Source organism: Rhodococcus sp. PvP016, from assembly GCF_017832185.1.
GTDB lineage: Bacteria > Actinomycetota > Actinomycetes > Mycobacteriales > Mycobacteriaceae > Rhodococcoides.
The window spans coordinates 1,023,432-1,136,664 of record NZ_JAFIBH010000001.1 but is presented as its reverse complement, the minus strand read 5'-3'; the positions used below and the strand labels follow the sequence as shown (position 1 = coordinate 1,136,664).

General features: G+C 68.3%; 111 protein-coding genes, 3 tRNA genes, 1 other RNA gene and 1 pseudogene (2 of these 116 only partly in view). 47 read left to right on the top strand and 69 right to left on the bottom strand.

Annotated elements, in window-relative coordinates; genetic code table 11:
* Positions 1–132, bottom strand: the beginning of a protein-coding gene (locus JOE30_RS05260; protein ID WP_204870796.1) for an ABC transporter substrate-binding protein. The gene continues 1,485 nt to the left of window position 1, outside the view; 132 of the gene's 1,617 nt are visible here — the first part of the coding sequence; the start codon lies at positions 130–132; its stop codon lies off the left edge, out of view.
* Positions 133–561: 429 nt separating this feature from the next.
* On the opposite strand from JOE30_RS05260, the gene acs reads away from it, so the two are divergent.
* Complete coding sequence (gene acs, locus JOE30_RS05255) at positions 562–2,529, top strand: acetate--CoA ligase (RefSeq protein ID WP_204869664.1); 1,968 nt, start codon at positions 562–564, stop codon at positions 2,527–2,529.
* 69 nt (positions 2,530–2,598) lie between these two features.
* On the opposite strand, the gene JOE30_RS05250 is transcribed toward acs, so the two are convergent.
* On the bottom strand, positions 2,599–3,960 hold the full coding sequence (locus JOE30_RS05250) for an MFS transporter (protein ID WP_307806286.1): 1,362 nt from the start codon (positions 3,958–3,960) through the stop codon (positions 2,599–2,601).
* 287 nt (positions 3,961–4,247) lie between these two features.
* On the opposite strand from JOE30_RS05250, the gene JOE30_RS05245 reads away from it, so the two are divergent.
* Together JOE30_RS05245 and JOE30_RS05240 are read left to right on the top strand one after the other, a co-directional pair.
* Positions 4,248–4,778 carry a phage holin family protein gene (locus JOE30_RS05245; RefSeq protein WP_204869663.1) on the top strand — a complete coding sequence of 177 codons (531 nt, stop codon included), beginning with the start codon at positions 4,248–4,250 and terminating at the stop codon, positions 4,776–4,778.
* 24 nt (positions 4,779–4,802) lie between these two features.
* Positions 4,803–5,777 (top strand): alpha/beta fold hydrolase, encoded by a 975-nt coding sequence (locus JOE30_RS05240; protein ID WP_204869662.1) that lies wholly within the window; start codon positions 4,803–4,805, stop codon positions 5,775–5,777.
* Here JOE30_RS05240 and JOE30_RS05235 read toward each other — a convergent pair.
* The 6 genes from JOE30_RS05235 to nth form a co-directional block, all read right to left on the bottom strand.
* The gene (locus JOE30_RS05235; protein WP_204869661.1) at positions 5,765–6,790 is read right to left on the bottom strand and encodes an Rv1355c family protein; all 1,026 of its coding nucleotides are present in this window, start codon (positions 6,788–6,790) and stop codon (positions 5,765–5,767) included. The genes JOE30_RS05240 and JOE30_RS05235 overlap by 13 nt on opposite strands.
* A 16-nt stretch (positions 6,791–6,806) precedes the next feature.
* A complete protein-coding gene (locus tag JOE30_RS21635; protein ID WP_204869660.1) occupies positions 6,807–7,940 on the bottom strand; it encodes a GGDEF domain-containing protein in 1,134 nt (377 codons plus the stop codon).
* A gap of 242 nt (positions 7,941–8,182) precedes the next feature.
* A complete protein-coding gene (locus JOE30_RS05225) occupies positions 8,183–9,373 on the bottom strand; it encodes a MarP family serine protease (RefSeq protein ID WP_204869659.1) in 1,191 nt (396 codons plus the stop codon).
* Entirely contained in the window at positions 9,370–10,026 is a 657-nt protein-coding gene (locus JOE30_RS05220) for a CoA pyrophosphatase (RefSeq protein WP_204870793.1), read from the bottom strand. Before JOE30_RS05220 ends, JOE30_RS05225 begins: the two co-directional genes overlap by 4 nt.
* 35 nt (positions 10,027–10,061) lie before the next feature.
* Positions 10,062–10,727: a TlpA disulfide reductase family protein gene (locus JOE30_RS05215; RefSeq protein ID WP_204869658.1), complete on the bottom strand. Its 666-nt coding sequence runs from the start codon at positions 10,725–10,727 to the stop codon at positions 10,062–10,064.
* Positions 10,724–11,410 carry an endonuclease III gene (nth, locus tag JOE30_RS05210; protein ID WP_204870792.1) on the bottom strand — a complete coding sequence of 229 codons (687 nt, stop codon included), beginning with the start codon at positions 11,408–11,410 and terminating at the stop codon, positions 10,724–10,726. The genes JOE30_RS05215 and nth overlap by 4 nt, the downstream gene beginning before the upstream one ends.
* A 184-nt stretch (positions 11,411–11,594) precedes the next feature.
* On the opposite strand from nth, the gene JOE30_RS05205 reads away from it, so the two are divergent.
* On the top strand, positions 11,595–11,867 hold the full coding sequence (locus JOE30_RS05205; protein ID WP_027506689.1) for a hypothetical protein: 273 nt from the start codon (positions 11,595–11,597) through the stop codon (positions 11,865–11,867).
* Positions 11,868–12,016: 149 nt separating this feature from the next.
* On the top strand, positions 12,017–12,691 hold the full coding sequence (locus JOE30_RS05200) for a Crp/Fnr family transcriptional regulator (protein ID WP_027506688.1): 675 nt from the start codon (positions 12,017–12,019) through the stop codon (positions 12,689–12,691).
* On the opposite strand, the gene JOE30_RS05195 is transcribed toward JOE30_RS05200, so the two are convergent.
* Complete coding sequence (locus JOE30_RS05195; RefSeq protein WP_204869657.1) at positions 12,688–13,488, bottom strand: MBL fold metallo-hydrolase; 801 nt, start codon at positions 13,486–13,488, stop codon at positions 12,688–12,690. The genes JOE30_RS05200 and JOE30_RS05195 overlap by 4 nt on opposite strands.
* A 66-nt stretch (positions 13,489–13,554) precedes the next feature.
* Here JOE30_RS05195 and JOE30_RS05190 point away from each other — a divergent pair, with 66 nt between their 5' ends.
* On the top strand, positions 13,555–14,439 hold the full coding sequence (locus JOE30_RS05190) for a Gfo/Idh/MocA family protein (protein ID WP_204869656.1): 885 nt from the start codon (positions 13,555–13,557) through the stop codon (positions 14,437–14,439).
* Between the two features lie 10 nt (positions 14,440–14,449).
* Here the strand turns inward: JOE30_RS05190 and JOE30_RS05185 are convergent, their stop codons facing one another.
* Both JOE30_RS05185 and JOE30_RS05180 read right to left on the bottom strand, forming a co-directional pair.
* Positions 14,450–14,911: a RidA family protein gene (locus JOE30_RS05185; RefSeq protein WP_027506685.1), complete on the bottom strand. Its 462-nt coding sequence runs from the start codon at positions 14,909–14,911 to the stop codon at positions 14,450–14,452.
* A 1-nt stretch (position 14,912) separates the two neighbouring features.
* Positions 14,913–15,077, bottom strand: coding sequence for a hypothetical protein (locus JOE30_RS05180; protein WP_197027831.1), 165 nt, complete (start codon positions 15,075–15,077; stop codon positions 14,913–14,915).
* Positions 15,078–15,118: 41 nt separating this feature from the next.
* Between JOE30_RS05180 and JOE30_RS05175 the strand changes: the two genes are divergently transcribed.
* Together JOE30_RS05175 and JOE30_RS05170 are read left to right on the top strand one after the other, a co-directional pair.
* The gene (locus JOE30_RS05175) at positions 15,119–16,165 is read left to right on the top strand and encodes an ArsA-related P-loop ATPase (protein WP_371831707.1); all 1,047 of its coding nucleotides are present in this window, start codon (positions 15,119–15,121) and stop codon (positions 16,163–16,165) included.
* A complete protein-coding gene (locus JOE30_RS05170; protein WP_204869654.1) occupies positions 16,162–17,286 on the top strand; it encodes an ArsA family ATPase in 1,125 nt (374 codons plus the stop codon). Before JOE30_RS05175 ends, JOE30_RS05170 begins: the two co-directional genes overlap by 4 nt.
* A 10-nt stretch (positions 17,287–17,296) precedes the next feature.
* Here the strand turns inward: JOE30_RS05170 and JOE30_RS05165 are convergent, their stop codons facing one another.
* From JOE30_RS05165 to JOE30_RS05155, 3 genes are all read right to left on the bottom strand, one after another.
* Entirely contained in the window at positions 17,297–17,956 is a 660-nt protein-coding gene (locus JOE30_RS05165) for a serine protease (RefSeq protein WP_204869653.1), read from the bottom strand.
* Positions 17,957–17,964: 8 nt separating this feature from the next.
* Positions 17,965–18,633 carry a hypothetical protein gene (locus JOE30_RS05160; RefSeq protein WP_204869652.1) on the bottom strand — a complete coding sequence of 223 codons (669 nt, stop codon included), beginning with the start codon at positions 18,631–18,633 and terminating at the stop codon, positions 17,965–17,967.
* 577 nt (positions 18,634–19,210) lie between these two features.
* Entirely contained in the window at positions 19,211–19,534 is a 324-nt protein-coding gene (locus JOE30_RS05155; protein WP_027506681.1) for a WhiB family transcriptional regulator, read from the bottom strand.
* A 285-nt stretch (positions 19,535–19,819) separates the two neighbouring features.
* Between JOE30_RS05155 and JOE30_RS05150 the strand changes: the two genes are divergently transcribed.
* Positions 19,820–22,189 carry a transglycosylase domain-containing protein gene (locus JOE30_RS05150; protein WP_027506680.1) on the top strand — a complete coding sequence of 790 codons (2,370 nt, stop codon included), beginning with the start codon at positions 19,820–19,822 and terminating at the stop codon, positions 22,187–22,189.
* 30 nt (positions 22,190–22,219) lie between these two features.
* Here JOE30_RS05150 and JOE30_RS05145 read toward each other — a convergent pair whose 3' ends face one another.
* Positions 22,220–22,693 carry a GatB/YqeY domain-containing protein gene (locus tag JOE30_RS05145; protein ID WP_204869650.1) on the bottom strand — a complete coding sequence of 158 codons (474 nt, stop codon included), beginning with the start codon at positions 22,691–22,693 and terminating at the stop codon, positions 22,220–22,222.
* Positions 22,694–22,768: 75 nt separating this feature from the next.
* Here JOE30_RS05145 and JOE30_RS05140 point away from each other — a divergent pair, with 75 nt between their 5' ends.
* Positions 22,769–23,734 (top strand): metallophosphoesterase, encoded by a 966-nt coding sequence (locus JOE30_RS05140; protein WP_051613580.1) that lies wholly within the window; start codon positions 22,769–22,771, stop codon positions 23,732–23,734.
* A 36-nt stretch (positions 23,735–23,770) separates the two neighbouring features.
* Positions 23,771–23,844, top strand: a tRNA-Pro gene (locus JOE30_RS05135).
* A 69-nt stretch (positions 23,845–23,913) separates the two neighbouring features.
* Here JOE30_RS05135 and JOE30_RS05130 read toward each other — a convergent pair.
* Positions 23,914–24,279, bottom strand: a complete 366-nt coding sequence (locus JOE30_RS05130) for a DUF1330 domain-containing protein (RefSeq protein ID WP_204869649.1) — start codon at positions 24,277–24,279, stop codon at positions 23,914–23,916.
* A 122-nt stretch (positions 24,280–24,401) separates the two neighbouring features.
* On the opposite strand from JOE30_RS05130, the gene JOE30_RS05125 reads away from it, so the two are divergent.
* The 3 genes from JOE30_RS05125 (at position 24,402) to JOE30_RS05115 (ending at position 27,732) form a co-directional block, all read left to right on the top strand.
* The gene (locus tag JOE30_RS05125) at positions 24,402–25,970 is read left to right on the top strand and encodes a TPM domain-containing protein (RefSeq protein ID WP_204869648.1); all 1,569 of its coding nucleotides are present in this window, start codon (positions 24,402–24,404) and stop codon (positions 25,968–25,970) included.
* A 13-nt stretch (positions 25,971–25,983) separates the two neighbouring features.
* Entirely contained in the window at positions 25,984–26,262 is a 279-nt protein-coding gene (locus tag JOE30_RS05120; RefSeq protein WP_027506667.1) for a hypothetical protein, read from the top strand.
* Between the two features lie 78 nt (positions 26,263–26,340).
* The gene (locus JOE30_RS05115) at positions 26,341–27,732 is read left to right on the top strand and encodes a nucleobase:cation symporter-2 family protein (protein WP_204869647.1); all 1,392 of its coding nucleotides are present in this window, start codon (positions 26,341–26,343) and stop codon (positions 27,730–27,732) included.
* A 12-nt stretch (positions 27,733–27,744) separates the two neighbouring features.
* On the opposite strand, the gene JOE30_RS05110 is transcribed toward JOE30_RS05115, so the two are convergent.
* The 5 genes from JOE30_RS05110 to JOE30_RS05090 all read right to left on the bottom strand — a co-directional run bounded on the left by JOE30_RS05110 (position 27,745) and on the right by JOE30_RS05090 (position 33,691).
* Positions 27,745–28,734 carry an LLM class F420-dependent oxidoreductase gene (locus tag JOE30_RS05110; protein WP_204869646.1) on the bottom strand — a complete coding sequence of 330 codons (990 nt, stop codon included), beginning with the start codon at positions 28,732–28,734 and terminating at the stop codon, positions 27,745–27,747.
* Between the two features lie 15 nt (positions 28,735–28,749).
* On the bottom strand, positions 28,750–29,550 hold the full coding sequence (locus JOE30_RS05105) for an SDR family NAD(P)-dependent oxidoreductase (protein ID WP_204869645.1): 801 nt from the start codon (positions 29,548–29,550) through the stop codon (positions 28,750–28,752).
* 6 nt (positions 29,551–29,556) lie between these two features.
* Entirely contained in the window at positions 29,557–31,365 is a 1,809-nt protein-coding gene (locus JOE30_RS05100; protein ID WP_204869644.1) for a glycoside hydrolase family 15 protein, read from the bottom strand.
* Positions 31,362–32,027, bottom strand: a complete 666-nt coding sequence (locus tag JOE30_RS05095) for an HAD family hydrolase (RefSeq protein WP_204869643.1) — start codon at positions 32,025–32,027, stop codon at positions 31,362–31,364. The genes JOE30_RS05100 and JOE30_RS05095 overlap by 4 nt, the downstream gene beginning before the upstream one ends.
* A gap of 140 nt (positions 32,028–32,167) precedes the next feature.
* Positions 32,168–33,691 carry a catalase gene (locus JOE30_RS05090; RefSeq protein ID WP_204869642.1) on the bottom strand — a complete coding sequence of 508 codons (1,524 nt, stop codon included), beginning with the start codon at positions 33,689–33,691 and terminating at the stop codon, positions 32,168–32,170.
* 273 nt (positions 33,692–33,964) lie between these two features.
* On the opposite strand from JOE30_RS05090, the gene JOE30_RS05085 reads away from it, so the two are divergent.
* Positions 33,965–35,113, top strand: coding sequence for a hypothetical protein (locus tag JOE30_RS05085; RefSeq protein ID WP_204869641.1), 1,149 nt, complete (start codon positions 33,965–33,967; stop codon positions 35,111–35,113).
* Positions 35,114–35,173: 60 nt separating this feature from the next.
* Here JOE30_RS05085 and JOE30_RS05080 read toward each other — a convergent pair whose 3' ends face one another.
* The 4 genes from JOE30_RS05080 to JOE30_RS05065 all read right to left on the bottom strand — a co-directional run bounded on the left by JOE30_RS05080 (position 35,174) and on the right by JOE30_RS05065 (position 40,172).
* On the bottom strand, positions 35,174–36,880 hold the full coding sequence (locus JOE30_RS05080) for a GMC oxidoreductase (RefSeq protein WP_204869640.1): 1,707 nt from the start codon (positions 36,878–36,880) through the stop codon (positions 35,174–35,176).
* Positions 36,877–38,412, bottom strand: coding sequence for an NAD(P)/FAD-dependent oxidoreductase (locus tag JOE30_RS05075; protein WP_307806071.1), 1,536 nt, complete (start codon positions 38,410–38,412; stop codon positions 36,877–36,879). Before JOE30_RS05075 ends, JOE30_RS05080 begins: the two co-directional genes overlap by 4 nt.
* Positions 38,409–39,020, bottom strand: coding sequence for a TetR/AcrR family transcriptional regulator (locus JOE30_RS05070; RefSeq protein ID WP_204869639.1), 612 nt, complete (start codon positions 39,018–39,020; stop codon positions 38,409–38,411). Before JOE30_RS05070 ends, JOE30_RS05075 begins: the two co-directional genes overlap by 4 nt.
* 69 nt (positions 39,021–39,089) lie before the next feature.
* Entirely contained in the window at positions 39,090–40,172 is a 1,083-nt protein-coding gene (locus tag JOE30_RS05065) for a glycosyltransferase (protein WP_204869638.1), read from the bottom strand.
* A gap of 189 nt (positions 40,173–40,361) precedes the next feature.
* Between JOE30_RS05065 and JOE30_RS05060 the strand changes: the two genes are divergently transcribed.
* Positions 40,362–40,559: a PspC domain-containing protein gene (locus JOE30_RS05060; protein ID WP_204869637.1), complete on the top strand. Its 198-nt coding sequence runs from the start codon at positions 40,362–40,364 to the stop codon at positions 40,557–40,559.
* 291 nt (positions 40,560–40,850) lie between these two features.
* The gene (locus JOE30_RS05055) at positions 40,851–41,540 is read left to right on the top strand and encodes a hypothetical protein (protein ID WP_204869636.1); all 690 of its coding nucleotides are present in this window, start codon (positions 40,851–40,853) and stop codon (positions 41,538–41,540) included.
* 98 nt (positions 41,541–41,638) lie between these two features.
* Here JOE30_RS05055 and JOE30_RS05050 read toward each other — a convergent pair whose 3' ends face one another.
* Positions 41,639–42,682, bottom strand: coding sequence for an aspartate-semialdehyde dehydrogenase (locus tag JOE30_RS05050; protein ID WP_204869635.1), 1,044 nt, complete (start codon positions 42,680–42,682; stop codon positions 41,639–41,641).
* Positions 42,683–42,689: 7 nt separating this feature from the next.
* Positions 42,690–43,955: an aspartate kinase gene (locus JOE30_RS05045; protein ID WP_027506651.1), complete on the bottom strand. Its 1,266-nt coding sequence runs from the start codon at positions 43,953–43,955 to the stop codon at positions 42,690–42,692.
* A 128-nt stretch (positions 43,956–44,083) separates the two neighbouring features.
* Between JOE30_RS05045 and JOE30_RS21630 the strand changes: the two genes are divergently transcribed.
* Together JOE30_RS21630 and leuA are read left to right on the top strand one after the other, a co-directional pair.
* Positions 44,084–45,760, top strand: a complete 1,677-nt coding sequence (locus tag JOE30_RS21630; RefSeq protein WP_204869634.1) for an FUSC family protein — start codon at positions 44,084–44,086, stop codon at positions 45,758–45,760.
* Between the two features lie 168 nt (positions 45,761–45,928).
* Positions 45,929–47,743, top strand: coding sequence for a 2-isopropylmalate synthase (gene leuA / locus JOE30_RS05035; RefSeq protein WP_204869633.1), 1,815 nt, complete (start codon positions 45,929–45,931; stop codon positions 47,741–47,743).
* A gap of 57 nt (positions 47,744–47,800) precedes the next feature.
* On the opposite strand, the gene JOE30_RS05030 is transcribed toward leuA, so the two are convergent.
* Positions 47,801–48,682 carry a LysR family transcriptional regulator gene (locus JOE30_RS05030; RefSeq protein ID WP_204869632.1) on the bottom strand — a complete coding sequence of 294 codons (882 nt, stop codon included), beginning with the start codon at positions 48,680–48,682 and terminating at the stop codon, positions 47,801–47,803.
* A gap of 72 nt (positions 48,683–48,754) precedes the next feature.
* Between JOE30_RS05030 and JOE30_RS05025 the strand changes: the two genes are divergently transcribed.
* Genes JOE30_RS05025 through JOE30_RS05010 form a run of 4 tightly spaced genes read left to right on the top strand, consistent with a single transcriptional unit; the run spans position 48,755 to position 52,691 of the window.
* On the top strand, positions 48,755–49,711 hold the full coding sequence (locus tag JOE30_RS05025) for an EamA family transporter (RefSeq protein WP_204869631.1): 957 nt from the start codon (positions 48,755–48,757) through the stop codon (positions 49,709–49,711).
* Positions 49,712–49,749: 38 nt separating this feature from the next.
* On the top strand, positions 49,750–50,661 hold the full coding sequence (locus JOE30_RS05020) for an iron-siderophore ABC transporter substrate-binding protein (protein WP_204869630.1): 912 nt from the start codon (positions 49,750–49,752) through the stop codon (positions 50,659–50,661).
* Positions 50,662–50,710: 49 nt separating this feature from the next.
* Positions 50,711–51,997 carry a MurT ligase domain-containing protein gene (locus JOE30_RS05015; RefSeq protein WP_204869629.1) on the top strand — a complete coding sequence of 429 codons (1,287 nt, stop codon included), beginning with the start codon at positions 50,711–50,713 and terminating at the stop codon, positions 51,995–51,997.
* Entirely contained in the window at positions 51,990–52,691 is a 702-nt protein-coding gene (locus JOE30_RS05010; RefSeq protein WP_204869628.1) for a type 1 glutamine amidotransferase, read from the top strand. The genes JOE30_RS05015 and JOE30_RS05010 overlap by 8 nt, the downstream gene beginning before the upstream one ends.
* Here JOE30_RS05010 and JOE30_RS05005 read toward each other — a convergent pair.
* From JOE30_RS05005 to JOE30_RS04990, 4 genes are all read right to left on the bottom strand, one after another.
* Entirely contained in the window at positions 52,688–53,764 is a 1,077-nt protein-coding gene (locus JOE30_RS05005; RefSeq protein WP_307806069.1) for an AbrB family transcriptional regulator, read from the bottom strand. The two genes, JOE30_RS05010 and JOE30_RS05005, sit on opposite strands and share 4 nt — an antisense overlap.
* Positions 53,765–53,784: 20 nt before the next feature.
* Entirely contained in the window at positions 53,785–54,186 is a 402-nt protein-coding gene (locus JOE30_RS05000; protein ID WP_204869626.1) for a universal stress protein, read from the bottom strand.
* A gap of 31 nt (positions 54,187–54,217) precedes the next feature.
* A complete protein-coding gene (locus tag JOE30_RS04995) occupies positions 54,218–55,624 on the bottom strand; it encodes a CitMHS family transporter (protein WP_204869625.1) in 1,407 nt (468 codons plus the stop codon).
* A gap of 104 nt (positions 55,625–55,728) precedes the next feature.
* On the bottom strand, positions 55,729–56,715 hold the full coding sequence (locus tag JOE30_RS04990) for a tripartite tricarboxylate transporter substrate binding protein (protein WP_204870790.1): 987 nt from the start codon (positions 56,713–56,715) through the stop codon (positions 55,729–55,731).
* 136 nt (positions 56,716–56,851) lie between these two features.
* Here JOE30_RS04990 and JOE30_RS04985 point away from each other — a divergent pair, with 136 nt between their 5' ends.
* The gene (locus tag JOE30_RS04985; RefSeq protein WP_307806068.1) at positions 56,852–58,501 is read left to right on the top strand and encodes a sensor histidine kinase; all 1,650 of its coding nucleotides are present in this window, start codon (positions 56,852–56,854) and stop codon (positions 58,499–58,501) included.
* Positions 58,498–59,166 carry a response regulator gene (locus JOE30_RS04980; RefSeq protein WP_204869624.1) on the top strand — a complete coding sequence of 223 codons (669 nt, stop codon included), beginning with the start codon at positions 58,498–58,500 and terminating at the stop codon, positions 59,164–59,166. Before JOE30_RS04985 ends, JOE30_RS04980 begins: the two co-directional genes overlap by 4 nt.
* Here the strand turns inward: JOE30_RS04980 and recR are convergent.
* From recR to JOE30_RS04965, 3 genes are all read right to left on the bottom strand, one after another.
* A complete protein-coding gene (recR, locus tag JOE30_RS04975; protein WP_204869623.1) occupies positions 59,163–59,774 on the bottom strand; it encodes a recombination mediator RecR in 612 nt (203 codons plus the stop codon). The genes JOE30_RS04980 and recR overlap by 4 nt on opposite strands.
* Positions 59,775–59,790: 16 nt before the next feature.
* The gene (locus JOE30_RS04970) at positions 59,791–60,129 is read right to left on the bottom strand and encodes a YbaB/EbfC family nucleoid-associated protein (RefSeq protein ID WP_204869622.1); all 339 of its coding nucleotides are present in this window, start codon (positions 60,127–60,129) and stop codon (positions 59,791–59,793) included.
* 78 nt (positions 60,130–60,207) lie between these two features.
* Positions 60,208–60,642, bottom strand: a complete 435-nt coding sequence (locus JOE30_RS04965) for an SRPBCC family protein (RefSeq protein ID WP_204870788.1) — start codon at positions 60,640–60,642, stop codon at positions 60,208–60,210.
* A gap of 228 nt (positions 60,643–60,870) precedes the next feature.
* On the opposite strand from JOE30_RS04965, the gene JOE30_RS04960 reads away from it, so the two are divergent.
* The 3 genes from JOE30_RS04960 to fadD5 all read left to right on the top strand — a co-directional run bounded on the left by JOE30_RS04960 (position 60,871) and on the right by fadD5 (position 65,222).
* Positions 60,871–62,283: an FAD-binding oxidoreductase gene (locus JOE30_RS04960; protein ID WP_204870787.1), complete on the top strand. Its 1,413-nt coding sequence runs from the start codon at positions 60,871–60,873 to the stop codon at positions 62,281–62,283.
* Positions 62,280–63,599 (top strand): class I SAM-dependent methyltransferase, encoded by a 1,320-nt coding sequence (locus JOE30_RS04955; RefSeq protein ID WP_204869621.1) that lies wholly within the window; start codon positions 62,280–62,282, stop codon positions 63,597–63,599. The genes JOE30_RS04960 and JOE30_RS04955 overlap by 4 nt, the downstream gene beginning before the upstream one ends.
* A gap of 87 nt (positions 63,600–63,686) precedes the next feature.
* A complete protein-coding gene (gene fadD5 / locus JOE30_RS04950; protein ID WP_204869620.1) occupies positions 63,687–65,222 on the top strand; it encodes a fatty-acid--CoA ligase FadD5 in 1,536 nt (511 codons plus the stop codon).
* On the opposite strand, the gene JOE30_RS04945 is transcribed toward fadD5, so the two are convergent.
* Positions 65,219–65,407 carry a hypothetical protein gene (locus tag JOE30_RS04945; protein WP_204870864.1) on the bottom strand — a complete coding sequence of 63 codons (189 nt, stop codon included), beginning with the start codon at positions 65,405–65,407 and terminating at the stop codon, positions 65,219–65,221. The two genes, fadD5 and JOE30_RS04945, sit on opposite strands and share 4 nt — an antisense overlap.
* A 108-nt stretch (positions 65,408–65,515) precedes the next feature.
* Here JOE30_RS04945 and JOE30_RS04940 point away from each other — a divergent pair, with 108 nt between their 5' ends.
* Positions 65,516–66,655, top strand: a complete 1,140-nt coding sequence (locus JOE30_RS04940) for a S9 family peptidase (RefSeq protein WP_204869619.1) — start codon at positions 65,516–65,518, stop codon at positions 66,653–66,655.
* 50 nt (positions 66,656–66,705) lie between these two features.
* On the opposite strand, the gene JOE30_RS04935 is transcribed toward JOE30_RS04940, so the two are convergent.
* From JOE30_RS04935 to ffs, 7 genes are all read right to left on the bottom strand, one after another.
* Positions 66,706–68,856: a 3-hydroxyacyl-CoA dehydrogenase NAD-binding domain-containing protein gene (locus JOE30_RS04935; RefSeq protein WP_204869618.1), complete on the bottom strand. Its 2,151-nt coding sequence runs from the start codon at positions 68,854–68,856 to the stop codon at positions 66,706–66,708.
* A gap of 8 nt (positions 68,857–68,864) precedes the next feature.
* Positions 68,865–70,076: an acetyl-CoA C-acetyltransferase gene (locus JOE30_RS04930; protein ID WP_204869617.1), complete on the bottom strand. Its 1,212-nt coding sequence runs from the start codon at positions 70,074–70,076 to the stop codon at positions 68,865–68,867.
* Positions 70,077–70,251: 175 nt separating this feature from the next.
* On the bottom strand, positions 70,252–72,405 hold the full coding sequence (locus tag JOE30_RS04925) for a DNA polymerase III subunits gamma/tau (RefSeq protein ID WP_204869616.1): 2,154 nt from the start codon (positions 72,403–72,405) through the stop codon (positions 70,252–70,254).
* Between the two features lie 46 nt (positions 72,406–72,451).
* Complete coding sequence (locus tag JOE30_RS04920) at positions 72,452–73,036, bottom strand: HhH-GPD-type base excision DNA repair protein (protein ID WP_027506627.1); 585 nt, start codon at positions 73,034–73,036, stop codon at positions 72,452–72,454.
* Positions 73,037–73,048: 12 nt separating this feature from the next.
* Positions 73,049–73,954 carry a hypothetical protein gene (locus JOE30_RS04915; protein WP_204869615.1) on the bottom strand — a complete coding sequence of 302 codons (906 nt, stop codon included), beginning with the start codon at positions 73,952–73,954 and terminating at the stop codon, positions 73,049–73,051.
* 133 nt (positions 73,955–74,087) lie between these two features.
* Positions 74,088–75,374, bottom strand: coding sequence for an aminotransferase class I/II-fold pyridoxal phosphate-dependent enzyme (locus JOE30_RS04910; protein ID WP_204869614.1), 1,287 nt, complete (start codon positions 75,372–75,374; stop codon positions 74,088–74,090).
* Between the two features lie 40 nt (positions 75,375–75,414).
* Positions 75,415–75,509, bottom strand: an RNA gene (gene ffs / locus JOE30_RS04905) — signal recognition particle sRNA small type.
* A gap of 82 nt (positions 75,510–75,591) precedes the next feature.
* On the opposite strand from ffs, the gene JOE30_RS04900 reads away from it, so the two are divergent.
* A tRNA-Ser gene (locus JOE30_RS04900) sits at positions 75,592–75,679 on the top strand.
* 52 nt (positions 75,680–75,731) lie between these two features.
* Here JOE30_RS04900 and JOE30_RS21490 read toward each other — a convergent pair.
* On the bottom strand, positions 75,732–75,866 hold the full coding sequence (locus tag JOE30_RS21490; protein ID WP_275581311.1) for a hypothetical protein: 135 nt from the start codon (positions 75,864–75,866) through the stop codon (positions 75,732–75,734).
* A gap of 50 nt (positions 75,867–75,916) precedes the next feature.
* Positions 75,917–76,825 (bottom strand): DUF2797 domain-containing protein, encoded by a 909-nt coding sequence (locus tag JOE30_RS04895; protein ID WP_239532489.1) that lies wholly within the window; start codon positions 76,823–76,825, stop codon positions 75,917–75,919.
* Positions 76,826–76,858: 33 nt separating this feature from the next.
* Between JOE30_RS04895 and JOE30_RS04890 the strand changes: the two genes are divergently transcribed.
* Both JOE30_RS04890 and JOE30_RS04885 read left to right on the top strand, forming a co-directional pair.
* The gene (locus tag JOE30_RS04890; RefSeq protein ID WP_204869613.1) at positions 76,859–77,398 is read left to right on the top strand and encodes a hypothetical protein; all 540 of its coding nucleotides are present in this window, start codon (positions 76,859–76,861) and stop codon (positions 77,396–77,398) included.
* 140 nt (positions 77,399–77,538) lie between these two features.
* Complete coding sequence (locus JOE30_RS04885; protein WP_239532488.1) at positions 77,539–78,441, top strand: alpha/beta fold hydrolase; 903 nt, start codon at positions 77,539–77,541, stop codon at positions 78,439–78,441.
* A 62-nt stretch (positions 78,442–78,503) separates the two neighbouring features.
* Here JOE30_RS04885 and JOE30_RS04880 read toward each other — a convergent pair whose 3' ends face one another.
* Positions 78,504–79,889, bottom strand: coding sequence for an MFS transporter (locus JOE30_RS04880; RefSeq protein WP_204869612.1), 1,386 nt, complete (start codon positions 79,887–79,889; stop codon positions 78,504–78,506).
* A 128-nt stretch (positions 79,890–80,017) separates the two neighbouring features.
* Between JOE30_RS04880 and JOE30_RS04875 the strand changes: the two genes are divergently transcribed.
* The 4 genes from JOE30_RS04875 to JOE30_RS04860 all read left to right on the top strand — a co-directional run bounded on the left by JOE30_RS04875 (position 80,018) and on the right by JOE30_RS04860 (position 83,494).
* Complete coding sequence (locus tag JOE30_RS04875; RefSeq protein WP_239532487.1) at positions 80,018–80,971, top strand: LysR family transcriptional regulator; 954 nt, start codon at positions 80,018–80,020, stop codon at positions 80,969–80,971.
* The gene (gene gluQRS, locus JOE30_RS04870; RefSeq protein WP_204869610.1) at positions 80,968–81,858 is read left to right on the top strand and encodes a tRNA glutamyl-Q(34) synthetase GluQRS; all 891 of its coding nucleotides are present in this window, start codon (positions 80,968–80,970) and stop codon (positions 81,856–81,858) included. The genes JOE30_RS04875 and gluQRS overlap by 4 nt, the downstream gene beginning before the upstream one ends.
* Positions 81,859–81,967: 109 nt before the next feature.
* Positions 81,968–82,672, top strand: coding sequence for an RDD family protein (locus tag JOE30_RS21780; protein ID WP_204869609.1), 705 nt, complete (start codon positions 81,968–81,970; stop codon positions 82,670–82,672).
* 78 nt (positions 82,673–82,750) lie between these two features.
* Positions 82,751–83,494, top strand: coding sequence for a queuosine precursor transporter (locus tag JOE30_RS04860; RefSeq protein ID WP_204869608.1), 744 nt, complete (start codon positions 82,751–82,753; stop codon positions 83,492–83,494).
* Positions 83,495–83,583: 89 nt separating this feature from the next.
* Here the strand turns inward: JOE30_RS04860 and tgt are convergent, their stop codons facing one another.
* From tgt to JOE30_RS04825, 7 genes are all read right to left on the bottom strand, one after another.
* Entirely contained in the window at positions 83,584–84,801 is a 1,218-nt protein-coding gene (gene tgt / locus JOE30_RS04855; RefSeq protein ID WP_204869607.1) for a tRNA guanosine(34) transglycosylase Tgt, read from the bottom strand.
* Positions 84,798–86,732, bottom strand: coding sequence for an ABC transporter ATP-binding protein (locus tag JOE30_RS04850; protein WP_204869606.1), 1,935 nt, complete (start codon positions 86,730–86,732; stop codon positions 84,798–84,800). Before JOE30_RS04850 ends, tgt begins: the two co-directional genes overlap by 4 nt.
* Complete coding sequence (locus JOE30_RS04845; RefSeq protein WP_204869605.1) at positions 86,729–88,462, bottom strand: ABC transporter ATP-binding protein; 1,734 nt, start codon at positions 88,460–88,462, stop codon at positions 86,729–86,731. Before JOE30_RS04845 ends, JOE30_RS04850 begins: the two co-directional genes overlap by 4 nt.
* 66 nt (positions 88,463–88,528) lie before the next feature.
* Positions 88,529–90,844: an MMPL family transporter gene (locus JOE30_RS04840; RefSeq protein ID WP_204869604.1), complete on the bottom strand. Its 2,316-nt coding sequence runs from the start codon at positions 90,842–90,844 to the stop codon at positions 88,529–88,531.
* A gap of 55 nt (positions 90,845–90,899) precedes the next feature.
* Positions 90,900–91,538: a TetR family transcriptional regulator gene (locus JOE30_RS21195; protein ID WP_307806067.1), complete on the bottom strand. Its 639-nt coding sequence runs from the start codon at positions 91,536–91,538 to the stop codon at positions 90,900–90,902.
* A gap of 93 nt (positions 91,539–91,631) precedes the next feature.
* Complete coding sequence (locus tag JOE30_RS04830) at positions 91,632–92,213, bottom strand: antibiotic biosynthesis monooxygenase (RefSeq protein WP_027506614.1); 582 nt, start codon at positions 92,211–92,213, stop codon at positions 91,632–91,634.
* 19 nt (positions 92,214–92,232) lie between these two features.
* Complete coding sequence (locus tag JOE30_RS04825; RefSeq protein ID WP_204869602.1) at positions 92,233–92,370, bottom strand: hypothetical protein; 138 nt, start codon at positions 92,368–92,370, stop codon at positions 92,233–92,235.
* 351 nt (positions 92,371–92,721) lie between these two features.
* Here JOE30_RS04825 and JOE30_RS04820 point away from each other — a divergent pair, with 351 nt between their 5' ends.
* Positions 92,722–93,783, top strand: a complete 1,062-nt coding sequence (locus JOE30_RS04820) for a fatty acid desaturase (RefSeq protein ID WP_371831706.1) — start codon at positions 92,722–92,724, stop codon at positions 93,781–93,783.
* Positions 93,784–93,817: 34 nt separating this feature from the next.
* A pseudogene (locus JOE30_RS04815) lies at positions 93,818–94,116 on the top strand (C-5 sterol desaturase); the annotation flags it as partial.
* A gap of 268 nt (positions 94,117–94,384) precedes the next feature.
* Here JOE30_RS04815 and JOE30_RS04810 read toward each other — a convergent pair.
* The 6 genes from JOE30_RS04810 to JOE30_RS04785 all read right to left on the bottom strand — a co-directional run bounded on the left by JOE30_RS04810 (position 94,385) and on the right by JOE30_RS04785 (position 97,728).
* Positions 94,385–95,068: a YceI family protein gene (locus tag JOE30_RS04810; RefSeq protein ID WP_204869601.1), complete on the bottom strand. Its 684-nt coding sequence runs from the start codon at positions 95,066–95,068 to the stop codon at positions 94,385–94,387.
* A 72-nt stretch (positions 95,069–95,140) separates the two neighbouring features.
* The gene (locus JOE30_RS04805) at positions 95,141–96,157 is read right to left on the bottom strand and encodes an aldo/keto reductase (protein ID WP_239532485.1); all 1,017 of its coding nucleotides are present in this window, start codon (positions 96,155–96,157) and stop codon (positions 95,141–95,143) included.
* Between the two features lie 68 nt (positions 96,158–96,225).
* A tRNA-Ser gene (locus tag JOE30_RS04800) sits at positions 96,226–96,316 on the bottom strand.
* A gap of 69 nt (positions 96,317–96,385) precedes the next feature.
* Entirely contained in the window at positions 96,386–96,583 is a 198-nt protein-coding gene (locus JOE30_RS04795; protein ID WP_204870778.1) for a CsbD family protein, read from the bottom strand.
* 117 nt (positions 96,584–96,700) lie between these two features.
* Positions 96,701–97,138, bottom strand: coding sequence for a nucleoside deaminase (locus tag JOE30_RS04790; RefSeq protein WP_204870777.1), 438 nt, complete (start codon positions 97,136–97,138; stop codon positions 96,701–96,703).
* 32 nt (positions 97,139–97,170) lie between these two features.
* Entirely contained in the window at positions 97,171–97,728 is a 558-nt protein-coding gene (locus JOE30_RS04785; RefSeq protein WP_204869600.1) for a tRNA adenosine deaminase-associated protein, read from the bottom strand.
* A 121-nt stretch (positions 97,729–97,849) separates the two neighbouring features.
* Here JOE30_RS04785 and JOE30_RS04780 point away from each other — a divergent pair, with 121 nt between their 5' ends.
* A complete protein-coding gene (locus JOE30_RS04780) occupies positions 97,850–98,809 on the top strand; it encodes a prephenate dehydrogenase (protein ID WP_307806066.1) in 960 nt (319 codons plus the stop codon).
* 12 nt (positions 98,810–98,821) lie between these two features.
* On the opposite strand, the gene JOE30_RS04775 is transcribed toward JOE30_RS04780, so the two are convergent.
* Complete coding sequence (locus tag JOE30_RS04775; RefSeq protein WP_269320107.1) at positions 98,822–99,430, bottom strand: putative glycolipid-binding domain-containing protein; 609 nt, start codon at positions 99,428–99,430, stop codon at positions 98,822–98,824.
* Between the two features lie 313 nt (positions 99,431–99,743).
* Between JOE30_RS04775 and JOE30_RS04770 the strand changes: the two genes are divergently transcribed.
* From JOE30_RS04770 to JOE30_RS04760, 3 genes are read left to right on the top strand one after another with little or no spacing between them, the layout of a single operon-like run.
* Positions 99,744–100,904, top strand: coding sequence for a DNA cytosine methyltransferase (locus JOE30_RS04770; protein ID WP_204870776.1), 1,161 nt, complete (start codon positions 99,744–99,746; stop codon positions 100,902–100,904).
* Positions 100,904–101,713: a hypothetical protein gene (locus tag JOE30_RS04765; RefSeq protein ID WP_204869598.1), complete on the top strand. Its 810-nt coding sequence runs from the start codon at positions 100,904–100,906 to the stop codon at positions 101,711–101,713. Before JOE30_RS04770 ends, JOE30_RS04765 begins: the two co-directional genes overlap by 1 nt.
* A complete protein-coding gene (locus JOE30_RS04760) occupies positions 101,710–102,138 on the top strand; it encodes a very short patch repair endonuclease (RefSeq protein ID WP_204869597.1) in 429 nt (142 codons plus the stop codon). Before JOE30_RS04765 ends, JOE30_RS04760 begins: the two co-directional genes overlap by 4 nt.
* A gap of 2 nt (positions 102,139–102,140) precedes the next feature.
* Here JOE30_RS04760 and JOE30_RS04755 read toward each other — a convergent pair whose 3' ends face one another.
* Positions 102,141–102,665 carry a hypothetical protein gene (locus JOE30_RS04755; RefSeq protein ID WP_204869596.1) on the bottom strand — a complete coding sequence of 175 codons (525 nt, stop codon included), beginning with the start codon at positions 102,663–102,665 and terminating at the stop codon, positions 102,141–102,143.
* A gap of 94 nt (positions 102,666–102,759) precedes the next feature.
* On the opposite strand from JOE30_RS04755, the gene JOE30_RS04750 reads away from it, so the two are divergent.
* Complete coding sequence (locus JOE30_RS04750; RefSeq protein WP_204869595.1) at positions 102,760–103,917, top strand: FAD-binding oxidoreductase; 1,158 nt, start codon at positions 102,760–102,762, stop codon at positions 103,915–103,917.
* Positions 103,918–103,921: 4 nt separating this feature from the next.
* Here JOE30_RS04750 and JOE30_RS04745 read toward each other — a convergent pair whose 3' ends face one another.
* Positions 103,922–104,938 (bottom strand): magnesium and cobalt transport protein CorA, encoded by a 1,017-nt coding sequence (locus JOE30_RS04745; protein ID WP_204869594.1) that lies wholly within the window; start codon positions 104,936–104,938, stop codon positions 103,922–103,924.
* Positions 104,939–105,116: 178 nt separating this feature from the next.
* On the opposite strand from JOE30_RS04745, the gene JOE30_RS04740 reads away from it, so the two are divergent.
* The 3 genes from JOE30_RS04740 (at position 105,117) to JOE30_RS04725 (ending at position 108,367) form a co-directional block, all read left to right on the top strand.
* Entirely contained in the window at positions 105,117–106,214 is a 1,098-nt protein-coding gene (locus JOE30_RS04740) for a ferredoxin reductase (RefSeq protein ID WP_204869593.1), read from the top strand.
* Between the two features lie 38 nt (positions 106,215–106,252).
* On the top strand, positions 106,253–107,668 hold the full coding sequence (locus JOE30_RS04735) for an acyl-CoA desaturase (protein WP_037186465.1): 1,416 nt from the start codon (positions 106,253–106,255) through the stop codon (positions 107,666–107,668).
* A gap of 516 nt (positions 107,669–108,184) precedes the next feature.
* A complete protein-coding gene (locus tag JOE30_RS04725; RefSeq protein ID WP_204869592.1) occupies positions 108,185–108,367 on the top strand; it encodes a hypothetical protein in 183 nt (60 codons plus the stop codon).
* Between the two features lie 4 nt (positions 108,368–108,371).
* Here JOE30_RS04725 and JOE30_RS04720 read toward each other — a convergent pair whose 3' ends face one another.
* The 7 genes from JOE30_RS04720 to JOE30_RS04690 all read right to left on the bottom strand — a co-directional run bounded on the left by JOE30_RS04720 (position 108,372) and on the right by JOE30_RS04690 (position 111,427).
* Entirely contained in the window at positions 108,372–108,635 is a 264-nt protein-coding gene (locus JOE30_RS04720) for a lipopolysaccharide assembly protein LapA domain-containing protein (protein WP_204869591.1), read from the bottom strand.
* Positions 108,636–108,846: 211 nt separating this feature from the next.
* Positions 108,847–109,017 (bottom strand): CsbD family protein, encoded by a 171-nt coding sequence (locus tag JOE30_RS04715; RefSeq protein WP_027506598.1) that lies wholly within the window; start codon positions 109,015–109,017, stop codon positions 108,847–108,849.
* A gap of 108 nt (positions 109,018–109,125) precedes the next feature.
* On the bottom strand, positions 109,126–109,815 hold the full coding sequence (locus tag JOE30_RS04710; RefSeq protein WP_204869590.1) for a ZIP family metal transporter: 690 nt from the start codon (positions 109,813–109,815) through the stop codon (positions 109,126–109,128).
* A 72-nt stretch (positions 109,816–109,887) separates the two neighbouring features.
* Positions 109,888–110,187, bottom strand: coding sequence for a DUF202 domain-containing protein (locus JOE30_RS04705; RefSeq protein ID WP_204869589.1), 300 nt, complete (start codon positions 110,185–110,187; stop codon positions 109,888–109,890).
* On the bottom strand, positions 110,184–110,537 hold the full coding sequence (locus JOE30_RS04700) for a DUF202 domain-containing protein (RefSeq protein WP_307806065.1): 354 nt from the start codon (positions 110,535–110,537) through the stop codon (positions 110,184–110,186). Before JOE30_RS04700 ends, JOE30_RS04705 begins: the two co-directional genes overlap by 4 nt.
* A 45-nt stretch (positions 110,538–110,582) precedes the next feature.
* On the bottom strand, positions 110,583–110,960 hold the full coding sequence (locus JOE30_RS04695; RefSeq protein WP_204869587.1) for a DUF5313 family protein: 378 nt from the start codon (positions 110,958–110,960) through the stop codon (positions 110,583–110,585).
* Positions 110,957–111,427 (bottom strand): MarR family transcriptional regulator, encoded by a 471-nt coding sequence (locus JOE30_RS04690; protein WP_204869586.1) that lies wholly within the window; start codon positions 111,425–111,427, stop codon positions 110,957–110,959. Before JOE30_RS04690 ends, JOE30_RS04695 begins: the two co-directional genes overlap by 4 nt.
* A 1,202-nt stretch (positions 111,428–112,629) precedes the next feature.
* On the opposite strand from JOE30_RS04690, the gene JOE30_RS21620 reads away from it, so the two are divergent.
* Positions 112,630–113,233 carry the 5' portion of a response regulator transcription factor gene (locus JOE30_RS21620; RefSeq protein ID WP_307806064.1) on the top strand. 101 nt of this gene lie beyond the right edge of the window, so the window shows 604 of its 705 coding nt (coding positions 1–604); its start codon is at positions 112,630–112,632; its stop codon lies beyond the right edge, outside the window.

Sequence of the window (113,233 nt, the reverse complement as noted above, 5' to 3'; positions counted from 1 at the left end):
CTCGGGCTGGCCGATGTACAGGCTGTAGGTGCCCTCGGCGCTCGAGGACCCACCCCCGCCACCACACGCCGCGAGCATGCCCACGGCGGCGATGGCCACCGAGACCACCGCGATCGTCTTCTTGACTCTCAACATGTCCTCCATCGAATCCGGCACGAACAGGGTCGACTGCACGCACCGTCCGCGGGTGGTCCGCGGGTGTCGGGTGGGCCACGGGCGATGACCGGCGTGACCCGGATATTTGCTTGACTTTAGACACACTCACAAAGGTGTGTCGTGCACTCCCCCGAAATCGGAACGACCCGAGTCCGCCCCGAAATACGGACGTAACCTGACAGGACTGGACCTCACCGGTCAGACAGCCTGATGAGAGGCGATTTCCGTGCCTTCCGACCATCCATCGCTGCTGCCCACCGCCCGTCGCGCGGAACGCACCTCTCGCCGCACGTCCCGGGTTGCAGCCCGACGCAACGGTGCGGCGCCGATCACAGGTGACTACCCTCACAGTCGCGACACACCCAACCCAGACACCAGCTTTTCCGAGAGGGGCCAGGTACCACGATGACCGAGACCGTGACCGACGACGGCACGACCAGGGACACGGAATCGGAGCACCCGGTGTCCTATCCCCCGAGTGGCGATTTCGTCGCGCAGGCCAACGCCGGATCCGAGCTCTACCAGGCGGCGAAGAACGATCGCCTCGCGTTCTGGGCCGAGCAGGCGAACCGGTTGCACTGGCACACGCCGTTCGAGCAGGTGCTCGACTGGTCGGACGCCCCCGTCGCGAAGTGGTTCGTCGGCGGCGAACTCAACGTCGCCTACAACTGCGTCGACCGGCACGTGGTCGAGGGCCGCGGCGACCAGGTGGCGATCCACTGGGAGGGCGAGCCCGGCGACAGCCGCGAGATCACCTACTCCGACCTCCTCGCCGAGGTCAGCCGCGCCGCCAACGCCTTCACCGACCTCGGGCTCGTCTCGGGTGATCGCGTCGCCATCTACATGCCCATGGTCCCCGAGGCCATCGTCTCGATGCTCGCGTGCGCCCGCCTCGGACTGACCCACAGCGTCGTCTTCGCCGGCTTCTCGTCGTCGGCACTGCGCTCGCGCATCGACGACGCCGAGGCCAAGCTCGTCGTCACCACCGACGGCCAGTGGCGCCGCGGCAAGGCCGCACCCCTCAAGGATTCCGTCGACGAAGCCGTGGACAGCGCCGCGTCGATCGAGCACGTCCTGGTGGTCAAGCGCACCGACATCGACGTGCAGTGGACCGAGGGCCGCGACCTCTGGTGGCACGACACCGTCGGGTCCGCCTCACCCGAGCACGAGGCGCAGGCGTTCGACTCCGAGCACCCGCTCTTCATCCTCTACACCTCGGGAACCACCGGTAAGCCGAAGGGCATCATCCACACCTCCGGCGGCTACCTGACGCAGACCGCGTACACGCACCACTACGTCTTCGACCACAAGCGGGGCAAGGACGTCTACTGGTGCACCGCCGACATCGGCTGGGTCACCGGGCACAGCTACATCGTCTACGGCCCGCTGGCCAACGGCGCCACGCAGGTGGTCTACGAGGGCACGCCCAACTCCCCCGACGAGCACCGGCACTGGAACATCGTCGAGAAGTACGGCGTCACCATCTATTACACGGCGCCCACGCTCGTGCGGACGTTCATGAAGTGGGGACGACAGATCCCCGACGCCCACGATCTCTCCTCGATCCGTCTGCTCGGCAGCGTCGGCGAACCCATCAACCCCGAGGCGTGGCGCTGGTTCCGCGACGTCGTCGGCGCCGGCAGCGCTCCGATCGTCGACACCTGGTGGCAGACCGAGACCGGCGCGATCATGGTCTCCCCACTGCCCGGTGTCACCGCCACCAAGCCGGGATCGGCGCAGACACCGCTCCCCGGCATCTCGGCCGCCATCGTGGACGACGACGCGAAGATGCTCGGGCCCGGCGGCAACGGGTACCTCGTACTCGACGAGCCGTGGCCGTCGATGCTGCGCGGCATCTGGGGCGACATGGAGCGCTACAAAGACACCTACTGGTCGCGCTACGCCACCGAGGGCTGGTACTTCGCCGGTGACGGTGCGCGCTTCGACGACGACGGCGACCTCTGGGTCCTCGGGCGCGTCGACGACGTCATGAACGTCTCCGGTCACCGCATCTCCACCTCCGAGGTGGAATCGGCTCTGGTGAGCCACCCCGGCGTCGCCGAGGCGGCCGTCGTGGGTGCGGCGGACGAGACCACCGGCCAGGGCATCGTCGCCTTCGTCATCCTGCGCGAGGGCATCGAGAACACCGGCGACGCGCTGATCGCCGAGCTCAAGGCTCAGGTGTCGAAGGAGATCTCCCCGATCGCGAAGCCGCGCCAGATCACGGTGGTCCCGGAACTCCCCAAGACGCGCAGCGGAAAGATCATGCGCCGCCTGCTCCGTGACGTCGCCGAGGGCCGGGATCTGGGCGACACCTCGACCCTCGTCGATCCCGCCGTCTTCGACGCGATCGCCAAGGCCGGGCAGAAGTAACCACGCGTCACGCAGAGAGAGGGGCTCGTGCACCGAGTGCACGAGCCCCTCTCTGCTGTCGGCAGTCCGTCAGGACACGGTGTCGAGATCGCGTCCGCGCGTCTCCTTCATGACGACGAGCGCGAACAGCGTCAGTGCCGCGGCGACGGCCAGGTACACGCCCACCCACGCGACGCCGTAGGAGTTCACCAGCCAGGTCGCGATGAACGGCGCCACGGCCGCTCCCAGGATGCTGGCCGTGTTGTAGGAGATACCCGATCCGGTGTAGCGCACGTTGGTCGGGAACAGCTCCGGCAGAACAGCACTCATCGGTCCGAAGGTCAGACCCATCAGCGCCAGGCCGACGCACATGAACAGCAGCATGCGGCTCTCGGTCGCGGACTCGGGAGCGGCGAACCACTTGAACGACAGGCCGAACAGGATGATCGCGGTGGTGATGACGATCAGCGTGATGCGGCGGCCGAACCGATCAGCGAGCCAGCCGGAGACCGGGACGAACGCGGCGAAGAACAACACCGAGATGAGCTGCAGGCCCAGGAAGTCCGTGTAGGCGATGGTCACGGCGACACCGCTGTGATCGACCACCTTGCCGGTGCCGTAGCTGACCACCCACGTCGTCATGACGTAGAACAGCGTGTACGTCGCGAGCATGACGAACGTGCCCAGGATCAGCGGACGCCAGCTGGTCTTGAAGACCTCTGCCACCGGCGTCTTGACGCGCTGGCCGTTGGCCACGGCGCGCTTGAACACCGGTGTCTCCTCGAGCTTGAGACGCACGTAGAGGCCGATGATCACCATGATGGCGCTGAGCAGGAACGGCACTCGCCACCCCCAGGTGAGGAACGCGTGATCGGCACCGGAGGTCTTGGAGTCGTAGTCCAGCGACAACGTCAGGATCAGGAAGATGCCGTTGGCCATCAGGAAGCCGATGGGCGCACCGAGCTGCGGCCACATCGCGGCCCAGGCCCGCTTGCCCTCCTTGGCGGTCTCGGTGGCGAGCAGAGCGGCGCCCGACCACTCGCCGCCCAGGCCGACACCCTGCGTGAAACGCATGAGCGCCAACAACATCGGGGCGATGATGCCCACACTGTCGTACGTCGGCAGCAAGCCGATGAGGAAGGTCGCGACGCCCATGGTGAGCAGGGACCCGACCAGGGTCGCCTTGCGGCCGATGCGGTCACCGAAGTGTCCGAAGAGCACCGAACCGATGGGCCGAGCGACGAACGCGAGGCCGAACGTCGCGAACGACGCGAGCAGGGCCGTCGTGTCGTTGCCCGCCGGGAAGAACAGCCGGGGGAAGACGAGGACGGCGGCGGTGGCATAGATGTAGAAGTCGAAGAACTCGATGGAGGTTCCGACCATCGAGGCGACCACGATGCGACTGCGAGGTACGCCGTCCACTGCATCGAGATCGGTGTCCGGACCGGCAATGTTCGAACCGTCGGGGTTCGGAACGCGGTCCGCGGAAGTGCTTGTCACGGGTTTCTCCTGTTGGGAGGCGGGTTCGTCAGCAGGAAGTTACCCGACGCATCGTGACGTGAGGGCCGATACCGGCCACTCGGTTCGTGAGCGCTCACCATGCGGGGATCGACGTCCGGCGGGACCGACCCCGCCCGGCGGCGATAGTGTGAGCCCCGAACGGGTAAGGACATAGGGTTGGCCGGTATCGCCGGACGATCACTGTCGAGCGCGACGAACATCTTCGAAGGGACTTGCACGTGAGCAGCAGCCGAGGCACCGACACGAGCGGTCGGACGACCGCTCCGGCCAGTATCTCCTCGATCCCGCTGACGGACGTCGACAGTCGCAGCAACCCCGCCACGGCCAGTATCGGCACCCTCGTCAAGGACGCGACGACGCAGGTCTCCACGCTGGTCCGCGCCGAGGTCGAACTGGCCAAGGCCGAGGTCACCGGCGAGATCAAGAAGGGCCTGCAGGGCAGCGTCCTCTTCATCCTCGCGCTCGCGGTCCTCATCTTCAGCTCGTTCTTCTTCTTCTTCTTCCTCGCCGAGCTGCTCAACGTGTGGGTCACGCGGTGGCTCGCGTTCCTCATCGTCTTCCTGATCATGGTGGTCATCACGGCGCTGCTCGCGTTCCTCGGCTACCTCCGGGTGAAGAAGCTGCGCAAGCCCGAGAAGACCATCGACTCGCTCAAGGCGGCCTCCTCTGTGCTGCCGGGCCAGGGCGACGGCTCCTCGCCGAAGAAGCAGCTGGACGCGCTCGACGTACGCGCCCCGCTCTCGCGCTGACACCGCGCCCGCGTACCGACGACAGTGGCCGCTCCCGACCCGTCGACCGTCCGATATGCAGGCCCGTGGCAGCACCGCGACATCCGCGCCAACGGCATCCGGTTCCACATCGCCGAGGCGGACACCGCGTCGTCCGCCTCGGCGGGACTCCCGGATCCGACCCGACCGGCGCCGCTGGTCGTTCTCGTCCACGGCTTCGCCGATCTCTGGTGGTCGTGGCGTCATCAGCTGACCGCTCTCGGCGCCGCCGGGTACCACGCCGTGGCCGTGGATCTACGGGGCTACGGCGACAGTGACAAGCCGCCACGCGGCTACGACGGCTGGACCCTCGCCGGTGACATCTCCGGCCTCGTCCGGGCGCTCGGACACTCCGAGGCGGATCTGGTCGGGCACGCCGACGGCGGGCTCGTGTGCTGGGCGACCGCGGCGCTGCATCCGCGCGCGGTTCGTTCGATCTCGCTGCTCGCCTCACCCCATCCGATCTCGTTGCGGCGGGCCGCGATCCGGGACGCGGCGCAGCGGGCGGCGCTGCTGCCGTCGTTCCTGCGCTACCAGGTTCCGCTCGCACCCGAGAAGACACTCGTCGCCGACGACGGTGCCGAGGTGGAGCGACTCGTCCGTGCCCGGTCGTCCGCGCAGTGGCAGTCGTCCGCGGAGTTCGGCGACGTCGTGTCGAGAATGCGGTCGGCCATCCGGATCCCCGGTGTCGCGCACAGCACGCTGGAGTATCAGCGCTGGGCGTTCCGCAGCCAGTTCCGTTCCGACGGTCGCCGCTTCCGCGCCGCGATCGACCGGACCGTCGATCTGCCGGCACTGCAGATCCTGGGATCCGTCGACCCGTACGTCCTGCCGGAGACGGCGCGCCGCGACTCCCGCTGGGCGCCGCAGCTCGTGGAGCATCGCGTGACGGGATCGGGCCACTACGTGCACCAGGAACGCCCGGACGAGGTCACCGACGTTCTGCTACGCCATCTCCGAGCGAGCGGTCAGCCCCTGTAGGGGTCGGTCAGGGTGCTCTCGATGAGCCCCTCGAGACCGACACGGACGCGTCCCGACGGAGGCGGTGTCCCGCGGCCGAACAGCCGCACCACGGCCGCCACCGAGGCGCCGCCCAGGGCCACGTCACTCCCCAGCTGAGGCCACGTCGACAACGTCGTACCGATGTCCGGCAACGACGCCGCCATGCGCGGCGTGATGCGATCCATCTCGAGGATGCGCCCCGCCAACGGAGCTTTCTCCCGCGGCGTCATCCCGGCGACCGCCGCGGCGTCGACGTCGCCGAGCAACCCGTGGAAGTACGGTCGGTCGGGTTCGAGGTCGTAGCGCTCGATGTCGAGAACGCCCCCGTCGCTGGTCTCCATGATCACGGGAATCCCGCGGCGTCGGCACTCCTGCCGGACCAACACCTTCGCGTCGATCGAGTCGCACTCCTCGACGACGATGTCGAGGTCGGCGAGGAAGGCGTCCGTGGTCGCCTCGTCGATCCCCGTCGGGAACGTCGTCACCTCGAGGTACGGATCCAGTTCAGCGATGCGGCGAGCCGCCAGCACCGCCTTGTTGACGCCCAGGTCGAACACCGACGCGGGGACGCGATTGAGGTTCGACAGGTCCAGATCGTCGAAGTCGGCCAACCGGAGCTCGCCGCACAGCCCTTCGAGCGCGAGAGTGTGCGCCACCGCGTGGCCGACGCTCAGACCCACGACGCCGACGCGCAGGCGCCGCGCCGCATCCTGTTCCGCCACGGTGATCTTGTTGCGGTTCCGGTCCAGACGCAGCAACCGGAACCCGCGCGGACCGAGCACCCGCACGAGCGAGCGACGCCAGGGGTAGTGCACCCACCGGGTCGGCTCGTCGAGCAGCTCCGACGACGGTGTGGGCAGCAGCGCGTCGAGGGACTGTAATTGCTCGGCGGTGGTGTCCAGGAGCGCGTCGTCCCCGATCTCGGACATCAGTCGGTCGAGGACCTCGTGATCTCCGAGGTCGGTCGGATCCAGGACGTGATGCTCGCTCATGCGCACTCCTCTGCCGTCACCGAAGGGGTTCCGTCTTGTCGCGACGCTGCACCGGCGTCAGGGTCGGTGACCACCGGACGACGTCCTCCATCGCGAACGCCACTCGATCGCGACCCGCGGTCTTGGCCGCGTACAGCGCGCGGTCGGCCGCGTAGGTCAGTCGGTCCAGAGTGGCCTCGACGTCGTTGCCGCCACGGTCGTCGAACACCACGTTCGCTTGCGCCACTCCGATACTGACGGTGACGTCACATGCGGAGCGGACGCTCTCGAGCACCTTCTCCTCGAGCCCCGAGACGGACTTGCTGAGGCCGAGCACCAGGAACTCCTCCCCGCCCAGCCGGGCGACCACCGCGTCCTCGGGGACGCAGGCGGCGATGGCCTCGGCCACCGTGGTGAGCACGACGTCACCGGCCGCGTGACCGCGAGTGTCGTTGACGGACTTGAAATGGTCGACGTCGACCAGCGAGACGACGATGGCATCGGAGTTCTCCGACGCCTCCGCGAGCATGACGCTCACCCGGGGCAGCATGCCGCGGCGGTTGAGCAGGCCGGTGAGCGGATCGGTGTTGGCCAGGGTCTCGAGGCGGGCGGTCACCGATTCGAGCGAGCTGCGCATGGTGGCGATCAGCACCGCGGGTACCACCACGGTGGTGATCGCGGCGCCGGCCGCGACGAACCGCACCGCGCCCTCGGAGCCGTTGATGCTCAGTGCCGTGGCCATGACCACCGCGGCGCCGGTGAGCGAGATGGTGACCTTGGGCGGCGATCCGGACGCCGCGATGGCGGGCACGACGGCCAGCATCGCCGTGACCGCACGGGACCCCGACGGGTCGGCGATCAGATAGGCGGAGATGGCGACACCGACCATGCCTCCCGACCCCAGCACCGTGAACTGCCGATCGGACAGACGGCCGGCACGCAGGGTGATGCCCACGGTGACCACGGTGAACGCCACGATGAAGGCCAGCAGCGGCAGCGTGCCCGGCCGCAGGAACGTGGGTTGGAGAATCGCGATGACGAGGAGGGGAAGAGCCCCCGAGGCACTGGCCATGACCGCCTTCGACCGCGTGTCGAAGTAGTTGCCGGCCGCCGTCAGCTGCCGACCGCCGCGGCGGCCCATCCTCGCCTCGTCTCCCGTCGTCACCGTCACCCGTCACATCCCGCATCCGCGCGCCGAACGATGGATGCTCCCCCGGCAACTCTCGGACCACTCGGCCACGCGTCGCGCGCTCCCCGTATCACCCACGACGTGATCACCACGTCACGACGTCGACGAACCCCCATCGATGCTCCCCCCGTCGAGCCGGGGACGCGGAGTACGTCGTCTCCTCGTCACCTTCGTGATCACGGTACGCGGTATGGGCGCTCCTCGGCGTGACAGCCGATGCATCGTCACCCGACGCAGGATCCCGTACCGGCAGGTTGCCCGTTCTGCAGCCCGGTTGCCACCTTGTCGGCGACTTCTGCTGCGGTCAGCACGAATCCAGTATCGGAGTTGTCCACGGCGGCGCCGAAGACGACGCCGAGAACCGTGCCGTCGGTGGCCACCAGCGGTCCGCCGGAATTGCCCTGACGGATCGATCCGCGCACGGTGTAGACCTCGCGATCCACCGTCCCCGTGCGGTAGATGTTCGGCCCGGAGAGGTTCAGCGTCTCGCGCACCCGCGCGGACGACGCCGTGTACGGACCACCGCCGGGATACCCGAGCACCACCGCGTCGGTTCCCGATTCCGCGCGCCCCGTCGCGAACGGCAGGACGTCGGCGGTCAGCTCCGGCACGTTCAGCACCGCGATGTCGACGGCGGGATCGAACAGGACGACCTCCGCGTCGAGCGGGCCGTCCGCGGTGTCGACGGCCACCGACGAGGTGCCGGCGACCACGTGTGCGTTGGTGATGACCCGGCCCGGCCCGATGACGAAACCGGAGCCCTCGAGCGCCTTCTGGCAGCTCTCGGCGATACCGCGGATCCGCAGCACGCTGTCCTGGAGGTCCGCCGCGATCGGCGACGCCAGGACGCTGGGATCCGGTGGACCGACCTCGGCCACGGGAGTGCGACCGAAGGGACCGATGACGTCGGGGAGACCCGACGTGTCGAGCAGGGCCGAGAACTCGTTGGGGATCTCGCGGACCCACTCGGGCGCCACGTCGTCCACGGCGCCGAGGATCGACGATCCCCGCACGGCCGCGGCGATCTGCGGTTGCGACGCCGCGGTGAGCGGCACGGCCAACAACCAGGCCGCGACGAGCACGGCCACCGCCTGCAGACCGGCGCCGATGACGCTGTCCACCGAGCGCGCCGCCGGGCTGTGGATCCCGCTGCGCAACGCCCGCCCCAGCACCATTCCTGCGATCTCGCCGACGATCACCATGACGACGATGAGGGCGACGCCGACGAGCACGCGCATCCGACCCTCCTCGACGTGGTCGAGTACGCGCGGCGCCAGCAGGATGCCGGCGACGGCACCGAGGACGACGCCGAAAAATGCGAAGGCCGACGCGACCGCGCCCTGCCGCCACCCCGACGACGCGGCGAGCAACGCCACCAGTGCCACACCGATGTCGAGCCAGGTCGATCCCGTCACGGGTGCAGCTCCTCACCGACGGCGGCGAGCGACGTCTCGAGGTCCCGGACGTCCCCGGTGTCCCAGGGAGCACCCCAGCCTGCCGTCTCGAGGACGCCGGACAGCACTCCGGCCGTGAAACCCCACACGAGCATGCCTCCCACTGCGAACGCCGGGCCCTGGTAGCCGAGGGGGTGGCGCACCACGAATCTGTTGACCGGATCGAGAAGATCGGTGAGTGGCACGGCCACGACACGCTCCGTCTCGGCGGTGTCCACGACGGACACCTCGCTCGGGACGCGCCAGTACGCGATCACCGGTGTCACCTCGAAGCCCGACGGGGGCACGAAGATGGAGTCGAGCACCGTGAGCAGCTCCACGCCGTCCGGATCCACCCCGGTCTCCTCCTGCGCCTCCCGCAGAGCGGTGCCGACGGGTCCGTCGTCGCCGGGATCGGCTGCGCCGCCCGGAAAGGCGACCTGACCGCGATGTTGCCGCAGCGAGGACGCACGTTGGGTCAGGAGCACGGTGGCGTCGGTGGGCAACTCCGCTGCGTCGGGCCGCCCGCCGAAGAGCACGAGCACCGAGGCCGGTCTGCCCGTCGACCCGTCCGGTGCGTGGCGGGCGATCACCGGGTTGCTCGCGTCGTCGCGCACGCTGTGCACTGCTGCCATACGGGACAGCCACGGCGGCGTGCCCGCAGGATCCGTCACGCCGAGACTCCGAGGTGGGTGCGCACGGCGTCCGCGATCTCGTCGACCGAGCGGAACGGCTGCGGGAGAACCGCGGCGACGGATCCGTCGGCGGCGAGCAGCACGCTCACGGGCAACACGGCCGGAGCTCCGACGGCAGCGGCGACGGCAGCGGACGGATCCTGCATGCCGGGTAGTCGGACGCCGTAGTCGGCCAGTCGGGTCAGGGCGTTGCCCTGGCGGGGATCCTCGTGCACCGTCACCACGGTAACGGCACCGCCCGCACGCTCGGCGTACTGCTGCAGATACGGCAGTTCCTCCGCGCACGGGTCACACCAGTAGGCCCACAGGTTGAGCAGAGTCGGTGTGCCGGCGACGGCCGCACCGAGATCGACCTGTGCTCCGTCGGCCAGGCAGGTGGTGCGCAGACCGGCCAGTGGACCTGCGGGCGCCGGGGCTCCGGACGTCGGAACGGGGCAGGCGGCGAGGGCGGCCTCGGTGCGCAAGGGGGCCAGCTCCGTGTCCGTCGCGTCGTCGGTGGGCGCCGCGCCGAAGCTGTCGCGGTAGTCGGCGAAGCTCGTCGGACCCGTCGGATCGTCCCCGCGCGGCCAGATGGCGACGATGAGAGCGACGACCACCACGAGCGCGGCCAGGCTCCACCTCGCCGCGGACGACCTGCTCACGACTCGATGCCGGCCAGGGCGAGGATGTGATCCGTCTCCGGCCCCTTCACCAGCGCCGCGGCCTTGACGGGGTCGGTCGGTCCCAGCCCGTACGACGGGCAGTCCTTCGCCAGCAGGCAGACACCGCACGCCGGCGTCCGCGAATGACACACGCGGCGGCCGTGGAAGATCACGCGATGGGACAGGATCGTCCACTCCTTGCGCGGGATCAGCGCACCGATGGCGTGCTCGACCTTGACGGGATCCTCCTCCTCGGTCCAGGCCCAGCGGCGCACGAGTCGGCCGAAGTGGGTGTCGACGGTGATGCCGGGAATGTCGAACGCGTTACCCAGAACCACGTTGGCCGTCTTGCGCCCGATACCGGGCAGCGTCACCAGCTCCTTCAGCGAGGCGGGAACCTCCCCGTCGTACCGCTCGAGCAGCTCGCGGCCCAGCCCGATGAGGGAGTTGGCCTTGTTGCGGTAGAAGCCGGTGGACCGGATGTACTCCTCGAGCTCCGTCCGGTCGGCCTCCGCGTAGTCGCGCGCCGACCGGTACTTCGCGAAGAGTGCCGGCGTGGTCTCGTTGACCCTCTTGTCGGTGCACTGCGCGGACAGGATGGTGGCCACCGCGAGCTCGAGCGGGGTGGTGAAGTCCAACTCGCAGTAGACGTGCGGAAAGACCACGCCGAGGTTGCGATTCATCCGGCGTGCCCGGCGCGTGAGCGCGAGAGCGGACTCGTCTCGTTTGCCCACGTGAGAGGGACCGGCGGCTGATTTCTGCACGCCGTAACTCTACGGAACGCCCCCGACAGCACGCTCCGGGCGTGTCCGCACCGGTGACCCCGCCGTGTTCTTTTCGAGACGTCGACAGTGTTTACTCCTCGGTATGCAAGCACTCGCTGTGGTTCTGTTCCCGGTCTTGCTGATGCTGTTCGCCCTCGCCATGGAGCGCTTCGAGGCGCGGCTGAACCGCGCAGGAGTCCGCGAGCAGGAGGTCCAGGAATTCCTGGACGCCGCCAGTTCCGCCGAGGTCGCCACCCTGGCCGCGGAAGGCTTCCCGAACGCTCTCGCACGGTTCCGCACCCGACGTCGCCGCGGTGGCGACGTCATGGAGGAGGACGTCGCACTTCTCGACGACAGGGCGCGCCGCGCCAGCTGAGCACCCGCCGACACGGCCCCCGGTCCGACGCCGACGCGTCGAGGGTGGCTGTGATCACTCCTGTGGCCGCCGGGCGACGTAGACTCCGACCGGACACATGAAGACGCACATTCGTAGATCTGCCGATCTTTCAGGGCAAGGGAGTACACGTGGACGAGGTACTGGCACGAGCCGGCATCTTCCAGGGGGTCGAGCCGTCTGCGGTGTCGGCGCTGACCAAGCAGTTGCAACCGGTCGATTTCCCGCGTGGCCATGTGGTCTTCAACGAGGGTGAGCCCGGCGATCGGCTGTACATCATCGTCAGCGGCAAGGTGAAGCTCGGCCGCCGCTCCCCCGACGGTCGCGAGAACCTCCTGACCATCATGGGTCCGTCCGACATGTTCGGTGAGCTCTCGATCTTCGATCCCGGCCCCCGCACCTCCACCGCCACCACGGTCACCGAGGTGCGCGCGGTGAGCATGGATCGCGACGCCCTGAAGGCGTGGATCGATCAGCGCCCCGAGATCGCCGAGCAGCTGCTCCGTGTGCTCGCCCGCCGATTGCGCCGCACCAACAACAGCCTGGCCGACCTCATCTTCACCGATGTTCCCGGCCGCGTCGCCAAAGCACTGCTGCAGCTCGCACAGCGTTTCGGCACCCAGGAGGCCGGCTCCCTGCGCGTGGTCCACGACCTCACGCAGGAGGAGATCGCTCAGCTCGTCGGCGCTTCTCGCGAGACCGTGAACAAGGCGCTCGCCGACTTCGCGCACCGCGGCTGGCTCCGCCTCGAGGGCAAGAGCGTGCTCATCTCCGACTCGGAGCGACTCGCCCGGCGCGCACGCTAACCGCGCAGATACGTCAGCTGGGCCTTGACCGACATCCGCGCCGCGGGCCACAGCTTCTTGTCGACGTCCGCGTAGACGTGACGCACCACCTTCAGAGGGGTGGCGTCGGGTCCGAGGACGTCGAGCGCCGCCCGCACCTGGTCGAGTCTCTGTTCGCGATGGGCCCGGTAGGCGCGGGCGAGCACCGCGGTGTCGGGCTGGTCCGGTCCGTGACCGGGCAGCGCGACGCGTCCCTCGCCGAGTTGTTCCAGCCGGTCGAGTGAGGCCAGGTAGTCCCCGAGATCTCCGTCCTTCCCGTCCAGGACGGTCGATCCGGCGCCGAGGATCGTGTCCCCGGTCAGCACCGCGTCGTCGAGGACCAGGCTGACGGAATCGGCCGTGTGGCCCGGTGTCGCGGCGACGGTGAGCTCCACCCCGGCGGCCGCGATCACCTCGCCGTCCACCAGGGGTGCGGCGTCACCTCGGAGATACGTGGACGTGACCGCGCGCACCGGTGCGGACGTCAGCCGGTGCAGCCGGGCGATACCGCCCGTGTGATCGTGATGGCGATGGGTGATCAGGATCAGCGCGACGCGTCCCTGCGCCGCGATGCGGTCGACGTGCGACCGGGAGCGCGGGCCCGGATCGACCACGATGCACTGCTCGTGCCCCGGGGCTCGCAGAATCCACGTGTTCGTGCCGTCCAGCGTCATCTTCCCGGGGTTCTCGGCCAGGAGGACGGACGCGGTCGACGTCACGCGCCTCAGCCGTCCGTACGCGGGGTGCTTCTCCGATGCCGTGGGATCCTTCTCCGCCATGCGACCACTGTGCCAGGCAGCGGACGCATGCATGATGTCGACCGGGAGAGAACCTAGGCTCGCACCATGAGAATCGGTCTGATCGGTGCCGGACCCTGGGCTCGTCAGGCCGCGGCACCCGCACTCACCGCGCACCCCGACGTCGAGTTCGCCGGCATCTGGGCCCGCCGTCCCGACGCCGCGGCACAGACGGCTCCCGAGGTGCCGTACGTCGACGACGTCGACGCGCTGATCGACTCCGTCGACGCCGTCGCGTTCGCGGTACCCCCCGATGTGCAGTTCGATCTCGCCCGCCGGGCGGTTGCCGCGGGTCGACACGTGTTGTTGGACAAGCCGATCACCGGTTCTGCGGCGGATGCGACCACCCTCGTGACAGCGATCGACGAGGCCGGGGTCTCGTCGATGGTCACCCTGACGCGGCGCTTCGCACCCGAGACCCGAGCCTTCCTCGACGCCGTCTGCGACACGGAGGTCGCGACCGTGACGGCGACCTGGCTGTCCGGCGCCCTGCTCGGCGGCGAGTACGCCGGCTCGACGTGGCGGCAGGAGGGCGGCGCCCTCATGGACGTGGGCCCGCACGTCCTCGATCTCGCGATGGAGGTGCTCGGACCGATCGAGTCCGTGGCGTGGGCGAGGCGCGACGACGCGTCCGACACGTGGTCGCTGGCTCTGCAGCACGAGAGCACCGGCGGAGTTCGGACGAGCCTGGTGACGTTGTCCATGCGGACGCCCGTGCGCCCGTCGGTGCTGCGGATCGGCGCGAGCGGACCGGGCGGGCTGGTCGAGTTGTCGGACCGAACCACGCCGCCCGACCGGTGTTACGCGGTACTGCTCGACGAGTTCCTGGAGTCCGTCCGGACCGGCACCCGCCACGAGTGCTCGGCACATCGTGGACTCGCTCTGCAGCGCGTCATCGAGCAGTGCCGGACCCTCGTGGCGAGCGGGCGGTGACTCCTGCCCGTCAGGCGGGTGCGACCTCCACGATCATCTCCACCTCGACAGCTGCGCCGAGGGGCAACTCGGCGACTCCGACCGCCGACCGCGCGTGGATGCCGGCGTCACCGAACAGCTCACCGAGCAGGTTCGACGCACCGTTGATCACGCCGGGCTGACCGGTGAATCCCGGTGCCGACGCGACGAATCCGACGACCTTGACGATGCGGACGACCGAGTCGATGCCGACCAGTGCGTCGATCGCAGCCAGTGCGTTCAATGCACAGACGCGGGCGGCGGCGGTCGCGTCCTCTGCCGACACCTCGGCTCCCACCTTGCCGGTGGCGGTCAGCGCGCCGTCCACCATGGGCAGCTGGCCCGAGGTGAAGACGTGGTCCCCCGACCGCACCGCGGGAACGTACGACGCCACCGGCGGCACGACGGGCGGAAGGGTCAGCCCGAGTTCGGCGAGCTTCTCCGTCACACCCATGTCAGCTCTTCGGGCGCTTGAAGTAGGCGACCAGGTTCTCGCCGGTGGGGCCGGGCATGACCGTGACCAGCTCCCAGCCGTCGGCACCGAAGTTGTCGAGGATGGCTTTGGTGTTGTGGATCAGCAGGGGTGCGGTGAAGTATTCCCACGTCGTCGATGCGCTCATGGCAGGAGCCTATAGCGCACCGGGTCAGTAAGGTCGAGGACGTGTCGGAGACAGCAGGTGCGACGTCGCACCCCACCGGATCGTCCCCCCAGGCGGAGCGAGGATGGCCGCCCGAAGCGGACCGCGCTCGACTGCACTTCGTCTCGGGCAAGGGTGGGACGGGCAAGAGCACCGTCGCCGCCGCGCTCGCCCTGGCCCTCGCCGCAGGTGGACGCAAGGTTCTGCTGGTCGAGGTGGAGGGACGCCAAGGTATCGCCCAGCTCTTCGACGTCCCGCCGCTGAGCCCGGTGGACACCAAGGTGGCCTCCGCAGACGGCGGTGGTGAGGTGTACGCGCTGGCCATCGACATCGAGACCGCGTTCCTCGAGTACCTCGACATGTTCTACAACCTCGGCTTCGCCGGCCGGGCGATGCGGCGGGTGGGAGCCATCGAGTTCGCCACCACCATCGCGCCCGGCCTGCGCGACGTGCTCCTCACCGGCAAGGTGAAGGAGCGCGCGGTCCGCACCGAGAAGAACGGTCGCCTGCTCTACGACGAGATCGTCGTCGACTCCCCGCCGACGGGACGTATCGGGAGCTTCCTGGACGTGACGACGGCGATGCGCGATCTCGCCAAGACCGGCCCGGTGCGGTCGCAGAGCGAGGGTGTGGTGAAGCTGCTCCACTCCGAGCAGACACTGGTGCACCTGGTGACGCTGCTCGAGGCGCTGCCGGTGCAGGAGACCGCCGATGCCGCCGCGGAACTCGCGGCGGCCGATCTCCGGCTGGGCACCGTGGTCGTCAATCGCACGGAGGAATCGTTCCTTCCGGCCGAGGCGCTCGCCGAGGCGGCCTCCGGAAGTCTCGACGCCGCGGCGATCGAGAAGAAGCTCGCCGATGCCGGAATCACGCTGTCGGAGGACGACTTCGCCGGCCTGCTGACCGAGTCCATCGAGCACGCATCGAGGCTCGCCGCCCAGCGTGAGAGCGAACAGCGCCTCGGTGACCTCGCGGTGCCGCGCCTGACTCTCCCGGCGCTGGCCGACGGCATGGACCTCGGCGGACTGTACGAGCTCGCCCACCACCTCACGGAACAGGGAGTGCGATGAGCACCGTTCCCACTCTCGACATCGGGTCCATCCTGACCGATCCGGCGTCACGGATCGTCGTGTGCTGCGGCTCCGGCGGTGTCGGCAAGACCACCACCGCGGCGTCGATGGCGTTGCGGGCAGCGGAGAACGGGCGTCGGGTCGTCGTGCTGACGATCGATCCCGCACGGCGCCTCGCCCAGGCTCTGGGCGTCGGCGAGCTGGACAACACTCCGCAGCCGGTCGCCCTCGGGCCCGGCGCCACCGGCGAACTGCACGCGATGATGCTCAACATGCGTCGGACGTTCGACGAGATGGTGATGGAGCACTCGACGCCTGAGAAGGCCCAGCAGATCCTGAACAATTCCTTCTATCAGACTGTGGCGTCGTCCTTCTCGGGGACGCAGGAGTACATGGCGATGGAGAAGCTGGGGCAGCTCGCGGCCAGCGGCGACTGGGATCTCGTGGTCGTGGACACGCCGCCGTCGCGCAACGCGCTGGACTTCCTCGACGCCCCACAGCGTCTGGGCTCCTTCCTCGACGGCCGCATGATCAAGCTGCTGATGGCCCCCGGGCGCGGGCTGGGCCGGGTGGTCACCGGCGCCGTGGGTCTCGCGATGCGGGGCGTCTCGTCCATCGTCGGCAGCCAGATGCTGTCCGATGCTTCTGCTTTCGTGCAGTCGCTGGACTCGATGTTCGGCGGCTTCCGCGAACGTGCGCGCCACACGTACGACCTGCTGCGTCAGGACGGGACCCACTTCGTCGTCGTCGCGGCCGCGGAGCCCGACGCGCTGCGGGAGGCATCCTTCTTCGTCACCCGCCTGTCCGAGGACGGCATGCCGTTGGCCGGACTGGTGCTCAACCGCACGCACCCGACGCTGAGTTCGCTGCCGTCCGACCACGCCGTCACGGCCGCCGACCAGCTGGATGCCGAGGACACCCCCGAGGCCGCTCTGGCCGCGGGAGTGCTTCGCGTGCACGCGCATCGGGCCGTCACCGCGAAGCGCGAGATCGGGCTCCTACGTCGTTTCACCGCCGCTCACCCCCGTGTTCCCGTCGTGGGGGTGCCTTCGCTGCCGTTCGAGGTGTCCGATCTCGACGCTCTCCGTGCCGTCGCCGATCAGCTGACCGGCACCGCCTGAGCCTCCTGGCTCAGGCGGTGAGCCGCAGGCCCGCGCCGGGGCCGCCGCTCTCGTCGATCGCACGCAGGATCGACACCAGGTCGGTGACGACGGCGGGGCCGATGCAGGGTGCCACGAGGTAGGCGTTCACCATGCCGACCACGGACGTTCCCCGCACCAACGGCGCACCGGAGTCGCCGGCGTTCACGCACACCTGCGCGAACACCTGCTGGGAGTTCAGGACGTCACCGTAGGAGAGTCCGCACGTCGCACCGGTCGTACGCCCCTGCTTGCACACGGTCTCGGCCAGCCGTGCGGGATCCCCGACAGCCGTGATGGTGGTGCTGCCGACGGAGGCCACCGGGGCCACCCGCTCCGCGTCGAACTCGATGATCGCCGTGTCGTACGCGGGCAGAACCGCGACGACGGAGCCCACATCTCCTGCGGCGGAGTCGCTCTCGCTCGCCACGGTGTCGCCGACCCGCCCGCAGTGACCTGCGGTGAGCCCGATGGTGCGCCCGGCGGTGTCCGCACCGATCACGGTGAGACTGCACAGGGTCTCTCGTCCGTCCTGCGTCAGGACGAGCCCGGAACCGCCGCCCAGCTCCACGCGCTCGGCGGCGGAGGCCTGAGCCCCGCCGCCGAGAACGAGCGAGTAGAGGACGGCGAGACCGACCAGAAGTACTCGCATCGGTGTGACTACTTCTTCACTGCGGGCGGCGCCTCGAGCAGCGTGACGAACTGCTGCGCATTGGCCACAGCAGAGCCGAGACCACCGATGGCGGTACCGGCGAGCGATCCACCGGCGCCGAGCAGCAGGGCGCCACCGATGCATCCGGCGATCGGGCCCGCACCGAAGAGGAGCGCGACGGGAGCGGAGACGACGCCGGCCGCGGCCGCACCGAGGAGGCAACCGCCGACGAGACCGGTTGCGGCACCCAGGAATCCACCGACCGTGGCGGTGAGCGACAGGTTGTCCTTGACGCCGGCGACCGCGGCGGGCAGGTCCACCTGGTTCAGGCCCGGAATGTCGTAGACCGGCGCGGCGGGCGCAGCGGCGTCGACCGCGAGGGTCGCGGTGTTGCCCTCGACCCGGGCGGACACGGGATGCGCCAGTCCGTCGACCGCGAGAGCCAGCGGCACCGAATCGACGACGACACCCGAGTCGTCGCGGACGACCAGGTGGTTGTTCTCGTTGCTCAGGGTCCCCGAGTCGGTGGTCACGAGCAGCCCGGTGCCCGCGGCCACGGCGTTCCAGTGCACCTCGGGAGCAGCGGCGGGGGCCGGATCGGCGTACGCGGTCGCGGAGGCGGTGCCCAGCGACACGATCGTCATCGCGGCGACAGCCGCGATCTTGTTCATCTTCATGCCCGTCGAGTCCTTTTCGCAGTGGTGCGGATCCGCGCTGATCGTCGGATCCGTCGAGCGGCGAGTGCCGAGCAGGATTCAACGGTCACGGTGGGACGGTGTCAATCGACGTGCGAGACAACGGAAAGCGAACCGCGAGGGACGGTGCGGCGCACGAGCCGGGCGTCGCCGGGGCACCGGACGCCGGGTCCGATTCGGTACCGGGCACGACCGGCGCGGCGGTGGGCGAGCGGGCGTCCCCACGGGCCGACGTCGACGTCGACACAGCTCAGAGCCTGGAACTGCCCTCCCGCAGGAGCGTGGCAGCCGAGCGACCGTGCGTCACGCTTCTTCCGATACGACCGATTCTGTTGTGACGCACACAGACTCGACCGAGGTCCGATTCGTCCGCGCTGTCGCGTGTCGTCGATCGACACGGGCGGGCGTGACAGACGCTCCGTGCCCCGGATCGGTCCCGACGCGTCGTCGGGCGTTCACGAAGAGTTCATGCGGCGGAACGAGAGATCTCCCACCGCGAATCGGACATCGCGATGGGAGATCACAGGCACCGTGGCCGGTCTCCCGGCGGCGGCGTGGGTCAGACGGCCGACTGGTGGTGACGCTGGGTCTCGAAGAACTCGGCCCAGGAATCCACCTCGGGGTGCTGCTTGATCAGGGCTCGGCGCTGACGCTCGGTCATGCCGCCCCAGACGCCGAACTCGACACGGTTGTCGAGTGCGTCCGCTCCGCACTGCATGAGCACGGGGCAGTGACGGCAGATCGTGGCGGCCTTGCGCTGCGCGGCGCCGCGGACGAACAGTTGATCGGGATCCACTCCCCGGCATCGCGCCTGCGATACCCATGCGATGCGCGCTTCGGCTTCCCCGATGTCGAGCGCTGCATTCGGCGTTCCTGTGTGCATTCGTTGACCCCTTACCGTCGGCGAACACCGTTTCCCTGGCGTTCCGGGCGTCCCACCCGCCGACGCAGCTCACGCTGCACAGCGAACTGAGGAGCACCCCACTAACTGATGTGATTGTTATCTGAATCACATCGTGTAGATCAATGTAGGGGAAAGGCCGCGCGCGAAGCAAGGTGGGGGATCACTTTTCTGGTACGCCCGTGCGATCGATCACATCTGAGCAGGTCAGCCGTCCACATGTCCGGTAAGGGCAGCGTCCCGGCGGAGCCACGTACTCTGTTGTTCGTGCCGATCGCCAAGACTGTCGCCAAACTCGCCGGGTGCTCCGCCCTGGCCGGCGCGCTGCTCGCCGGAGTCATGTTCCCGCTCGCCGGCGGGTTCGGATTCGCGTCCAACCGCGCCGCCGACACCGTGGACAACGTCTCCGCAGAACTCGTCGAGGGAACGGTGCCCGCCGTGTCCACGATGGTGGACTCCGCGGGCAACCCCATCGCGTGGCTCTACGAGCAACGACGCTTCGAGGTGCCGAGCGACCGCATCTCCAACGAGATGAAGCTCGCCATCGTCTCCATCGAGGACCGCCGGTTCGCCGAGCACGAGGGCGTCGACTGGCAGGGCACGGTGCGCGCCTTCCTGACCAACACCACCAGCGGACAGGTGGAGCAGGGCGCGTCCACCCTCGATCAGCAGTACGTGAAGAACTACCAACTGCTCGTCGTCGCCAAGACGGACGCCGAACGCCGCGCCGCCATCGAGACCACTCCCGCGCGCAAGATCCGCGAGATCCGCATGGCGCTGACGCTGGACAAGCAGCTGACCAAGGACGAGATCCTCACGCGCTACCTCAACCTGGTGCCGTTCGGTAACTCGTCCTACGGCATCCAGGACGCGGCACAGACCTACTTCGGCATCGACGCGAGCCAGCTCAGCCTGACGCAGGCGGCGATGCTCGCGGGCATGGTGCAGTCCAGCTCCGCCCTCAACCCGTACACCAACTACGACGGCGTGATGGCGCGACGGAACACCGTTCTCGACACGATGATCCAGAACATCCCGGACCGCGCGGCGGAGATCGAGGCCGCCAAGGCCGAGCCGCTGGGCGTGCTGCCGGAACCCAATCAGTTGCCGCGTGGCTGCATCGCCGCCGGTGACCGTGGCTTCTTCTGTGACTATGCACTGCAGTACCTGGCCGACGCCGGCATCAGCAAAGACCAGGTGGACAAGGGCGGTTATCTGATCAAGACCACTCTCGACCCGGCCGTGCAGTCCTCCACCAGCGCCGCCCTGTCCGGGAACAGCAGCCCGGATCTCGACGGTGTCGCCACGGTCATGAACGTCATCGCACCGGGGCAGGACTCGCACCGCATCCTCGCGATGGGATCGTCGCGGCGCTACGGCCTGAACGGCGACGCCAACGAGACCGTGCAGCCGCAGCCGTACTCCCTGGTGGGTAGCGGCGCCGGATCGATCTTCAAGATCTTCACCACCGCCGCCGCCATGGAGAAGGGCCTCGGCACGTCCGCGGTCCTGCAGGTGCCCAACCGCGTCGAGGTCAAGGGACTCGGCGACGGCGGTGCACGCGGATGCCCTCCGTCGACGTACTGCGTCACCAACGCCGGTAACTACCCACAGTCGCTCTCGGTGACCGACGCGCTGGCACAGTCCCCCAACACCGCCTTCGTGAAGCTGATCGAGTCGGTCGGCGTCACCCCGACGGTCGACATGGCCGTCCGCCTGGGCCTGCGCTCGTACACGCTGCCCGGCACCGCCGGCCAGGGCACCGACCAGAGCCTCGCCGACTACCAGAAGGAGGCGAACCTCGGCTCCTTCACGCTCGGACCGACGTACGTCAATCCGCTGGAACTGTCCAACGTGGCCGCGACCCTCGCGTCCGGTGGCAAGTGGTGCCCGCCCAACCCGATCGACAGCGTCTTCGATCGCAGCGGCAAGCAGATCCCCGTCACGCAGCAGGCGTGCGAGCAGGTCGTGGAACCGGGACTGGCGAACACACTGGCCAACGCCATGAGCAAGGACGATCAGCCCGGCGGCACGTCGGCGTCCGCCGCGAGCTCGGTGGGCTGGTCGCTGCCGATGTCCGGCAAGACCGGCACCACGGAGTCGCACCGGTCCTCGGGATTCCTGGGATTCACGAACCGGTACGCGGCCGCCGCGTACACCTACGGCGATTCCCCGACTCCCAGCGAGATCTGCTCGTTCCCGCTGCGCCCCTGCGGTTCGGGCAACTTGTTCGGAGGTAACGAGCCCGCACGGACCTGGTACGACGCGATGGATCCGGTGGCCACCAACTTCGGCGACGTCGGGCTCCCGGCCGTCGACCAGAAGTACGTGCGCGGATCGGCCAACGGCCAGGTTCCCGACGTCACGGGCCTGACGCAGAACTCCGCGACCTCGCAGTTGCAGGCAGCAGGGTTCCGCGTGCAGGTGGCCACCACCGCGTCGTCGGAGGGTCGGGGCACCGTGGTCAGCACGTCACCCTCGGGTTCCGCCATTCCGGGATCGACGGTCACGATCTACATCAGCGACGGGTCCGTCCGGGCGGCACCGGCAGCCCCGGCGCCGGGGATCCAGCTTCCGGCGTTGCCGCCCGGGGTCACCCTGCCGGCGATCCCCGGGCTGACGGCACCGCCGCGCTAGCTGCGGCAGTGCCGTGCGGTGGCGAGTGCGCTACAGCCGAGCCTTGACCGCGGCCGAGATTCGGGAGCCGTCGGCCTTGCCGGCGGCGATCGCCGTGGCCGCCTTCATGACCTGGCCCATCTGACGCATCGCCGGGCGCTCACCGAGTTCCTCGGCCACCTGCGCGATGGCCGTGTCGGCGACGTCGGCCAGTTCGGCGTCGGTCAGCGGCGTCGGCAGGTACTCGTCGATGATCTGCGCCTCGGCACGCTCGGTCGCGGCCAGTTCACCGCGCCCGTTCTGGGTGTAGATCTCGGCGGACTCGCCGCGCTTCTTCGATTCCTTGGCCAGCACACGCAGCACGTCGTCGTCGGTGAGCTCGTGTGCTTCCTTGCCCGACACCTTCTCGGTCTGTACCGCCGACAGCAGCATCCGCAGCGTCGCCGTCCGGAGCTTGTCCTTCGCCTTCATCGATGTCGTCAGATCCGCCCGCAGGCGCTTTTCCATGTCACAGTTCTCGGCCATGCCGGAAACGGTACTGTCGATGAGGTGTCCGGTACATCAGCGTTCCCCCGTCACTCGGCGCACTCGCTCCCGAGTCTGCAGTCGGCCGCGCGTTCTCTCGCCACTCCCGGAGGGATCGCGGCTCTCGCCGCGGGGTCGGCGGCGGTGGGGCTGACCTACGCCACGGCCATCGAGCGGAACGCCTTCGCGCTGCGGGAGACCACCATGCCGGTGCTCGCCCCGGGATCGTCGACGCTGCGCGTCCTGCACATCAGCGACCTGCACATGATGCCGGACCAGAAGCTCAAGCAGAACTGGGTGCGTGAGCTCGATCGGCTCGAACCCGATCTCGTCGTGAACACCGGCGACAACCTGTCCCACCAGCGGTCGGTGCCGGCCGTGGTGCAGTCGCTCGGGTCCCTTCTCGGTCGGCCCGGGCTGTTCGTCTTCGGCTCGAACGACTACTTCGCGCCCGTGCCCAAGAACCCCCTGAAGTACTTCTCCAAGAACCACAAGAAGGTGTTCGGGAACCCGCTGCCGTGGCAGGACCTGCGGGCCGCCTTCACCGAGCGCGGGTGGATGGACGTCACCCACGTCCGCCGCGAGCTCGAGGTGTCCGGCGTCCGGATCGCGACGGCCGGGGTGGACGATCCGCACCTGAAGCGTGATCGCTACGACACCATCGCCGGCGCGCCGAACCCCATCGCCGACGTGAGCATCGGCATCACCCACTCTCCCGAACCGCGCGTGCTCGATCGCTTCGCGGCGGACGGCTACGACCTCGTGCTGGCGGGACACACCCACGGCGGTCAACTGTGCCTTCCGTTCTACGGCGCACTGGTGACCAACTGCGAGCTCGACCGCTCTCGCGTCAAGGGACCTTCGCGTTGGGGCGCCCACACCCGACTGCACGTCTCGGCCGGACTCGGCACGTCGCCGTATGCGCCGTACCGCTTCTGCTGCCGCCCCGAGGCCACCCTGATCACCCTGGTTCCGGCGAAGCGTCCGCCCAGGACCTCACCCGAACAGGGCGTTTCGCGTTCCGAAGCCATGGTGCGATAGAGTTGCAGAGCTGCCCTGACGGGGAGTGAACGGCCACGGGGTGTGGCGCAGCTTGGTAGCGCGCTTCGTTCGGGACGAAGAGGTCGTGGGTTCGAATCCCGCCACCCCGACTCGTGGTTGAGACACGAAGGAAGGCCCTGCACCGGGATGCCGGTACGGGGCCTTCCGCCATGTCGGGGTCAGGGCCAGGGGACCGTGGCCTGCAGAACGGCTTCCTCCAGCGCAGCAGTGCGGAGCGCCGTCACCTTCTGATACTCCGGATCGGCCACCATCTCGCTGAATGCCGTTCGTGAGGGATAGCGGACGAGAAGCACCGCGTCCCAGCTCTGTCCGGTCTCCGCGACGAGCGGTGTCGAGCCGTCGCCCGCGAACAGGACCTCGCCCCCGTGGCGAGGAAGAAAGGTCTCGTCGAGCGCCCGTGCGTAGTCCGCGTACGAGTCCCGACCCCCCTCCGCGAAGCGGAGGAGATTGAGCATCACCACCGGTCCCCCGGGATCGTCTTCCAGGAAACGCTTCAGGTCTCTTCCACGAGGATCGATGGCCATGGCTCCAGTATGAGAGACACTCGCCGTAGGAACAGCCGAATCACGTTGCCGGACGGACGGTGCCGCCGCCAGCCGATCACGACCGGCGATACCGAACCGTGGAGTCTGCCTATCATGACGGCATGACACGGTTCCGGTTCGCGGTCGCGTTCATCGCGGCGACAGCAGTGCTCGGTCTTTCGGGGTGTTCCGACGGCTCGGGTTCCGGTGGCACGCAGTTCGACGGACTGACGGTCGGTCAACGCGTGTACGACCGCACCGGGGACTCGCTGGGTCCGGCCGACGTCGAGGCGCTGGAGCAGCGACTCGACGCGTTACGCGCCGAGACCGGGGCCGACGTCGTCGCGTACGTCCGTGAGCTGGACGCCGACTCGGACGACACCCTCGACCAGGTGGAGGCACTCCAGCAGGCGTGGGTGTCGACGGCGGACGTCGATCAGGACGTCGCCGGTGCCATCCTGATCAACCGCGAGCCCGGTACCGACGACGAGGCCCGGGCCGGGATCTTCCTCGGTTCCACCTTCGACGACGGCAATGTTCCCCGCGACGAGCAGGAAGCGATCATCGAGGACGCCCTGGTGCCGCCGCTGCGCGACGGTGACGTCGCGGGCAGTCTGACGAACGGCATCGACCGGCTCGAGTCCTCCATCCTGGTCGGGCCACCGGTGACGGCGCTCGACGAGTTCGCCGCCGGGCCGGGGTCGACGTGGCTCCCGTGGACCGGTCTCGCCGTCGTGCTGGTCGGCTCCGCGGGCGCGGCGCAGATCTACCGTCGCCGTTCGCGGCCCACGGTGTCGGCGCAGCCTCCGACGACCTACCGACCCGATCACACCACCGATCCCGCGATCGTCACGGCTCTGGTCCATCGAAGCGCGCAGGCGAGTGCGGTGCCGGCCACGCTGCTGGCGCTCGCGGCGGCCGACGCCGTCGCGCTCGAGTCCGAGCCGGGTTCCGGGTCGAAGAAACGTGACAAGAACACGCTTCGCGTCCGACTGCTCGACCGCGGCAAGGTACGCGGCGACGTGCAGGACGCCGTCTGGACCATGCTGTCCGAGAAGGCGGAGGGCGACGTCGTGGACAGCGCCGCGCTCGCGAAGCTCGCGCAGGGTGACGGCGCCACGAAGGCCGTCGTCGACGCGCACCTCGAGGCGAACGGGTGGGTGCGCCACGGCACGGCCGGACCACGCTGGGGCCTGGCCGGACTGGCACTGCTCGGCGGTGCAGTCATGGTGGGCGCAGGCGTGGTCGCTGCTGCCGGGGCCCCGATCATGCTGGTAGCCGCAATTCCCGGCGGGATCCTGCTTCTCGCCGGCCTCGTCATGACGGTCGCCTACTCGCGATTCTCGGTTGCCGGACTCGATGCCGCTCGTCCCTGGGAGGCCTACCGCGACGGGCTGAAGCAGTCGGGAAAGGACGACGACTCCTCGCTCGATCTCGACGACGCACTGCCGGACATCGTCGCGCTGGGGCTCGGCTCCACGTTCACGAAGCGCCTCGAGACCGCCACGGACGCGGACGGCGGAACGACGCTGCGCGCCTTCGCCTCACCGTCCGGATCACTGCACGCCTCGGACCCGGCACTGCTGAACTGGGTCGTCTTCTCCTCGGTGTTCACCTCGACCAGCAGCAGCACCGGCACTGTGTCCGGGGCCGGCGCGGGTGGCGGTGGCGGCGCAGCGGGGAGCACCTGAGACCATTCCGGGTGTGACCGACACCCCGTCATCACGACCCGCGTATCGCAACGGCGCGGGCAGCAGCGCGCTGGTCGCGGGCATCGTCGCGCTGGTCTGCGCGTTCGTGCCCTTCGTGGGTGACATCGTCGCGGTGCCCACGGGCATTCTCGCGGTGGTGTGCGGATGGGTCGGCATCGGCCGGGACGAGGACGGCACGGCCACCAACGGCCGCGAGGCGATGATCGGAGCCGCGCTGGGCGGCGCCGCACTGTTCGTCGTCTTCGTGTCCTTCGCCGCCACCACGCTCTGAGCCGACGGCGTGCCGCCGTAACGGCGCGGAAACCGAGAAGACCGACGAATGACACGGGTAGGGCCGACACTGTGTCCCATGGTGTCGTTGTCGAGGTTCACTCGCGGGCGGGCGGGCGCGCATCCCGTCGATCACATTCCCCCGCTGTCGGTGCTGGCTCCACTCGGTCTGCAGCACGTGCTCGCGATGTACGCGGGCGCGGTCGCCGTTCCTCTCATCGTCGGCAGCGCCCTGGTCGCCGCGGGGGAACTGCAGTCGAGCGACCTGCCGTACCTCATCACGGCCGACCTGTTCGTCGCCGGGATCGCGACACTGATCCAGGCGGTCGGGTTCTGGCGCTTCGGAGTACGACTACCGCTGATGCAGGGCTGCACCTTCGCCGCAGTGACACCGATGATCGCCATCGGCTCGCAGTACGGCGTCACCGCCATCTACGGTTCCGTGATCGCGTCCGGCGTGTTCATGATGGCGCTGGCGCCGGTGTTCGCGAAGCTGCTCCACCTGTTCCCGCCTCTGGTCACGGGCACGGTCATCCTGATCATCGGCCTGTCGCTGATGCCGGTGGCGGCCGGATGGTTCGGCGGCGGAACGGGTTCCGAGGACTTCGGTGATCCGAAGTACATTGGGATGGGCGCACTCACGTTGCTCATCATCCTGCTGATCGAACGGTTCGCTCCCCCGGCTGCCAAGCGACTGAGCATTCTGCTCGGACTCGTCGCCGGCACCGTCATCGCGATCCCGTTGGGCATGACCGACTTCAGTGGTGTGCGGGAACAGGACTGGGTCGGCGTGACCACACCGTTCCACTTCGGATTCCCGACGTTCGAGGTCAGCGCGATCATCACCATGTGCATCGTCGCGCTGGTCATCATGACCGAGACCACGGGCGACATCATCGCCGTCGGTGAGATCGTCGACTCCAAGGTCCCGCCGCGACGCCTTGCCGACGGTCTGCGCGCCGACGGCCTGTCGACCATGCTCGGCGGCATCTTCAACACGTTCCCGTACACGGCGTTCGCGCAGAACGTCGGGCTGGTGGCGATCACGGGTGTCAAGACCCGCCATGTGGCCACGTTCGCCGGCGGCATCCTCATCCTGCTGGGGCTGCTGCCGAAACTCGGTGCCGTGGTGGAGGGTGTGCCGCTTCCCGTGCTCGGTGGCGCGGGCATCGCACTGTTCGGCATGGTGGCCGCGAGCGGCGTCCGCACGCTCGCGCAGGTGTCGTTCAACAACACGAACATCCTGGTGGTTGCCGTCGCGGTGGGCGTCGGACTGTTGCCCACGGTGTCGCCGGATCTCTACGACCGGTTCCCCGACTGGTTTCAGACCATCTTCCACTCCGGCATCAGCGCGGGTGCGCTGTTCGCGGTGGTCCTGAACATGCTGCTGAATTCGGAGTCGTTGCGCGACAAGCTGTCCACCGACACAGATCCGCCGGCCCACGACGCTGTGCGTGGACCGGCGCTCTGATCGATCCGTCGGTCAGGTCGACGCTGCGCGGAGCTTCTCCAGCAGTGGCCCGGCGGCCTCGGCAAGGAAGCGCTCCTGGGTCTCGTCACCGACCTGCACGAGTGCGATGTCGGTGAAGCCGGCCTCCCAGTAGGGCGCCACCTTCTCGACGATCGCATCGAGATCCGGTCCGCAGGGGATGGTTCCGGCCACGTCCTCCGGCCGGACGAACTGTGTCGCACCCGCGAAACCGGCCGTCGTCGGCAGGTCCGCGTTCACGGCCCACCCGCCCGCGAACCAGCGGAACTGGTCGTGCGCGAGCTCGGTGGCCGCCTTCTCGTCCGGACCCCAGCAGATGGGGATCTGGCCGATCTTCTTCGACTCCCGGTTCAGGCCCGTGCCGATGTGCCTGGCCTTGTCCCAGCCCTCGACCAGCTCGGACTTCGGCTCCGTCGAGATCATGTGGTCGCCGAGCGGCGCGAACCGTTCGATCGACTTCGACCCCGAGACGGCGATGCCGATCTCGAGCGGGTGTTCGGGGGTGTCCCACAGGCGCGCCGAGTCGACGCGGTAGTGCTCGCCCTGCCACGTGACCAGCTCACCCGACTGGAGTTGCCGGATGATCTTGACCGCTTCCTCGAACATGTCCTGACGCTTGTCCACCGAGGGCCAACCCTCGCCGACGACGTGCTCGTTCAGGTTCTCGCCGCTGCCCAGGCCGAGCGTGAAACGGCCGTCGGCGAGGATCTGCAGCGTGGCTGCCTTCTGCGCGACGATCGCCGGGTGGTACCTGATGATGGGGCAGGTCACGTACGTGTAGAGACCGACTCGGGACGTCGCCTGCGCGACCGCGCCGAGCATCGTCCAGGCGTAGGACGCGTGTCCCTGCGACGACAACCAGGGTGAGTAGTGATCGCTGGACACCTCGAAGTCGAACCCGACGTTCTCCGCCTCCACGGCGTAGTCGACGAGCTGCTTCGGTCCGCTCTGTTCGGTCATGAGGGTGTAGCCGAAACGTGTCATGGGCGTGGGTCCTCTCTAGATGGTCGCGACGGAACCGGAGTCGACGCGGTAGTTCGAGCCGTTGACGAAGCTGGCGCGCTCCGAGCACAGGAACGTGATCACCGACGCCACTTCCTCCGGGGTACCCCGTCGGCCGAGTTCCATGAACGGCCGGTCCTCCTTCAGGAAGCTCTCGATGGCCTCGTCGCGGTCGGTGCCACGCTCGTCGGCTCGCTTGTCCATCATCGCGTCCGTCATCGGGGTGTGGATGAAGGCCGGGGACACCGCGTTCACCAGGACACCCTCGGACGCATACGTCTTCGACAGTCCCTTGACCAGCGAGAGGATGCCGGCCTTGGCCGCGCAGTAGGGCAGCTCGTCGATGTAGGGCTGCTCGGCGTCCTCGGAGGCGAGCAACACGATGCGTCCCCATCCGCCCGCGCGGAGTTCGGGGAGGAAGGCGCGCACGACGCGCACCGGCCCGAGCAGGTCGACCTCGATCGTCGTCGACCACCCGTCGTCGTCGATCTCGTGGAACATGCCCTGTGCGCCGGTGATGCCGGCGCTCTGCACCAGGATGTCCACGGTGCCGAGCGCCTCGACCGCCTTCGCGTGCATCGCCTCGACGTCGGCGGGCTTCGTCACGTCCGCAGCGAATGCTGTGACGGCTCCCTCCGGTCCGGTGAGCTCGGCAGCGCCGGCGGCCAGCTTGTCCTGATCCATGTCCGTGACGAAGACCCGGACACCCTCGTCGAGCAGCATCTGCGCGGCGCACCACCCGATTCCCGAGTCCGCGCCGGTGATGACGGCAGTTCTACCCGTGATTCCGAGGTCCATGTGGTCCTACTTTCCTGTGTCGGAGGTCGTGTGGTCGTGACCGCTGGCGAGCGTGAGCGCAGCGTTGATGAGAGCGAGATGGGAGAGCCCCTGCGGGAAGTTGCCCAGGAAGGTCGACGGTTCGTTCTCGGCCGACCGGTCGGGGTCGATCATCTCGGCGAAGAGGCCGACGTCGTTGCCGCTGGTGACGAGTCGATCCATGAGTGCGGTGGCCTCGTCGCCGCGGCCGAGTTTGGCGAGGGCGCCGACGACCCAGAACGAGCAGGCGACGAACGTACCCTCGACCATCTGCATGCCGGAGTACCGGTAGAGGTGGTCGCCGGAACCGAGTTCGTCGCGCAGAGCGTCGACGGTCCTCGACATCCGCTCGTCGTCGACGCAGCGGCTGCCCGCGTGCAGCAACACGGAGGCATCGAGTTCATCCGTACCCGGGTACCAGACGTAGGCGCCGCGGGACTCGGACCAGCAGTTGTCGTCGATCCACTGGGCGATGTGGTCGCGCTCGGTCACCCACCTGTCCGCGATGCCGGGAATCATGCCCTGCTCGGAAAGGTGCACCGCACGGTCGAGTGCGTGCCAGCAGCCCATCTTGGAGGACGTGTAGTGCTGGATGGTGGGCAGCTCCCACATTCCGGCGTCCTTGCGGCGCCAGATGTCACACGTCGTGTCGGCGATCTCCGCGAGGAGTCGGCCCGTGGGCGCGTCGAGCACGTTGCCCGCGTCCACGTAGAGGGACACGATGTCGAACAGATCGCCGAAGATGCCCTGCTGCAACTGGGTTGCCGCCTCGTTACCGTTGATCACCGGACCGACACCGCGCCACCCCGGCACGTCGGGATATGTCGAACCGCCCGGAATCTCACCGTTCAGGGTGTAGAACACCTGCGTGATCTGCTCGTTGCTGCGGATGATGCGCAGCAGCCACGCCACCGCGGCGTGGACCTCCTCGCGCAGACCGAAGCGGATCAGCGCCTTGATCGTGTACGCGGTGTCACGCACCCACGCGTAGCGGTAGTCCCAGTTCTTCGCGCCGGCCCACCGCTCCGGCAGCGAGGTCGTCGCCGCCGCCGCGATCGCACCGGACGGGCTGTACAGCAACAGTTTCAGTGCGAGGGCGCTGCGATGGACCTCGTCGTGCCAGGGACCCTCGTACCGGAACTCCTCGGACCACATCTGCCAGTTCGCTATCGTGCGGTCGATGCCCGAGTCGACGTCTTCCGGCACTGGGAGATACAGCGGTTCCACCTCGGTACCGACCACGGCCACGAGGGAACGCGAACCGACCTCGGTGGTGAATCGACCGCTGATGGAGCGAGATTCGAGCACGACGTCGTCGGCATTGAGAGTACGCACGCCCAGGGTGACACCGTCGACGCGCAGCACCGTACCGTGCACCGTCTCGTACGACCACGGCGAAGCCGTTCCCAGACACGTCCCCGGAGCGACGGACCACTCCATGTCGACACTGCCCTCGACGCCCTCGACGCGCCGTGCGAGCTCGGTCCACGGAAGGCGTCCTGCCACACCGGTGTTGAGCGAGTCCGTGACGTTCACGACACCCGACTCGGTGGTGAACGTCGTGACCAGGACATTGGTGCCGTCGGCGTACCGACGTGTGGTCGTGAACTCATCCGCCGGGCGCATCGAGATGTAGCCGCCGGACTCGGCGTCGAGCAGTGCCGCGAACACCGGCGCGGTGTCGAGATTGGGAACGGGGAACCAGTCGATACACCCGTCGTCCGCGATGAGCGCGACGGTGCGGCCGTCGCCGATCGCCGCGTAGTTCTCGATCGGTGCGTAGCCGTTCTCTCTCATTCGAGGCGCGCGATCATCGAATTGTCGATGTGCGCCAACAGGTCTGCAGGATCGTCGTACACCGCGGTGGCGCCGGCCTCGGTCAGCTCGGCACTCGAGACGCCGCCACTGCGCACCCCGATACACGGGACGCCCGCTGTGACGGATGCCGTCACGTCCCACACGGAATCCCCGACGAAGACGGCGCGCTCGGCACCGACGCCGGCACGGTCCAACGCGATGTCGACGATGCGCGGCTCCGGTTTGGCGGTCTCCACGTCCTGCGACGACGTGAGTTCGGAGACGATGTCGTCGACCCCGAGGATGTCGCGCAGGATCGCAAGTTCGTTCGTCGGCGCCGAGGTGGCCAGCACCACCTGCAGGCCCCGGTCCGCCACCGCACCGAGCAGATCGAGCGCTCCCGGCAGCGGAGACAGCAGCGGCGACAGTTCCTCGTAGTACTGCGTGTGCAGTTCCTTCGCGCGTTCCGCCGCGTCCTCGGGTGCGTCACCCGCCAACGACGAGAGCAACTTCGCGCCGTCCATCCCGATCGAGCGGTGGATCCGCCACGAGTCCACAGCGATACCGGCGTCGGAGAAGGCACGAGCCCAGGCGTGCACATGGGCGTAGTTCGAATCGACGAGCGTGCCGTCGATGTCGAACAGAACCGCGGGAGAAGTCACCCTCCTCGACTACCCGGGGGTGGGGTACGACAAACGGCGGGAGGGGAGCGTCACGATGGGGTGCCGCGCCAGGTGGAGCGACGACGCCGCCCGCCGCGCCCGGTGAGGGTGCGACGGGCGGCGTCGAGAACCGAAGCGGATCAGACCCGCGCAGCCTCGTCCGCGGGGTCGTCCACCGCGCCGGCGCCGGTCGTGGGAGCGGTCTCGCCCTGTCCGGAGCGCACACCCTCCTCGACCTTCTTGCCGATCTCGGGATCGACGTTGCTCCAGTACTGGAACACGCGCTGCAGCACCGGCTCGGTGACACCGTTCAGCGCGTGGCCGACGATGTTGCCCACGAGACGCTCGCGGGCGTCGTCGTCCATGACCTCGCGCACGAGAATGCCGGCCTGGACGAAATCGCCGTCCTCGGGATGCTGCACGTACCCGGTGCGCACGAAGCGGGGCTCGAAGTCCCAGGCACCGTCGTCGCCGTACGCATTCGTGTCGGCAGCGGGACCACCGTACGAGTTCGGGGCGTACACGGGCGTCTCCGCGGAGTTGTAGTGGATGTTCATCGCACCCTCCTTGGAGTACGAGTTGATCTCCGCCTTCGCCCGATTGACCGGCAGCTGCGCGTAATTGGTGCCGATGCGGTACCGGTGCGCGTCCGCGTAGCTGAAGATGCGTCCGAGCAGCATCTTGTCCGGGCTCGCGCCGATGCCCGGCACCAGGTTGGACGGCTCGAACGAGCTCTGCTCGATCTGGGCGTGGAAGTTCTCCGGGTTCTTGTTCAAGGTCATCGTGCCGACCTCGATCAACGGGTAGTCCTTCTGCGACCAGACCTTGGTCAGATCGAACGGGTTGTACTTGTAGTTCTCGGCGTCGTCGTACGGCATGATCTGCACCTTGACGGTCCAGCTCGGGAAGTCGCCGTTGCGGATCGATCCGAACAGGTCCTGACGATGGTGATCGGGCGACGTGCCCGCCAGCTCGTCGGCCTTGTCCTGGGTCAGGTACTCGATGCCCTGGTCCGTCTTGAAGTGGAACTTGACCCACGACTTCGTGCCGTCGGCGGCGATGAACTGGTACGTGTGCGAACCGTATCCATTCATGTGGCGGAACGACTTCGGGATTCCACGGTCACCCATCAGCCAGGTCACCTGGTGTGCAGACTCGGGCGACAGGGTCCAGAAATCCCACTGCATGTTGTTGTCTCGAAGACCGGAATCGGGCATGCGCTTCTGGCTGCGGATGAAGTCCTGGAACTTCAACGGATCGCGCACGAAGAACACCGGCGTGTTGTTGCCGACCATGTCCCAGTTGCCCTCGGTGGTGTAGAACTTCAGCGCGAAACCGCGGGGATCGCGCCACGTGTCGGGGCTGCCCTGCTCACCCGCGACGGTGGAGAAGCGCGCCAGCATCTCGGTCTTCGCGCCGGGCTGGAACACCGCCGCCCGCGTGTACTGCGAGATGTCACCGGTGACCTCGAACGTGCCGAAGGCACCTGCACCCTTGGCGTGCACCACACGCTCCGGGACCCGCTCACGGTTGAACTGCGCCATCTTCTCGATGAGGTAGTGATCGTGCAGCAGAATCGGTCCCTGCGCACCCGCGGTGAGGGAGTGTTCGTCGCTGGGTACCGGAATGCCGGCATTGTTGGTCGTGGGCCTCGGCTGTGTCATGGGTCCAGTGCCTCCTCTTCGTGGCAGACGCGAAGCGTCGCGGTGTGACGCGGAACGTCCGTGGTACCCGCATACCCGGGCATCGACCGGCGCACACGCAGAATGTCGATCCATTCCAGTATGGCGCTTTTTCTGGATCCAGTCCAGTTAGGCGCTAGGTGTCCAGGGCAGCGCAGCGGGCATTGTGCCAGGTCACACACATGGCGGAGATGGGTGATTCGTGTGGCACTCTTCGGTCGTCGAGATGGCAGCAGTTCTGGGGGGAAGACAACAATGCACAGTCGTTCGAGCAGATCCGGCCTCGTCCGGCGGGCGGGACTCGTCGCTGCTGCGGCCCTCACCGCGGTCGCCTCCCTCGCAGGAACCGCCTCGGCCGAGCCGGGACCGGCGGCACCGTCGACCCTTCTCGGGTCGATCAGCGACGGGCCCGGTCGGTTCCACGTCTTCCGCACGGTCGACAGCGGCAACCGACCGACTGCCGAGGACACGTCGCGGTGCAACGCCCAGTACGGCGTTCCGGCCCAGTATCTCCTCGTCGAACGTCTCGACGCCCGCATGTACACCTTCCAGTCGGACCCCGCGTCCGGCGCGCTGACCGCCGAGACGGCGCGCAACGTCGGGCCCATCCACGTGTGCGACGGGCTGGGACTCGACGGAACCCAGATCCTCGACCAGTGGGGCACTCTCGACGCTCCCGGGCTCGGTCGTCTCGACATGCGCGGACCGTGCGGCTTCGAGCTCTACCCCGGGTCGCCCGGACGCGGCGCCGTCGACTGCGTTCTCCGCATCCAGCCCAACGCGTCCGGTGTGAGCGCCGGTGTCGCCACCAGCAACTCGGTGGCCAACCCACTGCGTCTGCCCGGTGGGCGCACTGGATCGGTGTGGACGCTGTACTCGCTCGGCGAGGGCACCGCGCCCGTCGATCCGGCTCCGCCCGCCGGGATCCCGCAGCCGACGGGCCCCATCGCCTACAACGTGACACGCGAGGTGAATTCCCGGTCGGTGGGATCGTCGCCGGCCTGCGCGGGAGGCGAGCGCACCACCGAACTGCACGCGGCGAGTGTCGATCCCGCCACCGGGGCGGCCTCGACCTCGCCCAGCGAGATCACGGCCGCGACGGCGCGTGTCTGCTATTCCCCGAAGGCGCAGCCTGAGTTCGGTGCTGCCCTGACGGTCACGTACGACACGCTGTCCGGTGGCCCGCTGACCGTCGAGGGGCGCGGTCAGTGTCGCCAGAACTCGCTGCCCGGCATCGCCGACGTGCAGCAGAGCTGCGGACTCACCCTCCCGCCGAACCCGGCACGCGGACTGGTCGGCGGACAGGTGACCATCAACGGACTGGTCCCGGCCGGTGACCCGGCAGGGTCCGCCAACTCGGCGATCTGGACCACCTCGCTGCTGGGACCCATCTCCGGCAAGTGACGTGGCAAGACAGGCCCCGATCTCCGCAAGGAGGTCGGGGCCTGTGTCGCGTCGGGTCCGTCAGCGATTCCGACCCACCACCGTGAGCGGGAGGCGCAGTGCGCCGGGCGCTTCGGCGGGTACCACCGGAGCGACAGGGCGGACCGGGGCGAGGGGTTCGTACCCTGCGCCGACCGGCGGACGCTGATCGGCCTCTCCCTTGTTCGGCCACAGGGCCATCGCTCGCTCCGCCTGGGCGGTGATGGTGAGCGACGGATTGACGCCGAGGTTGGCACTCACGGCCGATCCGTCGACGACGTGCAGACCCTCGTGCCCGAACACCCGGTGGTACGGATCGATGACGCCCCGTTCCGGAGTCGCACCGATGACGCATCCACCGAGGAAGTGCGCGGTCATGGGGATGTCGAAGACGTCCGCGAACGAACCACCCGGATCGCCGCCGATCTTGTCCGCGGCCTTCCTGATCGCGATGTGGCCCTCCGGGATCCACTTCGGCGGCGGGCTGCCACCCCCCGGGCGGGAGGTCAGACGACGACCGAAACGACCCTTCCTCGAGCCGAGTTCCAGCGAGTTGTCGTCGGTCTGCATGACGAGCGCGATGACGGTGCGCTCCGACCAGTTCTTCACCGACAGGCTGCGCACGGTGGCGGCCGGGTGGCGCAGCGCGACGCCCAGCGTCTTCAGCGGTCGTGGCAGCCTGCCGCCGCCGTCACTGAGAACGGTCTGCAACAGTCCGATGGCATTGCTGCCCTTGCCGTATCGCACCGGCTCGATGTGCGTGTGATCGTTGGGGTGGAACGACGAGGTGATCGCCACGCCCTCCGTGTAGTCGATCTGCCGGTCACGCGCCGTCGCGGCCAGCACCGCTTCGGAGTTGGTGCGCACCACGGACCCGAGCTTGTCCGACAGGTGCGGCAGATCCCCGGTCTCCTTCATCGCCAGCATCAGCTTCTGGGTCCCGTACGTGCCGGCGGCGAAGACGACGTGGTCGGCCGTCATCACGGTCTCCTTGCGCCGCAGCTTCGCGCCGGTGCGACGCGTCCGCACCTCGTATCCGCCGCCCGCGCGGGGACGCACCGAGGTGACCGTGGTCAGCGGATGCACCATGGCACCGGCCTTCTCGGCGAGGTAGAGGTAGTTCTTCACCAGAGTGTTCTTGGCGCCGACACGGCAGCCCGTCATGCATGCACCGCACTCGGTGCACCCTGTCCGGGTGGGTCCGGCACCACCGAAGAACGGGTCCGGGACGTCGCGCCCCTTCTGGCCGGGCTGACCGAAGAACACGCCGACCGGTGTGGTGCTGAACGTGTCGCCGACGCCCATCTCCTCGGCGATGTCGCGCATGACCTTGTCCGCAGGGGTGATGGTCGGGTTGTCCTCGACGCCCAGCATTCGACGCGCCTGCTTGTAGTACGGCGTCATCTCCGCTTCCCAGTCGGTGATGTCACCCCACTGCGGATCCTCGAAGAAGCGGCTCGGGGGCTGGTACAGAGTGTTCGCGTAGTTCAGCGATCCGCCGCCGACGCCTGCTCCGGCCATCACCAGGACGTTGGGGAGCAGGTGGATCCGCTGCAGTCCGTAGCACCCGATCATGGGTGCCCACAGATACTTCCGCAGTCGCCAGCTCGTCTTGGGCAGCTCGTCGTCCTCGAAGCGACGACCGGATTCCAGAACACCGACTCGGTATCCCTTCTCGGTCAGACGCAAGGCGGAGACGCTGCCGCCGAAACCCGATCCGACGACGATGACGTCGTAGGTGTTCTTCATATCGCTGCCTTCTCCGACGGTGTACTTCGGTCTGCGCGGCCGGTGTCCGGCCCTCCGGTCGCCCGCAGCGTGCGGTAGTTCTCGATGTCGAACGCGGCGGTCGCCTTGCGGAACTTCCACGTGAAGGTCGGCCACATGGCCGAGTTCCGCCCACTCGCGTCCAGGTACCAGCTCGAACACCCGCCGGTGTTCCACACCGTGCCGGCCAGGTCGGCGTCGAGAGACGCGTTCCACTCGTCCACCGCGGACGGACTGACGTCGACGGCGTCGACGCTGCGCCGCGTCATCTCGCGGAGGGCGGACTCGACGTAGGCCGATTGGGACTCGAGCATGTAGACGATCGAGCTGTGCCCCAGATTGGTGTTCGGCCCGTACATGAGGAAGAGATTCGGGAAGCCGGCCATCGTCGTACCTCGGTAGGCACGCGGGCTACCGCCCCACCGCTCGGCGAGTGTTCGACCGTCGCTGCTGCGCAACAGATGCGCGACGGGCGGCTCGGTGGGTGTGAAGCCGGTACCGAAGACGATGGCGTCGACTTCCCGCTCGCGGCCCGCGGCGTCCACCACACCGGTCGGCGTGATCGAGGCCAGACCGCTGTCCACCAGTTCGACGTCCGGTCGCTGCAACGTGTCGTACCAGTCGTTGGACAACAACATGCGCTTGCAGCCGATGGTGTAGCCCGGCGTGAGGCGCTTCCGGAGTCCGCCGTCGCGCACCTTCAGTCGGAGGAAGCCCGTGGCGATCGTGTGCGCGATCGACAGAAGCTTGGGCCGCTTGGCCATCATCTCGACGTACATCTCGCGGTAGGCGTAGATCGCACCGCGCTGCGCCTCGAGCGTCCACGGCGCGCGGCGGTAGAACCATCGCTCGATCGGACCGCGCGTGCGATCCATGCGCGGGATCACCCATGCCGGGGTGCGCTGGAAGACGTGCAGCTGCGACGTGATCGGAGCGATCTCGGGAACGAACTGGATGGCCGACGCACCGGTGCCCACGACGGCGACACGCTTGCCGCTCAGGTCGTAGTCGTGGTCCCACGTCGCGGAGTGGAACGTGTGGCCGGTGAACGTCTCGAGTCCCGGCACGGCCGGGAGCTTCGGCGTGGACAGCGTTCCCGTGGCCGCGACCAGCACCCGGCAGGTGAGATCGCCCTTCTCCGTGGTGACCTCCCAGACGCAGCGTTCCTCGTCCCACTGCGCCCCGAGCAGTGCGCAGCCGGTGACGAGACGGTCTCGGATCCCGAAGTCGTCGGCCACCCCGCGCAGGTACCGATGAATCTCCGGTCCGCGTGCGAAGGTGTGGCTCCAGTCGGAGTGCGGAGCGAAGGAGAACGAGTACAGCGACGTCGGAACATCGCATGCGACACCGGGATACGTGTTGTCACGCCAGGTCCCACCGACGTCGTCGGCACGCTCGATCACGAGCACGTCGGCGGACGGGTCCTCGCGGAGCACCCGCGCCGTCACCCCCATACCGGCGAATCCCGATCCGACGACGAGAACATCGACGTGCGCGGGCAGTGTGGTCGTCACAGCTCCGTCACCGCCCGCTCCCACTCCGGCAACAATCGTGCACGCATCGCGTGTTCCTCCTCGGGGGTTCGGAAGATGGCCGACACGGCCATCCCTCGGGCGAGTTCGATACTCAGGTCGAAGGCAGCGGGAGACATACTGTCCCCGTACAGCTCTCGGCCTCCTTCCTGCAACACCTCGGTCACTCGACGCTCGAGCGGTTCCACCGCGGCGTGCAGTGCCGCATCCGTGCGCGCGGCGACCCACAGTTCGAGTGCCGCGTGGAACAACGGGCCGGAGAAGGCGTCGAGCAGGAGCGCCGGGCCGACGGGTCCACCGCGGTGGACCCCGACCAGCTCGTCGAGGCGTCGCTCGACGAGCCGCTCGACCGCCGCCACGACGAGCGCTTCCTTCGTCGGGAAGTGGTGGAGCTGAGCGCCGCGGGACACCCCGGCCCGACGTGCGATCTCCTGAGTGCTGGCGCGGGAGTACCCGACGTCCACCAACGTGTCGATGGCGGCGTCGAGAAGCTTGGCCCGCGTGCCGGCGGTGCGCTCCGCCTGCGTCCGGCGGGCGGGCTGGGCAGCCGGCTCGGTCGCGGCGGTGGTCTCGGTCACACCTGCGACCATAACGGCTTTCTTACAAACAGTCCAGACTGAATGTAAGTGGGTCTGTCGGGGGCCAGGGCAGTCCGACCCTCACCGCCCGGACAGGACCGCGAGCATTGATTCCACCGCTGTCGGCCAGCCGTACTGCTCCGCCCTCGCCCGCGCCGTCGGCCGTCCGCCCGAGGGGAGCGCCAACGTCGTGGCGATGCCCTCGGCGAAGTCGCGAGAACGATTGGCCACCGCTGCGCCGCAGTCCGGGGTGACGATCTCGGCCAGCGCGGACGTTCCCGAGACCACGGCGGGCGTGCCCGATGCCAGCGCCTCCAGAGCCGCCAGCCCGAACGTCTCGTGCGGTCCGGGAGCGACCGCGACGTCCGCCTCCGCGAGCAACCGTGCGACGCGCTCGCGGTCGGAGACGAACCCGGCGAAGTGCACGGGCAGACCCTCGGCGCGCCGCTCGAGCGCGGCCCGCCGCGGACCGTCCCCCACCACCACCAGGCGTGCGTCGATGCCCTCGCGGCGCAGGTGTGCCAGCGCGTCGACGCTGCGCTCGGCGTGCTTCTCCACCGACAGGCGCCCACAGTGCACCAGCCGGATCATCCGTCCCTCGTTGCGATGGCGACGCGACGGGTGGAACAACTCGAGGTCCACCCCGAGTGCGATGCGGTGCGCGTCGGCGCCGATCCGGTCGAACTCCTCCTGCGCGAACGCGGTGGTGCACACCACCGCGTCGTGGCCGAGGACGGACCGCCTGTTGGCGACGTCCGCCGCCGCGCGCGCCACCGGGACGGGCAACACCTGCCCGAGCAGTCGATCCAGCCTCTCGTGGGAGATCATCACGCTGCGAATCCCCCTGTGGCGCGCCCACGTTCCGAGGCCACGCAGGGTCAGACGGTCCGAGATCTCGAGCACGTCCGGTCGCAGACTCGCTGCGACGTCGGCCGTCACGGACGGCCTCGCCACCCGGTAGCCACCGGTCATGGGCAGCTGGGTGGACGGGACGGCGATGCGGTGCACCCCGGTGGCGGACATCGTCTCGGAGTGGACGTCGCCGGGCACGATGACCGTGACCTCGTGGCCGCGAGCGACGTATCCGGCTCCGAGCTGGTCCACGGCCGTCCGCAGACCGCCCGAACGAGGTCCGTAGAAGTTGGCCACCTGCACGATGCGCATGCGGCCCAGTGTCGAGGTGAGCCGTGTACGGACGAGGACCGCGCCGAGAACGTCGCACGAACACTGCCGTCGCACGAACACTGACGTCGAGTGATCACCGTCGTCGCACGACTGCGGCACGGGAACCCGGCACCGGCGCCGCACGTTGCCGTGGTGTCCGACACGTCACCGACGAGAAGAGGTCCCACGATGACCAGCCCGGCCCGCAGACTCACCCGTTCACGTCAGAGCAAGCTCATCGCCGGAGTGTGCGGCGGCCTCGCCGAGCGCTTCGGTCTGAGCGCAGGACTCGTGCGCCTGCTGTTCGTACTCTCGTGCATTCTTCCGGGACCGCAGTTCGTGGTCTACCTGGTCCTGTGGATCGCGATCCCCAAGTCGTCCTACTGATCGTTCGATCAGTTCGAGAGTGAGTGCACATCGGGCACCGTTCCCGTGGCGGGTTCGTATTCCGATCACCGACAACATCTTTGACCAACGGTTGGGCAGCGTCTACTTGCGGCACGCGTGACCTGCACCTACTGTCGAAGTCGATTCGTCGCACGTGCGGTGTCGTCACCTCGTCCACCGTGCGCTCACGTCGAAGTGCGAGGCGTTCGAGCCCCGGGGCGCCCGGCACCACACGGCCACTCTCGAGCAGGCTGTTCGCCACCACCCTGGCGCGCGGCCGGCAAGGACACGATGTCTTACCACGGCGGTTTCCCGCACCACGGTGATCCTTCGGGCCGCGGCGCTCGGCCTCGTCCGGGCACTCTCCCCGGTCCCGCTCGCGCCCGCGGTCGCTACACGTGGCGCTATCTCGACACCGACGAATCCGCCCGCCTGTGGGACGAGGTGACCGACTGGGTGTGGTGGCTGCGTGATCGCTACGAGTTGACCGAGCGCATCCCCCGCTGCTGGTACCGGCACGGACCGGTGGTCGAGGAGTTCACCGCCCTGTTCGCGTCCTGGAGCGAGGCCTACGGCGGCGAGAGCGGACTGTCCCGCTGGCATTCGCAGGACCTGTGGCCCCTGATCGAGCGGCTCGAGGTGATCGCCGGATTCGAACAGTGTCAGGCCGACGGGTGCTCGCACGACTCCGGCTTCCTCCACACTCCCGAGGGCACCGAGGCGGTCATGGAGCCGCTGGTCGACTCGTCGGGCCGCGATGCCGACGAGCAGGTGTCCACGGTCGATGCGATGGTGGTCGGTGTCGTCGACGAGAGCGTCATGCTCTCGGCCGTGGTCAGCGGCGAGGCGACAGCGCTGGACGCCGGTCTCCCCCACGGGCGCTACCGACTCGACGGGCGCCTGTGGACCTGGAGCTCGATCCTGGGTGGGTACGTGCCGTCACGCGACACGCACCGCACCCTGCGCGCTCTCGAGAGCTGAGTTCTTCGCACTGTGGTGGTCGAGACAGTGGAATCGGGACCCCGGAATCCGGGGTCCCGATTCCACGATCACCGCGCGGTGGGTGAGGGACCGGCGCACTACCGGACGAAGAGTTCGGCGATCTGAATCGTGTTGAGGGCAGCACCCTTGCGGAGGTTGTCGCCGGACACGAACAGCGTGAGTCCACGCCCGTCGGGCACACCGGGATCCTGCCGGATGCGGCCGACGAGCGACTCGTCGGCGCCGGCCGCCTGCAGAGGCGTCGGCACGGCCACCACGCGCACGCCGGGAGCCGACGACAGCAGTTCCGTCGCCCGTTCCACGGAGAGCGGGTTCGCGAACTCCGCGTTGATCGACAGCGAGTGGCCGGTGAACACGGGAACGCGGACGCAGGTTCCACTCACCAGCAGGTCCGGCAGACCCAGGATCTTGCGGGACTCGTTGCGCAGCTTCTGGTCCTCGTCCGTCTCGCCGCTTCCGTCGTCGACGAGCGAGCCCGCGAGCGGCAGGACGTTGAACGCGATCGGCGCGGTGTAGACCGTCGGATCGGGGTACGCGACGGCGCTGCCGTCGTGCACCAACTTCTCGGCGTCGGCCACCACGGCGCGCGCCTGCGTCGCCAGTTCCTCGACACCGGCGAGACCGCTGCCGGACACCGCCTGGTAGCTCGAGACGATGAGCCGCTGCAGGCCGGCCTCGTCGTGCAGAACCTTGAGCACCGGCATCGCGGCCATGGTGGTGCAGTTGGGGTTCGCGATGATGCCCTTGACGAGATTCTTCGTCGCTTCGGGGTTCACCTCGCTGACCACCAGCGGGACGTCGGGATCCTTGCGCCACGCGGAGGAGTTGTCGATGACGGTGACGCCGGCGGCGGCGAAGCGCGGCGCCTGCTCGCGGGACATGGTGGCGCCGGCCGAGAACAGGGCGATGTCGAGCCCGGTGGGATCCGCGGTGGACGCGTCCTCCACGGTGATCTCGCCGTCGCCCCACGGCAGGGTCTTGCCTGCAGACCGCGCGGACGCGAAGAACCGGATCGAGGCGACGGGAAACTTGCGCTCCGCCAACAGGGTTCGCATGACGGCGCCGACCTGTCCGGTCGCGCCGACCACACCGATGTGGAGGCCGGTGGAATTCGTGGTCATGGTGCTCCTACCTTCCGGTTCCGCCGTGCACGACGGCGATCTCGTCGCCGCCGAGGCCGAAGGCGGCGTGCAGTACACGCACGGCCTCGTCGAGCTCGGAGTCCTTGGTCAGCACGGAGATACGGATCTCCGAGGTGCTGATGAGGTCGATGTTGATGCCCGCGTCGGCGAGCGCTTCACAGAACGTCGCGGTGACGCCGGGGTGCGACTTCATGCCCGCACCGATGAGCGAGACCTTGCCGATGTGGTCGTCGTAGAGCACCTTGGTGAAGCCGATCTCGCCCTGCAGCTTGGTCAACTTCTCCACGGCGGTGGGTCCGTCGGCCTTGGGGCACGTGAACGTGATGTCGGTCTTCCCCGTGTCGATGCGCGAGACGTTCTGCAGCACCATGTCGATGTTGATCTCGGCGTCCGCGACGGCCCGGAAGACCTTGGCGGCGAAGCCCGGCTGGTCGGACAGGCCGACGACCGTGACCTTCGCTTCGCTCCGGTCGTGCGCGACACCGGTCAGAATGGCTTCTTCCACTGGAATGTCCTCCATGGATCCGGACACGATGGTCCCTGGCTTGGTGGTGTACGACGAGCGGACGTGGACGGGAACGTTGTAGCGGCGGGCGTATTCCACGCACCGCAGCATCAGGACCTTGGCTCCGCACGCCGCCATCTCGAGCATCTCCTCGAACGAGACCTTCTCGAGGTGACGGGCGTCGGGAACGATGCGCGGGTCGGCCGTGAAGATGCCGTCGACGTCGGTGTAGATCTCACAGACGTCGGCGTTCAACGCGGCGGCGAGAGCGACGGCCGTCGTGTCGGACCCGCCGCGACCGAGCGTCGTCACGTCCTTGCTGTCCTGGCTGACGCCCTGGAAGCCGGCCACGAGGACGATCGAGCCCTCGTCGAGTGCGTCGCGGACGCGCCCGGGCGTCACGTCGATGATCTTGGCGTTGCCGTGCACGCTGGTGGTGACGACGCCGGCCTGCGATCCCGTGAAGGACCGGGCCTCGGCTCCGAGGGAGTGGATGGCCATGGCGACGAGCGCGTTGGAGATGCGTTCGCCCGACGTGAGCAGCATGTCCATCTCGCGCGCGGGCGGCGCGGGGCACACCTGCTGCGCGAGGTCGAGCAGTTCGTCCGTCGTGTCTCCCATCGCGGAGACGACCACGACCACGTCGTGGCCCTTGCGCTTGGTCTCGACGATCCGTTCAGCGACGCGCCGGATCCGCTCGGCGGTCGCCACCGAGGATCCTCCGTACTTCTGAACGACGAGTGCCACGCTGGTGCTACCTCCCGAGTCGAGAACGTCCCGCTGGACATCCACTGGTGCGACGGGTGCCGCCGGAACGGTCAGCAGCCTACCGACCTGCGGGGGTCCGGGGGGAATCGCGTGCCTACCATCGAGTGGTGACAGCCTCGGACCCGTCCGCTCTACCGCCTCGTCCTCGGCGCCGACAACTCTTCGTCGCGGTGCCGTCGGTGGGGCCGCGCTGGCCCGGCGGCCTCCGCGCCGCGCTCGCGTTCGGTGTTCCGGCACTCGCGCTGCTCGCGCTCGGTTTTCCCACCGAGGCCCTGCTGACCGCGGCAGGCGGGTTCGCCGTCGTCTACGGCGAGGGCCGGCCGTTCCGGTCCCGCTGGTCGGTCGTCCTGTGGGCCGGTCTCGCACTCGTCCTGTCCGCCACCGTCGGCGGCCTCGTGGGCCAGTACGCCGACCCGCGGAACTCCGTGGTGGGCGCCGTCCTCGTCGTCGTGGTGCTCACCGTCCAGGGCACCGTCGCGACCTTCGTGGTGGATGCTCTCCGCCTGGGACCGCCCGGCGCCTTCTTCTTCGTCCTGACCTGCGCGATCGCCACCATCGTCCCGCAGAGCGGGGTGACGGCGTGGGTCAACTCCGCCTGTGTCGCGCTCGGCGCGCTGTGGGCTCTGGTCGTGTCCATGGCACCGGCGCTGCGCGACGCGTCGAAACCGGAACGCGACGCGGTGGCGGCCGCCGAGCGGAGCGTGACCGCCTTCGGTGAGGCCCGCACCGCGGGCGACCCCGCGGTCGGTGCCCGGCACCGCGCCGCCGTCGCGGTCGATCGGGCCTGGGCCGCGCTGCACGACGCCGAGATTCCGGCCCGGCGGATCGACGATCCGCTCGTCCTGCGACTACGCGGAGTCCACCTCGACTTCGCGCGCATCATCGGCGACGCACCGCTCGATCCCGAGCACGCGTCGGACACCGTGCACGTCACGCCGGATCACACGCCCTCCGTCCCGATGTCGCGCCCCACGATCCGGTTCCGGCTGCTCCGGGCTCTGCACGTCGATTCCCACGCCACCACGACGGCGCTCCGCGTGTTCTGCGCGTCGGCCGCCTCGGGCGCGATCGCCGTCGTCGCCGGACTCGGGCGGCCCGACTGGGCTGTCATCGGCGCGGTCCTCGTGCTGCAACAGGGTCTCGACCGACCACGAGGTACCGTCCGCGCCCTGCACCGCCTGGTGGGCACGGCCGCCGGAGTGGTGCTCTTCGCCATCGTCTTCTCGCTGTCGCCGAGCGGGTTCGTGCTGGTCCTGCTGCTGATGGCGCTGCAGTTCCTGATCGAACTGGTCATCGCTCGGAACTACGGCATCGCCGTCATGTTCATCACGCCCCTGGCGCTGCTCATCGGCGGCGCGTCCCATCCGGGTGCCCAGGCGTGGCCGCTCGCGACCGAACGTCTCGTCGAGACGTGCATCGGTGTGCTGTGCGCGCTGGCGTCGATGTGGGTGGTCGCTCGACACGCTCACCGGCGGTGCCTGCTCTGGTGCGACGGGCGCGTTCTCGACGCCTGTCGCCGGACGGCGGATCTGCTGCGCAGCGTGACACCCACCCATCCGGACGCCATGACCGCGCGGCGAGATGTGCAGTTCGAGCTCGTCGGGGCCGCCTTCGCTGCCGGGCACGCCGTCAGCGACGACCGGGAGTGGACGTCGGCGAGGTGGGATTCGCACCTGCGAGTGGACGCGGCCGGGTACGACCTCCTGTCCGCCTGCTGGCGCACTGACGACGGCGCCATGCTGGCGGAACCGGAGCGGTGGGCGGACGCAGCGCCGCGCCCGTGAGACGTGCCGGTGTCGTCCACGCGGGCGACGGAGTAGGGTGACGCGCATGTTCGGCGCCGGGTTCGCCCTCCTCCTTCGTCGCCGCGACGGGGTCTGATTCACAGACCGGCTCCCTGTCGCGGGTCTTTTCGGCGCCGGTCGTCCCCTTCCTCACAACGGAGATCATCGATGTCACCCGCCGACGCTTTCGTATCCGGCTCACGCACGGTCACCACCCCCACCAAGCCTGCGCCCGCCGATCAGCCCTCGTGGAACACTCAGAAGAATTCGTCGATGCCGACGTTCCGGTACCGGTCGTTCGCCGAGGAGGTCGAGCCACTCACCCTCCCCGACCGCACCTGGCCGGACAAGGTCATCGACCGCGCACCCCAGTGGTGCGCCGTGGACCTGCGTGACGGCAACCAGGCACTCATCGACCCGATGAGCCCCGCGCGCAAGCGCCGCATGTTCGAACTGCTGGTTCGCATGGGCTACAAGGAGATCGAGGTCGGTTTCCCGTCCGCGAGCCAGACCGACTTCGACTTCGTCCGCGAGATCATCGAGGACGGTGCGATTCCCGACGACGTCACCATCCAGGTGCTCACCCAGTGCCGACCGGAGCTGATCGAGCGCACGTTCGTCGCGTGCGAGGGCGCCCGCAGCGTCATCGTCCACTTCTACAACTCCACGTCGATCCTGCAGCGCCGCGTGGTCTTCCGCGCGGACCGCGACGCCATCGAGACGATCGCGACCGACGGTGCCCGCAAGGTGCTCGAGGAGGCGAAGAAGTTCCCCGACACGCACTGGCGCTACGAGTACTCGCCCGAGTCCTACACCGGCACGGAGCTCGAGTACGCCAAGAAGGTCTGTGACGCGGTCACCGAGATCATCGCTCCCACACCGGAGAACCCGATGATCCTGAACCTGCCCGCGACCGTCGAGATGGCGACTCCCAACGTCTACGCCGACTCCATCGAGTGGATGCACCGCAATCTCGAACGTCGCGACTCGATCGTGCTGAGCCTGCACCCGCACAACGATCGCGGGACCGGCGTCGCCGCAGCCGAACTGGGCTACCAGGCCGGCGCCGACCGCATCGAGGGCTGCCTCTTCGGCAACGGTGAGCGCACCGGCAACGTCTGCCTGGTCACGCTGGGTCTGAATCTCTTCACTCGCGGCGTCGACCCGCAGATCGACTTCTCCAACATCGACGAGATCCGGCGCACCGTCGAGTACTGCAACCAGCTGCCCGTTCACGAGCGCCACCCGTACGGCGGCGACCTGGTCTACACCGCGTTCTCCGGTAGCCACCAGGACGCCGTGAACAAGGGCCTCGACGCGATGAAAGTGTCTGCGGACGAACAGGATCAGGACGTCGACGACGTGTTGTGGCAGGTTCCGTACCTGCCCGTCGACCCCAAGGACGTCGGCCGCACGTACGAGGCCGTGATCCGCGTCAACTCGCAGTCCGGCAAGGGCGGCGTGGCCTACATCATGAAGTCGGACCACGGGTTGGTGCTGCCGCGTCGACTGCAGATCGAGTTCTCCTCGGCCGTGCAGCGCGTCACCGACGGCGAGGGCGGCGAGGTGTCGCCCAAGGCCATGTGGGACGTGTTCTCCGAGGAGTACCTGGCCCCGATCGTTCCTCTCGAGCGCATCCGGCAGCGCGTCACCGCGGCCGAGGAGGACGGCGGGATCGACTCGATCTCCGCGATCGTCAAGGTCGACGGCGCCGAGCAGGAGATCACGGGCGACGGCAACGGTCCGCTCGCCGCCTTCGTCGACGCGCTGGGATCCATCGGCTACGACGTCAGCGTCCTCGACTACTCCGAGCACGCCATGTCCGCCGGCGACGACGCCCAGGCCGCGGCCTACGTCGAGGCGGCCGTGCGGCTCCCCGGCGGCGGCGAGACCATCGTGTGGGGTGTCGGTATCGCCACCTCCATCACCACGGCATCACTGCGCGCCGTGGTCTCGGCAGTGAACCGGGCGGCGCGGGCCTAGTGGGCTCCGCCCCCGTGCGCCTTTTGCGCATCCCTGGATGCGCAAAAGGCGCACGGGTCACGGAGTGACATCGGTGAAGGCGTCCAGCACGGCCCGAACGGCCGGACGCTCCGCGGCGCGAGGCCGTGTCGCCAGGTCGTAGAGGCGGGCCGCGCGCACCCCGGCCAATCGGCGTTGCGTGACACCCGGGTGCGTGGAGGCGTACCGCGGCATCAGCGCGATCCCGTGCCCGTGCGCGACCAGCTCCTCGATGAGCCGAAAGTCGTTGATCCGCATGTTCACTCGCGGCGTCACCCCCGTGACCGTCGCGATGGACAGCAGCACGTCGTCCACCGGGAACCCTCCGCGGACGCTGATCCAGCGCTCGTCCGCCAGATCCTCGATGTCGACGGCATCACGGTCCGCCAGCGGGTGTCCCGGCGGCAGCACCAGATCGATGGGCTCGCGCATCAGTGAGCGCACCTCCACCCGCTCGGACGCGATGCTCGGTGCGCGCTCGTCACGGTGCGTGAGCACCACGTCGTAGTCCGCGAGCAGCGCCGGCACCGCCGACGCGGGCACGTCCTCGTCCCGGGCGTCGACGTCCACACCCGCCTCGGCGAGCCGGTGGAGAACCCCCGGCAGCAACAGTGCGGCGCCCGAGGGGAAGAGCGCCAGTCGAACGGTTCCGCGTGCGCTGCCGCGGTACGACGCCATCTCCTCCGACGCGCGGTCGAGGGCGGCGAGCACGTCGTCCGCGTGGGGAAGCAGCGCGCGTCCCGCCGCGGTGAGTCGCACGCGGCGCCCGTCGGGTTCGAGCAGGGCGACGCCCGCCTCCCCCGCGAGCACCTTGAGCTGCTGCGACACCGCGGACGGCGTCATCGACAGCGCGTCGGCGGCCGCGGCGACCGTGCCGCGATCCGCCAGTGCCCGCAGGACACGCAACCGGTCGACATTCATGTAGCAACGCTACAGTTACCAGTCATCACAATTCGATTGTTCTTAGCAGTCGTACCCGGAACACTCGAGGTCATGACCACTCGCGACCGCCTGCTCGGACTGATCGTCGTCGTGGTCTGGGGACTGAACTTCCTCGCCATCCGCGCCGGACTCGACCAGTTCCCGCCGTTCTTCTTCGCCGCCCTGCGGTTCGCGGTGATCGCCGTTCCGGTCGTCCTCTTCGTCCGCCGACCGACCGTGCCGCTGCGTTGGCTCCTGCTGTACGGCACGGGTTTCGGCCTGCTGCAGTTCGCGTTCCTCTTCGCCGCGATGAACGCCGGCATGCCCACCGGCCTGGCCTCGCTGGTGCTCCAGTCGTCGGCGCCGTTCACCGTCGTCCTCGGCGCGCTGCTGCTGCGGGAGAAGGTCGGGCCGCGCCAGTGGATCGGGATCGGCATCGCCGTCGGGGGCATGATCCTCATCGGCTGGGACCGCGCCCACAACGCCACCCTGCTGCCCGTGCTGCTGACTCTGCTGGCAGGCCTCAGCTGGGCCTTCGGCAACCTCGGCAACAGGTTGGCGACTCGAGCATCTCGACCGGCCTCCGGCCTTCCCGTCGAGCCGATGCGACTGATGCTGTGGATGTGCGTCGTTCCGCCACTGCCGATGTTCGCGTTGTCGGCCGTCGTCGAGGGTCCGACCACGGGGTGGACCGCCATCGGCGACGGGGTGTCGGCCGGGCAGTTCTCCGGGCTGATCGGGCTCGCCTACATCGTGGTCATCGGCACGATCGCGGGCTCGGGTCTGTGGACGGTGCTGATCAGCCGCTACCCCGCCGGCGTCGTCGCGCCGTTCTCGTTGCTGGTCCCGGTCGTCGGCATCGGTGCGTCCTGGCTCGTGCTCGACGAGACGCCGAGCGTTCTCTCGCTCGTCGGTGCGGCCGTCGTGATCGGCGGCTGCATGTGGGGCCTGAGCCGCTCGCCGCGATCCGCGACCACATCGACCGAGCCCCGGATCGTGACTCCCCCGTCCGGAGCCACCGTCGGTTAGGGTCCCCTCACCATCACTGTGACGGAGGCTCGGCAAGCGTGTTCGGAAGAAGAAGTACTGTCCTGGCGACCCTGCTCGCCGCGACGGCCCTCGTGGCCACCGCGTGTTCGACCGACACGACAGCCGAGGGCGCCGCGGACAGCACCCGGACCGTGACCCATGCGCGCGGGGACACGGAGGTGCCCTCGTCGCCGCTGCGTGTCGTCACCCTCGAACCCGTCCAGCTCGACACGAGTGTCGCGCTCGGCGTCGTTCCGGTCGGCACCTCGGTGCTGAGCGAGGCGACCGGGGTGCCCCCCTACCTCGGCGACGAGGCGTCGCGCATCGAGACCGTCGGCACCGTCGCGGAGCCTCGCGTCGAGGCCATCGCGGCACTGCAGCCGGATCTGATCCTGGGAACGGAGACGCGCCACTCGGAGCTGTACGAGCGGTTGTCCGCGATCGCTCCGACGGTGTTCATGGCGTCGCAGAGCGACCCGTGGCAGGACAACGTCCGCCTCGTCGGGCGCGCCCTCGGACGCGACGCGGAGCCGCTACTGGGCGAGTACGACGCACGGTGCGACGAGATCGCCGGCCGGTTCGACACCGCCGGATCGACGGCGCAGCTCATCCGGCCGCGCAACGAGGAGCTCACGCTCTACGGACCGCTGTCCTTCGCGGGCAGCACCCTCGAGTGCGCCGGGTTCACCACGCCGCCCCGCCCGGAGTGGTCGAACGAGATCAGTGTCGACGTCTCCCCCGAACTGGCGACGGAGGCGCGCGCCGATCTCGTGGTCGTGACGTCGGCGACACCGGACGATCCGGCGTCGATGCCCACGTCCGTCACGTCGAACACGACGGCGTTCCCGAATCCGCACCTCGTCGACCAGTCGTACTGGATCACCGGCGTCGGACCTCGCGGCGGACAGGCCGTTCTGGACGACATCGAACGCCTCCTCTCGCAGCCCTGACCTCCTGCTGACTCTCCCGTGTCCACCGCGTGTGGGAGGATCGGACACCATGATCGACAGCAGCAGACGGCACCTCGGAGCCCGCGGACGCCTGGCACTGTCGGCGGCCTCCGCGGCCGCGTGGGCCTCGCAGAAGGCCGGTCGCGGCAAGGGATCGATGATCGGCGGTCTCGTCGCGCTGAAGATCGACCCGGCCCTCATGTCGCGCCTGGGCGCGAATCGACGCACCGCCGTCATCACCGGCACCAACGGCAAGTCGACCACCACCCGGATGACCGCGGCGGCGCTCGCGACACTGGGCGAGGTGGCGACGCAGGCCGACGGCGCCAACATGGACGCGGGCATCGTCGCCGCCCTGAACTCACGGCGCACCGCGCCGCTGGCGGCCCTCGAGGTCGATGAGCTGCACGTCCCGCACGTGTGCGACGCCGTGAACCCCGAGGTCCTGGTGCTGCTCAACCTCAGCCGTGATCAGCTCGACCGCGTCGGCGAGATCAACATGATCGAGCGCAAGCTCCGCGCGGGCATCGTCGCCCACCCCGACACCGTCGTCGTCGCCAACTGCGACGACGTACTGATGACGTCCGCGGCGTACGACGCTCCGCGGACCGTGTGGGTGGCCGCCGGCGGCGGGTGGGTCGGCGACTCGGTCAGCTGCCCGCGCACCGGGGAACCCATCGAGTGGAACGGCACGCACTGGCGCAGCGCGGGTCTGCTGGAGGGCGGGCGCGAGTTCTCGCGACCGGAGCCGCAGTGGTGGCTCGACGACGAGAACCTGTACGGCCCCGACGGTCTCGTGCTCCCCATGACCTTGACGCTGCCCGGCCGGGCCAACCGTGGAAACGCGGCGCAGGCCGTCGCGGCCGCGGTCACGATGGGCGCCGACCCCGCGCAGGCCGTCGCCGCGGTGTCCGCGGTCGACGAGGTGGCGGGCCGCTACAGCTCGATCCAGTACGGATCCCACACCGTGCGCATGCTGCTGGCCAAGAACCCCGCCGGATGGCAGGAGGCGCTGTCGATGATCGACCCGGCCGCCGACGGTCTGGTGATCGCCGTCAACGGCCAGGTACCCGACGGCGAGGACCTGTCGTGGCTGTGGGACGTGCGGTTCGAGCACTTCGAGAACACCACGGTGGTCGCGGCCGGTGAACGTGCGACCGACCTGGGAGTCCGCCTGACGTACGCCGGAGCCGGCCACACCGTGGTGCCGAATCCGTTGCGCGCCATCGCTTCCTGCCCACCCGGGCGCGTGGAGGTGCTGGCGAACTACACGGCCTTCCGTGACCTGGGCCGAGCGCTCGCGCGCGAGACCGCGAAGGAGGCACCCGGTGTCTGATTTCCGTATCGGGCTGGTCTTGCCCGACGTCATGGGTACGTACGGCGACAGCGGCAACGCGCTCGTCCTGCGCCAGCGCATGCTGATGCGCGGACTCGACGCCGAGATCGTGTCGATCACCCTCGCCGATCCGGTGCCCGAGTCCCTCGACGTCTACGTGCTCGGCGGAGCGGAGGACTCGGCGCAACGACTCGCGACGAAGCACCTCGCTCGCTACCCCGGACTGCAGCGCGCCGCCGAGCGCGGTGCGCCGGTGCTCGCCATCTGCGCGGCCATCCAGGTGCTGGGCGAGTGGTACGAGACGAGCTCCGGCGAACGTGTCGACGGTGTGTCGATGCTGAACGTCACCACGGCGCCGCAGGCGACGCGGTCCATCGGCGAGGTCATCACCCGCCCGGTGTCGGACCGCCTCACCCAGACACTCACCGGCTTCGAGAACCACCGCGGCGGAACCACTCTCGGCCCCGACGCGGCACCGTTCGCCCGCGTGGAGCACGGCATCGGCAACGGGGTGGGCGATGGTAACGAGGGGGTCGTCCAGGGGTCGGTCATCGGGACGTACATGCACGGACCGGCGCTGGCACGAAACCCGGAGCTGGCCGACCACCTGCTCGAGACCGCCCTCGGACACCCGCTCGAGCCGTTGCACCTGGCCGACGTCGAGCAACTGCGCACCGAGCGTCTGCGCCGCTAGACCGAGACCGGATCCTCGGCCGGCCTCCGCGCCGCCCGGCGCATCAGGAGCTGGGCGATGAGCGGCGCCGCCACGAGCATCGACACCAGCCGGATGAGCTGCACGCACGCCACGAACGTGACGTCGGACCCGGTGGACGCGGACACCGCGAGCACCGCCGCCAACCCGCCGGGGGTCGTCGCCAGGTAGCCGGTCAGCAGACTGGTCCCGGTCCACGCCGACAGCGCCCACCCGAGCAGCGCGCAGATCACGCCGATGCCGAGCACCAGCCCGAAGGCATAGGGGAAGAGTCGGCCGATCAGTCGCAGGCTCGACATCGTGAACGCCAGTCCTGCTTGCCATCCGATGACCAGGAACGCGAGTGGCAGCACGACCATGGGAACCTCGATGCCCACGGGCCAGCCCAGCAGCGCACAGGCCCCGGACACCACGAGCGGACCCAGCGTGGCCGGCGCGGGAAGCCGCGCGAGCCGCCCCACCGCGATGCCGACGAGAACAGCTCCGAGCAGGAACAGCAGACCCACCCACCACGGCAGCGCATCGTCGTCGGGTGCGGCCGCCGCGACCGAGTGGGTGTCGGCGTGGAACACGAACGTGACCACCAGGGGCATGGTCACCACCACCAGTGCCACCCGCAGGTACTGCACCACCGCGACCACACGTTCGTCGCCGCCGAGCTCTCTCGCTGTCGCAACGAGACCCGTGGCCCCGCCCGCGATCAGCGCCAGCATCCCGGTGGCCGCGGTGACGTCCTTGTTCAGTGCGAGCAGTGCACCGCAGCCGGCGCTGACGACGAGCGTCGCGACCCCGATGGCGACTGCGGGAAACCAGTTGTCGCCCAGCGCACTCAACGTCTCGAGATCCACCATGAGACCGATGGTGACGGCCAGAGTTCCCTGCGCCGCCATGGACCCCGCGCGCGGGACAGCGCGCGGTCCCACTCCGGTGAGGGCGAAGACCACCGCCACCACCAGTGCTGCGAACAACGACGGGGCCGTCAGGCCGACCGCGCCGAGGGCGAACCATCCGGCCACGGACACGGCTGTGAGCGCCACCCAGCGGGTGGCGCTCACAGCGACGGTACGAACTACGCTCACGACTTGACGAGCAGCACCGGTACCGGTGTTTCGAGAAGCAGACGCTGGACGGCCTGTCCCATCAGGAACTTGCCGACGGCCGACCGATGCCGCGACCCGACCACCAGCAACTCGGCGTTCGCCTTGTCGATGAGCGCGAGCAGGGTGGTGGTCGCGTCCGGATCAGGCTGCGCCGCAGCGAGAGTCCACTGCGCCTCGGACTCTCCGAGCGCGGCCAGCGACGCGCGGATCGAGTCCTCGACCGCGGCGGCCTCCTTCGCCTCCGACGAGGGATCCGCGGATCCGGAGAAGGCGTGGAGGACGACCAGCTCGGTTCGTGCGGACCGGGCCTGCTGGACTGCCGATCCGAGTGCCTTGCGGCCTTCCTCGGAACTGTTGTGCACGACGGCGACACTCATGTCGGTGGCTCTTCTCTCTGGTGGATGCTGATCAGCCGAAGGGGATCTGGCCGAGGAGAACGCCCACGGCGAGCATGGTGAGGGACACGACGGTCGCGCGCCACAGCACCTTGCGGTGATGGTCGGCGAGCGAGACGCCGGCCAGGGTGACCAGCAGCAGGATGGCGGGCACCAGCGGGCTCTGCAGGTGGACCGGCTGTCCGGTGATGGAGGCGCGGGCCATCTCGACCGGCTCGATGCCGTACTGGGCGGCGGTCTCGGTGAGGACCGGGAGGATGCCGAAGTAGAAGGCGTCGTTGGTCATGAAGAACGTCAACGGGATCGACAGGATTCCGGTGATGACGGCCAGGAACGGACCCATCGCGTCGGGGATGACGCCGAGGAGCCACTCGGCCATGGCCTCGACCATGCCGGTACCGGAGAACACACCGGTGAGCACGGCGGCGGCGAGCACCATCGCGACGACGGAGACGATGGAGGCGGAGTGCCGAGCGATGGCCTCGCCCTGCTCCTTGACCTTCGGGAAGTTGAACGTCAGCGCGATCGAGGCGGCGATCATGAAGAGCACCGGGATCGGCAGGATGTCCATGACCAGGATCACGAGCAGCGTGACGGTGAGAATCGCGTTGAACCACAGCAGCTTCGGACGCAGAGTGTCGCGATTGGGGTCCAGACCGTCGATGAACTGTCCGGCCTTGCCGTCGTTCTCGTCGTCGCCGATGGTGATGTCGGCGCTTCCGGTGCTGCGACGGCTCTTTCCGTTTCCGGTTCCGGTGCCGTCGGTGCCGACGCCGGCGCCCACCAGCTCCGTGTCGTAGACCAGCGAGCCGAGACGACGACGCTCCATCAGGCCGAGGTGGATCGAGAAGAGCAGCACGATGATCAGGCCGGCGATCATCGACGGCACCATCGGGATGAAGACGTCGGAGGGCGAGATGCCCAGTGCGGACGCGGCGCGCACGGTCGGGCCACCCCACGGGATGATGTTCATGGTGCCGTTGGCGAGGCCCGCGACGACCGTCAGGATCACCGGGGAGACACCGAGTTTCAGGTAGAGCGGCAGCAGCGCGGACGTCACGATGATGAACGTGGTGGAGCCGTCACCGTCGAGGGACACGACCATGGCGAGCACCGCGGTGCCGACGACCAGCTTCATCGGGTCGTTGCGCACCAGGCGCAGGATGCCGCGCACCAGCGGGTCGAACAGACCCACGTCGATCATGATGCCGAAGAAGATGATCGCGAAGAACAGCAGCGCTGCCGTGGGGGCGAGCGACTTGATGCCGTCCGTGATCATGTCGCCGATGCCGAGCCCGGCGCCGGCGAACAGGCCGAAGATGACCGGGACCAGGATGAGGGCGACCACCGGGGTCGCGCGTTTGGTCAGGATCAGGAACATGAAAGCGGCAACCATGAGGAAGCCGAGTATCACCAACATGGTTACTACTCCTCGTTGTTCGGACAGTGCAGAGTTCGGATGGTGCAGGGTGTGTCGAGGCAGACTGCGGGCACAGGTGTGGCGCAGTACGGAGGTGTGCGGCGTCAGCCGTCGGTGGGTGGATCGATGGTCGAGCGGACCAGGTCGGCCTGCTCGCGGAGGAACGACGCGAAGTCGTCTCCGGTGAGCAGCGCGTCCCGCCACCCGTTCTGCGCCAGGATCTCCTGCCAGAGCGGCGATCCGACCAGTGCTGTGACGTCGGCGATCAGGCGGTCGACGCGTTCCGGTGGCAGTCCCGGCGGGGCGAGGATGCCGCGCCAGTTGTCGAAGTCGAGATCGACTCCCTGCTCCCGCACCGTGGGCGCGTCGATGCCCTCGACACGCTCGGAGCTCGACACGGCGAGCGCCCGGACCGTGCCGGACGCGATCTGGTCCAGGTATTCGCTGACGCCGGTGGTGGCGACGTCGACCTCGCCGGTCAACAGGGCCGGCAGCAACTCGCCGCCGCCGTCGAAGACGCGGTACTCGGATGCTCGCGGATCGACACCGACGGCGCGGGCGAGCTGGGTCCGGAACAATCCGTCCGGACCACCCTCCGCGGAGCCGCCGGCGAACTGCAGAGCCGCGGGGTCCTGTCGCCAGGCGTTCGTGAGATCGGCCAGAGTCCGCAGCGGGGATGCTGCCGGCACCAGGACGACCTCGGGTTCGGTGACGAGTCGGGCGATCGGGGTCACGTCCGCGATCTCGTGATCGGACGGGGTGGTGGACAGTGCGCCCACCAGACCCAGCCCCATCACCAGCAGGAGTCGATCGTTGCCCTGTTCGAGAGCGAGACGATTGAGTCCCACGACACCACCCGATCCGGGTAGTACGAGGACGTCGTCCACCACGACGCCCTCCGCGGCCCAACCTCGGGCCAGACTGCGAGCGGTCAGGTCGTAACCGCCACCGGCGACCGACGGAGCGATGACACGAAGTCCCGGCTCCTCCGCCCCGGTCACCATGGCCGACACCCCCGCACTGCACGCGGTCGCCGTGCAGAGCACCGCGAGCAACGCTGCGAGAGCGCTGATGCGGAGGCGTCGGTTCATGGGCACGGTCTCACTGTGTCGGATCTTGTGACTGTGGTCACCCTTTGGTGCACAAACGGGATTGTGTTCATTGTGAGCGACGGCAGCGCACGCAGATGCACGAATTCCGCGCTCACCCGGCGGTACGGTTCACCTCGTGATCGGGCGGCGACTGCGCATCTTCGGGACACGCCGCACCCTCTCGTCGCAACTGCTCGCATTGCAGCTTCTCATCATCGTCGCGGTACTCGTCGTCATCAGCGGGTTGTCGCTGGCCCAGGCGTCCGCGACCTTCCAGCGCGAACAGGGTCTGCGCGTCCAGTCGGCTGCCGAGAACCTCGCCGCGAGTCCCACCGTGCGACAACTGCTCGCGTCCGCCCAGCCTCGGATCCGCACGGCGCTGCAGGGTGCGGTCGAGTCGGTGCGGGCCGTCTCGGGTCTGGACTACGCGCAGCTGACCGACCCCGACGGCATCATCGTCGTCGCGACCGACCCCTCGCGGGTGGGACAGGAATCGGCGGCCGAGGGAGCGGGTGCGCGCACGGGCCGATCCTGGACCGGCCTCGCCGAGACCAGCACCAACACCGCGGTGTCCCCCGACGCGTCAGTGCAGTCGCAGGTGCCGGTGCTCGACGCCGACGGCCGCATCGTCGGTGTGGCGATCGTCGGCCGCGAGTATCCGTCGGTGTGGGAACGCCTCGCTCAGTCGACCCCGGACCTCGTCATCTACCTGGCCGTGGCGTCCGTTCTGGGCGCCGTCGGGTCGATCCTGCTGGCCCGACGCGTCAAACGGCAGACCATGGGGATGGAGGCCGGGGAGATCGTCGACCTGGTCCGCCAGCGGCAGGCGATGCTCGAGGGCCTCAAGGAGGCCGTGGTGGCGCTGGATCCGTCGGGTCGGGTGGTCCTGCTGAGCCGCAGCGCACACGACATGCTCGGCCTCGACGAGGACGGCGTGGGCCGGCGGGTGGAGGAGCTCGGACTCGACGACCGGGTCCTCGACGTCCTGCGTCACCCGAGCGACGACGGCGACCAACTCGTCCTCACCGGAGATCGCATCCTCGTCTTCAACACGGTGCCGATCGAGGCGTCGGGACGGAAGGTGGCCACGGTGACCACGTTCCGTGACCGCACCGAACTGAGCGAGGTCCAGAGCAAACTCGACATCAGCCGCACCAGCTCGACGGCACTGCGGGAGCACATCCACGAGTTCGACAACCAGCTGCACACCATCTCGGGTCTGGTCCAGCTCGGTGAGTACGACGAGGTGGAACGGTACGTCGACGGCATCACCGAGCATCGTGAGCGCCTCACGTCCACCGTGACCGACCGCATCGACGATCTCGGGGTCGCCGCGCTGCTCATCGCCAAGATCGGCGCCGCCGCGGCCCGCTCGGTGACCGTGGCGCTCGACGACGCCTCACATCTCCCGCGACTCGACGACGATGCCTCCCGAGACCTCTGCACCGTCGTCGGCAACCTCGTCGACAACGCTGTGGACGCAGTCCTCGAACAGAACGCCGCCGACGCGGTGGTGCGCGTCCGGATCGTCGCGGATGCGGACGGGATCGAGGTCGAGGTGGCCGACAACGGCCCCGGCATCGGGACGGAGGATACGGATCGTGTGTTCGAGCAGGGGTGGAGCACGAAGGGGACGTCGCTCGACGGGCACGGTTTCGGCCTCGCCCTCGTGCGTGTCGTCTGCCGCCGACGCGGCGGTGAGGTCGGCGTGAGTGACAGAGTCGAGGACGGTAGGCGGTGGACGGTCTTCCGGGCCGTCACCGGATCCGGGGGGAGGACGCGATGACACTCAGGGTGCTGGTGGTGGACGACGACTTCATGGTCGCGCGGGTGCACACCGGTTTCGTCACCAAGGTGGCCGGATTCGAGGTGTGCGGGGTGGCGCACACGGCGCAGGAAGCGCTGGAGAAGGTGGAGTCCACCCGTCCCGATCTGGTGCTGCTGGACGTCCATCTGCCCGGCGTCACCGGGCTCGATCTCATCGGCCCGTTCCGGGAGATCATCCCCGATCTCGACGTCCTGGTGATCACCAGCGAGCGCGAGGCCGAATCGGTGCGCAAGGCTCTGCGCGCGGGCGCAGTGCACTATCTGATCAAGCCGTTCAAGTTCCAGGCACTGCAGGAGCGCCTCGACCACTACCGCCGCACACGGGAGTCGCTGGCCGCGATCGACGAGGCGGAGCAGGAGGCCGTGGACAAGGCGTTCGGAGTGCGCGGGACCGCGACGCGGCTCCCCAAGGGCCTGAGCGCCGAGACGCTGGCCATGGTCGAGCATCAACTGCGGGAGAACCCCGGCGAGACCTCGGCGAGCACGATGGCCGAGAGGACCGGGATGTCTCGGTCGAGCGCTCGCCGCTACCTGGAGTATCTCAGCGACGTCGACCGGGTGACCGTCTCGCTCGACTACGGCAACGTGGGGCGCCCCGAGCGCCTCTACCGACTCGAGCGCTAGTTCATCACGATACGGCCGGACAGTGCCCGGCCCAACGTGAGCTCGTCCGCGAACTCGAGGTCGCCGCCCATCGGCAGTCCGGAGGCCAGCCGGGTGACGGACAGGCCGGGGAAATCACGCATCATGCGCAGCAGATAGGTGGCCGTCGCCTCCCCCTCGGTGTTGGGGTCGGTCGCGATGATCACCTCGGAGACGTCGACGCCGTCCTCCTGGTTGCCGATGCGGGTGAGCAACTCCCGGATGCGCAACTGGTCCGGGCCCACTCCGCTCAGCGGATCCAGCGCGCCGCCCAGCACGTGGTACCGGCCCTTGAACTCGCGGGTGCGCTCGACGGCCTGCACGTCCTTGGGTTCCTCGACGACGCAGATCTTCGTTCGATCGCGGCGCGGGTCCGCACAGATGCGGCACAGTTCCTTGTCGGAGACGGTGCCGCAGACGACGCAGAACTGCACTCCGTCGCGGACGCGCTGCAACGCCTTCTGCAGACGATCGATCTCGGGCGCCTCGACCCCCAACAGGTGAAAGGCGATGCGCTGCGCGCTCTTCGGTCCGACACCGGGAAGTTTGCCCAGCTCGTCGATCAGATCCTGGACCGGACCTTCGTACACGCTTCTCGACCCGGTTCTAGAAGCCGGGCAGGCCGGGGAGTCCGCCGCCGCCCAGGCCGGCGAGGGGGCCGAGCTTCTGCGACGCGACCTCACCCGCGGCACGGGACGCGTCGGCGATGGCACCGATGATCAGGTCCTGCAGGGTCTCGACGTCGTCGGGATCCACGACCTTGGGGTCGATGGTCAGACCGACCACCTCGCCGCTGCCCTTCACCGTCGCCACGACGAGACCGTTGCCGGCGCGACCGGTCACCTCGGTCGCGGCGATCTCCGCCTGGGCCGCCATCAACTGCTGCTGCATCTGCTGGGCCTGCTGCAGCAGCTGGGACATGTCGGGCTGTTCACCGGGTTGCACGGCGGGTGTCCTTCCGAAGTGGTGGAGAGATCGTGTCGGTCGAGCCTAGCGGCGCGGTGCCCTCCGGCCCGCCCGCAGTCACTCCACCTGGCGCGAGAGGTTCTGCAGGAGCTGCGCCTGGATCTTCTTCAGTCCGAGGGGCGCGAACGTCTTCTCGAAGAAGCCGCCGACACCGCCGGCACCCGTCCACTCCGTGGTGGTGGTGACCGACGACCCGCTGCCGCTCGGGGAGACGAGGTACGTGGTCACCATCGACGAGTTGGCGTCCTTCTCCGTGATGGTCGCACCGGACACCGACACGGTCGCGAGCACGTTCCGCGAGCGCTTCTCGGTGGCCTGCAGGACCCATCGAGCGACGGTGCCGTCGCCCTGCCCACCCTCGACGACCGCGAAGTCGCGGTACTGCTCGGGCAGAATGCGCGGACGCACCGTCTCGTAGTCGGACAGTGCCGCGAGGACCTTGTCGGGAGCCGCACTGATGGTGAGGGAACTGCTCGCGCTGACCTTGGCCATGACGGGGAGAACTCCTGATGTCGGGGTGGGACGAACGGTGACGCTCATTGTTTCACGACTGCGCCCGGGCGAATCGAGCGCAACGATCGTATGAAGTTTCCTCGTCGGGAGGCACCTTCCATAGCGTTGCGAACAACCTCCGTATAGCGTTCTCACGTGGCTCAGACAGTCGATGCGGCGCTCGGGGGAGCGCGGGAACCCGGCGGGGGCGGCAACCGTCCGCACGAGATCGGACAAGCGGGACATCGGGCGGGTGTGGAACGGCTTCTGGCCAGTTACCGCGCCATTCCGCGGGACGCGACCGTCCGCCTGGCGAAGAAGACCTCCAACCTGTTCCGGGCCAGGCCGAAGAACTCCGCACCCGGACTCGACGTCTCGGGGTTGGGAGGCGTCATCTCGGTCGACCCCGACGCCATGACCGCCGACGTGCAGGGAATGTGCACCTACGAGGACCTCGTCGACGCCACCCTGGCGTATGGGCTCGCGCCCCTGGTGGTGCCGCAGCTCAAGACGATCACGCTCGGCGGCGCGGTCACCGGCCTCGGCATCGAGTCGACGTCGTTCCGCAGCGGCCTTCCGCACGAGTCCGTCCTCGAGATCGACATCCTCGCCGGATCGGGTGACGTCGTCACGGCCACTCCCGACAACGAGTACGGCGATCTCTTCCGAGGGTTCCCCAACTCCTACGGCACCCTCGGCTACTCGACACGGCTGCGCATCGAACTCGAGCCCGTACTCCCCTACGTCGCCCTGCGCCACGTCCGGTTCCACGACCTCGAGTCGGTGCAGACGGTCATGGCGCGGATCGTCGCCGAGCGCGAGTACGAGGGTGACCGCGTCGACTACCTCGACGGGGTGGTGTTCTCACGGACCGAGGCGTACCTGACCCTGGGCCGACAGACCGACGAGCCGGGACCGGTGAGCGACTACACCGACTCGGCGATCTTCTACCGGTCCATTCAGCACGACGGCACCGCACCGCGAACGGACCGCCTGACGGTGCGCGACTATCTGTGGCGGTGGGACACCGACTGGTTCTGGTGCTCGCGCGCCTTCGGTGCGCAGAACCCGCGCATCCGACGTCTCTGGCCGAAGAAGTACCTGCGCAGCAGTTTCTACTGGAAGCTGATCGCGCTCGACCAGAAGTACGACATCGCCGACCGCCTCGAGAAGCGTAAGGGCAACCCGATCCGCGAGCGCGTCGTGCAGGACATCGAGGTGCCGATCGAGAACACGGCCGCGTTCGTCTCGTGGTTCCTCGACGAGATCCCGATCGAGCCGTTGTGGCTGTGCCCCTTGCGACTCCGCGAGCCCGACGGGTATGCCGACGCACAGGACTCCGACGCCGGAGTGCGCGGATGGCCCCTCTATCCGCTCGAACCTCACCGCACCTACGTCAACGTCGGCTTCTGGTCGTCGGTACCCGTGGTCCCCGGTGAACCCGACGGCGCAGCGAACCGTCGGATCGAGAAGAAGGTGACCGAGTTCGACGGTCACAAGTCCCTCTACTCGGACTCGTTCTACGACAGGGACGAGTTCGATGCCCTCTACGGCGGTGACGGTTACCGCCGACTCAAAGAGAAGTACGACCCCGATTCGCGGTTGTTGGATCTGTATTCGAAGGCGGTGCATCGTCGATGACGACATTCAAGGACCAACGGAACCCCGGCCTGTCCGGCAGTTCCCCCAAACTCTCCATCGCCGAGATTCTCGAGCAGTTCACCGAAGGTGATCTGCCCGTCCGGTTCTCGGCGTACGACGGCAGTACGGCCGGTGCCGAAGATTCCGAGTACGGGCTCAAGCTCACCTCTCCCCGCGGCACGACCTACCTGGCCACCGCGCCGGGCGACCTGGGCATGGCACGTGCCTACGTCTCGGGCGATCTGGAGATCGAGGGCGCCCACCCGGGTGACCCGTACGACGTGCTGAAGATGCTGGGCGACGACCTGCACTTCAAACGCCCGTCCGCGCGCGCACTGGCGACCGTCACCCGGTCTCTGGGCTGGGAGTTGCTGCGTCCCATCGCTCCCCCGCCCCAGGAGTCCCTCCCACGCTGGCGTCGTATCGCCGAGGGGTTGCGGCACAGCAAGACTCGGGACGCCGAGAGCATCCACCACCACTACGACGTGTCGAACACGTTCTACGAGTACGTGCTCGGCCCGTCGATGACCTACACCTGCGCCGCCTACCCCACTCTCGAGGCCTCCCTGGAGGAGGCTCAGGAGAACAAGTACCGCCTGGTGTTCGAGAAGCTGAACCTGAAGGCGGGCGACCGACTGCTCGACATCGGGTGCGGCTGGGGATCGATGGTGCGCTACGCGGCCCGTCGCGGCGTCCACGTCATCGGCGCCACGCTCTCGCGCGAGCAGGCCGAGTGGGCGCAGAACGCCATCGCCGCCGACGGACTGAGCGATCTCGCGGAGGTGCGCCACAGCGACTACCGCGACATCGTCGAGGGCGACTTCGACGCGGTGTCGTCGATCGGCCTCACCGAACACATCGGCGTCTCGAACTACCCGGCGTACTTCGAGTTCATCAAGGGCAAGCTGCGCCCGGGTGGCCGCGTCCTGAACCACTGCATCACCCGCCCGGACAACCGCTCGTCTGCGCGGGCCGGCGGCTTCATCGACCGCTACGTCTTCCCCGACGGCGAACTGACGGGATCCGGCCGCATCATCACCGAGATGCAGGACGTGGGCCTCGAGGTGCGTCACGAGGAGAACCTGCGCGAGCACTACGCGATGACGCTCCGGGACTGGTGCCGCAACCTCGTGGACAACTGGGACGCGTGCGTCGCGGAGGTCGGCGAGGGCACCGCGCGCGTGTGGGGCCTCTACATGGCGGGCTCACGCCTGGGCTTCGAGCGCAACGTGGTCCAGCTGCACCAGGTGCTCGCCGTCAAGCTCGACGAGAACAACGACGCGGGGCTTCCGTTGCGGCCCTGGTGGATCGGCTGATCCACTGACACGGACGCCGTCTCGGGTGTCGAATCACGGGGACTGTCGACACCCGAGTGGGTGCGACTCCACGAGAGGACACCCGAGATGGCCGATCAGTCGCAGCCCGGACGTGCACGGCGGGACAACTGGAACAACCAGGTACGTCGGCACGCACTGATGAATCCCGCGGGCGTGGCTCTGCGCTTCGGCGGGACTACGCACACCTGGCGCGGCCTCTCCGACCGTGTCGACGCACTCGCCGGCGGGTTGTCCCGCCGTGGCGTGACGGCCGGGGACCGGGTGCTGATCCTCATGCTCAACCGGCCCGAGTACCTCGAATCGGTGCTGGCGATCACTGCCGTCGGTGCGATCGCCGTGCCCGTCAACTTTCGGATGAGCGCCCCGGAGATCAGCTACCTCGCGCAGAACAGCGGCGCCGGCCTCATCGTCGTGGAGGACGCTCTGGCCCCGCTCGCCGCGGCGGTGGGCGTTGCGGACTCGATCGTCGTGGGCGGAGACGGGGACACCTACGAGGCTCTGATCCGCGAGGGCGTGCCCGCGCCGGACACCGACGTCCCGGACGATGCGCCGGCTCTGATCATGTACACCTCGGGAACGACCGGCCGCCCCAAAGGTGCTGTGCTGTCTCATTCCAACATGCAGGCTCAGGCGCTGACCTGCATTCGCGCCCTGCAGATGTACGGAGTCGACGAGATCAACTTCTGTGCGTCACCGATGTTCCACATCGCCGCCCTGGGCAGCATCGCCCCCAGCCTGAAGCTCGGCATCCCCACCGTCGTCCACCCCGTCGGTGCGTTCGACCCGGCCGCGTTGCTCGACGTCCTCGAGGCCGAGGCGGTGACCACCGTGTTCCTCGTGCCGGTGCAGTGGCAGGCGGTCTGCGCAGAACAGGCGCGGCACCCGAGACAGTTGGCGCTGCGAGTGATCTCGTGGGGTGCGGCGCCGGCGTCGGACACCGTCCTGCGGGCGATGTCGCAGACCTTCCCCGACGCCCTCACCGTGGCCGTCTTCGGCCAGACCGAGATGTCGCCGATCACCTGCGTCCTCGACGGCGACGACGCACTGCGCAAGCTCGGGTCCGTGGGTCGCGTCGTCGCCACGGTGGAGGCGCGCGTGGTCGACGACGACATGGTCGACGTCCCGCGAGGCGGCATCGGCGAGATCGTCTATCGCGGGCCGACGCTGATGCACGGTTACTGGGAGAACCCGGCCGCCACGTCGGATGCGTTCCACGGCGGCTGGTTCCACTCCGGCGACCTGGTGCGTCAGGACGAGGAGGGATTCGTCTTCGTCGTCGACCGCAAGAAGGACATGATCATCTCCGGCGGTGAGAACATCTACTGCGCCGAGGTCGAGAACGTGCTGTTCTCCCACCCCAGGATCCTCGAGGCAGCAGTCATCGGCCGCCCGGACGACCGCTGGGGTGAGGTGCCTGTCGCCGTCGTCGCGCAGCGCGCCACCGACGAGCCGGACCTCACGCTCCCCGACCTCGTGGGCTGGCTGGACGGACGCCTCGCGCACTACAAGCACCCGCGCCACCTCGTACTGGTGGAGGCACTCCCCCGCAACGCCGGCGGCAAGGTCGTGAAGGTCGACCTGCGCAGGCGGTTCTCCGACTAGACCCCTCGGCGCCTGCTCACCACCACGATCGCCACTCCGACGATCAGGATGATGGGGCCGAGGATCGACCAGGTGGTCGTGTTGCTCATCGCACTGCCACCGACCACCCCGAATCCCTGGAGGCTGAACAGCAGGCCCATGATGGCGATCACGGCACCGATGACGGTGACAACGGGAGTCTTCACCTGATGAACCTAGCCCTCTGACGCCGCATCGGGCCCGTTCTCGTGACGACACACATCGTCGCGACGGGACACACCACGGACGCCGCTCGACATGATGGACTGCGTTCTGTGACTTCTCTTCCCCGACGATTCTGTCCACCGGTCCTCGTCGCGTGCGTCGCACTCGCGTCGTCCGTCCTTCTCGTCTCCGCTCCCGCGTCCGCCGAGACGGCGGCGGGCACGGTGCTCTCCAGCACTGCGCTCGATCCCGCACTGGCACCCGCCGGCGCCGCCGAGAGCTACGTGGTGCGCTACTCCACGCTGCGGACGGCCGAGCAGGCCGGGGAGTCGACGGGCGCGGTGTTCGTGCCGACCGGCGATGCTCCCGCCGACGGATGGCCGGTGGTGTCCTACGCCCACGGCACCACCGGTGTCGCCGACTCGTGTGCACCGTCGGCGACGGGCACCGCGCAGTACGAGCGTCCAGCAATCGAGGCGTGGCTGGCCGCCGGCCACGCCGTGGTGGCCACCGACTACGCGGGCATGGGGACGCCCGGCGTGCACGCCTATCTGGACGGACCCGCCGCCGGGGCCAATGCGATCGACATCGTCCGCGCAGCACACACGATGCTCGGCGATCGCCTCTCACCGAAATGGATCACCACCGGCCTGTCCCAGGGCGGCAACACGTCCTTCTTCACCGCCGCAGCGGCATCCACCCGCGCACCGGACCTCGACTTCCGCGGCGCCGTGTCCGTGGCCGGCCCGACGGGGCTCGACACCGTGCTCCCGCTGGTCGGTCCGGTTCTCCCGCCGGTCGTACCCAGCGGCTTTCTCGGCTACGTCTTCTACACCCTCGCCGGGTTGGCCGACCAGCGTCCGGAACTCGACGTCCGGCAGTACCTGACGCCGAAGGGTGTCGAGTACCTCGACGCTGCGACAACACTGTGCGGCACCGAGTTCCGCGACTATCGGGCGGCGCACCCGGCCCAGTTCGGGGAGCTCCTCACGCGCCCGCTGACGCCGCTGGCCCCCGTGCTCGCGCAGATGCAGGCCGTCCCCGTCAGCGGCTACGACCGGCCGCTCCTCGTGACCCAGAGCCTGTCCGATCAGACGGTTCCTGCTCCGCTCGCGTTCGCCCACGCGGCCCGCATGACCGCTGCCGGAACGGATTTCCAGCTGGTCACCTTCCCGGCGCCCGATCACATCGGCACCCTGATGGCCTCCATGCCCGCATCACTGGACTTCGCCGCGCGCGTCCTGCGCTGAGACGACGACAGCCCCGCACCACGAGGTGCGGGGCTGTCGTGTGCTCGTGACTAGCGCAGTGACGCAGGCGGAGTGAACCGCTCGCCGTACTGCTTGGCCAGCTCCTCGGCACGGGCGACGAACGCCTCCTTGCCGATCGAGCCGTCCGCGGCCTCGTAGCCGACGACGTACTGGTGCACGCCACCGGTCCACGCCGGGAAGCCGATTCCGAAGATCGAGCCGATGTTGGCGTCGGCCGTGGTGTTCAGGACACCCTCGTCGAAGCATTTCTGCGTCTCGATCGCCTCGATGAAGAGCATGCGCTCCTTGAGGTCCTCGAAGGATGCCTCGGACGTCCCCGACTTGAAGGCGTCACGCAGACCGGACCAGAGGCCGGTGCGCTTGCCGTCCACGTACTCGTAGAAGCCGGCGCCCTTGGACTTGGACGGACGCTCGAACTCGTCGACCATCTTGTCGATGACCACGCCTGCGGCGTCCTCGGGAGGAGTGCCACCGGCAGCGACGACGGCGTCGTAGGTCTCCTTGCGAATCTTCTGCATCAGCGTCAGCGTCAGCTCGTCGGACAGCTGCAACGGCGGCGCCGGGTAGCCCGCCTGCAGACCGGCCTGCTCGATGGTCGCGGGCTCGACACCCTCGCCCAGCATCGCGATGGCCTCGTTGATGAAGGTGCCGATCACGCGCGAGGTGAAGAAGCCACGGCTGTCGTTGACGACGATCGGGGTCTTCTTGATGGCCTGCACGAGGTCGAACGCCTTGGCCAGAGCCGCATCCGAGGTCTTGTCACCGCGAATGATCTCGACGAGCGGCATCTTGTCGACGGGCGAGAAGAAGTGGATCCCGATGAAGTCCTCCTGGCGCTTCACACCGGTCGCGAGACCGGTGATGGGCAGCGTGGAGGTGTTGGATCCGAGCAGCGAATCGGGAGCGACGAGGTCCTCGATCTCCTGGAAGACCTTGTGCTTGAGGTCCTGCGACTCGAAGACCGCCTCGATCACGAGGTCGGCACCCTCGACATCCTTCGGATCGGCCGTCGGGTGGATACGCGCCAGCAGAGCGTCCGACTTCTCCTGCGTGGTCTTGCCGCGCGAGAGTGCCTTGGCCTCGATGGCCTCGGAGTACGCCTTGCCCTTGTCGGCTGACGCCTGCTCGACGTCCTTGAGCACCACGTCGATTCCGGCCTTGGCGCACACGTAGGCGATGCCCGCGCCCATCATGCCGGCGCCGAGAACGGCGACCTTGGTGAACTGGGTCTTCTCGTAGCCGTCCGGGCGGGACTTGCCGGCGTTGATCGCCTGCAGGTCGAAGAAGAACGCCTGGATCATGTTCTTCGACACCTGGCCGGTGACGAGAGACGTGAAGTACCGCGACTCGATGGTGGACGCGTTGTCGAAGTCGACCTGCGCACCCTCCACCGCGGCGGACAAGATCGCGAGCGGTGCCGGCATCGGCGCGCCCTTGATCTGCTTACGCAGATTCGACGGGAACGCCGGAAGGATCTGCGCGAGCTTGGGATTGGACGGCGTGCCGCCGGGGATCTTGTAGCCCTTGACGTCCCAGGGGGCGACGCCGCCCTCGGGGTTGGCCTTGATCCACGCCTTCGCAGCGGGAACGAGTTCCTCGACGCTGCCGACGACCTCGTGCACCAGACCGAGCTCGAGCGCCTTGGCCGGACGGAAACGCGTGCCCTGGGACAGCACCGACATGAAGCCGTTCTGGATGCCCATCAGACGGGTGATGCGCGTGACTCCACCACCGCCGGGCAGCAGGCCCAGCGAGACCTCGGGGAGGCCGAGCTGCACGCCCGCCACGTCGGCGACGATGCGGTGATGCGTCGCCAGCGTGATCTCGAGTCCGCCGCCCAGTGCTGCACCGTTGATCGCGGAGACGACGGGCTTGCCCAGTGTCTCGAGGCGACGGAGCTGCGCCTTGATGGTCTGCACCTCGTCGAAGATCTGCTGGGCGTCGGCGGGGCCGGCCTTGATCATGTTCTTGAGATCGCCACCGGCGAAGAAGGTCTTCTTCGCCGAGGTGACGACGACACCGGTGATGGAGTCCTTCTCGGCCTCGAGGCGGTCGACCGTGGCGCCCATCGAGGTCTTGTACACCTCGTTCATCGTGTTGGCGCCCTGGTTCGGGTCGTCCATCGTCAGGGTGACGATGCCGTCGGCATCCTGGTCCCACTGAATCATGTTGTCACTCATGCTGTTCCTCAGACTCGCTCGATGATGGTGGCCACGCCCATGCCGCCGCCGATGCACAGGGTGATCAGTGCGTAGCGGCCGTTCCGACGCTCGAGCTCGTCGAGCACGGTGCCGGTGATCATGGCGCCCGTGGCACCGAGGGGGTGGCCCATCGCGATGGCGCCACCATTGACGTTGAGCTTCTCGCCCGGGATCTTCAGGTCGCGCTGGAAGCGCAGGACCACGGAGGCGAAGGCCTCGTTCAGCTCGAACAGGTCGATGTCGTCGACCGTCAGGCCGGCCGCGGCCAGCACCTTCTTCGACGCGGGCGTCGGCCCGGTCAGCATGATGGTGGTGTCGGCGCCGCTGGTGGCGGTCGCGACGACGCGAGCGCGCGGCGTCATGCCCATCGACTTGCCGGCGTCCTCACTGCCGACGACGACCAGGGCCGCACCGTCGACGATGCCCGACGAGTTACCGCCGGTGTGGACGTGATCGATCTTCTCGATCCAGTGGTACTTCTGCAGCGCGACGTCGTCGAACCCGCCCATCGCGGCGATGCCCTCGAAGGCCGGCTTGAGCTTGCCGAGCGACTCGACGGTGGTACCGGGACGCATGTGCTCGTCGTTGTCGAGGATCAGCAGACCGTTCTGGTCCGTGACCGGCACGACGGACTTGGTGAAGTAGCCACCCGACCACGCGGCTGCGGCGCGCTCCTGCGACTGTGCGGCGTACGCATCGACGTCGTCACGCGTGAATCCCTCGATCGTCGCGATGAGATCCGCGCCGATGCCCTGGGGAGCGAAGTAGGTGTCGTAGTTGGTCTGCGGATCCATCGCCCACGGACCACCGTCGGAACCCATGGGGACACGCGACATCGACTCGACGCCGCCGGCGATCACGAGCTCGTCCCACCCGGAGCGCACCTTCTGCGCGGCGAGGTTGACGGCTTCGAGGCCGGACGCGCAGAAACGGTTGAGCTGGAAGCCGCCGACCGTGTCGGGCATCTTCGCGGCGAGCACCGCGGTACGGGCGATGTCGGCACCCTGATCGCCGACCGGGGAGACGACACCGAGGATGAGATCGGAGATGCGATCCTCGTCCATGTCGGGGAAACGACGGCGGAGCTCGTCGATCAACCCGGTGACCAGCGAGATCGGCTTGACCGAGTGCAGCGACCCGTTCTTGCCCTTACCTCGCGGTGTTCTGATGGCTTCGTAGATGTATGCCTCTGTGGTCACTGAACACAGTTCCTTCCGACGTGAGACTCGGGCAGCACGGTGCACTGGAGACACCGGCGCCCACGAGGACAGACCTCGACGCCATTCACCCTAGGCATGGAGCCGCTCCGCCGAAAGGACCGAAACGAGCGCGCACTGTGACACCCTGCCGGTGTTTCACGCCGTCAGAAGCAGGTCAGACGTCTTTCAGCGGGGTCGCACCCAGCTCGGACTGCAGCAGTTCGAGCGCGACCTCGTCCGGGTCGCGACGCGTCGACGGATCCACCGGCTCCTTCGCCTGCTTCATGAGCTCTTCCTGCTCCTCCGGGCTCTCCGGTGGAGGTGGACCGTCGTACGGCGAGGGACCCGGGTCGTCCGGATAGTCAGGCTCCTCGGGCGGCGGTGGGATGTCGTCGTCGGACGGGCGCGACGGCGTGGACCGCGCCGGGGCGCTCCCGGACTGCGCCGGTCGTGTCGGCTCCGGCGTGGGCGCAGACCGGCTGGGGCGCGAGAACCGGGGGCCGGTGGACGCCGGACGCTCGGCAGGGGCGGACGCCGGCGCCGGTGCCGCCGACCGGGCGGTGCCGTCTCCCGCCTCGCAGACCACGGTCCACTCGACCCCGAAGACGTCGCGCAGCGCGTCCTTGATGACCTCGGCGTTGCGGGGCTCGACCAGCCTCTTGGCCAGCGGTACCGAATCGTGCGCCAACACGATCGCCCCGTCCCCGACCGACTTCACCGTGGCGCCCGAGAGCATCACCTCGACGGTGCGGCTGCGCTCGCGCACCTTGGTCCGCACCTCGGACCAGACGGCGCGCACGTCCGCGGCATCCGGACCCTCGGATGCTGTCTCGACGGGCTCGGGTGCTGTCTCTGGTGCCGTCTCTGCCGGCTCGGGTGCGGGGGCGGGCTCGGGTGCGGGGGCGGGCTCGGGCTCCGGGGTGGGCTCGGGCTCCGGGGTGGGCTCGACCTCCGGGGTAGGCGGCGCGGCCGGCTGCGCCGCGGCAGGTTCGGGTGTGACCGGTTCCGGTGCAGCGACTCTGGCTCCGGGGGCGTCGACCACGGGTGCGGGAGCGGCGGCCGGTTCGGCCGCCCGCTCGGACGGACGCCGATATGTCTGCTGCTGCGCCGCGGCCTCGAGGCGGTCGTGCTGATGTTCGGCCTCGACCGCGGCGGCCTCGCCTGCGGGCAGGGTCACGTCGAGTCGCCGTTCGAGGCGCTCCAACCGCTGCAGCACAGCACTTTCCGCATCGGACGCCGCCGGCAGCAGCATCCGCGCACACATGACCTCCAGCAACAACCGGGGAGCCGTGGCGCCGCGCATCTCGCCGAGTCCGGCGTGGACGGTCTCCGCGAATCGGGCCAGCGTGGCCGGACCGATGCGTTCCGCCTCGTCGCGCATCCGCTCGAGCATGTCGGCGGGGGCGTCGACGAGTCCGCGCTCACCAGCATCGGGCACCGCGCGCATGAGGATGAGGTCGCGCAGTCGGTCGAGCAGGTCCACCGCGAACCGGCGGGGATCGTGGCCCGCGTCCATGACTTTCTCGACGGTGCCGAACAGCGCGGCACCGTCCTGGGCGGCCAGGGCGTCGACGGCCTCGTCGATCAGCGCGACGTCGGTGACGCCGAGCAGAGTGAGTGCGCGGGTGTACTGCACACCCTCGTCGCCGGCACCGGCGAGCAGCTGGTCGAGCACGCTGAGGGTGTCACGCGGGGAGCCACCTCCGGCGCGAATGACCAACGGGTACACCGCATCCTGCACGGTGACCTTCTCCTCCGCACAGATGCGCTCCATCAGACCGCGCATGGCGAGCGGAGGCAGCAGCCGGAACGGGTAGTGATGGGTGCGGCTGCGGATGGTCGGCAGCACCTTCTCCGGCTCCGTGGTCGCGAACACGAAGATCAGGTGCTCGGGCGGCTCCTCCACGATCTTGAGCAGCGCGTTGAAGCCCGCCGTCGTGACCATGTGGGCCTCGTCCACGATGAAGACGCGGTAGCGCGATTCCGCCGGGGCGTAGAACGCGCGGTCACGCAGCTCACGGGTATCGTCCACGCCGCCGTGGCTGGCCGCGTCGAGCTCGATGACGTCGAGGTTGCCCGGGCCGCCGGGAGCGAGCGCGACACACGAGCCGCACACCCCGCACGGCGTCGACGTCGGCCCCTGGACGCAGTTGAGCGACCGCGCCAGGATGCGTGCAGACGACGTCTTGCCACACCCGCGGGGGCCGGAGAAGAGGTAGGCGTGGTTGATGCGCTTCGAGTCCAGCGCGACGGACAGAGGCTCGGTGACATGCTCCTGCCCGACCACTTCCGCGAACGTCGCTGGACGGTACTTCCGGTACAGGGCCACGCGAGAGAGAGTACCGACGTCGACCGACAGAACGGTCGGCGGGAACCTACGATCCCGCGCTCTCCTTGGCGGCCCGCTTGGCCGCCTTCTTGAACTCGCGCACCTCGCCCAGACTGGTCGCGTCGACCACGTCGGCGATGGACCGTCGGGAGCCGTCGTCGCCGTACGATCCGGCGGCGTCGCGCCACCCGGCCGGCTCCACACCCATCTGCTTGCCCAGCAGAGCCAGGAAGATGCGTGCCTTCTGATCGCCGTAGCCGGGCAGCGCCTTCAGCCGCTTCAGCACTTCTCTGCCGTCCGGGTCGCCGTCCGTCCAGATGGCGTCGGCGCGGCCGTCCCACTCGTCGACGATGTACGAGCACATCGACTGGATCCGCTTGCCCATCGAGCCGGGGAACCGGTGCACCGCGGGTGGGGTGGAGCAGATCGCGAGGAAGTCGTCCTCCGGCATCTCGGCGATCGCGCGGACGTCGAGCGAACCGATGCGATCCACGAGCTTCTTCGGACCGGCGAACGCCGACTCCATCGGTACCTGCTGATCGAGCAACATCCCGATCAGCAGCGCGAGCGGGTCGGAGGCGAGCAGGGCGTCGGCGTCGGGATCCCCGACCAGGTGCAGCGTCGTGGCCATGGCGTCATTCTTTCACGCGGACAGCGCAGCACGAATGCGCTGCGCCAGCCGACCGTCGACGAGGTCCGCCCACGTCCACCGCACCACGATCCACCCGGCGGCACGCAGAGCGTCCTCCCGGAGCTTCTCGCGGATCACGACCGCGTTCGCGGACTCGCCGCTGCGTGTGTACTTCACCATCCCGTCGAACTCGCCGAGCACGCGCTGGTCCTCCCACAGGAAGTCCGGCCTGTACGTGCGCCCGTCGATCACGATCTCGATCTGCAGCTCGGGCGCGGGGAGCCCGTGCCGATCGAGATACACCCGACTGCGTGACTCGCCGACGCTCTCGCTGCGACCGTCCAGGAATGCGGCGGCACGTCGAGCGCCCGCGACGCCGCGCCGACGGCCGCACCCGCGGATCGCCTCGGTGATGTCGTCGATCGATGCCGTAGTGCATGCCAGTGCCGAATCACCGACGCACACAGCAGCTTCGAAGCTCAGGGCGCACGCGAGATCCGCTACCGTGCGCGCTGCGGAGGTCACTCTCGCACCGTCACGCATCACCACGTCCACATCGGCGAGTGGATGCGTGTGGAGGTGCCGTACCGCGTCGACACGTCCACCCGTCGGCCTGTCGACCGTCAGGTGCACCACCGGTGGCGGTCCCTGCCACAACGACATGCCCCACGCCAGCGCGGCCGACTCGTGGCTGAGTGTGAGACCCGGTCCGCCTGCGGCCAGGGCTGCCCGGGCAGCGAGAAGGTGTCGAGCCTCCGGCGTGGAGTCGGTGAACCGCCGCGTGTCGACGAAACACCCCCGCCGCACGGCCACGATGGACCCGGACCTGCGGGCACTGCGGATCTCGGTGTCGGACACACCTCGGCCGAGAAGATCCGCGCGCCGGATCAGTTCTGCGGCTTCGCCGTCGTCGCTCATCCGACGATCGTGGCCGACATCCAGAAGTGTTGCTCGTGGCCATCCACAGGCGTCGAACCGTCACCGGTTTCCGCAACTCACACCGGTTGCAGCCGGTGAACCCTGCCGGAATCGGTGTGAGAACCCGACCTAACTACGAACCGAGCAGCTTCTCCGTCGCGGCCAGCAGCACGCAGGTCGCCACACCGTCCATGGCCGCGGACAACTCGTCGGTGGACGGGAAGCTGGGCGCGAGGCGGATGTTGCGGTCGTCGGGATCGCGCTTGTACGGGAACGCGGAACCGGCGCCGGTGAGGGCGATGCCCGCGTCCTTCGCCAAGGAGATCGTGCGCGCGGCAGTGCCGTCGAGTACGTCGAGGCTGATGAAGTACCCGCCCGCGGGCTCGGTCCACGACGCCACCTTCGACGCGCCCAGGCGATCGTCGAGGATCTCCTGCACCCGTGCGAACTTCGGTGCCAGGATCTCGCGGTGCTTCGCCATGTGTGCGCGCACACCCTCGGCATCACCGAAGAAGCGCAGGTGGCGGAGCTGATTGAGCTTGTCGGGGCCGATGCTCTTCTTGCCGTAGTGGCCCAGGTACCAGTCGAGGTTTTCCGACGAGGAACCGAGGAAGCTGACTCCGGCGCCGGCGAAGGTGATCTTCGACGTGGACGCGAAGACGTACGGACGGTTCGGGTGACCGGCCTCCGCCGCCAGGCTCAGCACGTCGTACGCGGGCGGGAACTCGTCTGCCAGCGGATGCACTGCGTAGGCGTTGTCCCAGAACAGGCGATAGTCGGCGGCCGCGGTGGGCATCGTCGCGAGAGCGCGGGTGACCTCCTCCGAGTACACCGCGCCCGTGGGGTTGGCGTAGTTCGGCACACACCACATGCCCTTGATCTGCGGATCGCCCGAGACCAGCCGCTCGACCTCCGCGACGTCGGGGCCGTCCTCGTTCATCGTCACCGGGATCATCTCGATGCCGTAGCTCTCGGTGATGGCGAAGTGCCGGTCGTAGCCGGGGCTCGGGCACAGGAAGCGGACGACGGGTTCCGCCGACCACGGACGCACCGAGTCGACGGTGCCGTGCAGCAGCCCCCACACCACGAGGTCGTGCATGATCTCGAGGCTCGCGTTGTTGCCGGCGAGCAGGTTCGCAACCGGGATGTTCAGGAGCTCACCGAAGATGGCGCGCAACTCGGGCAGGCCCTGCAGTCCGCCGTAGTTGCGGCAGTCGGTGCCCTTGCCGTCCCGGTAGTCCTCGCCGGGCAACGTCAGCAGGCCGGCCGCGAGATCGAGCTGCTCGGGGGACGGCTTGCCGCGAGTGAGGTCCAGCGAGAGTCCGCGTGCAACCAGTGCCTCGTACTCGGCGGTGCGCTTCTCGTGCTCCGCGGCCAGCTCGTCGGGGTTCATCAGTCCGAGTTGAGCTTGGCCGGTCATGGCGAGGAGGGCCTTTCGAGGCGACTGCGCGTGGCGGGAAGTTAGGGGACCCCGCGCACCCGGCAGAGCCCGTTGACCCTTGCTGCCTTCCGGCCCTGGGGGAGTTCACAGGATGCGCGCCGCGCGGGATCCGTGGACGAGTCTAGCCACATCCCCCGTGCACCACCGAACCGACCCGATTCGTCGCATCGGGGGGGTCGCCGGTATGGTGATCGACGGAGGATTCGCCTAGTGGCCTATGGCGCTCGCCTGGAACGCGGGTTGGGTTAACGCCCTCAGGGGTTCAAATCCCCTATCCTCCGCCAGGGAAGCGGCAGCCCCCGTGCACTGCACGGGGGCTGTCGTCGTTTCCGGACATCACTCCCGCTCGAGCACCCACGCCACGGGCGCGGGGTTCAGCCTCTCCACGACCACCGCGGCCCACGCCTCGGCTGTCGACACGTCCTCGTGCTCGGCCGTGGCCACGATGGAATCGTCGCTGGTGTCTCTCACTCGATAGGTCGGCATGGCTCACGAATGCCACGCGGCGGCCGGGGACAAACTCAGAACAACGCTTCCTGCATGGCGGGCAGCGCGGTGTCGAACTCGCCCCACTCGATGCGGCGGCCTCGCAATCGGGCCAGGTCGGCGACGTAGACGGCATCCGGATCCTCCGCCACCGTCGCGCCGACGGCGGAACCGATGCACCACTGCACCGTCAGGCCGTGCGCCCCGACGGCGGTGTCCAGCGGATAGGCCGTTCGCCGACCCGTGAAAGCCGCCTCTCGGCCCGCGGGCGGCTCCCACTGCTCGTCGACGACACGGAAGTCGTCGTCGGAGAAGTCGGGGCCGAGATCGGCGAGCACCTCGCGCGCCAGTGTCGCCGCGTCGGCGTTCGATCGGTCGAGGCGGGCGAGGTCGATCGGGCGGGTCAGACCAGCCGCCTTGGCCGCGGCGCGCACTGCCTGGCGCAGACCGGCGGTGTCGGTCATCGCGTCCTCGAGGTGCCGCACCACACGTCCGTCGACGGCCCGCGCGACATACCGTCCCACCACGGCACCCTGCTCGGTGAGCCGTCCCCATTTCCGCGGATCCGCCGCCGTTCCGACCTTGTCGGTGCCGTCGGCGAAGGTCGCGACGTAGAGCCAGTGCGGTTGCATCACCACGCTCTCGAGCCCCTTCGACAGGAAGTCCTGCCGGTGAACGATGTGGACGAACCGGTACGGATCGACTGCCATGCATGCGTCGCAGTGAGCTCCGGACGTGGCCCGAGCGCTGTTCGGGCAGGCCACGGGTCGACCGTCCTCGGCCCGGCGGCCGATGCACCACAGCACACCCGGCGCGTCGAGCGCGCGGTATCGCAGCGCCGAGGACAGCACGGGACGGGACGTCACCTCGCCGGTGTCCGTGTCGGTGACTCCGAGCAGCGGCTCCCCGCGTGGCCATCCGACACCACGCACGACCAGTGCCATCGTGAGTCCTCTCCACCTGGCAGCATTCCGGGGATGAGCACCCCCGGAATCGTCGGTTCCCTCTATCGCCGAGTGACGACGCGCAAGGCCGGTGTGCTGCCTCCGCATCGCGCCACCCGGCGCCTGTCGGCCTACGTCTACGGCAACGTGCTGGTGATGACCGTGGTGGTCGCCGCCAGTCCGTCGTCCATCGCGAACGGTACGGCGGCGCTGTTGGTGATCGGAACCACGCTCACCACGTTCCTCGCCCACATCTTCGCCGACGCCGTCGCGGCCGGCACCGTCGACGACGACTCCGTCGACTGGCGCGAGGAGTTGCGGGACTCCCTGCCGATCGCCTCGTCGGGCGTGGCGCCGTCGTTGCTGCTGGCTCTGGCGTGGCTCGAGGTCCTGCCCGGAGCGCTCGCGCAGGGGCTCGCGGGCGGTCTGGTGACACTGCGCATCGCGTCGATCCCGGTGGTCGCGGAGCGTCTGCGCGGCCGCGGACTGTCGTTTCGCCTGGTCCTGGCCGGTCTCGCCACCGCGGTGCTGGCCGCGGTCGTCGTAGTGGTGAAGGTGTATCTGACGCACTGACCGCGTTGTTCGCCACCGAAACCTCTTGTGACCGACACCGCCACCGGGCAGTGAATGTCTGGGATCACATGCTCGCGGAACGGCTCCGCGCCGCCGACCAGCGTGCACACTGGAGCGGTAGTACAACGGAGGGATCTCCCATGGCGGCACTCGATACCGCACAGCCGGACATGCAGACACTCAGCCTGCACGGCAACGAACTGAAGTACCTGGACATCGGACACGGCCCCGCGGTCATTTTGATCCACGGACTGCTGGGCTCCCATCACAACTGGGGACCGCAGATCGACACCCTGTCGCAGCGGTACCGCGTCATCGTGCCGGACCTGTTCGGCCACGGTGAATCGGACAAGCCGGCCGGGGACTACTCCATCAGTTCCCACGCCGCGACGGTGCGCGATCTACTGCACAGCCTCGACATCACGTCGGCGACGTTCGTGGGCCACTCGCTCGGTGGTGGCATCGCGATGCAGACGCTGTACCTGTTCCCCGAGTTGGTCGAGCGCATGGTGCTCATCGCCAGCGGCGGCCTCGGCCCCGAGGTGAGCCCGCTCCTGCGCGCGGCGACCCTGCCGGGCAGTGAGTTCGTTCTCCCGCTGATGGCGAACCGCACCGTGCGGGGTCTCACCGATCTCGCGATCGATCGGCTCGACAAGCTGGGACTCCCGCTGATGAGCGCCAGCTCCTCCGAGGCATGGCGCAGCTTCGGGTCGGTCCAGGATGCCGGCACCCGCCGCGCGTTCCTCGCGACCGCCCGCTCCGTCATCAGCTTCCGCGGTCAGACCATCAGTGCGACACCGCACTTCGCCAACTTCCCCAACATTCAGGCGATGCTGGTCTGGGGTGCGCGCGACAGCATCATCCCCAACTCGCACACCGAGAACGCTCGGGCCGAGTTGCCGCACGGCCGCGTCGAGATCTTCGAGAGGGCAGGGCATTTCCCGCATCTCGACAATCCCGACCGCTTCGACCGGATCTTCACCGAGTTCATGCGTGACTGCGAGGCCGGCGCCTCTCGTCCGCACCTCGTCGCCGAGGCCTGACACACACACGAACGCGCCCTCTCCCGTGATGCGGGAGAGGGCGCGTTGCTGTGTGCGTGTGCCTACTTCGTCGGAATACCGGCCTTCGCGAGCTCGGCCTCGGTGGCCAGGTTCTTCGCGTCGGCGATGTCGATGCTCTCGAGCGCGATGCCCTTGGTCTCACGAGCCACCACGACGGCGATCAGCGTGATGAGCGCGGAGGCGGCGAGGTACCAGGCGATCGGCACGGACGAGCCGTAGACGTCCAGCAGCTTCACCGCGATGATCGGTGCCAGCGACCCGGCGACGATCGACGTCACCTGATAACCCAGGGACACACCGGAATACCGCATGCGCGTGGGGAACATCTCGGACATGATGGCCGGCTGGGTGGCGTACATGAAGGCGTGGAACACCAGTCCGATGATGATCGCCAGCATGATGACGACGTTGTGGCCGCTGTTCATCATGGGGAAGGCGAAGAAGCCCCACGTGCCGGCGGTGACCGCACCGACGAGATACACCGGACGGCGTCCGACGGTGTCCGCCAGGCGACCGACCAACGGGATCACCGCGAAGTGCACGGCGTGCGCGATGAGCATCCACCACAGGATCGTGCTGGTGTCGGTTCCCACCTCGACCTTGAGGTAGGTGATCGAGAAGGTGACCACCAGGTAGTACATGACGTTCTCGCCGAACCGCAGGCCCATCGCGGTGAACACGCCACGCGGGTAACGCTTGACGACCTCGAAGACGCCGTACGACGCGGCCTTGATGACCTCGGCCTGCTTCTGCGCCTCGACGAAGATGGGGGCGTCGGTGACCTTGGTCCGGACGTAGTAGCCGACGAAGACGATGACGGCGGACAGCCAGAACGCGACACGCCAGCCCCAGCTGAGGAACGCGTCCTCCGACAGCACGGTGGTGAGCACCAACAGGACGACCGTCGCGAGCAGGTTGCCGCCGGGGACACCCGCCTGCGGCCAACTGGCCCAGAAGCCGCGGCTCTTGTTCGGGCTGTGCTCGGCGACGAGAAGCACTGCGCCGCCCCACTCACCGCCCACCGCGAAGCCCTGGATGAACCGCAGCGCCACCAGCAGCGCGGGCGCCCAGTATCCGATCTGGTTGAACGTCGGCAGGCAGCCCATGAGGAAGGTCGCGGCGCCGACCAGCACCAGCGAGAACTGCAGGAGCTTCTTACGTCCGTACTTGTCGCCGAAGTGACCGAAGACGATGCCACCGAGCGGTCGTGCGACGAAGCCGACCGCGTACGTGACGAAGGCCGCCAGGATCGCGTCGAGTTCGCTGGTTCCCTCCGCGAACATGATCTTGCTGAACACGAGCGTCGCCGCCGTGCCGTAGAGGAAGAACTCGTACCACTCGACCACGGTGCCCGCCATGGATGCGGCGACCACCTTCCGCAGACCCGACGGTTCCTCGTCGCGATCCACCCTGTCGACAACCGACATGACATTCTCCTTGCTGAGTCTCCGGTGCCGGGACAGTGATCCACGGCACACGCTGAGTCGAGTATCGACGCAGATCACCACGCCGCACAATGGCCGCGCACGCACGACCGAACTGCAAAGATGCACACATGACCTCGTCCGGACGCTCCTCGGCGCACACGCCGCCCAGCGCGGACGATCTTCTCGTCCTCCTCGCCGTCGGGCGCAGCGGCCGCTTCACCGCCGCCGCGGACAGCCTCGGCGTCAATCACACGACGGTGTCGCGCCGCATCGCCTCCTTGGAGAAATCGCTCGGTGGTCGGGTACTGGTCCGCATCTCGGGCGGCTGGGAACTCACCGACCTGGGCCGACACGCGCTCGCCGCGGCCGAGACGGTCGACAGCGTGGTGCGCGGTCTCGTCGACCCGGGTGGTGCGTCGCTGCGCGGTGTCGTCCGCATCTCCGCGACCGACGGCTTCAGCGCCTACATCGCGGCGCCGGCCGCCGTCAGCGTGCAGGAACGGCACCCCGAGGTGTCCGTCGAACTGGTGGCCGCGACCCGACGCGCCTCGCAGCAGCGGTCGGGAATGGACATCGAGATCGTCGTCGGTACGCCTCAGGTCCACCGCGCCGAGGCCGTGCACCTCGGCGAGTACGGCCTCGGTCTGTACGCCACTCCCGAGTACCTCGAGCACCACGACACCATCACCACCCGACGCGACCTCGCCGGCCATCCCCTCGTCTACTTCGTCGAGTCGATGCTCCACGTCGACGACCTCGATCTCGCGCGCTCGGTCGCCGTCGGTGACGCTCCCCCGTCGTCGGACGTCCCGGTGATGCGGAGTTCGGTGAGCTCGACCAACGTCTTCGTGCACGTCGAGGCCACGCGGGCGGGCGCCGGTATCGGCCTGCTGCCGTGCTTCATGGCCGACCGTCACCACGATCTCGTGCGCATCCTGCGCCCGGAGGTGTCGGTCACCCTGGCCTACTGGCTGGTCGTGCGTGGCGAGACGCTGCGCCGCCCCGAGGTCGAGGTGGTGGTCGACGCGCTGCGGGCAGAGGTCGCGTCCCGACGGGACGAGCTCATGGGTCGCGGCGAGTGAACGGCCGCTTCGCACCGAGCCCTTCCGGCGACCTGCACATCGGGAATCTTCGTACGGCGGTGCTCGCCTGGCTCCTCGCCCGCGGAACCGGACGCGGATTCGTCCTGCGCGTAGAGGACCTCGATCGCGTGCGACCGGGCGCCGAACAACGTCAGCTCGACGATCTCGCCGCCGTCGGCATCACCGTCGACGGGCCGGTGGTGCGGCAATCGGATCGTCGAGAGTCCTACGCCGCGGCCATCGCCACCCTCGCCGCCGACGGCCGTGTCTACGAGTGTTTCTGCACCCGCCGCGAGATCCAGCAGGCCGCGTCCGCACCGCACGCTCCCGAGGGTGCGTACCCCGGAACCTGCCGGAACCTCACCGAGGCGCAACGCGCGTCCCGCCGCGCCGAGGGCCGACGCGCGGCACTGCGATTGCGTTCGGACGCCCGGTCGTTCACCGTGACAGACGCCCTCGTCGGCGAGTTCACGGGCGTGGTCGACGACCTCGTCCTCCAGCGCACGGACGGCGTTCCCGCCTACAACCTCGCCGTCGTCGTCGACGACGGGTTCCAGAGCGTCGACCAGGTGGTTCGCGCGGACGACCTGCTCGCGTCGACGCCGCGTCAGGCCTACCTGGCCGGTCTGCTCGGCGTGGAGATCCCGGAGTACGTGCACGTCCCGCTCGCTCTCGGACCGACGGGCAAGCGCCTCGCCAAGCGAGACGGCGCCGTGACCCTGCGTGACCGACTCGCCGCGGGGCAGACCGTGTCCGACGTCCGCGCCGAGATCGCGTCGTCGATCGGGGTTCCGTCCGAGCGCACGCGCGAATCGCTGTCCGACCTGGCCTCGCACTGGTCCCTGGACCTGCTCCCGAGGGAGCCGTGGTTCGTGCTCGGTCACTGATCGAGACCCCGTTGCAACGGAACATCGCACACCGGTCGGGGCGTATCGGACGTAAGGTGGCCGCGAGAAGACTCCGACACGACACGTCAACCCGTACGAGAAGGACATCATGACCACAGGCGGTTTCGACCCGAGCAAGGATCCGCAGAACCCCGGCAGCTACCCGCCGCCGCAGCAGGGTTCCTACCCGCCCCCGTCGCAGGGGTCCTACCCGCCGCCCTCGCAGGGCAACTACCCCCCGCCGCAACAGGGCAACTACCCCCCGCCGCAACAGGGCAACTACCCGCCGCCGCAGCAGGGTGGCTACCCCCAGCAGGGTGGCTACCCGACGCCCCCGCAGTTCGACAACACCACCAACTACGGTGGCTCGAACTTCGGTGGAGTGCCCGGCGGCGGTCAGCCCGGTGGGCTCGGTATCCGACTGGGCGCGCGCATCATCGACGGGATCATCGTCGGCATCGTCGCGCTGATTCTCGCCGCGATCTTCGGTGCGACCGACAACATCCTCGTCACCGGGCTGTTCTCCGGCGTGTTGACGTTCGCGTACTTCGTCGGCCTCGAGGTCAGCCAGGGCGCGACGCTCGGCAAGAAGATCCTCGGACTCCAGGTGCACGGTCCCGCCGGCACGCCGCGACCGACGCTGCAGCAGTCCGCCATCCGCAACGCGTTCACGCTGCTCAACGTCATCCCGTTCCTCGGTAGCCTGCTCGCGTTCATCGCCGTGATCGTCATCGCCGTCACGGTCAACTCGAGCCCCACCAAGCAGGGCAAGCACGATCAGTTCGCCGGTGGCACCCAGGTGGTCAAGAAGTAGCCTCCGCACGCACCGACATCGGGCGCGGATCCCTCCGGGGATTCGCGCCCGTCGTCGTCTCGGTGCTTGGATCGACCGGTGACTGCAACCAACTCCACCGCCACCGACGGCGACACTCCGTCTGGACAGGCCTCGTTCGCCCACATCAGCCGGGGCTACTACCCCGCCATCGTCGCGCTCTTCGTCGCGACACTGCTGATCTCGAACGTGGCCGCCAGCAAGGGTGTCGCCTTCTTCGCCGCGTCCGACGTCTCGCTCGGGCCCTTCCAGATCCTCCCCATCAACACCGACGGCGCGTTCTTCCTCTTCCCCCTCGCGTACATCCTCGGTGATGTGCTCAGCGAGGTGTACGGGCTCAAGGCGACGCGCCGCGCCATCTACCTGGGCTTCGGCTCACTCCTGCTCACGTCGGTCTGCTTCTGGATCGCCATCGAGCTCCCCGCCGCCTCCTTCTACGAGAATCAGGCCGCCCTCGAGACCGTCGTCGGCGTCGTGCCGCGCCTGGTCCTCGCCGGACTCGCCGGTTACACCGTCGGTCAGCTGCTGAACTCTATCGTGCTGGTGAAGATCAAGGAGCGCACCAAGGAGAAGCACCTGTGGGCCCGCCTCATCGGGTCGACGGTGGTCGGCGAATTCTTCGACACGCTGATCTTCTGCAGCATCGCGGCCGGCGTCATCGGCATCACGACGGGTGCCGACTTCGTGAACTACGTCATCGTCGGCTTCCTGTGGAAGACCCTCGTCGAGGTGCTCGTGCTCCCGATCACCTACGCCGTCATCGCGTACATCAAGAAGCGCGAGCCGACCTACTCCCCGGACTGACCCCACCCCTGCCCCGCGAGTACGTCGATACTGTCGCTGTCGAGCACGACATCACGACACTATGGACGTACTCGCGGGGGAGTTGCGGCTCAGGAATAGAAGCGCGCGAGCGTCTCCTTCTTGAACTCCTGGAACCGCCCGGCGCGAATGGACGCGCGGATGTCGTCGACCAGCTTCACTGTGAACCGCTCGTTGTGGATGGTGGCGAGGGTCGAGGCCAGCATCTCCTTCGCCTTGAACAAGTGATGCATGTACGCCCGCGTGTAATGCGCGCAGGTGTAACAGTCGCACTCCTCGTCGATCGGCGTGAAGTCCCGACGGAACCGCGCGGTGTTGATGTTGAAGCGCCCGTCCGGGGTGTAGATCGCCGCGTTCCGGGCCACGCGTGACGGATTCACGCAGTCGAACGTGTCGGCACCGTTCTCGATGGCGACGAAGAAGTCGTCCGGCTCGCTGATCCCCAGCATGTGGCGCGGTTTGTGTTCGGGCAGTTCCTCGTTCACCCAGCGGACGATGGTGCCGAGGTTCTGCTTCTCCAATGCGCCGCCGATGCCGTAGCCGTCGAATCCGCGCCCGGTCTCACCCACGATGGTCTCGAGATCGTGTGCCGCTTTCCGACGCAGATCCTCGTACTGCGCACCCTGCACCACACCGAACAGCGCTTGGTAAGGCTTGCCGACGCGTTCCGCCGTCAGCCGCTCGTGTTCGGCGATGCACCTCACTGCCCACGCCTGCGTACGGTCCAGCGACTGTTCCTGGTACGCACGGGTGTTCATCAACGTGGTCAGCTCGTCGAACGCGAACATGATGTCCGCGCCGAGCTGGTGCTGGATCTGCATCGACACCTCGGGAGTGAAGCGGTGCCGCGATCCGTCGAGGTGGGACTTGAACGTCACGCCGTCGTCGTCGACGTGCGCGAGTCGCTCCTTGCCCTCGGCGATGACGTCGTCCGACTCCACCCGGGTGGCATCCATCGAGATCACCTTCTTGAACCCGACGCCGAGCGACATCACCTGGAACCCGCCGCTGTCGGTGAACGTCGGGCCGTCCCAGTTCATGAACTTTCCCAGTCCCCCGGCCTCGTCCACGATGTCGGAGCCCGGCTGCAGGTACAGGTGGTAGGCATTCGCCAGAACCGCCTGTGCGCCCAGCTCTTTCATCGACTCCGGCAGCACCGCCTTGACGGTGGCCTTGGTGCCGACGGCGATGAACGCGGGGGTCTCGATGTCGCCGTGCGGCGTCCGCAGGGTGCCGGTTCGACCGAGATGGTCCTCGATACGGGTCTCGACTGTGAAGAGGTCGGTCATGCCCCCATCGAACCAGACGCCAACTGCTGCTCCTGCAGGCCGGACGCACTGAGACGGTGGTAGGCGCCGCGCGCCGCGATGAGCTCGTCGTGCGTGCCCTTCTCCACGATGGACCCGTTCTCCATCACCAGGATCAGATCGGCGTCACGGATGGTCGAGAGGCGGTGCGCGATCACGAAACTCGTGCGATCGCTCCGCAGGGCCGCGGTGGCCTTCTGCACCAGCAGCTCGGTACGGGTGTCGACGGAACTGGTGGCCTCGTCGAGGATCAGCACGGCCGGGTCGGCGAGGAACGCGCGCGCGATGGTGATCAACTGCTTCTCGCCCGCACTGACGTTGCTGCCCTCCTCGTCGATGACGGTGTCGTAGCCGTCGGGCAGCGAGTGCACGAAACGGTCGACGTAACTCACCCGCGCCGCCTCCATGATCGACTCCTCGGTGGCGCCACTGTTGCCGTACGCGATGTTGTCGCGGATGCTACCGCCGAACAGCCAGGTGTCCTGCAGCACCATGCCGGTGCGCGATCGCAGGGTGGCCCGCGTCATGTCGCGCGTGTCCACACCGTCGAGCGTGATCGAGCCGGAATCGATGTCGTAGAACCGCATCACGAGGTTCACGAGCGTGGTCTTGCCGGCACCGGTGGGGCCGACGATCGCGACCATCTGGCCGGGCTCCGCCACGAAAGACAGCCCGTCGATGAGCGGACGCTCCGGCTCGTAGCGGAACGACACGTCCCGGAACTCGACGCGTCCACTGCGCGTGGTGGGGGTGACGGGTGCCGACGGATCGGCGCCCTCCTCCTCTGCGTCGAGGATCTCGAAGATGCGCTCTGCCGAGGCGACACCCGACTGGAGCAGGTTGACCATCGAGCCGATCTGCGTGAGCGGCTGCGTGAACTGGCGGGAGTACTGGATGAACGCCTGCACCTCGCCCAGGCTCAGCGTGCCGGACGCGACGCGCAGTCCGCCCACCACGGCGATGGCGACGTAGTTGAGGTTGCCCAGGAACATGATGGCGGGCATGACGATTCCGGAGATGAACTGCGCCCGGAAGCTCGCCTGGTACAGCTCCTCGTTGCTCTCGTGGAACACCCGCGCCGTCTCGTGCTGACGGCCGTAGGCCTTGACCAGCTCGTGTCCGGTGTAGGCCTCCTCGACCTGTGCGTTGAGTGCGCCGGTCTGCTTCCACTGCGCGATGAAGTGCGGCTGCGAGCGCTTCGCGATGATCGTCGTCACCACGATCGACAGCGGCACCGTCAGGATCGCGACCAGTGCGAGCAGCGGCGAGATCCACAGCATCATGCCGAGGATGCCCAGGACCGTGAGCACCGAGACCACGAGCTGGCTGAGTGTCTGCTGCAGACTCTGCGAGACGTTGTCGATGTCGTTGGTGACTCGCGAGAGCACGTCGCCGCGCTTGTGAGAATCGAAGTAGCGCAACGGCAACCGGTGAATCTTGGTCTCGACGTCGGTACGCAGACGCTTGATGACGCGTTGCAGGGCGATGTTGAGGATGTAGCCCTGCACCCAGGACAGCAGTGCGGACCCGATGTAGAGGATCAGGACGAGGACCAGGACCTTGCCGACGGCGTCGAAGTCGACTCCCCGACCGGGGACGACGTCCATGCTCGACACCATGTCGGCGCGTGTGCCCTCACCCGAGGCGCGAAGACCGTCGACAACCTGCTCCTTGGACAGCGAGGGGTCGAGCGAACGGCCGACGATGCCGTCGAAGATGAGGTTTGTGGCTCGGCCCAGGATGTTCGGGGCGAGAACGGTGAGCACCACGCTGGCGACGGCGAAGACGAGCACCACCGAGAGCAGCATGCGTTGGGGCAGGAGCCTGCGGAGCAGCCGCTTCACGGACGGTCCGAAGCTCATCGCCTTGGTGCCGGGAGCACCGGGACCGGGAGGACCGCCGGGCCGCGTCATGCGACACCCGCCGCGGTGCGCTGCGAGTCGACGATCTCGGCATAGGTGGGACACGTCTCGAGCAGCTCGTCGTGCGTACCGAGGCCGACCATCCTGCCGTCGTCGAGCACCACGATGCTGTCCGCGTCGCGGATGGTGGACACCCGCTGCGCGACGACGATGACGCAGGCGTCACGTGTGATGGGGCGCAGCGCCGCTCGGAGATTCGCGTCCGTCGTCAGGTCGAGAGCGGAGAACGCGTCGTCGAAGACGTAGATGCTCGGGCGCCGGATGATGGCGCGGGCGATGGCCAGTCGCTGACGCTGCCCACCGGAGACGGTGGTGCCGCCCTGGGCGACGGGGGTCTCGAGACCCTCGGGCATCTCGCGGACGAAGTCGGCGGCCTGCGCCACCTCGAGTGCGTCCCACATCTCGGCCTCCGTGGCGTCCTCCTTGCCGTAACGAAGATTGGAGGCGATGGTGCCGGAGAACAGGAAGGGCCGCTGGGGGATCAGTCCGATCTCCGCTCGCAGCGCCTCCGGATCGACTTCTCGCACATCGGTTCCGCCCACGCGCACCACTCCGTCGGTCGTGTCGATGAGACGCGGGATCAGGTTGATCAGCGTCGTCTTGCCCGAGCCGGTGCTGCCGATCACGGCTGTGGTGGTTCCGGCGGTCGCCCGGAACGTCACGTCGCAGAGCACCGGATGGTCGGCCGCGGGATACGCGAAGCCGGCCTTGTCGAACTCCACCGTCGACGGCGCCGAGGCGAAGACGACGGGCTTCGCCGAGGGCACGACGGACGAGTTCGTGTCGAGCACCTCGGTGATGCGCTCGGCACACACGCTGGCGCGCGGGATCATCATCGCGATGAACGACGCCATGATCACCGACATCAGGATCTGCATGATGTAGCTCAGCAGGGCCGTCAGCGACCCGATCTCCATGCGTCCCTCGTCGACGGCGTGACCACCGAACCAGATCACCGCGACGCTGGTGACGTTGCTGATGAGCATGACCACCGGGAACATGAGCGCCATCAGACGGCCGACCTGCAGTGCGGTGGCGGTGAGCGCGGTGTTGGCGTCGTCGAAGCGATCCACCTCGTACGGCTCGCGCACGAAGGCGCGCACCACGCGGATGCCCGTGATCTGCTCGCGCAGAACGCGGTTGACCGTGTCGATGCGCTTCTGCATGACCTTGAACGCCGGGACCATGCGGACCACGACGAAGCCCATGCTCAGCGCCAACGCCGGCACGGCGATGCCCAGGAGCCACGACAGTCCGAAGTCCTCGCGCAGAGCCATGACGATGCCGCCGACACACATGATCGGCGCCATCACCAGGATGGTGCAACCCATGAGGACCACCATCTGCACCTGCTGCACGTCGTTCGTGTTGCGGGTGATGAGCGACGGAGCGCCGAACGTCCCGACCTCGCGCGCCGAGAAGGTGCCGACGCGGTCGAGGAGCGCCCCGCGGATGTCGCGGCCGGCCGCCATGGCAGCGCGCGCTCCGAAGTAGACGCCGCCGATCGAGCACGCGATCTGCACGGCGGAGACGGCCAGCATGATCGAGCCGGTCGACAGGATGTAGCCGGTGTCGCCCGTCGTCACGCCGTTGTCGATGATGTCGGCGTTGAGGCTGGGCAGGTACAGCGATGCGACGGTGGCCACGAACTGCAGCACCACCACGCCTGTCAGTGCGCCGCGGTACGGCGCCAGATACCGGCGGAGAAGTGAGATCAACACGTCGTGCATCCTTCCTTCTCGACCGGACCCGTCGGACGGCAGGCGTGGTGGGTGCAGTTCATCGAATCAGTCTCGGCTCGTCGGTGCAGGCCCGTCCGTCCTGCGGACGAGTTTCTCACCTTCGATGTCCACGTTCGGCAGAATTTTGTCCAGCCACTTCGGCAGGTACCAGGCCTTGTCGCCGAGAAGCGCCATGACGGCGGGGATCAGGATCATGCGGACGATGAAGGCGTCGAAGAACACGGCGGCCGCGAGAGCGAAGCCGATGGACTTGATGAACGAGTCCGGTTCCAGCATGAACGCGGCGAACACCGAGATCATGATGACCGCCGCGGCCGCGACGACGCGGGCGCCGTACTTGAAGCCGGTGACGATGGCATCGCTCGCGTTCGCGCCGTGGACGTACGCCTCACGCATGCGGGACACCAGGAACACCTGGTAGTCCATCGCCAGACCGAACACCACACCGATCAGGAAGATCGGCATGAAGCTGACGATGGGCTGCGGATTGGAGATCAGGCCCAGTCCACCCTCCTGGAAGATGAACACCGTCGCGCCGAACGTGGCCAGCACGCTGAGCAGGAAGCCCAGGGTCGCGGTCAGCGGGACGAGGATGGAGCGGAAGACGACCATGAGCAGCAGGAACGCCAACCCGACGACGACGGCGAGGTAGGGCACCAGCGCGTCCTGGAGTCGTTCGGAGACGTCGATCTCGAGTGCCGTCTGTCCGGTGACGCCGTAGGTCACTCCGTACTCGGACTGCAGTCCACCCTCGGCGTCGCGCAGCGCGGTCACCAGGTTCTGCGTGTCCTCGCTGATCGGCGAGCTCTTGGGCGTGACCGACACCAACGCGGTGTCACCGGCCGGGTTCACGCCGGCCTGCTGAGCATTCACCACGTCCGACTCGGACGCGGCCTTGTCGACGACGGCCTGGAAGGCCGCGGCACGGTCGGCCTCGGGCACCTCGCTCGCGTCGACGACCATGAGCAGCTGGCCGTTGCGGCCGGGACCGAACCCCTGGTCGACGAGGTCGTACGCCTCGCGCGCCGGCGTTCCGGGTTCTGCGGTGGCGACCGACGGCAGTGCCAGGCGCAGTGAGGTCATGGGCCCGGCGATCACGCCGAGGATCACGATGCCCGCGATCAGCACCAGCGCGGGGCGCTTGATGACCAGACGCACCCACCGCAGACCGTTGGTCGGCTTGTCGTCGTGCTCGGGGTCCGGCACGGTGCGGATCTTGCCGGCGAACGCCTTCCTGCCGAAGAGTCCGAGGACGGCGGGCAGCATGGTCAGCGCGACGAGGACGGCCACGAAGACACCGAAGCCTGCGGCCAGACCCATCTGGGAGAGGAACGGGATGCCGACGACGCGCAGAGCCACCAGCGCGATGAGCACCGTGGTGCCGGCGAAGACGACGGCGCTGCCGGCGGTTCCCACGGCGCGTGCCGCGGCTTCCTCACGGTCGTCCGTCTCGCTCAGCTCGTTACGGAACCGGGCGACGATGAACAGCGAGTAGTCGATGGCGACGGCCAGGCCGATCATGATGGCGAGGATCGGCGTGAACTGGGTGAGCTCCGCGAAGCCCGACGCGGTGGTGATCGTCAGACTGGTGACGCCGATGCCGACAATGGCCGTGATGAGCGGCAGTCCGGCGGCGACGAGCGATCCGAACATGACGACGAGAACGACGGCGGCGACGGCCAGGCCGATCAGCTCGGCGGTGCCGCCGGGCGGCTCGGCGGCCTGCATGGCGCTGCCACCGATCTCGACGGTGAGCCCTGCGTCACGGGCGGGCTGGGCGGCGTCGGTCAGCTCGGTGCGGATCTCGGCCGTGACATCGGTGACGGTGCCGGTGATGGGCACGTCGAGGATGCCGATGGTCTTGTCCGGTGAGAGCGGAGACACGGCCGCGGCGTTCGCGGCCGCGACGTCCGGCGCGAGACCGGCCTGCGCGTACTGATCGACGATCGCCTGGTTGCCGGCGATCGGATCGAGGAGCGGCATGGCACCCTCGGGCACCGGGCCGGCCGCGGGATCGGCCTTGGCCGTGTCCTTCACGGCGGCGATGCCCCGGATGTTCGCGATGACGCCGTCGATGGCCGCCGTGTTCTCGGGCGAGTCGAGCGTGGTGCCCGCGGGCGCCTGGAACACGTACTGCGCGGACGCCGACGTGAGCGGGTCCTCGCCACCTCCGAAGCGCTCCTTCTGCAGATCCAGCGCAGCCTGGGCGGGGGTTCCCGGGATGGAGAACGACGTGCTCGTCGGGCCGGACAACGTGGCCGCGCCGATACCGGCCAACACCAGAATGGCGAGCCAGATCGGCAGCACGATGCCTTTCCGACGGTACGAGAACCGTCCTATGCGATACAGGAAGGTGGCCATGAGAGTTCTCCTCGTTCGGGGGGTGTCGTGCTGCGGGTGACGGACGGACGCGCGATCAGTCGGGCGGGAGCGGGGTGGAACCGGTGAGTGGCGCTCGGAAGCCCCGTTCGAGTTGCTGCATGGCGAGACGGACCACCTCGCCGGCGGATTCTGCTGTGGTGGAGCCTTTCTCGGATGCGTCGGCGAAGAAGCCGAGTGCGGCACTGACGGTGGCGCCGACCGCCGCCTGAACCAACGAGGGGTACAGGTCCCGATCGGGATCGAGCCCCGTGCGCCGGGCCACGGCCTTCTTGAACGCCGCGGAGAGCGAGCGGTCGAACTCCAGCTTCTTCGCCAGCAGAGCCGGCGATTCCTCGACGAACCGCGCGACCGCGACCGTCTCGGTGAGCTCGCGCTCCGGATCGTCGACGATCTCGAAGACGATGGCGCGCACCGTGTCCCAGAAATCCTCGTCCTGCGGACGGTGTTCGATCAGGTCGACCCACTCGAACGCTGCCTGCTCGAGGTAGTACAGCGCCGCTTCTTCCTTGCTGGAGAAGTAGTTGTGGAACGTGCGTGTCGACACCCCCGCGTCGCGGGCGATCGCCTCGGCGGTCACGGTGTCGAAACCCTGTTGCCGCCCGAGACGGATCGCGGCAGCACTGAGCGCTGCACGGGTCTCCGCCTTCTTGCGGTCGCGTAGTCCGGAACTCACGGATCCCACAGTACGTAACTTGCACGGTTCGGCAAGTTTGCAGTGGTGTGCACTTTTGTGACGCTCACCACGCGAACGTGGTGTTTCGAACCGTCAGGGAGTGAGCCAGCGCTTCACGCGGGCGGTGATGAACGGCAGCAGGACGTACACCATGAGGGGTGTGCTCACGAGGGTGACAAGCAGGGTTCGGAGCACCAGACCCAGCGAGAGGTACTCGGAGACAAGGGTGTTCAGCAGAAGCGACAGGGGGAAGAACGCCGACCAGATGACGATGGCCTGCTTCCACCGAGGCGGCGGAGCGCCCACCACGCGAACCGCGTCGGTGAGCGTCGACTGTGGCTCGAACCACCCTTCGACCCCCGTGAGGCGATGCGTCACATGGTCGTCCGCCACGCCCACACCACGCGCGACCCAGGCGCGTCGGAACGGTGACGAGAGCCACTCCTGCAGATGAGCGTCCGAATCGAATCGGTAGAGCACGTAGTACTCATACGGATCGGTCGAGGAACGCAGCCACCCGCCGCCCAGGAACCCGTCGAACGTGCGCAGCACGCTGATTCCGGCATCGGTCCAGGCGACGAAGTCCTGCTCACGGCCGGGCGTGATACGTCGTGCCACCGAGGTCGTGACCGCGGTACTCGTGGACGTGGACCGGTCGTCCCGGGGTTCAGTCATGTCAGACGTTCGAGAGGAGTCAGTTCTTCTCGGAGAACAGCTGGGTGTAGACGGGCGGCGCCGCGTTGACGACATCCCTGGCAGCGGACGTCGCGGGAGCCTCGACGGGCTCCGCGTCGGCGGTGACGGGTGCGAGAAAGATCTGTTCGGGTTCCATGGAAACCCCTTCATCAGTAGTTCGGTGGTGAGGAGAACGAGTCGTCCGTCACGAGGGGGAGAACGAGGCGCCGGTGAGAACCGCGGCGTGCTCGTGGTCCGAACACTACGCCACAGCCACGACGGCGCGCGGTACGACCACGCCCGGCCGCGTCGACCGTCGTCTGTGGATGCACTGAGAGAAGCCGACGGACACTCTCGGACTGTCGACGCCGTGCCCTGCCTGTGTCACACTTGTGACAGAGGCGTGACCTGAGCACTTCCCGCCCTCTCCGCGGTTCTCACCACTGCATCGACTGCCAGAACGACCGACAGCCACCGTGGCCAGACCGTCCACAGAACAGAGGCACCAGTGTCCGTCACCGCCGAACGCCCCAGAGATCGATTCGTCAGTTCGTACACCGAGTTGTCCGTCGCCGTGCGCGCCTCGGGGCTGATGTCCCGCCGTCGCGGCTTCTACTGGTCCCGCATCATCGGCACCGTGGCGGCCTTCGTCGCCGTCTGGGTCGGTGCGTTCCTCCTGGGCGATTCGTGGTGGCAGCTCGCGCTCGCCGTCGCCCTCGCCGTGGTGAGCACGCAGTTCGGCTTCCTGGGCCACGACGGCGCCCACCGTCAGATGTTCGACTCGGCGAAGTGGAACGAGTGGACGGCCCGCATCCTGTCCGGCACCTTCGCAGGGCTCTCGCTGCACTGGTGGCAGGGCAAGCACAGCAAGCACCACAACGCTCCGAACCAGATCGGCAAGGATCCCGACATCGGGAACGGGCCCATCGCCTTCGTCCCCGAGTACGTCGCGCAGCGCACCGGCTTCTACGGTGCGTTCACCCGCCGCCAGGGCTGGCTCTTCTTCCCACTGCTCACCCTCGAAGGCGCCGCCCTTCACGTCGCCAGCGTGCGCACGCTGATCGGCTCCAAGGAGATCAAGCACCGCAAGCTCGAGCTGGCGCTCATCGCGCTGCGCCTCACCATCGGATTCGCACTGCCGTTCCTCGCGATGCCGGCGGGGCTCGCGGTCGGCTTCATCCTCGTGCACTTCGCCGTCTTCGGCGTTCTGCTGGGCGGCTCGTTCGCGCCCAACCACAAGGGGATGCCGTTGGTTCCGGCCAACGCGAAGATCGACTTCCTCCGCCGCCAGGTCCTCATGTCGCGCAACGTCGACGGCGGTCCCGTCACCGACTTCATGATGGGCGGTCTGAACTACCAGATCGAGCATCACCTGTTCCCGAGCATGCCGCGGCCGAACCTCAAGAAGGTACGTCCCATGGTGCGCGAGCACTGCGCCAAGCACGGGGTCACATACACCGAGACGTCGCTCGTGAAGTCCTACGGCATCGTCGTCCGCTACCTCAACCAGGTGGGACTGTCGAAGCGCAACCCCTTCGAGTGCCCGCTGGTGCGCGAATATCGCGCCTGACGTCGGTGTGACCGCGGTCACGTAGACCGCGGCGGCGAACGAGTACTTCAATTTCAGCACCGCTCTACGGCAGAAGTGGAACAACAGCGGCGAGATCCTGATGTGGCTGCCGCTTCCTTTGCTCGGAGTCCCGCCGGCATCCTCATCGTGTGGGACCGCCTGTTCGGGACCTACGTGGACGAGACCTTCCGACCGCACTACGGGCTGACGACTCCGGTACAGACGTTCGACATCCTGACGCTCCAGACACACGAGTACGCCGCCATCGCACGGGACGTGCGGACGGCGGCGACTCTGCGACAGAAACTCGGCTGCGTCTTCGGTCCGCCCTGACATGGCGACCGGCCTCCGGCCTACCCGACATGACGACCGGCCTCCGGCCTACCCGACATGACGACCGGCCTCCGGCCTACCCGACATGACGACCGGCCTCCGGCCTACCCGACATGACGACCGGCCTCCGGCCTACCCGACATGACGACCGGCCTCCGGCCTACCCGACATGACGACCGGCCTCCGGCCTACCCGACATGACGACCGGCCTCCGGCCTACCCGACATGACGACCGGCCTCCGGGCTGGACTCCCGCGGCCGCGGCGGCTCAGGCCTTCCCGAGCGTCACCAGGAAGTCGACGGAACCGGTCGGATCCACGGTCACGAAGCCGAGCGACGGCGGCTCGATGCCGTAGTCGGTCCACGTCGCGGGAATGTTGCCGGAGGCGACGATCGTCTCGCCCGACCGCAGCACCTGCGTCTCGACGCTCACGTCGCGCGTCTGACCTTTGAGGGTCAGCGTGCCGTCGAGGGTGACGGTCGCCGTGGTGCCGTCGGTGGGCACGGTGGACAGGTCCACCGGCGACGTCACCGTGAACGTGGCGGTGGGGTTGTTCGCGACATCGAAGATGTTGCCGCGGAACTGGTTGTCGCGCCGATCGCTGTCCGTGGTGATGGTCTCGGTCTGAACCACGATCTCACCGGCGGTGAGCTGCTGGTTCGCGATCGTGGCGCTTCCCGAGACGTCCGGCGTGGTGCCGACGACCGTGACGTCGGTGCCGTTGAGCACCTCGGCGACGGTGTACCCGGCCGATGTCGGATTCGCTGCGTCACCGGCCGTGACGGTCCACTCACCGTCCAGATCGCCCGTCGCCGCCTCGGCACCGGAGGTGGACACCGACGCCGCCGGATCGCTGCTCTCGATCGACGAGTAGATGCGCGGTCCGACGACGAGCGCCACGATCGCCAGGACGACGACCACGGCTCCGGTGATCCACCATTTCTTCTTCATGGCACGAACTTTAGTTGTCGCTTCAACGTGCGGCCACCGCTGTGGCCTGGGAATCGCCTGTGAATGGTTCCGTCACCACTTCGAGTGGACGACGTCCCGGAGGTAGCGGTCGTAGATGCTCTGCACGCCGGCATCGAACTCGGCGCCGAGAAGCGCGACGCGCCCCGCCTCGGCGTTGGCACGCGCCTGGTCCACGTTGCGGGCTCCCGGGATGACCGTCGAGATCTGCGGGTGCTGCCACAACCAGGCGATCGCGGCGGCGGCGGCCGTCGTCCCCTCCGGAGCCGCGTTCGCGACCAGGGCAGAGAAGTCCCGCGCCGCCGCCACGCCCGTCTCGAACGGGACACCCGAGAACGTCTCGCCGACGTCGAAGGCCTCGCCGTTGCGGTTGAAGTTGCGGTGATCGTTCTCGGGGAACGTCGTCGACTCGTCGTACTTCCCCGAGAGCAGACCCGAGGCGAGAGGCACCCGCGCGATGATGCCGACACCGGCGTCGGCGGCGACGGACAACACCTCCTCGACGGGCTTGAGCCGGAAGGCGTTGACGATGATCTGGACCGTGGCCACATTCGGTCGGCGGATCGCCTCGAGCGCCTCCGCGACCGTCTCCACACTGACGCCGTAGTGCGCGATCGCCTGCTCCTCGACGAGGGTGTCGAGGGCATCGAACACCTGGTCGTCGCCGTACACGGCGGTGGGCGGGCAGTGCAGCTGCACCAGTTCCAGAGTGTCGACTCCGAGGTTGCCGCGCGACCGGTCCACCCACGTGCGGAAGTTCGCGAGCGTGTAGTTCTCCGGCACCTGGTCGACGCGTCGACCCATCTTGGTCGCCACGGTGACGGTGTCCCGCAGGCCGCGATCGGCCAGGAATCCGCCGATCACCCGCTCACTGCGCCCGTCGCCGTACACGTCGGCCGTGTCGAAGAAAGTGATGCCGCTGTCCACGGCGGCGTCGAGCACTGCCACGGCGTCCTCCTCGGACACGTCACCCCAGTCGGCCCCCAGCTGCCAGGTTCCGAGGCCGACGCACGACACCTGTCGGCCGGTGCGTCCCAGGGTGCGGTTCTCCATCGCGTTCATGTTTCTCATCTCGTCGGTGTACCCGAAGTTGGTAAAACGACAAAGCCCCCCAGCTGCCGAGGCAGGTGGGGGGCTCATGGCGGTGGCGGAGGGATTTGAACCCTCGGACGGGGGTTACCCGTCACACGCTTTCGAGGCGTGCTCCTTAGGCCGCTCGGACACGCCACCGGCGGATACGTTACCGGATGGGTGGCGCGGAACCGAAATCGCGACGTCAGGAGTCACATCACGGGTGCGTCAGTGCCCGGTGAGCTTGTCCTTGATGTTGGACGCTGCATCCTTGACCTTCTCCGCGCCGTCCTTGAACGCTGCGGAGGTCTGATCGCCCTGGCCTTCGGCCTTCAGGTCCTGGTCGCCGGTGGCGTTGCCCGCGGCTTCCTTGCCCTTGCCCTTGAGGTCTTCTGCTTTGTTGCCGATCTTGTCGTCGAGACCCATGTGGTGCTCCTTCGAAGTGGAAGAACATGACATCCACCCCTCCGTTTCGGCGAGGCGGGCGACGCAACGCTGCGTCTGGTGTCCTACCGGGCAGTGATACCCCGTCGATCGACGTCGTCAAACGTCGTTCGCGGTTCGAAAGAAGTCCCGGACCAGACCGGCCGCGTCGGTCTCGAGGACGCCGCCGACCACCTCCGGTCGATGCGTCAGACGCCGATCCCGCACCACGTCCCACAACGAGCCGACCGCGCCCGTCTTCGGTTCCCAGGCCCCGAACACCAGCCCGTCCACTCGCGAGAGCACCGCCGCGCCCGCACACATCGTGCAGGGCTCGAGCGTGACGACGAGGGTGCAGCCGGTGAGTCGCCAGCCGTCCCCGTGCCGCTCGGCGGCGGCGCGGAGCGCGAGCACCTCCGCGTGGGCGGTCGGATCCCCACGGTGTTCGCGTTCGTTGACAGCGGACGCGATCTCGTCACCTGCGGCGTTGACGACGACGGCACCCACGGGAACGTCGCCCGCCGGCGTGGTGCGCGCGACCTCCAGGGCGCGACGCATCCAGCCGTCACGCAGATGGAGAGGCACCACGGTCAGCGAGGCAACTTGTCGAGGACCGCAGCGAACTCCGCGGCGAATCCCAGTCGCGCGGCGATCATGCCGAGCTGCTCGTCGGGGTAGAGATCGGACTCGGCGAGGATGACGCCGAGGACCGGCTCGGGAAGACCCATGTCGCTCAGCAGATCCAGATCGCCCTCGTCCCACGGCTCGACGTCGTCCAGCTCGTCCGGATCCAGATCGGGCACATCGATGTTCAGTCGGTCCAGGACGTCGGCCGCGATGTCGTAGTCGATCGCAGCGGTGGCGTCCGACAGCAGGACCCGCGTGCCCGACGGTGCCGGACGGAGCACGACGAAGAACTCGTCGTCGACATCGAGGAGCCCGAACACCGCACCGGCACTGCGTAGTTCACGAAGTTCGGTCTCGGCGGCACTGAGGCTCGTCAGGGCGTCCGCGGACAACGGCCGGCACGTCCACGTGCCCTCCTCGCGGACGACCGCGATGGCGAACCCCTCGAGATCGTCGTAGTCGTCGGAGCGGTTGTCACCTCGACCCTGGGACGAGGTACTGCCTCCGCGCTGTGCAGCCATGCGCGCAACCGTAGTCCCACGCTGTCGCCCCGGCGTGCAGACCTCCCTGTTCAGGGGAAACAGCGGGAGATTTCGGTGTCGTGCGCCCGGCGGACGGCGCCGATGTGGAAATCTCTCCCCGGTGAACACACCCGACCGCCCCGTCTGCGTCCTGGGCCTCGGCCTCATCGGGGGCTCGCTACTGCGCGCCGTGGTCGACTCGGGTCGCCCGGCATGGGGATGGAACCGATCGACCGGCGCCGTGGACGCCGCCCGCGCCGACGGATACGACGTCACGGCGGACATCGCCTCCGCCCTCCAGCGCGCCGCCGAGGAGGACGCTCTCGTCGTCGTCGCGGTGCCCATGCCGGCGGTCGACACCGTCCTGGAGTCGGTGGCCGCGCACGCGCCGCACTGCGTGCTCACCGACGTCGTCAGTGTGAAGGCGGAGATGGCGGCCGCGGTCGAGCGCGCCGGCCTCGCCCCTCGATTCGTCGGCGGACATCCCATGGCCGGCACGTCCGCCTCGGGGTGGCTCGCGGCCGACGTCGATCTCTTCCGCAACGCGGTCTGGGTCGTCACCGTGGACGACGACACCGACCCCGACGCCTGGATCGCGGTCGCCGATCTCGCACTGTCCTCCGGATCCGTCGTCGTCCCGGCCCGAGCCGACGACCACGATCGCGCCGTCGCCCGCGTGTCCCATCTCCCGCATCTGCTGGCAGAAGCACTCGCCGCGGTGGGCGCGCAGGGCGGAGAGCTCACGCTGCGGCTGGCAGCCGGCTCGTTCCGCGACGGCACCCGCGTGGCAGGAACGGCTCCGGCCCTGGTCAGCGCGATGTGCGATGCCAACGCGCCCGCCCTGATCGACGCGCTCGACGAGGCCCTCGCCGCGTTGAACGGCGCCAGGGACGCTCTCGTCGCCGACGCGTCGACCGAGACACTGGTGTCCGCGGGCCATGCGGCGCGACTGCGCTACGACGAGCAGTTGCAGTGGTGGGAGATCACCGACGTCGTCGTCGGCTCGCCGTCCTGGCAGAACGATCTCGTGGACGCCGGTCGCCGCGGCGGTGTGATCCAGCGGCTGCCCCGGCGGGCGTGACGGTCGGCCCCGTCAGATGCGCTCGGCGAGTCCCCGGTAATCGGCGACGAAACCGTCCGAGTCGACACTCACGGCCGACGTCCCGACGGGCGAGACCACCTCGAACTCGTGCGGACCTCGGCTGTAGGACAGAGTCTCCGCGCGGGCGGTGAGGACCGGCAGACCCACGTACACGACGGGCACCTGGTGATCGGCCGGGTTCGTCTGCAGGCCGAGGCGACGGATCGCGAGCGTGTTGAAGAAGGGACTCCACACGAGCTCGACGTCGAGCGCACCGCCGAACGAGCTGCGGGTGGGTGAGCCGTCGTCGACGAGCCAGTAGCCCTCGGAGTCGCGGCTGATGGAGACCTGCTTCTCCCCCGACGCGACCGCCGCACGCACGGACAACCGCTTGGTCACTCCCGATTCGTCCGTGACCAGGTCGTAGGACGCGGAGAACGCCGGGTGCTCGTCGCACTCGCCGCCGATGATCCGGCCGGCGGCCTTGATCCGCTTGCCGTTGAGCTGGACGCGCACCGACTCCATACGCGGGGCGCTGTGTGCGCGCCACGTCAGGATGGCCGGCCACGACGAGCCCGTCACGTCGGCGGACGACAGGGAATCGGCGGTGGGTGTGGTCACGCGTTCACGGTAGATCACCCGAGCACGACAAGTACCGGAGCCGGTCGAATTGCCCGTGAATCCGCGTCCCCGTCAGCGTCCGAGTGCCCCGTTCTCGCGAGATGAAACGGTCACGAGCAGGGTTTTCGTCCACGGTGGGCGTGAGTCGGCGCACCACGCCGCCGTCTGCGGGCGCTGCTCACAGCGGTGTCGCCCTCTCGGTCGGACGCCGTGTCGGTGTTCTCGAGTAGCCTCACTCGAGATCGACGTCGGCGTCCGGAGCCGGCGTCGCACACGACGGTGAGTGGGGGTACGCGTGTCCAGCCAGGGTGCCATGGTCGGCCTGTTCGCCGGCATCGGCGGTCTGGAACTGGGCCTGGCGCGCAGCGGGTGGTCCACCACTGCGCTCTGCGAGATCGACGCCGGCGCGGGGGCGGTGCTGCGCTCGCGCTTCCCCGGCGTTCCGCTGCACTCCGACGTCGCGACGCTGCGGGCGCTCCCCGCTGGAACAGAGCTGGTCGCGGCCGGTTTCCCGTGCCAGGACCTCTCACAGGCCGGGCGCACGGCCGGCATCACGGGCGCGCGGTCGGGCCTGGTCGACGAGGTCTTCCGACTCGTCGCCCGCAAGCGTGGTCCACGGTGGCTGCTGATCGAGAACGTGCCCTTCATGCTGCAGCTCGGCCGCGGCGCGGCGATGCGGCACATCACGCACGCGCTCGAGGATCTCGGGTACATGTGGGCGTATCGCGTCGTCGACGCCCGCTCGTTCGGCCTGCCCCAGCGGCGTCAGCGCGTCGTCATGCTCGCCTCGCGTACGGACGACCCGCGCGAGGTGCTCTTCGGACCCGACGCCGGCATCCCCGAGGCCGGCGACGCCGACGTCCTCCCGTGCGGCTTCTACTGGACCGAGGGGGTCCGCGGCCTGGGCTGGGCGATCAACGCGGTGCCCACGCTCAAGGGCGGGTCGACTCTCGGCATCGCCAGTCCCCCGGCCGTCCGGCTCCCGGCCGGTGAGCTGGTCACCCCGGGCATCTCGGACGCCGAACGGCTCCAGGGTTTCGACGCCGGCTGGACGGCCCCCGCCGTCGAGTCTCCGGGTGTCCGCGCCGGCCACCGGTGGAAGCTGGTCGGCAACGCCGTGAGCGTGCGCATGGCGACCTGGGTCGGTGAGCAGTTGGCCACCCGCACTCCCTACGACGAGGGTTCCGACACCGAGCTCGTACCCGGCCAGAGCTGGCCGTCGGCCGCATGGGGCTGTGACCGGCGCGCGTTCCGGGTCCCCGCGAGCACCTGGCCGGTCCAGCAACCGTACGAGGATCTGAGCGGATTCCTGGACGAGTCGAAGCTGTTGTCCGCCAGGGCCACTGCCGGGTTCCTCAAGCGCGCACGCTCGGGTCGGCTGCGCTTCGCGCCCGGCTTCCTCGACACCGTCGAGTCGCACCTGCACCGGATGACCGACGTTCCCGTCGTCCCCGAACCCGTCCGCGTGGCCTGATGTTCCCGTTGACGTTCGCACTCGACTTCGCCGGCGACCGTCCTGCGCCCGACGCCGATCGCGGGGAGAAGAAGAACTATGCGCAGCGCCTGTCCAACAACCTCGCGCAGGTGGTCGCCGATGCGTTGAGGCCTCGGTACCCGTCCATCACGCCCGACGCGCACGGGCTGGGCCAGGAGGCGCAGGTGGACGTCGCGAAGGGACGCAAGCGGCTCGACGTCAAGGCACTCGATCCCACGCTCGGACTCATACTGTGCGTGTCCGTCAAGACCTACAGCTTCCAGGACTACAGCCCCACGTCCGGCCGGCTCGGCCGCTGGACGAAGAACATCGTGCGCAACGACCACGAGTTGCGAGGTGAGGCGATGGTGCTGCACCAGCGTCAGCCCTACAGCGTGCTCGTCGCCGTGATGTTCGAGCCCTGGTCGACGTGCGAGGACGGCGATCCCGCGAAGAGCAGCGACATCGGCAAAAGTTCCTTCGCGCACCACGTCACGACGCTGTCCAAGCGGTCGGGCCGCGGCAAGCGCCCCGTCGTCGGCATGCCGGGCCGGGCCTGGGTGGACCTCGGGGCCGAGGACACGCGCTACGACCTGTTCGAGAAGGTGTTCATCGGTCTCTACGAGCCGGACGGCCCGTACCGGGGCGAGGTGCGCTTCTTCGACGTCGACGAGGCGCCGCCGCGCAACGGCCGTCCGTCGGATCGCACCACGCTCTCGTTCGAGGAATTCGCCGAGGTGGTGCACTCAGAAGTGGAGCGGCGCAACAGGTTCGCGCCCAGCTGGTCCGAGATCGACGACGACGAATGACGCCCGACGCTCGGGCGACGCCGCCAACGGATGCCGCGACGAGTGCCCGGTTCAAGAAGCAGAAACGGCGCGACACCAAGCCCGAGGTGGCCCTGCGGAAGGAACTGCACCGGGCGGGACTTCGGTATTTCGTCGACAAGCCGCCGCTGAAGGGCATGCGACGACGGGCCGACGTGGTGTTCCCGCGTCGCCGAGTCGCGGTGTACGTCGACGGGTGTTTCTGGCACAGCTGCCCGGTGCATGCCACTCACCCCCGCAACAACGCTCAGTGGTGGGCGGACAAGTTGGCCGCCAACGTCGCTCGGGATCGCGACACGGATCGCCGACTGGACGAGGCCGGCTGGACCGTCGTGCGCATCTGGGAGCACGAGGATCCAGCCGTGGCCGCGGTGCGGGTCACCGAGGCGGTGCGCCCCGGCGCCTGACATCAGCGCTCGTGGCGTCCCGGAGTGTCGTGCGGGCCGACGACCGGCGCATCGGAGTGTCCGAGACCGGTGGTGCGGTCCGTGACGTTCCGGTCCGTGACGTTCCGGTCCGTGACGTGGCGGTCCGCGGGATTCTGGTTCTGCTGTGCCGCGTTCGCGTCCTGGCGACGCGGGGTGCCGTCGTCGTGGACGGTCGGGTCCAGCTTGTTCGCCCGCTCCCACTCACGGTCCAGTTCGTCACGCCCGGTGGCGGCAGTGCCCTGGTGCTCCTGCGCACGCTGCTGCGCCATCTTTGCCTCGGCTGCGGCGGCGTCGGCCTCGGCCTTCGCGCGGCGTGCTTCCGCGTCCGACTTCTGGGCCAATGCCTCGGACCGCTCCACCTCCGCGCTGCGCTCGGCGGCCCGCTCCCGGATCTCACCGGCCTGCTCGACGCGCTTCTGCTTCGCCTTCTTCGACAGTGCGACGCCGACGGCGACGAGCAACAACACCACCACGACCGCGATGACGATCCAGACAGCTGTGTTCATGACGGCTCCGATGTTCGAGTGTGCGCGCACGCTGCGCGCAGAAGCGGATACCCCTGATGCCCGATTCCCACACGGCCGCCTACCCTCGACCGCCATGACCACCGATGTCGCCTCTCGTGCCCTCGACGTCCTGGTGATCGGCGGCGGGATCGCGGGGGTCTCGATCGCCTACGAACTCTCGTCCGATCGGACCGTGTGTCTCCTCGAAGGCGAATCGACCCTCGCGATGCACTCGACCGGGCGGTCGGCCGCGATGTTCCTCGAGACCTACGGCAACCACGTCATCCGCGGCCTGACGACGGCGAGCAGGGCCTTCCTCGTGGATCCGCCGGACATGGTGCGCGGAACGGTCATGACTCCGCGCCCCTTCGTGCAGTTCGCACGTCCGGGCCGAGGCGACGCTCTCGCGGAGATGTTCACGACTCTGCGGACACTGTCTCCCGATGCTCGCCTGCTCGAGACCGCCGAGGCGGTGGACCGGGCGCCGCTCCTCCAGCCTGCGGCAGTCGAGGCGGCGATCGTCGAACCGGGCGCACTCGACATGGACGTCGACGCGCTGCACCAGGGCTTCCTCCGTGGAGCACGCCGACGCGGATGCACTGTTCGTACCGGGGCACGGGTCGTCGCGATCGACCGCGTCGGCGAGCAGTGGCGGGTCGGTCTCTCGACCGGTGACACTCTCGTCGCCCCGGTGGTGGTGAACGCGGCGGGCGCCTGGGCGGACGATCTGGCCGACCTCGCAGGCGTACGGAGGATCGGCCTGCAGCCCCGACGACGCACCATCGCCGTGATGGACTCGCCGCCCGAAATCGCCGACACCCACCACCCGCTGATCAGCGACATGGACGAGTCGTTCTACATCAAGCCGGAGGGTGTCCGTCTGCTCTGTTCCCCGGCCGACGAGACACCGTGCCCGCCCGGAGACGCGAAGCCCGACGATCTCGAGATCGCCCGCGCCCTGGACGAGATCGCGGAGGCGACCGTGGTGACGAGCCGCCGTGTCCGGTCGTCGTGGGCCGGTCTGCGCTCCTTCGTCGCCGATCGCACACCGGTGGTGGGGTTCGACCCGAGCGTGGAGGGCTTCTTCTGGTGCGCGGGTCAGGGCGGGTACGGCATTCAGACGTGCGCGGCACTGGCGCGTGTCGGCGCGGCGCTGGTCCGCGGCGAGGAGCTGCCGGCCGACGTCACCGGTCGCGGCGTCGTCGCGGCAGACCTGTCGCCCGATCGAGCGGCGCTCCGTACGCAGAACTGACCGGTCAGAGCCACTTCTGTTTCCGGAACACGAAGTACAGCGCGCACGACGCGAGCAGCATCGCGCCGACGGCTCCGGGATAGCCGAACGTCCAGCTCAGCTCCGGCATGTGCTCGAAGTTCATGCCGTAGATGCCGGCGATGAGTGTCGGGGCGAAGAGGATGGCGCCCCAGGACGAGATCCGCTTGACCTGCTCGTTCTGTTCCAGACTCACCTGGGTCATCGCACGCATCTCGTCGTTCTGCCGCTGGCCCACCAGGGTTGTGTGCACCGACAGGGCGTTCTGCAGGTTGGCGCGGAACGAGTCGACGCGCTCCGTGATGCGGATCGCGTGGTCGAGCACGTCGCGCAGGTTGCGCCGCAGTTCGATGTCCACGTTGTACTTCTCCGATCCGCGTCCGAGGGCCTCGATCATCGACACGAGCGGGTGGGTCGCGCGCTGGAACTCGATCACCTCGCGGGAGAGTTCGTAGATGCGACGGGAGACGTCGGGGTCGCCGGTGAACAGCTGGTCGTCGATCTCGTCGATGTCGTTCTCCAGACCGGCGACGACCGGTTCGTACTCGTCGACCACCTGATCGAGGATCGCGTAGAGCACGGCCTCGGTTCCCAGTTCGAGCAGCTTCGGCGCACCCTCGAGCCGTTTGCGGACCACTCCCAGGTCGGGCGACTCGGCATGACGGATGGTGACGACGAAATCGGGACCGCAGAACACGTGGAGCTCGCCGAACTCCACCTTCTCGGTCTCGTCGATGTAGCGCGCGGGGTGCAGGACGACGAACAGCTGATCGCCGTAGCGTTCGAGCTTGGGCCGCTGGTGCGCCGCGACGGCATCCTCCACCGCCAGCCGATGCAACCCGAATTCGGTTGCCACCGAGTCGATCTCGGTCTTGTCAGGACGATACAGGCCGATCCACGCCATGCCACCGCACGCCCGCAAGAGCTCGTACGTACGATCCAGACTCTCCGGCTCGTCGGTACGCGCCCCGTGCACATACACGGCGTTGTCCACGATCGGCACAGTTCACCCCTCGTCGTCGCACGTCCGCCGCCCGTCGGGCAGCTACCAGGACGCTCATATCCAAACCTCGGACACGAATCTTCGTCCACCGCGACGACGGAAGCGAAACGGACTCGTTTCTGTCCACAATCGTCCGTTTACGGTCGCGGATCAGCGCCGTGGCGATAGCGTGTGACCTGTGGCAGAACGCGGCGCACGACCCCAGGTATCGGTACTCCGCCGAACCATGCTCAAGGCATTCAAACATCTGTCGAACCCGCTGAGGCCGGACGACTACTTCGAGATGATCAATCCGTTGTGGACCACCCAGGAGCTCCGCGGGAAGGTCGAGCGGGTCGAGAAGGAGGGCACCGACGCGGTGTCGGTGTTCATCAGGCCGGGATACGACTGGGGCGGGCACCAGCCCGGCCAGTACCTCCGACTCGGCGTGGTCATCGACGGCCGCTATCACTGGCGCGCCTACTCGATCACCTCCGACCCGCACGGCGACCACGGCCTGATCTCCGTCAGCCCCAAGCTGGTCCCCGAGGGCACCGTGTCCCCGTACCTGGTGCAGGGGATCAAGCCGGGCGACATCGTGCGACTGAGCGAGATCGAGGGAGTCTTCACGCTCCCCGATCCCGTGCCCACCAAACTGCTCTACATCAGCGCGGGCAGTGGCATCACGCCGATCATGAGCATGTTGCGCGAACTCGACCACCTCGACGCCATGCACGACGTCGTGGTCATCCACTCCGTGCACAGCCGTGACCAGACGATGTTCTCCGAGACCCTCGAGCGCCTCGATCGCAAGCACTCGTCGCTGCGTCTCGACCTTCGGGTGACCGAGGAGCGAGGCCGGATGAAAGCCACCGATCTGGACGAATTGTGCCCGGACTGGCGCGAGCGCGAGGCATTCTGCTCCGGTCCCGGCGACCTGTTGGACGATCTGCGCGACTACTGGAAATCCGAGGGTGACCCGGAGAAATTCCACTACGAAAGTTTCCAACCCGTCATCGGTGGCGGTGACGAAGAAGGAGAGGGCGGCACTGTCCGCTTCATCCGTAGCGACACCGACGTCGAATGCGACGGAGGCACACCCATTCTCGCGGCCGGGGAGGAAGCGGGGCTGGATCTCAAGTTCGGTTGCAGGATCGGCATCTGCCACACCTGCACCGGAACCCTCAAGAAGGGACGTTTGAGAGATCTACGTAATGGGGAAATCTCCGAGCCTACGGGGCAGGCGGTACGCATCTGCGTGAACACCGCCGAGGGAGACATCGAAATCGATCTCTGACGAGACCGATTCACATGCAGTAACAGGGAGGGTTCGTCATGAGTATCGACACCGGGAAAAAGACCGAAGTGTCCATCGAGAGTCCGCTCGCACATCTCAGCGAAGAGACCATCGAACAGCTTGCCAAGGAATTCGACGCCATTCACGACGAGGTCTACGCCGACCTCGGTGAGCGCGATCGCAACTACATCACCACGGTCATCGCGGCGCAGCGCCAGCTCGCTGTCGCGGGGCGCGTGATCCTCTTCGGCTCCAAGAGCCGCACCGCCTGGGTGGCCGGAACGGCATGCCTGGGTGTGGCCAAGATCCTCGAGAACATGGAGATCGGCCACAACGTCATGCACGGCCAGTGGGACTGGATGAACGATCCGGACATCCACTCGTCGGTGTGGGACTGGGACACCGCGTCCACCGCGGAGGCCTGGAAGCACTCGCACAACTACGTGCATCACACGTACACCAACATCCGCGGCAAGGACAAGGATCTCGGCTACGAGATCATGCGGATCGACCCGAACCAGCCGTGGTCGCCCGTCTACCTCGCGCAGCCGTTCTACAACCTGCTGCTGATGGCTTTCTTCGAGTGGGGCGTCGCGCTCCACGACCTCGACATCGAGGCCATCCGCAAGGGCGAGAAGCCCATGAAGGACCTGCTCACCGATCTGCGCGGCATCGGGACCAAGGCGCGCCGTCAGATCGTCAAGGACTACATCGGCTGGCCCGCGGTCAGTGCGCTCGCCTACGGCGCGGTGCAGGTCGTGTCGGGCGGACGCGTCTCGGGTGCCGGCAAGTCAAAGCTGGGTGCGCGGTTGCGCTCGCTGAGCTCGTCGAAGGCGACCAACTCCGTGGCCAAGGTTCTGGACAAGCACGGTGCCGGTATCGAACGCACCTTCGTCGCCACGGTGACGGCGGACTTCGTCGCCAACATCATCCGCAACCTGTGGTCGCACGGCATCATCTTCTGCGGTCACTTCCCGGACCAGGCGTACACGTTCAGCAAGGAAGAGACCGAGAACGAGACCCGCGGCGGCTGGTACGTCCGTCAGCTCGTCGGCGCGGCCAACATCGAGGGTTCGTCGCTGTTCCACCTGATGAGCGGCAACCTCAGTTACCAGGTCGAGCACCACCTGTACCCGGACATGCCCAGCACCCGGTACAAGGAAGTCGCGCCGAAGATCAAGGACATCTGCGAGCGCTACCAGCTTCCGTACAACTCGGGCCCGTTGATGAAGCAGTGGGGATCGGTGCAGCGCACCATCATTCGGCTCGCCTTCCCCGGCGGAAAGATGGCCCCGAAGCCCGGACCGTACCGCGGCGAGCGCGTCGGCGGTTCCTCGTCGAAGCCCAGCGAGGCGGCTCGTTTCCGCAACCGCGTGCCGGCGGGTCACCCCGACTCGGGCCCCGAGCACAACGGTGGCGGCGTCGAGGCGAAGCTCCCTCCTCGCGGGGAGTGACGTCGCGCTGCCGGTGACGGCAGCAGCTATCTGACGAACAAGTGGTGTCGGCCGGCGTTCTCTGGATTCCCGAGTGAATCGGGCCATAGACGTCGGTCGTTTACCGTTCAGGAGGTGCTCGACGGCCCCGACCCCGCGTTCCTGATCGGCGTGTTCGAGAACGCGCCCGAGATGATGTCGCTCTCCGCTCTGAACGGTCGCGTCCGAGTGCGAGTCGATCGCGCGCCTCGACGACGCCCGCACTGCGTTGCGCGTCGTTGCCTACAGCGGGGTGAGCGAGCGGCCCGAGATGTTCGGCATCGGGTCGCGGTCCTCCCCCGGCCTCGCGTTGTCCTCGGGCACGGTGGTCGTCTGCGCCCGCTCGACAAGCCGGACTACCGCCGGAACGTCTCGGACTCGAGATCACAGAGACGGTGTGGGTGAAGGAGAACGCCCGCGTGGCCACCACTCTCGACGCGCTGCACGCGATGGAGGTGACGTTGGCACTCGGCGATCCGGGAAGCGGTCACAGCAGCAATGGCGGCGATCGTATTGCTGGGCACTGCCTTCGGAGTGGGTGAAGGCATCGAGACCACCGAGCAGGCCGAGGCGTATCGCGCGTGTGGCGGTCGCCTCGCGCAGGGCTTCCATCCGGCGCGCCCGATGCCCGCTGCGGCGATCGAACAACTCCTACGGGAGGGTGTCAGATCGCCGCGGTGACGCGCTACTTGACGGCGCGACGCACCCGGATCGCGCCCGAGATCGTCCAGGCGATGACGGCACCGACGACGGCGGCACCCAGGAGTGCGACACCCTGGGCCAGATCGAAGTTCCACCCGATGAAGTTGATGGTCGTGTGCACGGTGTTCTGCAGGATGAAGATCACCAATGCGATCGTGAGGAGCAGAGCGATCAGAAGAGACAGCTTCGAGACGAAGCCTCCTGCGCGGCGACGTCCGGTGTGTGCGTGGGTGGTGGTGTCGGTCATGGTGGCGCCTTTCGCGATGTCGCCGGTCCTGGCCGGCGATCGAGTGAGCGGATGCTCGATGGAGTGATGGTCCGCGGACCCGCGGAAGAAACATGTCCGGTCGGTCGGTTCGAGCCAGGTGAGCGGCGAACCCGACAGTGTCCGGACACACCACGGGCGGCGATGGACCCGCTCAGGGTCCGGCGCCGCCCGGGTGTGGAGTGGTGCAGTCTTACTTGAAGGTGTCCTTGACGTTCTCGCCGACCTTCTTCACGCCGGCCGAACCCTGGTCCTTCTTGCCCTCGGCCTCGAGGTCCTTGTTGTTGGTGGCGTCACCGACAACTTCCTTCGCCTTGCCGATGGCGTCTTCCGCTGCGTTCTTTGCCTTGTCGACGATTCCCATGATGAAACCTTTCGTTCGGAGCGACGGCGGGTGACCATCGCGTTCTGAAAGGTGAGTCGAGGCTCGGCGCCAAAAGCGCACGTCCGTAAAAAGTGATCCCGGTCACAGCTATCCACCGAGTGCGAACGCTACGAGGAAGCCGAGTGCGGTGGACATGCCCACCCACCATCCGCCGTCCTTGTAGGCCTCGGGCATCAGGGAGTCCGCGAGCACGGCGAGGGTGGCACCGCCCGCGAACGCCTGGACCGTCGAGATGCCGACGTCCGGGACGGCGTCGGACAACTGGTAGCCCAGGACGGTGACCACCACGAGCACGACCGCCGTGGCCGTCCACAGGCTCATCGCCCGAGCCGCGGAGAAGTCGTGCCGGTCCCGCATCAGCGACGCACCACCGACAGCCTCCGGAACGTTGCCCACCGCGACCGCCACCAGCAGCACCAGCCCGCCACCGGACGTCAGGGAGACACCCAGCGCGGTGTTCTCCGGGACACCGTCGAGGATCGTGCCGAGCATCAAGGCCCACCCGATCGCTGCGGGCCCGAGCTTGTTCTCGATCAGATGGTTCGCCACGACGTACACACCGGCGCCCAGCAACAGCGCCGCGCCCGCGACGAGGATGCCGGCCTGCCGGAACGCCGGCTCGAACAGCTCCGACGACACAGCGGCGATCATCGTTCCGGCACCGAAGGCCATGAGCGCGGCCAACACTCGCTTCGGCAGCGTCCACCGCAGCCCGATCGCCGCACCGATCACCAGAGGAAGAGCCGTGCCGATGCCGTACAGGGCTGCGGTCAGCATCTCGATCGTCTCGTCACCGGCGGGGAGTACCCCGGACCGCGTCGTCGAGTCATCCGATGGTCGCTCTGCGAACTACAGGCCCAGGGCCGTGATCACTGCCAGCAGGACGACGACGACGGGGAGGACGAGCAGCCTGCCCACGGCACCGGGAAGGACTCCCCGGTTCATCCCGTCGATCAGTCGGGAATGGGCCCTCGTCGAGAACGCGACGGTCGTCACCGGGAGCACGGCACACAGCACTGCGAGTGCCACCAACGACGGATGATCCCGCACCGCACGAGCCACGATCAGCGCCGTGACCGCGATCGTCAGAGCCGTCCGGACTCGGGCGAGCGTGGTGCGCTCGGCCTGCAGGCCGGGCGCCTCCGTCACAGGTACAGCCCCACCGCGAACGCCACCACGGCGATCACCAGACCACCCGCGAGCAGCGCCGCCGCAGCGGGGAGAGGGAGTGAGGCCCGTCGGCGCATGGCCGTCTCGATACGGACCCAGCGCACGAACGACCCGACGGCCAGCACCGCCGCGAGGGCGAGCAGCCCCAGCACGAGGGTGGTTCTCAGCCACGGAGGCAGCAGATCCCCGCCGAACGCCTCGAGTGCCGCGGCCGTGGCCACGAGGCCGAGCGACGTCCTGATCCACGCCAGGAACGTCCGCTCGTTCGCGAGCGTGAATCTCGGATCAGGGTCACTGCCGTCGCGCAGTCCGGTCGGCCACAGTCGCACGGCACCCACTCTCGTCGGCGACGGCCCGCAGGGCCACAGCGGGTGTCAGCGGTTGGGGTGCCAGCGCTCGTAGGCGCGGCGTTCCGCCTCGTCCCGCGCGACCTTCTTCGGGTTCTGCAGGTCCGGCGACAACCCATGCGCCTTGAGACGACGGCGACGGTTGGGTTCCATGTACGCGGCGGCGTAGAACAGCGCGAGCAGTACCGCCAGCAGGATCATCGCGCCGCGCAGCCACAACTCACCGGGAAACAGCAAGAACGCCGCGAAGATGGGGAGGAACGGCACCATGCTGCGCAGCAGATGACGCGGAACCGCACGATCACCGATCAGGTCCTCACGCACCCAGGCCTGCATGGACAGGGGCAACGTGCGACCGAACGAATAGCCGATCCACTGCAGCGGCCCCGGGCGAGTCCTGCTCATTGTGCGTTCCTCCGCTCGGTCGACAGTGCACCGGCTGCGATGGCCGCGGTGTTGATCCGGGTGAGCACCGCGTGAAGTTGTTCGAGCTCGCTCACGTCGACACCCAGAGATTCGATGACAGTGCCCGGTATGGACTCCGCCGAACCTCGCAGCTGTCGCCCTTTCTCGGTCAGGTCGATCACCAGTCTGCGCTCGTCGCTGTCGCTCCGGCGTCGGGTCAGCAGACCGTCGGCGTCGAGCCGCTTGAGCAGCGGCGTCAACGAGGCGGGTTCGAGTTGCAGCGCCGACGCGATCTCCCCCGCCGACATCGGTGCCCGCTCCCAGAGGGCGAGCATGACGAGGTACTGCGGGTGCGTCAGTCCGAGCGGTTCCAGTATCGGCCGGTATACCGAGAGCACCGCGCGGTTGGTGACGGCCAGGGCGAAACACACCTGACGGTCGAGCGCGAGGGGGTCGGTGGTGGTCACGGTTCCATCGTACGCTGATAGTGAGAGGACGTACTGTTCGATGGCTCACGGTGGGGTGGGCGGGGTGCTGCCGGTCGGGGGGTCGGTGGGGTGGGCGATGCGCACCCCTTGCTGCAGGTGAACACCCACTCCAGCCGACTGAACGGGGTGCACGGCGCTGGAACCCGTGCGGGTCGAAGGACGGCGGCGATCGTGGACGGTCACCCCCCGCAGAGCGGTGGCGGAAGTCCACGATTCGGGCGAACGGGTTGGGCACAGGGCGATGCGCACCCCTTGCTGCAGGTGAACACCCACTCCAGCCGACTGAACGGGGTGCACGGCGCTGGAACCCGTGCGCGTGGTGCCGGCAACCCGTGCCGACACCACGCGAGACGATCAGGGTGTGGGAGCCTCGCACTCGGCCGATGCGGGAGCACCCTCGGGTGCCGGCGCGCCCGGAGCTGCGCCCGGGCCCTTACCTGCAGGCCCGTGACCGGCCGGACCACCATGGCCGGGGCCTGCCGGGCCACCGTCAGGACCGCAACCGGGCGCAGGCGGAGCCGGCGCGCCCTCGGGGGCAGCCGGTGCACCCTCAGGCGGGGTCGGTGCGCCCTCGGGCGGGGTCGGGGCATCCGCGGACGGGGTCGGAGCATCCTCACCCGCAGCAGGCGGAGTGGGAGCACCCTCGGGAGGAGTCGGAGCATCCTCACCCGCAGCAGGCGGAGTGGGAGCGCCCTCAGACGGGGTCGGGGCACCCTCAGGCGGGGTCGGGGCACCCTCAGGCGGGGTCGGTGTGCCCTCGCCCGCAGCAGGCGGGGTCGGAGCACCCTCGGGAGGAGTCGGCGCACCCTCGGGCGGAGCCGGAGGCGTCGCGCACGTCGCACCGGCGTCGGGTGCCGCAGCGTCGGGTGCCGGAGTCGCGGGCGCCGAGGCGCCGGGCGTCGCGCTCTCGGAGACCGGCGGCGCCTCGCCCGGGCCGTCGGCGGACGCGGTTCCCACCGCTCCCAGCAGCAGCCCACCGGCGAGCACTGCTCCGGCGATCAGTCGGCCTGTCCTGACACGCATGACTCTTGTCGACATTGTCGTCCTCATCTCTCGTCGGCACCGGGCGGCGCCGTTCGTGAGGTCGACACTCGATCGTGGACCTGAAGCCTGCCTGAAGTCGCGGCGATCAAAGCCTCGTCTTCAGCAAGTCTTCAGCTCGGGACCCGCATAGTGGTGTCGTGACCGAACGGCGACCCGCAGCGACCCCGAGAATCCTCGTGATCGAGGACAACGAGACGTTGCGCCTGTCCGTGTCCACCGCGATCGCGGACCTGGGTGCCGACGTCCGGTCCGACGCGGACGGTTCCGCGTTCGAAGCCGCACTCGCGAACCATCGACCCCACCTCGTGGTCCTGGACATCATGCTTCCCGGCCGAGACGGCCTCGAGCTCCTGCGGGTCGCGCGCGGCAGCAGCGATGCGGCGGTGTTGATGCTGACGGCGCGCGATTCGGTGTCCGACCGCGTCACCGGGCTCACTGCCGGTGCAGACGACTACCTGGTGAAGCCGTTCGCGATGGCGGAGCTCCTCGCCCGCGTCACCGCCGTACTCCGTCGGCACGGCGCGGTCGCCACCTCGATCGAGTGCGGAGACGTGTCGGTGGACACCGAATCGGGTGACGCCAGTCGGGGCGGCAACGCCCTCAACCTGACGGCCACGGAGTGGAAGCTGTTGTCCTACCTCGCCGCTCAGCGCGGGCGAACGGTGTCCAAGACCCAGATCCTGACTCAGGTATGGGGGTACGACGCATACGACGAGAACCTCGTCGAGGTCCACATCAGCG

What these genes read in the sequence shown, in the direction of transcription:
- acs (WP_204869664.1), top strand. Translation starts at nt 562, where the DNA reads ATGACCGAGACCGTGACCGACGACGGCACGACCAGGGACACGGAATCG.
- JOE30_RS05235 (WP_204869661.1), bottom strand. Translation starts at nt 6,790, where the DNA reads ATGAGCGAGCATCACGTCCTGGATCCGACCGACCTCGGAGATCACGAG.
- JOE30_RS05220 (WP_204870793.1), bottom strand. Translation starts at nt 10,026, where the DNA reads ATGGCAGCAGTGCACAGCGTGCGCGACGACGCGAGCAACCCGGTGATC.
- nth (WP_204870792.1), bottom strand. Translation starts at nt 11,410, where the DNA reads ATGAATCGCAACCTCGGCGTGGTCTTTCCGCACGTCTACTGCGAGTTG.
- JOE30_RS05205 (WP_027506689.1), top strand. Translation starts at nt 11,595, where the DNA reads ATGCAAGCACTCGCTGTGGTTCTGTTCCCGGTCTTGCTGATGCTGTTC.
- JOE30_RS05195 (WP_204869657.1), bottom strand. Translation starts at nt 13,488, where the DNA reads ATGGCGGAGAAGGATCCCACGGCATCGGAGAAGCACCCCGCGTACGGA.
- JOE30_RS05190 (WP_204869656.1), top strand. Translation starts at nt 13,555, where the DNA reads ATGAGAATCGGTCTGATCGGTGCCGGACCCTGGGCTCGTCAGGCCGCG.
- JOE30_RS05185 (WP_027506685.1), bottom strand. Translation starts at nt 14,911, where the DNA reads ATGGGTGTGACGGAGAAGCTCGCCGAACTCGGGCTGACCCTTCCGCCC.
- JOE30_RS05180 (WP_197027831.1), bottom strand. Translation starts at nt 15,077, where the DNA reads ATGAGCGCATCGACGACGTGGGAATACTTCACCGCACCCCTGCTGATC.
- JOE30_RS05170 (WP_204869654.1), top strand. Translation starts at nt 16,162, where the DNA reads ATGAGCACCGTTCCCACTCTCGACATCGGGTCCATCCTGACCGATCCG.
- JOE30_RS05165 (WP_204869653.1), bottom strand. Translation starts at nt 17,956, where the DNA reads ATGCGAGTACTTCTGGTCGGTCTCGCCGTCCTCTACTCGCTCGTTCTC.
- JOE30_RS05160 (WP_204869652.1), bottom strand. Translation starts at nt 18,633, where the DNA reads ATGAAGATGAACAAGATCGCGGCTGTCGCCGCGATGACGATCGTGTCG.
- JOE30_RS05155 (WP_027506681.1), bottom strand. Translation starts at nt 19,534, where the DNA reads ATGCACACAGGAACGCCGAATGCAGCGCTCGACATCGGGGAAGCCGAA.
- JOE30_RS05145 (WP_204869650.1), bottom strand. Translation starts at nt 22,693, where the DNA reads ATGGCCGAGAACTGTGACATGGAAAAGCGCCTGCGGGCGGATCTGACG.
- JOE30_RS05130 (WP_204869649.1), bottom strand. Translation starts at nt 24,279, where the DNA reads ATGGCCATCGATCCTCGTGGAAGAGACCTGAAGCGTTTCCTGGAAGAC.
- JOE30_RS05125 (WP_204869648.1), top strand. Translation starts at nt 24,402, where the DNA reads ATGACACGGTTCCGGTTCGCGGTCGCGTTCATCGCGGCGACAGCAGTG.
- JOE30_RS05115 (WP_204869647.1), top strand. Translation starts at nt 26,341, where the DNA reads ATGGTGTCGTTGTCGAGGTTCACTCGCGGGCGGGCGGGCGCGCATCCC.
- JOE30_RS05110 (WP_204869646.1), bottom strand. Translation starts at nt 28,734, where the DNA reads ATGACACGTTTCGGCTACACCCTCATGACCGAACAGAGCGGACCGAAG.
- JOE30_RS05105 (WP_204869645.1), bottom strand. Translation starts at nt 29,550, where the DNA reads ATGGACCTCGGAATCACGGGTAGAACTGCCGTCATCACCGGCGCGGAC.
- JOE30_RS05100 (WP_204869644.1), bottom strand. Translation starts at nt 31,365, where the DNA reads ATGAGAGAGAACGGCTACGCACCGATCGAGAACTACGCGGCGATCGGC.
- JOE30_RS05090 (WP_204869642.1), bottom strand. Translation starts at nt 33,691, where the DNA reads ATGACACAGCCGAGGCCCACGACCAACAATGCCGGCATTCCGGTACCC.
- JOE30_RS05085 (WP_204869641.1), top strand. Translation starts at nt 33,965, where the DNA reads ATGCACAGTCGTTCGAGCAGATCCGGCCTCGTCCGGCGGGCGGGACTC.
- JOE30_RS05080 (WP_204869640.1), bottom strand. Translation starts at nt 36,880, where the DNA reads ATGAAGAACACCTACGACGTCATCGTCGTCGGATCGGGTTTCGGCGGC.
- JOE30_RS05070 (WP_204869639.1), bottom strand. Translation starts at nt 39,020, where the DNA reads ATGGTCGCAGGTGTGACCGAGACCACCGCCGCGACCGAGCCGGCTGCC.
- JOE30_RS05065 (WP_204869638.1), bottom strand. Translation starts at nt 40,172, where the DNA reads ATGCGCATCGTGCAGGTGGCCAACTTCTACGGACCTCGTTCGGGCGGT.
- JOE30_RS05060 (WP_204869637.1), top strand. Translation starts at nt 40,362, where the DNA reads ATGACCAGCCCGGCCCGCAGACTCACCCGTTCACGTCAGAGCAAGCTC.
- JOE30_RS05055 (WP_204869636.1), top strand. Translation starts at nt 40,851, where the DNA reads ATGTCTTACCACGGCGGTTTCCCGCACCACGGTGATCCTTCGGGCCGC.
- JOE30_RS05050 (WP_204869635.1), bottom strand. Translation starts at nt 42,682, where the DNA reads ATGACCACGAATTCCACCGGCCTCCACATCGGTGTGGTCGGCGCGACC.
- leuA (WP_204869633.1), top strand. Translation starts at nt 45,929, where the DNA reads ATGTCACCCGCCGACGCTTTCGTATCCGGCTCACGCACGGTCACCACC.
- JOE30_RS05030 (WP_204869632.1), bottom strand. Translation starts at nt 48,682, where the DNA reads ATGAATGTCGACCGGTTGCGTGTCCTGCGGGCACTGGCGGATCGCGGC.
- JOE30_RS05025 (WP_204869631.1), top strand. Translation starts at nt 48,755, where the DNA reads ATGACCACTCGCGACCGCCTGCTCGGACTGATCGTCGTCGTGGTCTGG.
- JOE30_RS05015 (WP_204869629.1), top strand. Translation starts at nt 50,711, where the DNA reads ATGATCGACAGCAGCAGACGGCACCTCGGAGCCCGCGGACGCCTGGCA.
- JOE30_RS05000 (WP_204869626.1), bottom strand. Translation starts at nt 54,186, where the DNA reads ATGAGTGTCGCCGTCGTGCACAACAGTTCCGAGGAAGGCCGCAAGGCA.
- JOE30_RS04995 (WP_204869625.1), bottom strand. Translation starts at nt 55,624, where the DNA reads ATGTTGGTGATACTCGGCTTCCTCATGGTTGCCGCTTTCATGTTCCTG.
- JOE30_RS04990 (WP_204870790.1), bottom strand. Translation starts at nt 56,715, where the DNA reads ATGAACCGACGCCTCCGCATCAGCGCTCTCGCAGCGTTGCTCGCGGTG.
- JOE30_RS04980 (WP_204869624.1), top strand. Translation starts at nt 58,498, where the DNA reads ATGACACTCAGGGTGCTGGTGGTGGACGACGACTTCATGGTCGCGCGG.
- JOE30_RS04965 (WP_204870788.1), bottom strand. Translation starts at nt 60,642, where the DNA reads ATGGCCAAGGTCAGCGCGAGCAGTTCCCTCACCATCAGTGCGGCTCCC.
- JOE30_RS04955 (WP_204869621.1), top strand. Translation starts at nt 62,280, where the DNA reads ATGACGACATTCAAGGACCAACGGAACCCCGGCCTGTCCGGCAGTTCC.
- fadD5 (WP_204869620.1), top strand. Translation starts at nt 63,687, where the DNA reads ATGGCCGATCAGTCGCAGCCCGGACGTGCACGGCGGGACAACTGGAAC.
- JOE30_RS04935 (WP_204869618.1), bottom strand. Translation starts at nt 68,856, where the DNA reads ATGAGTGACAACATGATTCAGTGGGACCAGGATGCCGACGGCATCGTC.
- JOE30_RS04920 (WP_027506627.1), bottom strand. Translation starts at nt 73,036, where the DNA reads ATGGCCACGACGCTGCACCTGGTCGGGGATCCCGACGCCGACGCCCTG.
- JOE30_RS04915 (WP_204869615.1), bottom strand. Translation starts at nt 73,954, where the DNA reads ATGAGCGACGACGGCGAAGCCGCAGAACTGATCCGGCGCGCGGATCTT.
- JOE30_RS04910 (WP_204869614.1), bottom strand. Translation starts at nt 75,374, where the DNA reads ATGACCGGCCAAGCTCAACTCGGACTGATGAACCCCGACGAGCTGGCC.
- JOE30_RS04895 (WP_239532489.1), bottom strand. Translation starts at nt 76,825, where the DNA reads ATGGCACTGGTCGTGCGTGGTGTCGGATGGCCACGCGGGGAGCCGCTG.
- JOE30_RS04890 (WP_204869613.1), top strand. Translation starts at nt 76,859, where the DNA reads ATGAGCACCCCCGGAATCGTCGGTTCCCTCTATCGCCGAGTGACGACG.
- JOE30_RS04885 (WP_239532488.1), top strand. Translation starts at nt 77,539, where the DNA reads ATGGCGGCACTCGATACCGCACAGCCGGACATGCAGACACTCAGCCTG.
- JOE30_RS04880 (WP_204869612.1), bottom strand. Translation starts at nt 79,889, where the DNA reads ATGTCGGTTGTCGACAGGGTGGATCGCGACGAGGAACCGTCGGGTCTG.
- JOE30_RS04875 (WP_239532487.1), top strand. Translation starts at nt 80,018, where the DNA reads ATGACCTCGTCCGGACGCTCCTCGGCGCACACGCCGCCCAGCGCGGAC.
- JOE30_RS21780 (WP_204869609.1), top strand. Translation starts at nt 81,968, where the DNA reads ATGACCACAGGCGGTTTCGACCCGAGCAAGGATCCGCAGAACCCCGGC.
- tgt (WP_204869607.1), bottom strand. Translation starts at nt 84,801, where the DNA reads ATGACCGACCTCTTCACAGTCGAGACCCGTATCGAGGACCATCTCGGT.
- JOE30_RS04850 (WP_204869606.1), bottom strand. Translation starts at nt 86,732, where the DNA reads ATGACGCGGCCCGGCGGTCCTCCCGGTCCCGGTGCTCCCGGCACCAAG.
- JOE30_RS04840 (WP_204869604.1), bottom strand. Translation starts at nt 90,844, where the DNA reads ATGGCCACCTTCCTGTATCGCATAGGACGGTTCTCGTACCGTCGGAAA.
- JOE30_RS04830 (WP_027506614.1), bottom strand. Translation starts at nt 92,213, where the DNA reads ATGACTGAACCCCGGGACGACCGGTCCACGTCCACGAGTACCGCGGTC.
- JOE30_RS04825 (WP_204869602.1), bottom strand. Translation starts at nt 92,370, where the DNA reads ATGGAACCCGAACAGATCTTTCTCGCACCCGTCACCGCCGACGCGGAG.
- JOE30_RS04810 (WP_204869601.1), bottom strand. Translation starts at nt 95,068, where the DNA reads ATGAAGAAGAAATGGTGGATCACCGGAGCCGTGGTCGTCGTCCTGGCG.
- JOE30_RS04805 (WP_239532485.1), bottom strand. Translation starts at nt 96,157, where the DNA reads ATGAGAAACATGAACGCGATGGAGAACCGCACCCTGGGACGCACCGGC.
- JOE30_RS04795 (WP_204870778.1), bottom strand. Translation starts at nt 96,583, where the DNA reads ATGGGTCTCGACGACAAGATCGGCAACAAAGCAGAAGACCTCAAGGGC.
- JOE30_RS04790 (WP_204870777.1), bottom strand. Translation starts at nt 97,138, where the DNA reads ATGCGTCGCGCCCTGGAGGTCGCGCGCACCACGCCGGCGGGCGACGTT.
- JOE30_RS04785 (WP_204869600.1), bottom strand. Translation starts at nt 97,728, where the DNA reads ATGGCTGCACAGCGCGGAGGCAGTACCTCGTCCCAGGGTCGAGGTGAC.
- JOE30_RS04770 (WP_204870776.1), top strand. Translation starts at nt 99,744, where the DNA reads ATGGTCGGCCTGTTCGCCGGCATCGGCGGTCTGGAACTGGGCCTGGCG.
- JOE30_RS04765 (WP_204869598.1), top strand. Translation starts at nt 100,904, where the DNA reads ATGTTCCCGTTGACGTTCGCACTCGACTTCGCCGGCGACCGTCCTGCG.
- JOE30_RS04760 (WP_204869597.1), top strand. Translation starts at nt 101,710, where the DNA reads ATGACGCCCGACGCTCGGGCGACGCCGCCAACGGATGCCGCGACGAGT.
- JOE30_RS04755 (WP_204869596.1), bottom strand. Translation starts at nt 102,665, where the DNA reads ATGAACACAGCTGTCTGGATCGTCATCGCGGTCGTGGTGGTGTTGTTG.
- JOE30_RS04750 (WP_204869595.1), top strand. Translation starts at nt 102,760, where the DNA reads ATGACCACCGATGTCGCCTCTCGTGCCCTCGACGTCCTGGTGATCGGC.
- JOE30_RS04735 (WP_037186465.1), top strand. Translation starts at nt 106,253, where the DNA reads ATGAGTATCGACACCGGGAAAAAGACCGAAGTGTCCATCGAGAGTCCG.
- JOE30_RS04725 (WP_204869592.1), top strand. Translation starts at nt 108,185, where the DNA reads ATGGCGGCGATCGTATTGCTGGGCACTGCCTTCGGAGTGGGTGAAGGC.
- JOE30_RS04720 (WP_204869591.1), bottom strand. Translation starts at nt 108,635, where the DNA reads ATGACCGACACCACCACCCACGCACACACCGGACGTCGCCGCGCAGGA.
- JOE30_RS04715 (WP_027506598.1), bottom strand. Translation starts at nt 109,017, where the DNA reads ATGGGAATCGTCGACAAGGCAAAGAACGCAGCGGAAGACGCCATCGGC.
- JOE30_RS04710 (WP_204869590.1), bottom strand. Translation starts at nt 109,815, where the DNA reads ATGCTGACCGCAGCCCTGTACGGCATCGGCACGGCTCTTCCTCTGGTG.
- JOE30_RS04695 (WP_204869587.1), bottom strand. Translation starts at nt 110,960, where the DNA reads ATGAGCAGGACTCGCCCGGGGCCGCTGCAGTGGATCGGCTATTCGTTC.